Origin of the sequence: Curtobacterium sp. ISL-83 (genome assembly GCF_018613895.1) — a bacterium.
Lineage (GTDB): Bacteria > Actinomycetota > Actinomycetes > Actinomycetales > Microbacteriaceae > Curtobacterium.
In genome coordinates, this window is the sequence record NZ_JAGGPH010000012.1 from 113,650 (window position 1) to 228,992 (window position 115,343).

Annotated in this window: 96 protein-coding genes, 1 tRNA gene and 2 pseudogenes (2 of these 99 only partly in view); 11 read left to right on the forward strand and 88 right to left on the reverse strand. The window is 71.6% G+C overall.

The window, feature by feature from the left end:
* The 14 genes and pseudogenes from trpA to J7E22_RS12015 all read right to left on the reverse strand — a co-directional run.
* Window positions 1-596 carry the 5' portion of a tryptophan synthase subunit alpha gene (trpA, locus tag J7E22_RS11950; RefSeq protein ID WP_214981956.1) on the reverse strand. 199 nt of this gene lie to the left of the window's left edge, so the window shows 596 of its 795 coding nt (coding positions 1-596); its start codon is at window positions 594-596; its stop codon lies off the left edge, out of view.
* Window positions 593-1,807 (reverse strand): tryptophan synthase subunit beta, encoded by a 1,215-nt coding sequence (gene trpB, locus J7E22_RS11955; RefSeq protein WP_214981957.1) that lies wholly within the window; start codon window positions 1,805-1,807, stop codon window positions 593-595. Before trpB ends, trpA begins: the two co-directional genes overlap by 4 nt.
* Window positions 1,808-1,875: 68 nt before the next feature.
* Window positions 1,876-2,664 (reverse strand): indole-3-glycerol phosphate synthase TrpC, encoded by a 789-nt coding sequence (gene trpC / locus J7E22_RS11960; protein WP_214982067.1) that lies wholly within the window; start codon window positions 2,662-2,664, stop codon window positions 1,876-1,878.
* A gap of 16 nt (window positions 2,665-2,680) precedes the next feature.
* Entirely contained in the window at window positions 2,681-2,920 is a 240-nt protein-coding gene (locus J7E22_RS11965; RefSeq protein ID WP_214981958.1) for an HGxxPAAW family protein, read from the reverse strand.
* Window positions 2,917-3,612, reverse strand: coding sequence for a Trp biosynthesis-associated membrane protein (locus tag J7E22_RS11970; RefSeq protein WP_214981959.1), 696 nt, complete (start codon window positions 3,610-3,612; stop codon window positions 2,917-2,919). Before J7E22_RS11970 ends, J7E22_RS11965 begins: the two co-directional genes overlap by 4 nt.
* Window positions 3,609-5,171, reverse strand: a complete 1,563-nt coding sequence (locus J7E22_RS11975; protein ID WP_214981960.1) for an anthranilate synthase component I — start codon at window positions 5,169-5,171, stop codon at window positions 3,609-3,611. The genes J7E22_RS11970 and J7E22_RS11975 overlap by 4 nt, the downstream gene beginning before the upstream one ends.
* Window positions 5,172-5,284: 113 nt before the next feature.
* Window positions 5,285-5,653, reverse strand: a pseudogene (hisI, locus tag J7E22_RS11980) (phosphoribosyl-AMP cyclohydrolase); the annotation flags it as partial.
* A gap of 40 nt (window positions 5,654-5,693) precedes the next feature.
* Window positions 5,694-6,500, reverse strand: a complete 807-nt coding sequence (hisF, locus tag J7E22_RS11985; protein WP_308159234.1) for an imidazole glycerol phosphate synthase subunit HisF — start codon at window positions 6,498-6,500, stop codon at window positions 5,694-5,696.
* Entirely contained in the window at window positions 6,497-7,336 is an 840-nt protein-coding gene (gene hisG, locus J7E22_RS11990; protein ID WP_214981962.1) for an ATP phosphoribosyltransferase, read from the reverse strand. The genes hisF and hisG overlap by 4 nt, the downstream gene beginning before the upstream one ends.
* 127 nt (window positions 7,337-7,463) lie before the next feature.
* The gene (locus tag J7E22_RS11995; RefSeq protein ID WP_214982069.1) at window positions 7,464-7,727 is read right to left on the reverse strand and encodes a phosphoribosyl-ATP diphosphatase; all 264 of its coding nucleotides are present in this window, start codon (window positions 7,725-7,727) and stop codon (window positions 7,464-7,466) included.
* Between the two features lie 134 nt (window positions 7,728-7,861).
* Window positions 7,862-8,521: a ribulose-phosphate 3-epimerase gene (gene rpe / locus J7E22_RS12000; RefSeq protein ID WP_214981963.1), complete on the reverse strand. Its 660-nt coding sequence runs from the start codon at window positions 8,519-8,521 to the stop codon at window positions 7,862-7,864.
* 181 nt (window positions 8,522-8,702) lie between these two features.
* Entirely contained in the window at window positions 8,703-10,373 is a 1,671-nt protein-coding gene (locus J7E22_RS12005; protein ID WP_214981964.1) for an RsmB/NOP family class I SAM-dependent RNA methyltransferase, read from the reverse strand.
* Window positions 10,370-11,302, reverse strand: a complete 933-nt coding sequence (locus J7E22_RS12010; protein ID WP_214981965.1) for a methionyl-tRNA formyltransferase — start codon at window positions 11,300-11,302, stop codon at window positions 10,370-10,372. Before J7E22_RS12010 ends, J7E22_RS12005 begins: the two co-directional genes overlap by 4 nt.
* A gap of 40 nt (window positions 11,303-11,342) precedes the next feature.
* Entirely contained in the window at window positions 11,343-14,273 is a 2,931-nt protein-coding gene (locus J7E22_RS12015; protein WP_214981966.1) for a DEAD/DEAH box helicase family protein, read from the reverse strand.
* Between the two features lie 193 nt (window positions 14,274-14,466).
* On the opposite strand from J7E22_RS12015, the gene J7E22_RS12020 reads away from it, so the two are divergent.
* Window positions 14,467-14,922: a DUF4383 domain-containing protein gene (locus J7E22_RS12020; protein WP_214981967.1), complete on the forward strand. Its 456-nt coding sequence runs from the start codon at window positions 14,467-14,469 to the stop codon at window positions 14,920-14,922.
* Window positions 14,923-14,994: 72 nt separating this feature from the next.
* On the opposite strand, the gene J7E22_RS12025 is transcribed toward J7E22_RS12020, so the two are convergent.
* The 25 genes from J7E22_RS12025 to J7E22_RS12145 all read right to left on the reverse strand — a co-directional run bounded on the left by J7E22_RS12025 (window position 14,995) and on the right by J7E22_RS12145 (window position 44,938).
* Window positions 14,995-16,173 carry a glycine C-acetyltransferase gene (locus tag J7E22_RS12025; RefSeq protein ID WP_214981968.1) on the reverse strand — a complete coding sequence of 393 codons (1,179 nt, stop codon included), beginning with the start codon at window positions 16,171-16,173 and terminating at the stop codon, window positions 14,995-14,997.
* Window positions 16,173-17,237, reverse strand: coding sequence for an L-threonine 3-dehydrogenase (gene tdh / locus J7E22_RS12030; protein ID WP_214982071.1), 1,065 nt, complete (start codon window positions 17,235-17,237; stop codon window positions 16,173-16,175). Before tdh ends, J7E22_RS12025 begins: the two co-directional genes overlap by 1 nt.
* Before the next feature lie 495 nt (window positions 17,238-17,732).
* Window positions 17,733-19,814 carry a primosomal protein N' gene (locus J7E22_RS12035; RefSeq protein ID WP_214981969.1) on the reverse strand — a complete coding sequence of 694 codons (2,082 nt, stop codon included), beginning with the start codon at window positions 19,812-19,814 and terminating at the stop codon, window positions 17,733-17,735.
* A gap of 8 nt (window positions 19,815-19,822) precedes the next feature.
* Entirely contained in the window at window positions 19,823-21,037 is a 1,215-nt protein-coding gene (gene metK, locus J7E22_RS12040) for a methionine adenosyltransferase (RefSeq protein WP_214981970.1), read from the reverse strand.
* Window positions 21,038-21,042: 5 nt separating this feature from the next.
* Window positions 21,043-21,306 (reverse strand): DNA-directed RNA polymerase subunit omega, encoded by a 264-nt coding sequence (rpoZ, locus tag J7E22_RS12045; protein ID WP_114849971.1) that lies wholly within the window; start codon window positions 21,304-21,306, stop codon window positions 21,043-21,045.
* 68 nt (window positions 21,307-21,374) lie between these two features.
* Window positions 21,375-22,232 carry a guanylate kinase gene (gmk, locus tag J7E22_RS12050; RefSeq protein WP_214982073.1) on the reverse strand — a complete coding sequence of 286 codons (858 nt, stop codon included), beginning with the start codon at window positions 22,230-22,232 and terminating at the stop codon, window positions 21,375-21,377.
* 101 nt (window positions 22,233-22,333) lie between these two features.
* Window positions 22,334-23,233: an orotidine-5'-phosphate decarboxylase gene (gene pyrF / locus J7E22_RS12055; protein ID WP_214981971.1), complete on the reverse strand. Its 900-nt coding sequence runs from the start codon at window positions 23,231-23,233 to the stop codon at window positions 22,334-22,336.
* A gap of 11 nt (window positions 23,234-23,244) precedes the next feature.
* Entirely contained in the window at window positions 23,245-26,523 is a 3,279-nt protein-coding gene (gene carB / locus J7E22_RS12060) for a carbamoyl-phosphate synthase large subunit (protein WP_214981972.1), read from the reverse strand.
* Window positions 26,523-27,722 (reverse strand): glutamine-hydrolyzing carbamoyl-phosphate synthase small subunit, encoded by a 1,200-nt coding sequence (carA, locus tag J7E22_RS12065; RefSeq protein WP_214981973.1) that lies wholly within the window; start codon window positions 27,720-27,722, stop codon window positions 26,523-26,525. The genes carB and carA overlap by 1 nt, the downstream gene beginning before the upstream one ends.
* Entirely contained in the window at window positions 27,722-28,264 is a 543-nt protein-coding gene (locus tag J7E22_RS12070) for a hypothetical protein (RefSeq protein WP_214981974.1), read from the reverse strand. Before J7E22_RS12070 ends, carA begins: the two co-directional genes overlap by 1 nt.
* Window positions 28,261-29,634 (reverse strand): dihydroorotase, encoded by a 1,374-nt coding sequence (locus J7E22_RS12075; protein WP_214981975.1) that lies wholly within the window; start codon window positions 29,632-29,634, stop codon window positions 28,261-28,263. The genes J7E22_RS12070 and J7E22_RS12075 overlap by 4 nt, the downstream gene beginning before the upstream one ends.
* The gene (locus J7E22_RS12080) at window positions 29,631-30,608 is read right to left on the reverse strand and encodes an aspartate carbamoyltransferase catalytic subunit (RefSeq protein ID WP_214981976.1); all 978 of its coding nucleotides are present in this window, start codon (window positions 30,606-30,608) and stop codon (window positions 29,631-29,633) included. The genes J7E22_RS12075 and J7E22_RS12080 overlap by 4 nt, the downstream gene beginning before the upstream one ends.
* The gene (gene pyrR / locus J7E22_RS12085) at window positions 30,605-31,222 is read right to left on the reverse strand and encodes a bifunctional pyr operon transcriptional regulator/uracil phosphoribosyltransferase PyrR (RefSeq protein ID WP_214981977.1); all 618 of its coding nucleotides are present in this window, start codon (window positions 31,220-31,222) and stop codon (window positions 30,605-30,607) included. The genes J7E22_RS12080 and pyrR overlap by 4 nt, the downstream gene beginning before the upstream one ends.
* A gap of 57 nt (window positions 31,223-31,279) precedes the next feature.
* Window positions 31,280-31,765, reverse strand: a complete 486-nt coding sequence (gene nusB, locus J7E22_RS12090) for a transcription antitermination factor NusB (protein ID WP_251009042.1) — start codon at window positions 31,763-31,765, stop codon at window positions 31,280-31,282.
* An 11-nt stretch (window positions 31,766-31,776) separates the two neighbouring features.
* The gene (efp, locus tag J7E22_RS12095; protein ID WP_214981978.1) at window positions 31,777-32,337 is read right to left on the reverse strand and encodes an elongation factor P; all 561 of its coding nucleotides are present in this window, start codon (window positions 32,335-32,337) and stop codon (window positions 31,777-31,779) included.
* Between the two features lie 108 nt (window positions 32,338-32,445).
* The gene (locus J7E22_RS12100; RefSeq protein WP_214981979.1) at window positions 32,446-34,137 is read right to left on the reverse strand and encodes an AarF/ABC1/UbiB kinase family protein; all 1,692 of its coding nucleotides are present in this window, start codon (window positions 34,135-34,137) and stop codon (window positions 32,446-32,448) included.
* Between the two features lie 291 nt (window positions 34,138-34,428).
* Window positions 34,429-35,526, reverse strand: a complete 1,098-nt coding sequence (gene aroB / locus J7E22_RS12105) for a 3-dehydroquinate synthase (RefSeq protein WP_214981980.1) — start codon at window positions 35,524-35,526, stop codon at window positions 34,429-34,431.
* On the reverse strand, window positions 35,523-36,005 hold the full coding sequence (locus J7E22_RS12110) for a shikimate kinase (protein WP_214982074.1): 483 nt from the start codon (window positions 36,003-36,005) through the stop codon (window positions 35,523-35,525). The genes aroB and J7E22_RS12110 overlap by 4 nt, the downstream gene beginning before the upstream one ends.
* A gap of 32 nt (window positions 36,006-36,037) precedes the next feature.
* Window positions 36,038-37,258, reverse strand: coding sequence for a chorismate synthase (gene aroC, locus J7E22_RS12115; protein ID WP_214981981.1), 1,221 nt, complete (start codon window positions 37,256-37,258; stop codon window positions 36,038-36,040).
* A gap of 108 nt (window positions 37,259-37,366) precedes the next feature.
* Window positions 37,367-39,001, reverse strand: coding sequence for an endolytic transglycosylase MltG (gene mltG, locus J7E22_RS12120; RefSeq protein WP_214981982.1), 1,635 nt, complete (start codon window positions 38,999-39,001; stop codon window positions 37,367-37,369).
* A gap of 69 nt (window positions 39,002-39,070) precedes the next feature.
* Window positions 39,071-39,514 carry a Holliday junction resolvase RuvX gene (gene ruvX / locus J7E22_RS12125; RefSeq protein WP_214982076.1) on the reverse strand — a complete coding sequence of 148 codons (444 nt, stop codon included), beginning with the start codon at window positions 39,512-39,514 and terminating at the stop codon, window positions 39,071-39,073.
* Between the two features lie 8 nt (window positions 39,515-39,522).
* Complete coding sequence (gene alaS / locus J7E22_RS12130; RefSeq protein WP_214981983.1) at window positions 39,523-42,180, reverse strand: alanine--tRNA ligase; 2,658 nt, start codon at window positions 42,178-42,180, stop codon at window positions 39,523-39,525.
* 60 nt (window positions 42,181-42,240) lie between these two features.
* Window positions 42,241-42,444, reverse strand: a complete 204-nt coding sequence (locus J7E22_RS12135; RefSeq protein WP_251009108.1) for a hypothetical protein — start codon at window positions 42,442-42,444, stop codon at window positions 42,241-42,243.
* A 141-nt stretch (window positions 42,445-42,585) separates the two neighbouring features.
* The gene (rpsD, locus tag J7E22_RS12140; RefSeq protein WP_214981984.1) at window positions 42,586-43,215 is read right to left on the reverse strand and encodes a 30S ribosomal protein S4; all 630 of its coding nucleotides are present in this window, start codon (window positions 43,213-43,215) and stop codon (window positions 42,586-42,588) included.
* A gap of 235 nt (window positions 43,216-43,450) precedes the next feature.
* Window positions 43,451-44,938: a replication-associated recombination protein A gene (locus J7E22_RS12145; RefSeq protein ID WP_374193274.1), complete on the reverse strand. Its 1,488-nt coding sequence runs from the start codon at window positions 44,936-44,938 to the stop codon at window positions 43,451-43,453.
* Window positions 44,939-45,046: 108 nt separating this feature from the next.
* Here J7E22_RS12145 and J7E22_RS18265 point away from each other — a divergent pair, with 108 nt between their 5' ends.
* Both J7E22_RS18265 and J7E22_RS12155 read left to right on the forward strand, forming a co-directional pair.
* Entirely contained in the window at window positions 45,047-45,862 is an 816-nt protein-coding gene (locus J7E22_RS18265; RefSeq protein ID WP_214981985.1) for a peptidylprolyl isomerase, read from the forward strand.
* Window positions 45,863-45,975: 113 nt separating this feature from the next.
* Window positions 45,976-47,208: a DUF349 domain-containing protein gene (locus tag J7E22_RS12155; protein ID WP_214981986.1), complete on the forward strand. Its 1,233-nt coding sequence runs from the start codon at window positions 45,976-45,978 to the stop codon at window positions 47,206-47,208.
* A gap of 137 nt (window positions 47,209-47,345) precedes the next feature.
* Here the strand turns inward: J7E22_RS12155 and J7E22_RS12160 are convergent, their stop codons facing one another.
* The 5 genes from J7E22_RS12160 to J7E22_RS12180 all read right to left on the reverse strand — a co-directional run bounded on the left by J7E22_RS12160 (window position 47,346) and on the right by J7E22_RS12180 (window position 50,675).
* Window positions 47,346-48,308 carry a bifunctional riboflavin kinase/FAD synthetase gene (locus tag J7E22_RS12160; RefSeq protein WP_214981987.1) on the reverse strand — a complete coding sequence of 321 codons (963 nt, stop codon included), beginning with the start codon at window positions 48,306-48,308 and terminating at the stop codon, window positions 47,346-47,348.
* Between the two features lie 7 nt (window positions 48,309-48,315).
* Window positions 48,316-48,807, reverse strand: a complete 492-nt coding sequence (locus J7E22_RS12165) for a hypothetical protein (RefSeq protein WP_251009043.1) — start codon at window positions 48,805-48,807, stop codon at window positions 48,316-48,318.
* Between the two features lie 83 nt (window positions 48,808-48,890).
* Window positions 48,891-49,256, reverse strand: a complete 366-nt coding sequence (locus tag J7E22_RS12170) for a hypothetical protein (protein WP_214981988.1) — start codon at window positions 49,254-49,256, stop codon at window positions 48,891-48,893.
* A complete protein-coding gene (gene truB / locus J7E22_RS12175; RefSeq protein WP_214981989.1) occupies window positions 49,253-50,200 on the reverse strand; it encodes a tRNA pseudouridine(55) synthase TruB in 948 nt (315 codons plus the stop codon). The genes J7E22_RS12170 and truB overlap by 4 nt, the downstream gene beginning before the upstream one ends.
* Before the next feature lie 28 nt (window positions 50,201-50,228).
* Complete coding sequence (locus J7E22_RS12180) at window positions 50,229-50,675, reverse strand: hypothetical protein (protein WP_214981990.1); 447 nt, start codon at window positions 50,673-50,675, stop codon at window positions 50,229-50,231.
* Between the two features lie 79 nt (window positions 50,676-50,754).
* On the opposite strand from J7E22_RS12180, the gene J7E22_RS12185 reads away from it, so the two are divergent.
* Window positions 50,755-51,645: an A/G-specific adenine glycosylase gene (locus J7E22_RS12185; protein ID WP_308159244.1), complete on the forward strand. Its 891-nt coding sequence runs from the start codon at window positions 50,755-50,757 to the stop codon at window positions 51,643-51,645.
* Window positions 51,646-51,764: 119 nt separating this feature from the next.
* Here J7E22_RS12185 and rbfA read toward each other — a convergent pair whose 3' ends face one another.
* From rbfA to J7E22_RS12245, 12 genes are all read right to left on the reverse strand, one after another.
* Window positions 51,765-52,226, reverse strand: a complete 462-nt coding sequence (rbfA, locus tag J7E22_RS12190) for a 30S ribosome-binding factor RbfA (protein ID WP_214981991.1) — start codon at window positions 52,224-52,226, stop codon at window positions 51,765-51,767.
* 143 nt (window positions 52,227-52,369) lie between these two features.
* Complete coding sequence (gene infB, locus J7E22_RS12195; protein WP_214981992.1) at window positions 52,370-55,201, reverse strand: translation initiation factor IF-2; 2,832 nt, start codon at window positions 55,199-55,201, stop codon at window positions 52,370-52,372.
* A 74-nt stretch (window positions 55,202-55,275) separates the two neighbouring features.
* A complete protein-coding gene (locus J7E22_RS12200) occupies window positions 55,276-55,587 on the reverse strand; it encodes a DUF448 domain-containing protein (protein WP_214981993.1) in 312 nt (103 codons plus the stop codon).
* 66 nt (window positions 55,588-55,653) lie between these two features.
* Entirely contained in the window at window positions 55,654-56,649 is a 996-nt protein-coding gene (gene nusA / locus J7E22_RS12205; protein ID WP_214981994.1) for a transcription termination factor NusA, read from the reverse strand.
* 555 nt (window positions 56,650-57,204) lie between these two features.
* Window positions 57,205-58,956: a proline--tRNA ligase gene (locus J7E22_RS12210; RefSeq protein ID WP_214981995.1), complete on the reverse strand. Its 1,752-nt coding sequence runs from the start codon at window positions 58,954-58,956 to the stop codon at window positions 57,205-57,207.
* Between the two features lie 217 nt (window positions 58,957-59,173).
* Window positions 59,174-60,307, reverse strand: coding sequence for a flavodoxin-dependent (E)-4-hydroxy-3-methylbut-2-enyl-diphosphate synthase (ispG, locus tag J7E22_RS12215; RefSeq protein WP_214982084.1), 1,134 nt, complete (start codon window positions 60,305-60,307; stop codon window positions 59,174-59,176).
* A 98-nt stretch (window positions 60,308-60,405) separates the two neighbouring features.
* Window positions 60,406-60,960, reverse strand: a complete 555-nt coding sequence (locus J7E22_RS12220) for a cysteine hydrolase family protein (protein ID WP_214981996.1) — start codon at window positions 60,958-60,960, stop codon at window positions 60,406-60,408.
* Entirely contained in the window at window positions 60,957-62,438 is a 1,482-nt protein-coding gene (locus J7E22_RS12225; RefSeq protein ID WP_214981997.1) for a cytosine permease, read from the reverse strand. Before J7E22_RS12225 ends, J7E22_RS12220 begins: the two co-directional genes overlap by 4 nt.
* Window positions 62,439-62,472: 34 nt before the next feature.
* A complete protein-coding gene (locus J7E22_RS12230) occupies window positions 62,473-63,801 on the reverse strand; it encodes a site-2 protease family protein (protein WP_308159235.1) in 1,329 nt (442 codons plus the stop codon).
* A 79-nt stretch (window positions 63,802-63,880) separates the two neighbouring features.
* Window positions 63,881-64,966 (reverse strand): 1-deoxy-D-xylulose-5-phosphate reductoisomerase, encoded by a 1,086-nt coding sequence (gene dxr / locus J7E22_RS12235; protein ID WP_214981999.1) that lies wholly within the window; start codon window positions 64,964-64,966, stop codon window positions 63,881-63,883.
* A 6-nt stretch (window positions 64,967-64,972) separates the two neighbouring features.
* Complete coding sequence (locus J7E22_RS18270) at window positions 64,973-65,941, reverse strand: FKBP-type peptidyl-prolyl cis-trans isomerase (protein WP_214982000.1); 969 nt, start codon at window positions 65,939-65,941, stop codon at window positions 64,973-64,975.
* A 6-nt stretch (window positions 65,942-65,947) separates the two neighbouring features.
* Window positions 65,948-66,457 (reverse strand): OsmC family protein, encoded by a 510-nt coding sequence (locus tag J7E22_RS12245; protein WP_308159236.1) that lies wholly within the window; start codon window positions 66,455-66,457, stop codon window positions 65,948-65,950.
* 100 nt (window positions 66,458-66,557) lie between these two features.
* On the opposite strand from J7E22_RS12245, the gene J7E22_RS12250 reads away from it, so the two are divergent.
* Window positions 66,558-67,550, forward strand: coding sequence for an asparaginase (locus tag J7E22_RS12250; protein WP_214982002.1), 993 nt, complete (start codon window positions 66,558-66,560; stop codon window positions 67,548-67,550).
* An 18-nt stretch (window positions 67,551-67,568) separates the two neighbouring features.
* Here J7E22_RS12250 and J7E22_RS12255 read toward each other — a convergent pair whose 3' ends face one another.
* The 22 genes from J7E22_RS12255 to J7E22_RS12360 form a co-directional block, all read right to left on the reverse strand.
* The gene (locus J7E22_RS12255; RefSeq protein ID WP_214982003.1) at window positions 67,569-68,624 is read right to left on the reverse strand and encodes a hypothetical protein; all 1,056 of its coding nucleotides are present in this window, start codon (window positions 68,622-68,624) and stop codon (window positions 67,569-67,571) included.
* Between the two features lie 110 nt (window positions 68,625-68,734).
* Entirely contained in the window at window positions 68,735-70,687 is a 1,953-nt protein-coding gene (locus tag J7E22_RS12260; protein ID WP_374193275.1) for a zinc-ribbon domain-containing protein, read from the reverse strand.
* On the reverse strand, window positions 70,684-73,176 hold the full coding sequence (locus J7E22_RS12265; protein WP_214982005.1) for a transglutaminaseTgpA domain-containing protein: 2,493 nt from the start codon (window positions 73,174-73,176) through the stop codon (window positions 70,684-70,686). The genes J7E22_RS12260 and J7E22_RS12265 overlap by 4 nt, the downstream gene beginning before the upstream one ends.
* Entirely contained in the window at window positions 73,173-74,486 is a 1,314-nt protein-coding gene (locus J7E22_RS12270; RefSeq protein ID WP_251009044.1) for a DUF58 domain-containing protein, read from the reverse strand. Before J7E22_RS12270 ends, J7E22_RS12265 begins: the two co-directional genes overlap by 4 nt.
* Before the next feature lie 98 nt (window positions 74,487-74,584).
* Window positions 74,585-75,556, reverse strand: a complete 972-nt coding sequence (locus tag J7E22_RS12275) for a MoxR family ATPase (protein ID WP_214982007.1) — start codon at window positions 75,554-75,556, stop codon at window positions 74,585-74,587.
* A gap of 64 nt (window positions 75,557-75,620) precedes the next feature.
* Window positions 75,621-81,485 (reverse strand): Ig-like domain-containing protein, encoded by a 5,865-nt coding sequence (locus tag J7E22_RS12280; RefSeq protein ID WP_214982008.1) that lies wholly within the window; start codon window positions 81,483-81,485, stop codon window positions 75,621-75,623.
* On the reverse strand, window positions 81,482-82,894 hold the full coding sequence (locus J7E22_RS12285; protein ID WP_214982009.1) for a serine/threonine-protein kinase: 1,413 nt from the start codon (window positions 82,892-82,894) through the stop codon (window positions 81,482-81,484). Before J7E22_RS12285 ends, J7E22_RS12280 begins: the two co-directional genes overlap by 4 nt.
* Window positions 82,895-83,025: 131 nt before the next feature.
* Entirely contained in the window at window positions 83,026-83,847 is an 822-nt protein-coding gene (locus tag J7E22_RS12290) for a PP2C family serine/threonine-protein phosphatase (RefSeq protein WP_214982010.1), read from the reverse strand.
* Window positions 83,848-83,890: 43 nt separating this feature from the next.
* A complete protein-coding gene (locus tag J7E22_RS12295) occupies window positions 83,891-84,760 on the reverse strand; it encodes an FHA domain-containing protein (RefSeq protein WP_214982011.1) in 870 nt (289 codons plus the stop codon).
* 37 nt (window positions 84,761-84,797) lie between these two features.
* The gene (locus tag J7E22_RS12300; protein ID WP_214982012.1) at window positions 84,798-85,355 is read right to left on the reverse strand and encodes a hypothetical protein; all 558 of its coding nucleotides are present in this window, start codon (window positions 85,353-85,355) and stop codon (window positions 84,798-84,800) included.
* 104 nt (window positions 85,356-85,459) lie between these two features.
* Window positions 85,460-86,230: a peroxide stress protein YaaA gene (locus tag J7E22_RS12305; protein ID WP_308159245.1), complete on the reverse strand. Its 771-nt coding sequence runs from the start codon at window positions 86,228-86,230 to the stop codon at window positions 85,460-85,462.
* Window positions 86,227-86,490: a F0F1 ATP synthase subunit epsilon gene (locus J7E22_RS12310; RefSeq protein WP_110902146.1), complete on the reverse strand. Its 264-nt coding sequence runs from the start codon at window positions 86,488-86,490 to the stop codon at window positions 86,227-86,229. The genes J7E22_RS12305 and J7E22_RS12310 overlap by 4 nt, the downstream gene beginning before the upstream one ends.
* A 1-nt stretch (window position 86,491) precedes the next feature.
* A complete protein-coding gene (gene atpD / locus J7E22_RS12315; protein WP_214982013.1) occupies window positions 86,492-87,946 on the reverse strand; it encodes a F0F1 ATP synthase subunit beta in 1,455 nt (484 codons plus the stop codon).
* A gap of 47 nt (window positions 87,947-87,993) precedes the next feature.
* A complete protein-coding gene (locus tag J7E22_RS12320) occupies window positions 87,994-88,896 on the reverse strand; it encodes a F0F1 ATP synthase subunit gamma (RefSeq protein ID WP_214982014.1) in 903 nt (300 codons plus the stop codon).
* Window positions 88,897-90,525 carry a F0F1 ATP synthase subunit alpha gene (gene atpA, locus J7E22_RS12325; RefSeq protein ID WP_214982015.1) on the reverse strand — a complete coding sequence of 543 codons (1,629 nt, stop codon included), beginning with the start codon at window positions 90,523-90,525 and terminating at the stop codon, window positions 88,897-88,899.
* A gap of 107 nt (window positions 90,526-90,632) precedes the next feature.
* On the reverse strand, window positions 90,633-91,427 hold the full coding sequence (locus J7E22_RS12330) for a F0F1 ATP synthase subunit delta (RefSeq protein ID WP_214982016.1): 795 nt from the start codon (window positions 91,425-91,427) through the stop codon (window positions 90,633-90,635).
* Window positions 91,428-91,429: 2 nt separating this feature from the next.
* A complete protein-coding gene (locus tag J7E22_RS12335) occupies window positions 91,430-91,984 on the reverse strand; it encodes a F0F1 ATP synthase subunit B (RefSeq protein WP_214982017.1) in 555 nt (184 codons plus the stop codon).
* A 9-nt stretch (window positions 91,985-91,993) separates the two neighbouring features.
* On the reverse strand, window positions 91,994-92,230 hold the full coding sequence (atpE, locus tag J7E22_RS12340; protein ID WP_214982018.1) for an ATP synthase F0 subunit C: 237 nt from the start codon (window positions 92,228-92,230) through the stop codon (window positions 91,994-91,996).
* Window positions 92,231-92,296: 66 nt separating this feature from the next.
* Window positions 92,297-93,082, reverse strand: a complete 786-nt coding sequence (gene atpB / locus J7E22_RS12345) for a F0F1 ATP synthase subunit A (protein ID WP_308159238.1) — start codon at window positions 93,080-93,082, stop codon at window positions 92,297-92,299.
* A 179-nt stretch (window positions 93,083-93,261) separates the two neighbouring features.
* Window positions 93,262-93,741, reverse strand: coding sequence for a hypothetical protein (locus tag J7E22_RS12350; protein ID WP_214982019.1), 480 nt, complete (start codon window positions 93,739-93,741; stop codon window positions 93,262-93,264).
* Window positions 93,738-94,964, reverse strand: a complete 1,227-nt coding sequence (locus J7E22_RS12355) for an MraY family glycosyltransferase (RefSeq protein WP_214982020.1) — start codon at window positions 94,962-94,964, stop codon at window positions 93,738-93,740. The genes J7E22_RS12350 and J7E22_RS12355 overlap by 4 nt, the downstream gene beginning before the upstream one ends.
* Window positions 94,961-95,635: an L-threonylcarbamoyladenylate synthase gene (locus J7E22_RS12360; protein WP_214982021.1), complete on the reverse strand. Its 675-nt coding sequence runs from the start codon at window positions 95,633-95,635 to the stop codon at window positions 94,961-94,963. Before J7E22_RS12360 ends, J7E22_RS12355 begins: the two co-directional genes overlap by 4 nt.
* 25 nt (window positions 95,636-95,660) lie before the next feature.
* Here J7E22_RS12360 and J7E22_RS12365 point away from each other — a divergent pair, with 25 nt between their 5' ends.
* The gene (locus J7E22_RS12365; RefSeq protein WP_214982022.1) at window positions 95,661-96,326 is read left to right on the forward strand and encodes an HAD-IA family hydrolase; all 666 of its coding nucleotides are present in this window, start codon (window positions 95,661-95,663) and stop codon (window positions 96,324-96,326) included.
* Between the two features lie 31 nt (window positions 96,327-96,357).
* On the opposite strand, the gene prmC is transcribed toward J7E22_RS12365, so the two are convergent.
* The 9 genes from prmC to argS form a co-directional block, all read right to left on the reverse strand.
* Window positions 96,358-97,245 carry a peptide chain release factor N(5)-glutamine methyltransferase gene (gene prmC, locus J7E22_RS12370; RefSeq protein ID WP_374193276.1) on the reverse strand — a complete coding sequence of 296 codons (888 nt, stop codon included), beginning with the start codon at window positions 97,243-97,245 and terminating at the stop codon, window positions 96,358-96,360.
* 2 nt (window positions 97,246-97,247) lie between these two features.
* Window positions 97,248-98,330 carry a peptide chain release factor 1 gene (gene prfA, locus J7E22_RS12375; RefSeq protein ID WP_214982023.1) on the reverse strand — a complete coding sequence of 361 codons (1,083 nt, stop codon included), beginning with the start codon at window positions 98,328-98,330 and terminating at the stop codon, window positions 97,248-97,250.
* A gap of 3 nt (window positions 98,331-98,333) precedes the next feature.
* Window positions 98,334-100,766, reverse strand: coding sequence for a transcription termination factor Rho (rho, locus tag J7E22_RS12380; RefSeq protein ID WP_214982024.1), 2,433 nt, complete (start codon window positions 100,764-100,766; stop codon window positions 98,334-98,336).
* 157 nt (window positions 100,767-100,923) lie between these two features.
* On the reverse strand, window positions 100,924-101,874 hold the full coding sequence (gene thrB / locus J7E22_RS12385) for a homoserine kinase (RefSeq protein ID WP_214982092.1): 951 nt from the start codon (window positions 101,872-101,874) through the stop codon (window positions 100,924-100,926).
* Window positions 101,875-101,918: 44 nt separating this feature from the next.
* A complete protein-coding gene (gene thrC / locus J7E22_RS12390) occupies window positions 101,919-102,998 on the reverse strand; it encodes a threonine synthase (protein ID WP_214982025.1) in 1,080 nt (359 codons plus the stop codon).
* 39 nt (window positions 102,999-103,037) lie between these two features.
* Entirely contained in the window at window positions 103,038-104,369 is a 1,332-nt protein-coding gene (locus J7E22_RS12395; RefSeq protein WP_214982026.1) for a homoserine dehydrogenase, read from the reverse strand.
* Between the two features lie 35 nt (window positions 104,370-104,404).
* Window positions 104,405-105,820, reverse strand: coding sequence for a diaminopimelate decarboxylase (gene lysA / locus J7E22_RS12400; RefSeq protein ID WP_214982027.1), 1,416 nt, complete (start codon window positions 105,818-105,820; stop codon window positions 104,405-104,407).
* 70 nt (window positions 105,821-105,890) lie between these two features.
* The gene (locus J7E22_RS12405) at window positions 105,891-106,646 is read right to left on the reverse strand and encodes a DUF2993 domain-containing protein (RefSeq protein WP_214982028.1); all 756 of its coding nucleotides are present in this window, start codon (window positions 106,644-106,646) and stop codon (window positions 105,891-105,893) included.
* A gap of 90 nt (window positions 106,647-106,736) precedes the next feature.
* Window positions 106,737-108,407, reverse strand: coding sequence for an arginine--tRNA ligase (argS, locus tag J7E22_RS12410; RefSeq protein ID WP_214982029.1), 1,671 nt, complete (start codon window positions 108,405-108,407; stop codon window positions 106,737-106,739).
* A 60-nt stretch (window positions 108,408-108,467) separates the two neighbouring features.
* Here argS and J7E22_RS12415 point away from each other — a divergent pair, with 60 nt between their 5' ends.
* The 4 genes from J7E22_RS12415 to J7E22_RS12430 all read left to right on the forward strand — a co-directional run bounded on the left by J7E22_RS12415 (window position 108,468) and on the right by J7E22_RS12430 (window position 114,644).
* Window positions 108,468-109,049, forward strand: a complete 582-nt coding sequence (locus J7E22_RS12415; protein WP_214982030.1) for a hypothetical protein — start codon at window positions 108,468-108,470, stop codon at window positions 109,047-109,049.
* 122 nt (window positions 109,050-109,171) lie between these two features.
* Window positions 109,172-109,243 (forward strand) — tRNA-Arg (locus J7E22_RS12420).
* A 122-nt stretch (window positions 109,244-109,365) separates the two neighbouring features.
* Window positions 109,366-113,280 carry a Pls/PosA family non-ribosomal peptide synthetase gene (locus J7E22_RS12425; protein WP_214982031.1) on the forward strand — a complete coding sequence of 1,305 codons (3,915 nt, stop codon included), beginning with the start codon at window positions 109,366-109,368 and terminating at the stop codon, window positions 113,278-113,280.
* Between the two features lie 8 nt (window positions 113,281-113,288).
* Window positions 113,289-114,644, forward strand: a complete 1,356-nt coding sequence (locus J7E22_RS12430) for a M1 family metallopeptidase (protein ID WP_308159240.1) — start codon at window positions 113,289-113,291, stop codon at window positions 114,642-114,644.
* Window positions 114,645-114,766: 122 nt separating this feature from the next.
* On the opposite strand, the pseudogene J7E22_RS12435 reads toward J7E22_RS12430, so the two are convergent.
* A pseudogene (locus J7E22_RS12435) lies at window positions 114,767-115,000 on the reverse strand (helix-turn-helix transcriptional regulator); the annotation flags it as partial.
* Between the two features lie 45 nt (window positions 115,001-115,045).
* Between J7E22_RS12435 and map the strand changes: the two are divergent.
* A protein-coding gene (map, locus tag J7E22_RS12440; protein WP_214982033.1) for a type I methionyl aminopeptidase crosses the window boundary here: on the forward strand, window positions 115,046-115,343 show its 5' portion. The gene runs 473 nt beyond the window's last position; 298 of the gene's 771 nt are visible here — the first part of the coding sequence; it begins with the start codon at window positions 115,046-115,048; the stop codon falls past the right edge of the window.

The following is a 115,343-nucleotide window of genomic DNA, read 5'->3' on the forward strand; positions in this document are numbered from 1 at the left end:
ACCACGCTCCGTGCGGCGGAGTCGACGCCGGCGCGCGCGCCGGTCACGCCCATCGTGGACACGGCGTACACGAACCCGCGGCTGGAATCGACGGCCTGTCGCATCCGCGTGTCGGACGACGACGGTGCCGCCAGGAACACCCGGTCGAGACCGGTGCGCTCGGACTGGGCGATCCACTCGGCGCCCTCGTCCGGGATGAGGTCAGGGGTGATGAGCCCGGCCGCGCCCGCCGCGACGAGGTCGTCGGCGAACCGCTCCACGCCGTAGCGGAGCACCGGGTTCCAGTACGTCATCACGAGGACGGGGACGTCCGCGCGCTCGGTGATCTCGCGCACCGCGTCGAAGACGTGCGCGACCCGGAAGCCGTTCGCCAGGCTCTCCTCGGCCGCACGCTGGATGACGGGTCCGTCCATCACCGGATCGGAGTACGGCAGGCCGAGCTCGATGACGTCGACGCCGTTCTCGGCGAGGGCCACCGCGGCGTCCACGCTCGTCTGCACGTTCGGGTACCCCGCCGGCAGGTAGCCGATGACGGCTCCGGCGCGCTCGGCGTTGGCGGTGTCGATGGTCGTGGCGACCGTCCGGTTCGTGGTCACAGCTGCACCGCGTTCTCGTCGAGGATGCCGAAGTAGCGACTGGCGGACGCGACGTCCTTGTCACCGCGGCCGGACAGGTTCACGAGGATGACCCCCTGGGGGCCGAGCTCCTTGCCGAGCTTCATCGCCCCGGCGAGGGCGTGCGACGACTCGATCGCCGGGATGATGCCCTCGGTGCGGCTGAGCAGGCGGAACGCCTCCATCGCCTCGTCGTCGGTGATGGGCTGGTACTGCGCCCGACCGATCGACGCCAGGTAGGCGTGTTCCGGCCCGACGCTCGGGTAGTCGAGCCCGGCGGAGATGCTGTGGCTCTCGATGGTCTGGCCGTCCTCGTCCTGCATCAGGTAGGACCGGGCGCCCTGCAGGACGCCTTCGCGCCCGAGCGTGATGCTGGCGGCGTGGCGCCCGGTCTCGACGCCGTCACCCCCGGCCTCGAAGCCGTGCAGTGCGACGGACTCGTCGTCCAGGAACGCCTCGAAGATGCCCATCGCGTTCGAACCACCGCCGACGCACGCGGCCACGGCGTCCGGGAGCCGGCCGACGAGGTCGAGGACCTGCTGACGGGCTTCGTCACCGATCACCTTGTGGAACTCGCGGACCATCTCGGGGAACGGGTGCGGGCCGGCGACCGTGCCGAGCAGGTAGTGCGTCGAGTCCACGTTCGCCACCCAGTCGCGCAGGGCGTCGTTGATCGCGTCCTTCAGCGTCCGGGACCCGGTCTCGACGGGGATCACCTCGGCGCCGAGGAGGCGCATGCGCGCGACGTTCAGGGCCTGGCGTTCGGTGTCGACGGCGCCCATGTAGACGACGCAGTCCATGCCGAACAGGGCGGCGGCGGTCGCGGTCGCCACACCGTGCTGCCCGGCGCCGGTCTCGGCGATGAGCCGGGTCTTGCCGAGGCGCCTCGCGACGAGGGCCTGGCCCAGGACGTTGTTGATCTTGTGCGAGCCGGTGTGGTTCAGGTCCTCGCGCTTCAAGATCACCCGGGCGCCACCGGCGTGCTTCGCGAACCGGGGCACCTCGGTGATGATCGACGGGCGCCCGGTGTAGTCGCGTTGCAGCGCGTCCAGTTCCTGGTGGAAGGCGGGATCGGCCCAGGCCTCGCGGAACGCCGCTTCGAGTTCGTCGAGGGCCAGGACGAGGGACTCGGGGACGAACCGTCCGCCGAAGTCGCCGAAGTACGGGCCGTGCAGGTCGCGGAGCGAGGTCACGATGGGTCCTTCCGGGACGAAGCCCGACCGGCTCCGGGTGGAGCGGCGATCGGACGTGTTGGGGTCGTTCAGCTGCGGCGGGAGCCCTCGGCGATGAAGGACGCGAGCGTGGCGGCGGGGTCGTCGCCCGTCACGAGCGCTTCGCCCACCAGGACGACGTCGGCACCGGCAGCACGGTAGTGGGCGACGTCAGCGGGGCCGGTGACGGCGGACTCGGCGACCCGCACGACCCCGTCGGGGATGCGGTCGGCGAGTGATCCGAACAGGTCACGGTCCAGGGAGAAGTCGGTGAGGTCGCGGGCGTTGACGCCGAGGATCCGGGCACCGGCGTCGAGGCCACGGGTGACCTCGTCCGCCGAGTGGGCCTCGACCAGCACGCGCATGCCGAGCTCCTCGGCCAGGGCGTGCAGTTCGGTGAGCTGCTGCTGCTCGAGCGCGGCCACGATGAGGAGCACGACGTCCGCTCCGGCAGCGCGGGCTTCGACGACCTGGTACGGGTCCGCGATGAAGTCCTTGCGGAGCACCGGGACGCCGACGCGCGCCTTCACGGCTTCGAGGTCGGCGAGGCTGCCGAGGAACTTCCGGCCCTCGGTCAGCACGCTGATCGTGGAGGCACCGCCACGCTCGTAGTCCGCGGCCAGTGCGGCCGGGTCGGCGATGGTGGCCATCGCCCCGCGGGACGGACTGGCGCGCTTGACCTCGGCGAGGATCTTCACCTGGTCGCCGGGCGCCAGGAACGTCAGCGCGTCGAGCGGCGAGTCCACCCGGTCGAGGTCACGTTCGACGTCCGCGTAGGGCCGGTCGAGTCGACGGGCGGCAGCGTCCTCGAGCGCGCCCGCGACGAGGGTCTCGAGCACGTTCGGCATGTCGGACCTACTCTGCGTGGTGCTTGGCGACGTACTTCGGGCCGTCGACGCCGTAGCCGGCCTTCTTCATGACGCCACCGATGACGAGTCCGATGAGCACGACCGCGGCGGAGGCCCAGACGCCCCAGGCCTGGTTGAACCAGAAGAACAACGTGCCGGCAGCGAATCCGATCAGCATGATCACGACGGCGGTCCAGGCCGCCGGGGAGTGGCCTTCGCCGAGTTCTGCGGGCTCAGTGTTGCTCACGGTGCTCCTCGTTCTGCTCCGGCGTCGTCGTGCGATGACGCCCCTTCCACCCTACCGGTTCCGTCCGTCGGGTCCGTGCCGGCGCTCAGGTCGTCCCAGTCCGTGATGGCGTCTCGTTCCACCGGCGCAGCCGACGGCGTCGACGTCGCGCCGGGCGCGTGCGCACCCGTTCCGGGGTCCGCCGGCGTCGAGGCGTACTTGCGACTCGGGCCCGGCCACGACCGCTGCACCACGAGCACCACGACGCCGAGCAGGACGGCCAGGACACCCCCGGCGATGCCGACCACCGGCCAGAACGTGACGTCGACCGACGACACCGTGCGATGCACCGCACCGAGGTCGCTGACCCCGGTGACCGCGCCGACGGCACCGCGTGCGGCACCGATCGGGTCGGCGAGGGCCGCGATGCCGCTCCACGCCACACCGACACCGAGCAGGACCTCGACCGCGGCGAGGACGACCCGGACGACCCGCCCGGCGATGGTCATCGCCAGGAAGAGCGCGAGGCTCGCGATGGCCAGCGCGGTGTACTGCGGGACGACCTTCGAGCCGTCGGCCGCCACCGAGGCGACGACGGCGGTGCCGGCGTGCAGGTGCACCGTGAACCAGGTCTGCGTCCACGCGAGCATGATGATGCCCGCGACGGCGAGACCGGCCACGACCACCAGTGGACGGGAGCGGGCGGGCGTCACGAGCGCACCTCGCGCATCCGGTTCGCGGTCGCGACCGCGCGGAGCGGGGCCGCTGCCTTGTTGACCGCTTCGCGGTGCTCGGTCTCCGGGTCGGAGTCGGCCACGAGACCTGCGCCGGCCTGCACGCGGGCGACACCGTCCTGGATGAGCGCCGTGCGGATGGCGATCGCCAGGTCGGCGTCACCGGCGAAGTCGAAGTACCCCACGACGCCCGCGTACGCGCCACGACGTGCCGGCTCGAGCTCGTCGATGATCTCGAGCGCACGCGGCTTCGGGGCGCCCGAGAGGGTGCCGGCCGGGAACGTCGCCCGGAACACGTCGATCGCCGAGGCGCCGGGGCGCACCGACCCCTCGACGCTCGACACGAGGTGCATGATGTGGCTGAAGCGCTCGACGGTCATGAACTCCGTCACCGCGACGGTGCCCGGCTCGCACACCTTCTGCAGGTCGTTGCGCGCGAGGTCGACGAGCATCAGGTGCTCGGCGCGTTCCTTCGGGTCCTCCAGCAGGTCCTCACCGAAGCGGACGTCCTCCTCCGGGGTCGCACCACGCGGGCGCGATCCGGCGATCGGGTGCGTGATCGCCCGGCCGGCCTGCACCTTGACGAGCGCCTCGGGTGAGGCGCCGACGATCCAGAACGGCCGGTCGTCGGTGTCGGCCAACGACAGGAAGTACATGTACGGGCTCGGGTTGAGCGTCCTGAGCACCCGGTACACGTCGAGCGGGTCCGCGGTCACCTCGTGGTCGAAGCGCTGCGAGATGACGACCTGGAAGACGTCGCCGTCCCGGATGAAGTCCTTCGACCGCACGACCGCGGCCATGTAGTCGTCCGGGGTCGTGCGGTGGGTCGGCGACGGCTCGGCGATGTCGAACGCCTGGGCGACGGTCGCCACGCTCGGCTGCACCAGGTCGGCCTGCATCCGGTCGAGCCGCGTCTGCGCGTCGGTCCACAGGGCCTCGGCGTCGTCGGTGCCGTCGTTGAGGGCACTCGCGACGAGCAGGACGAGTCCGGTCCGGTGGTCGAGCGCCGCCAGCTCGGACACGAACGACAGCGACTGCCCCGGCACGTCGAAGTCGGCCGGCGGCACGTTCGGCAGGTGTTCGAGCTGCCGCACGGCCTCCCAGCCGATGAAGCCGACGGTCCCGCCGACGAGCGGCGGGGTCCCCGGCACACGCGGGGTCGCCCAGCGCTCGTGCAGGCGCGCCAGCACGTCGAGCGGCTGCCCGTCGAGCGAGCCCACGGCACGCTCGGCATCGATGCCGGTGTCGATCCACGCGGCCCGGTCACCGTCCTGCGTCAGGACGCCGAAGCTGCGGACGCCGACGAAGGACCACCGCGACCAGAGGCCGCCCTGCCCCGCGGACTCGAGCAGGAAGGAACCCGGACGCCCGTCGGCGAGCTTCCGGTAGACGCCCACCGGCGTCTCGCTGTCGGCGTAGAGCGCGCGCACCACGGGGACCACGCGGTGGTCCTGCAGCAGGGCGTCGAACTCCGGACGGGAGGTCGTGTGCGGCGTGTCGACGCCGGTCGCGGCCGGCGTGCTGGTGGCGGTGCTCACCGGGTCACCTCGGTCTCGGTCGTCACTGTCTCGGTCTCGGTCGTCGCGGTGGTGCGGGTCGTCGCGGTGGCGTCGTGGTCCGTCGTGCCGGCGGCCCACTCGTCGTGCAGCCCTGGTGCGGCGGCGGTGACCGGGTCGAGCGGATCGACGTCGAAGCACCGGTGCGCGCCGGTGTGACACGCGGCACCGACCTGCTGCACCGTCACGAGCAGGGTGTCCGCGTCGCAGTCGAACGCGGCGTCACGGACGTACTGCGCGTGCCCCGACGTGTCGCCCTTGCGCCAGTACTCCTGCCGGGACCGCGACCAGAAGGTCACGCGTCCTTCGGTGAGCGTGCGGCGGAGGGCTTCCCGGTCCATGTAGCCGAGCATGAGGACGTCCTTCGAGGACTCCTCTTGCACGATCGCGGGGAGCAGCCCGTCCGGAGCGAATCGCGCGCGGTCGAGGACCGCGTCGGTGCTGGAGCTGGTGCTGTCGGTCATGAGACTCCTAGCCTACGGCGGTGGCGCTGCGCCGATCCCGTCAGCGGACGGACTGGCCGGCCGCGCGCAGCGCGGCCTTGACGTCGCCCACCGTCATCTCGCCCCGGTGGAAGACGCTGGCGGCGAGGACGGCATCCGCACCCGCTTCGATGGCCGGGGCGAAGTGCTCGACCCGACCCGCGCCTCCCGACGCGATGACCGGCACCGAGGACACCGCGCGCACCGCGGCGGTGAGCTCCAGGTCGAACCCGGCCTTCGTGCCGTCGGCGTCGATGGAGTTGACCAGGAGCTCCCCCGCACCGCGTTCGACGGCCTCCCGCGCCCAGGCGATCGCGTCGATGTCGGTCTCGGTCCGCCCACCGTGGGTGGTGACGACGAAGCCGGACGGCGACCGGTCGGAGCGCTTGACGTCGAGGGAGAGCACGACGGCCTGCGCGCCGAACCGGTCGGCGATCTCGCCCACCAGATCGGGACGGGCGATCGCGGCGCTGTTCACGCCGATCTTGTCCGCCCCGCACTGCTGCAGCCGCGAGACGTCGTCGACGCTCCGGACCCCGCCGCCGACGGTCAGCGGGATGAAGACCTGCTCGGCCGTCCGCGTCACGGTGTCGTACATCGTCGCCCGGTTCTCCACCGTCGCTCCGACGTCGAGGAACGTCAGCTCGTCGGCGCCCTGCGCGTAGTACGTGGCCGCGAGCTCGACGGGGTCGCCGGCGTCCTGCAGGTCGAGGAAGTTCACGCCCTTCACGACCCGACCGCCCTTGACGTCGAGGCACGGGATCACCCGGACGGACACGCCGCCGCGGGTGCCGGCACGACCGCCCGGCGTGGCCAGCGCGTCGTTCACAGTCGTGCGGCGTGGATCGGACTGACCAGGATCGCGCGGGCGCCGAGGTCGTACAGCGCGTCCATGATGAGGTTCGCGTCGTCGCGCGGGATCATCACCCGGACCGCGGACCAGTCGCGGCCGTGCAGCGGCGAGACGGTGGGCGACTCGATGCCGGACGCCACCGCGGTCGCCTGCTCGAGCAGGTCGGTCGGGATGTCGTAGTCGAGCATCACGTACCCGCGTGCGACGAGGACGCCCTGGAGCCGCCGACGCAGGACGTCGATCCCGGGGATCGTCTCGTCGGTGGAGACCAGGAGCGCGGTCGACTCGAGGATGACGGGACCGAAGATCTCGAGTCCTGCCTGCCGCAGGGTGCTGCCCGTCGACACGACGTCGGCGACGGCGTCGGCGACCCCGAGCCGCACGGCGCTCTCGACCGCGCCGTCGAGCTTCACGAGCGTGGCGTGCACGCCGTGCTTGGCGAGGAAGTCCCCCACGAGCCCGGGGTAGCTCGTCGCCACGCGGACGCCGTCGAGGTCCTGCAGGGTGCTGAACCGACCGGGGGTGCCTGCGAACCGGAAGGTCGAGTCGGCGAACCCGAGTGCGTCGACCTCGTGCGCGGCGGAACCGGAGTCGAGCAGCAGATCGCGGCCGGTGATGCCGACGTCGAGCGCGCCGGAGCCGACGTACGTGGCGATGTCACGGGGCCGGAGGAAGAAGAACTCCACCCCGTTGCGCTCGTCCACCAGGTGGAGGGCCTTCGGGTCGCGGCGACCGGCGTACCCGGCCTCGCGGAGCATGTCGGACGCGGTCTCGGACAGTGAGCCCTTGTTGGGCACGGCGATGCGGAGCATCAGGTGGTCTGCTTCCTGGTCGGGTCGCGCTGGTCGGGACGTCGGCGTTCGGGACGTCGGCCGTCGGGACGGCGCTCATCGGGTGTGGCGGATCGAGGGCGGTGCGCGGGCGGTGCCCGAGCGCGTCCTACAGATGTCGCCAGACGTCCGACGGGGTGAGCCCCTTCGCGACCATGAGCACCTGGAGGTGGTAGATCAGCTGCGAGATCTCCTCCGACGTGCGCTGGTCGCCTTCGTACTCGGCCGCCATCCAGACCTCGGCGGCCTCTTCCACGATCTTCTTGCCGATCTGGTGCACGCCGGCGTCCAGTTCGGCGACGGTGCCGGAGCCCTCGGGGCGCGTGCGCGCCTTCTCGGTCAGCTCCGCGAACAGGTCGTCGAACGTCTTCACAGGGTCCAGGCTACCGCCGTCGGCCGTCGCCGCGGACGTACCGTCCGGACGGGAGGCGCTCGTCGCCGCCGCACCGCCGGTCACCTGCGCGGACGTCCCGTCCACCGCCGTGGTCGCGTCCTCTGGCAGGGGCGTCACGAGCGCGCTGCGGCAGCGGCCGCTCGGAGGTCCGCGATCCGGACCGCCGGCTCGCCCCCGTACACGGCGGACCCCGCCACGAGCGTGTCGGCACCGCTCCGCACGGCCTCTGGCACCGTGTCGACCGCGATGCCGCCGTCGACCTCGAGCCAGACGTCGAGCCCGGAGGCGTCGACGGCCGCGCGGGCGTCCTGCAGCTTGGGCATCACCGACGACATGAACAGCTGGCCGCCGAAGCCCGGCTCGACCGTCATGAGCAGGATCATGTCGTACGCGTCGAGGTGTTCGAGGACCTGGGTGATCGGGGTCCCCGGCTTCACGGCCACGGCGGCGCGCGCACCGTTCGACCGGATGGCAGCGGCGGTCGCGATCGGGTCGTCCGCGGCCTCGAAGTGGAACGTCACGCTGGCCGCACCGGTCTCGGCGTACTTCGGAGCCTCGGTGTCGGCGTCGGTGATCATGAGGTGGACGTCGAGCGGCACCGGCGACACCTGCTGCAGCCGCTGCACGATGGGCAGCCCGAGCGTGAGGTTCGGGACGAAGTGGTTGTCCATCACGTCGACGTGCACGAGGTCGGCGGTCTCGATGCGCTGGAGCTCGCGCTCGAGGTTCGCGAAGTCGGCGGACAGGATGCTCGGCGAGATGCGGATCGTCACCGGGCAAGCCTACCCGGCGGCCGCCGGGCGCCCCGAGGCTCGGCGCACCCGGGCCGAGTCTCGGCGCGGGTGATGCGAGTCGCGGCGCGGGTGACGCGAGTCTCGGGGTGGGCGACCGTCCTCGTGCCCCGCGGCCCGAGAACGGTCGCTGAGACCGAGTCTCGCGCCCGCTGCTCGCGGGTCAGGCGACGCGACGGAACAGCGCGATGAACATCGCGTCCGTGCCGATGCGGTGCGGCCAGAGCTGCACCGTGCTGCCGTCCGCCACCTGCGGGTCCCGAGCCGCGACGGACCGCACGACGTCGGCGGTGTCGAGCTGCTCGAGCACGCCGCCCTGCCGTGCCATGAGCGCATCCACCTGTCCCCGCGTCTCCGCGAGGTGCGGCGAGCACGTGACGTACGCCAGCGTGCCTCCCGGCGCCAGCACCCGCACCGCGGCGTCGAGGAGCTCGGCCTGCAACGCGGCCAGCTCGGGGACGTCCTCCGGTTGTTTCCGCCACCGCGCCTCCGGTCGACGCCGCAGCGCGCCGAGACCGGTGCACGGTGCGTCGAGCAGGATGCGGTCGAACGTCAGACCCAGGCCGTCCCGCCCGTACCGTCGCGCATCGCCCTCGACGACGGTGACGCCGTCACGGAAGTCCGCGAGCGCCTTCCGCACGAGTCCGGCGCGCGCGGGCGCGATTTCGTTCGCCGTGAGGGTCGCGCCACCCTGCACCGCCTCCGCCGCGAGCAGCGCGGCCTTGCCACCGGGGCCGGCGCACATGTCGAGCCAGCGCTCCCCCGCGCGGACCGCGCTGGAGCGGCTGAGGGCGAGTGCTGCCAGCTGGGACCCCTCGTCCTGCACCCGGAGACGGCCCGCCGCGACGCCGGGGACGCGGGCGGGATCACCGGTGAGTCCGCGGATGCCGACGGGTGAGACCGGCAGGTCGTCCGCGGCCGGCGCGTGGTCGGCGATGCTGACGGGAGGCTCGGCCTGCGTCGCGTCGTCGACGTCCGTCGGCCCCGGGGCGGCCGGGACCGCCGACGCGCTCTCGTCGGTCGCGTCGGTCCCGGTCCCCTCGGCGACCGTCTCGTCGGTGCCCGTCTCGTCGGTGCCGGCCTCGTCGGTGCCAGTCTCGTCCGTGCCCGTCCCGTCCGCGCCGGCGTCGTCGGTGCCGGCTTCGTCCATGCCGGCCACGTCGGACCGGACGCGCGGGGTGGTGGCCGTGGCGATGTCGTCCTCGGTGGCGATGCCCGGCAACGCCGCGAGCTGCACCCGCGGCGCGACGTTGTCCGCCGCGAGGAGCGCGGCGAGTTCGTCGCGCGACCGCTCCGCTGCCAGGGCGTCCCGGAGCGCGGACACGACCCACACCGGGTGGGACCACCGCGCCGCGAGGAGCGCATCGCCGGCACGACCCTCGGTGATCAGGGCGTCCCACTCGCCGTCCGTGCGGGCGGCGACCTTCCGGAGGACCGCGTTCACGAACCCGGTCGCGCGGTGGGCACCGACCTCCCGCGCGAGTTCGACGGTCGCGGCGACGGCCGCGTGCGTCGGGGTCCGCATGCCCAGCAGCTGGTGGGCACCGAGGCGCATCACGTCCAGGACGTCCGCCTCGATGTTCTCCGGCCGTCGACCGGAGGCGAGGGCGACGATCGCGTCGTACCGTCCGAGCATCCGGATGGAGCCGTACGTGAGCTCCGTGGCGAACGCGGCGTCGCGAGCGGTCAGGCCGGCACGTCGGATGCGGGACGGCAACAGCAGGTTCGCGTACGCGTCGTCGACCTGCACGGCACGGAGCACGTCGTACGCGACCCGCCGTGCGGTCACGGGACGGGGGCTGTTGCGTTCCCGTCGGCCGTTCGTGGGGCTCATGCCAGGACCTTCCCGTCGAGGGTGCCGAGGCCGCGTGCCCAGGCAGCGGCCTCCATCGCCTGCTTGCCCGCGGGCTGCACCTGGAGCACGGTGAGCGGGTCGTCGGCGGTGCCGACCAGCAGCCGACCACCGGAGAGCGCCAACGCCCCCGGTGCGAGCGACAGCTCGGAGTCGGAGGGCGTCTCGGTGCGGCTCGTCCTGAGCAGCTTCACCCGGAGGTCACCGAGGTGCGCGTAGGCGCCCGGTTCCGGCGTGACCCCGCGGACCCGTGCGTGCACCGCCGTCGACGGCAGGTCGAAGTCGACGTGCCCATCGGCGAGTGTCAGCTTCGGAGCCGTGCTCGGTTCGCCGGTCTGCTCGGTCGCGGTGGCGGAACCGGCTGCGATGTCGTCCACGACCCTGGCGACGACGGCAGCACCGGTCTCGGCCATCGCGGCGAGCACCTCGCCCGAGGTCGCGTCGGGGTGGATGTCGAACGGTTCCGAGCCGAACACGGGCCCGGCGTCGAGGGCCTCGACCAGCTGGAAGACGGTCGCCGCCGTGCGGGTGTCCCCCGCCATCACGGCTCGCTGGACCGGTGCCGCGCCGCGGTAGGCGGGCAGGTCGGAGAAGTGCAGGTTGATCCACCCGTGCCGCGGGGCGTCGAGCGCCGGGCGTCGCAGGAGCGCGCCGTACGCGACGATGACGCCGAGGTCCGGCTGCAGCGCCGCGATCCGGGCGGTGACGTCGTCGTCGACGCGGACGGCCTCGATCACGGGGAGCCCGAGCTCGGCAGCGGCCAGCGCGACGGGCGTCGGCGTCAGGACGCGCTTCCGGCCCTGCGGGGTCGGCGGCCGGGTGAGCACGGCCGCGATCTCGTGGTCGGACGCCGCCAGACGACGGAGGGTGGGGACGGCCGCAGCGGGGCTGCCGGCGACGACGAGACGCATGGGTTCCATGCTCCCACGTCGGCAAGGCGGCCCGTGTCGGTCAGGACCACTGGTCGCGGATGCCGGGGCGCCGTGCCGTCGCACCGGACGCGCGGCGCGCACGGACGAGCAGGACCAGCGACTCCGGGGAATCGACCTCCACCAGGCGGCAGGGTCCCACCCTGTGGTTCCAGTCCGCAGCGAACGCTTCGGCGTCTGCCCGACGGCGGCCCACGCCGGATGGCACGGCGAAGTACCGGTCACCCCTGGTGAGCGCCCGAGCGACCGTCATGGAGAGCGCGAGCAACGGCGCCTTCCGGATCGTGCCCCGCTCCGACCGGCCGACCTGCAGGAGGAACCGAGGCGTCCGGACCGGCCCGAAGAACTCGGCGAGCGCCTCGGCGACCAACCGCCGGCCCTCCGGGGTCCCCCCGAGTGCCTCCATGGAGAACCGTTGCAGCACACCGTTCACCGTCTCGGCAGACACCCGGATGTCGCCGTCGCCGAACGCGGGGATCCGACCGGCCCGGTGCAGGGCGTCCACGATCACCCGCACCGCCTGGCGGTGGGCGCCCACTGTGTCGATGCGCTGGCGGAGCGCGGTGCCGAGCTGCTTCGCGACGGGCCAGGCGAGCAGGACCCCGAGGGCGATCGTGGCGACGAGTCCGAGGACCGCCGCGGTCACTCCGTGGTGGGCGAGGCCCACGATCAGGCGTCCGTTCTGCGCGACCACCAGGCCGACGACCGTCAGCACCACCGCCATCACCGCCTCGGCGGTCGGGCCCGTGCGGAACGGCTGCGTCCGGGCCTCCTCGACGACCGTCGCGACGCTCTCCCGATCGGCGTACGGTTCGCCGATCCGCCATGCCGCGTAGCTGTCCGCGCGGTCCGGCAGCTGCGCCGCGATGGAGTCGTCGAGCTCGCGGACACTGGCCCGCTTCTGCTTGCCGAGGATCGCGCCGAGGCGGACGACCTGGGCATCCGTCAGCGCGATGCCGGTGCCACGCGCGATCTGGACGGAGTCCTCGCGCAGCAGTCCCCAGATCCGTTCGTGCTTGCGGTGCATGCGGGAGACGTCGGGCGCGGCGTCCAGGGGGACGTCTGCGGGGATCACCGCGGTGACGGTCCAGTTGTGAGCCACCTTGCGGGGCCATGCCGGGTCGAGCCGGAGGGTGCGCCCACGGAGCTGCTGCGTGGCCGACGAGGTCGCGACCGCGGTGAGGTCGATCAGAGTGTTCGCGGCGGGGCAGTCCCAACCCTCCCCGAGGAGACCACGAGTTCCGACGACGACCCGCGTCGTGCCGTCGGTGAGCAGGGCGGAGACGGCGGTGAGGACCGCTGCGGAGCTGGCGCTGGCCGTGTCGACCGCCAGGACCGGGGCATGGTCGGGGACCGGTGCTGCCGTGCACGTCACGCCGAGGTGCTCGGAGAGCGCCGGCAGGAGGACGTCGGCATCCCTCGCCGCGATCCGGAGGTGCTCCGCGGTGACGAGGACCGGACGGAGACCGGCGAGTGCTTCCTCGGTTGCGAGGGTGACGTGCGCGCGGAGGGCCCCGCCAGCAGCGACTGCGCTCCCCCGGCTGTTCCCGTGGGTGGCGTGGTCCGCCACCACGACGGCGCGGACACGGTCCGCGGTCGACCCGGTGCACTCGAGCTGCAGGACCTCGACGACCGCGCGGTCCTTCGCAGCGGATGATGCCAAGACCGTGTCGATCGGGTCTCGGCCACGGCGGACCCCCCGGTCGGTGAGGGTGAAACCGAAGTCGACGATGGATCGTTTGATGCGCTGCCACTGCTCCGCCCGCGCGGGATCGGGCAGGACGCGATCGAGGGCGTACCGGGCCAGGAGTCGGAGTCGCTGCTCGGTGTCGGGGGCACGCCGGACGTCGGTCGGCAGGAGGGCGAGGAGGGCGTGCTCCGGAGCGAACTCGGCGAGCAGCCGTGCTGCGGACTCGGCGACCGCGAAGTCCGCGGAGAAGGCGGCCGCCAGTCGGTGCTCCGGCGGAGCTGTGTCGTCCCCGGTGTCGGGCTGCAGTGTGGCGAGCAGCCAGCTCAGGCCGTCCGGACCGGCGAAGGCGGACGAGACGAGGGCCGCGAGTCGGCGCTCGTGGTCGCGCAGGAACGCGATCTCCTCGACGGTCGGTTCGACGAACCACACGTGGTCGCGGTAGGGGGCGAGGTTCCCCTCCTTGACGACCGCCGGGGTGGGGACCTCGTAGTCGACCTCGCCGAGGAGCGCGGTGTAGTTGTCGTGGCCGTCGCGGTCGTCCGTCGACGGCAGGGTCGCGGTGAGGCCGATCACGACCGGGTCGCGGCCCGCCGCCCGGATGCGGGCGAGGAGGTAGGCCACGACGAGTGCCCAGTGGTCGAGCAGGTGGTGGCACTCGTCCAGGACGACCGTCTCGACGCCGGACGCCACCAGCCGGTCGACGAGGGTCCGGGCGTTCGGGTGGAGTGCCTCCGCCAACAGGTCGGGGTCCTCGCTGGCCAAGCGTCGCCGGATCGCTCGCGACCGTCGGCCGACCCCGTTCCGGAACGCCCCCGGGTTCGACGCCCGCAGGTCCTCGATCCACCGCGTCGCGTCGGCTGCCGTGCGGCCGCCCTCGACGAGCTCGCGTCGCCAGTCCGCGACGGCGAGGTCGCTGAGCGGACTGCCCGTGTCGAGGACGCTGAGCATCTGGTACGTCAGCGCGGTGAGGTCGCCGGGCCGCTCAGGGTCCTCGGACACGGTCGCGCTGCCCTGCAAGCTGGTGGCGGTCCTGGCCCACTGCTGCCGGATCGTCGTCGTCGGGGACAGGACGAGCGCGCGGGTGCCGTGCCGGGCCGCCAGGAGCAGCCCGAGCAGCGTCTTGCCGGAACCGGGCGGTGCCACGACGTGCACCGGGTCGCCGGGGACCACCCCCACTCGATCGAGCACGTCCCGCTGGTAGGTGCGGAGCGTCCCCCGGTACTCCCAGTCTGCGAGCGGTCGTCCGTGTTCCCCCGTGGTCACGATCCGAGTGTCCCATGCACGCGAGCGCCGACGTCCCTGGGCCGCGCGCGAGTCCGTGCTGCGTACGGTCGGCACCAGAACGAACGGTCCATGCTGGGTGGCAGCGGCCACCGCCGAGGGTCCGATCGACCCACCGTCCCCGAGAGACCCCACCAACCCGGCGCACCCGCGCCGCTGACCGTCAGGAGTCACCGTGACCGACGTCACCACGTCCACGAACCGCTACGCCGGTTCCTCCATCCAGAAGGCCGCCCTCGTCGTCGGCCTCGTGTTCCTGCTGGTCGGGATCGCCGGGTTCGTGCCGGGACTCACCTCGGGCGAACTCGCCGGAGCGGGGAACCACTCGATGGCGATGCTCCTCGGGGTGTTCCAGGTGTCCGTGCTGCACAACATCGTGCACCTGCTGTTCGGCATCGTCGGGCTGCTCGCAGCCAACCGGGCGACCGGCTCGCGCATGTTCCTGGTCATCGGCGGGATCGTCTACGCCGTGCTCTGGCTCTACGGCCTGTTCACCGCCGGCCACGACTCGGGCGCGAACTTCGTGCCGCTGAACAGCGCCGACAACTGGCTGCACCTCGTGCTCGCCGTCGGCATGATCGCGCTCGGCATCATCCTGCCGCGCGAGCGTCGCCAGCCCGTCGGTCCCTGAGCGGCTCCGCTCCGGCGACCCGATGCCCCGCTCGACTCCGGTCGGGCGGGGCATCGTCGCGCGGGCAGCTGCTCAGGCCGCGGCGGCCCGCGCCTCCGAGAAGGCCCGCACACACTGCCGGACCTGCTCCTCGGTGTGCGCCGCCGAGAGCTGCACGCGGATCCGTGCTCGGCCCTTCGGCACCACCGGGTAGCTGAACGCGGTGACGAACACCCCGCGGGCCTGCATCTCGACCGCGATCCGGCCGGTCAGCGCAGCGTCGTGGAACATGACGGGGACGATCGGGTGCTCTCCGGGCAGGAGCTCGAAGCCGGCCTCGGTCATGAGCGACCGGAACAGCGCCGCGTTCCGCCGGAGGCGCTCCCGCGCGTCGTCCGAGCGCTCGATGAGGTCCAGCGCGGCCACCGTCCCCGCCGCGATCACGGGGGCGAGCGAGTTCGAGAACAGGTACGGCCGGCTCCGCTGCCGGAGCAGGTCGACGATCTCCCGCCGCGACGACACGTACCCGCCGGACGCCCCGCCGAGCGCCTTGCCGAACGTGCCCGTGTACACGTCCACCCGGTCGGCGACACCGCACAGTTCCGGGGTGCCCCGACCGTGCTCGCCGACGAGCCCGACCGCGTGCGAGTCGTCCACGATCACGAGCGCGTCGTACCGGTCCGCGAGGTTGCAGATCTCGCGGAGCGGCGCGATGGACCCGTCCATCGAGAAGACGCCGTCGGTGACCACGGCACGGAAGCGAGCCGACGAGGCAGCGGCGAGCTGCGCCTCCAGGTCGGCCATGTCCCGGTTCCGGTACCGGAACCGCTGCGCCTTGGACAGGCGGACCCCGTCGATGATGGAGGCGTGGTTCAGCTCGTCGGAGATGATCGCGTCCTCGGCGCCGAGCAGGACCTCGAACAGGCCGCCGTTCGCGTCGAAGCACGACGAGTACAGGATCGTCGCCTCGGTCCCGAGGAAGGCGGACACCCGTCGCTCCAGGTCGAGGTGCAGGTCCTGCGTCCCGCAGATGAACCGCACGCTCGCCATGCCGTAGCCCCAGCGGTCGAGGGCGTCCTTCGCGGCGTCGACCAGGGCCGGCGAGTCGGCGAGCCCGAGGTAGTTGTTCGCGCAGAAGTTCAGGAGTTCGGCGCCATCGGCCTCGATCGCCGCGCGCTGCGGGCCGGTGATGCCCCGCTCGTGCTTGGTCAGGCCGGCTTCCTCGATCGCCGCGAGTTCGCGCGCCAGGTGGTCCTGCATCGCCCCGTACATCAGATCTCCGTCCAGTCGATGACGACCTTGCCGCCGTCCGCAGCCGCCGCCGCGGCGAACGCTGCTTCCCAGTCGCGCGCGGGGTACCGCGCCGACACGATCGAGCCGATCCGCTCCCGCAGCGCCGCGCTCGACTGCAGCATCGCGCTCATGGTCTGCCAGGTCTCGAACATCTCGCGTCCGTAGATGCCCTGGATCGTGAGCATGTGGGTGACGACCTTGCCCCAGTCGACGGCGATCGGGCCCGACGGCAGTCCGAGCATCGCGATCCGTCCGCCGTGGTTCATGGTGTCGACCATGGTCGGCAGCGCACCGGGGGCGCCGGACATCTCGAAGCCGACGTCGAACCCCTCCCGCATGCCGAGCTGGCGCTGCGCGACTCGAACGGCCTCCGTGCCCGAGGATCCCGCTCCGGTGCCGACGTCGACGGTCAGGTCCGCGCCCATCGTGCTCGCGAGGGCCAACCGCGCAGCGCTGACGTCCGTGGCGACGACGAACCGTGCGCCCGCGTGGCGGGCGACGGCGATGGCCATCAGCCCGATGGGACCGCAGCCGGTGACCAGGACGTCCTCACCGACCAGGCGGAACGTCAGCGCCGTGTGCACCGCGTTGCCGAGTGGGTCGAACAGCGCGCCGACGTCCGGGTCCACGTCGCCGTGGTGCACCCAGACGTTCGCGCCCGGCAGGGTCAGGTACTCGGCGAAGGCCCCGTCGCGCTGAACGCCGAGTCCCTGGGTGCGGATGCACATCTGCCGACGACCGGCACGGCAGTTGCGGCAGGTCCCGCAGACGATGTGTCCCTCGCCGGACACCCGGTCCCCCACGGCGACGTCCCGCACCGACGAGCCGACCTCGACGACCTCGCCGAAGAACTCGTGCCCCGGGACGAGCGGCGCCGTGACCGACGAGGCGGCCCAGTCGTCCCACCGCAGGATGTGCAGGTCCGTGCCGCAGATCCCCGTCCGGAGCACCCGGATCAGGACCTCGTCGGGAGTGGGGACCGGTCGTGGCCGCTCCGTCATGACCAGTCCCGGGCCAGCGTCCGGCTTGTACAGCGCCCTCATCGGCGTCATCCGCGTCACCTCGTCGTGCGTGATGTGTGTGGTGGGCGGCTCGTGACCGCCCGCCGACCACCCTGGCACACGGGCGGCCGGTCTGCATCGACGCGCGCGGGGCGCGAGTGGGGTAGCGGGGCGGGCGCCGGTGCGCCGGGGTAGGCGCCGGTGGCGGGGCGGGCGCCGGGGTGCGGCGTTCCTGCGGGCACATCGATCGACCGGACACCGGTCGATCGACTCGTGGAACGTCGAAACGCGCAAACGCATGCGGTGCGTTCGCATGGTGCGACAGCGCACGCCGTGATCGACGGGCGCAACGTCGGAAGATGCGCACGCAGTCGGCCGCGCAGGGCACGGACCGCGGCCTGGAGGCGCGGTGCACGTCCGTCCCGCGGCCTCGGGCCCGGGGGCGGGGCCGGCTGGGTCAGACGTCGGCCGGGTCAGACGTCGGCCGGGTCAGACGTCGGCCGGGTCAGACCTCGGCCGGGTCAGACGTCGGTCGGGTCAGACCTCGCTGAAGGGCTCCGCGTCGTCGAGACGGGCCCGGAGCGCCGGCGCCGCCCGCCGACGGTTGCCACCGGGCAACACCCGCCGCGTGGACGAGCGCCGGATCACCTCGGCCTTCAGGGTCGCCGCGACCTCGGCCCCGTGCGCGTACGGGAACCGCACGATCGCTCGGACCGCGCCCGGGGCGGCGGGGTCCTCGACCGGGACCGGACCGAGCACCGGACCGACCAGCATCCCGTCGAGAGCCTCGACCGCTGCGGTCACGGCCTCGTCGGTGCCGGTCAACGTCGCGACCCGGACCGCCGGCGGGAAGTGCAGCTGGCGACGGTCGGCGAGCTCGTCGTGTGCGGGCACGTCGAGCCGCCACGTCGCAAGGGAGGTCGCGAGCCGCCCGCCGATGCCGACGAGGTACACCTCGGCACCCGGGGCGGCCTTCGCGGCGGCGTTCGTCCAGAAGCGCAGCACCTCTTCCTGCACGCGGAGCCCCTCGCGGGCGAGCATCCGGTCGCCGTCGAGGAGCAGCACGCACGCGTACCCGCCGGGCGTCGACGGTTCGGCTCCGCGCGTCGCGACGACCACCGCGGGCCTGGCCGGGACCTCGTCGAGCGGCCGCGAGCCGTCCGCGACCACGATGCGCGTGCCGGGGAACGCGCGACCGAGCTCGTCTGCGGTGCGCTGCGCACCCTGCCCGACGGGCTTCAGCGTGCCGTTGCCGCACGCGGTGCACCGGAACCCGACCGCGAGCGCGCCGCAGAACCGGCACTGCGGGGTGGCGCCCTTCCGCGGACTGCCGAGGGGTCCACCGCAGACCCGGCAGTGGGCGCGCTCCCCACAGGCGGCGCAGACGAGGCCGGTGCCGAAGCCGGGACTCGCGACCTGCACGAGGACCGGGCCGTGCTGGCTGGCCTCGCGAGCGGCGCGCCACGCGGAGCTCGGGATGCGTGCCTCGGCCGCGTAGCCCTCGGCCCCGGTCTGCTGCATCGTGGGGATGACCTTCGGCGCCGGCACCCGGTAGGGCGCGACCTCGGTCAGGAAGCCCAGCTCGACGAGCCGTTGCACGTCGGTGCTCCTGGCGTGCGAGACGAACAGCAGCGCGGCGCCGGACTGCGCTGCCCGCACCAGTGCGACGTCCCGCGTGTGCACGTACGGCGCGCGGGGCTCGGTGAACGACGAGTCGCCGTCGTCCCACATGGCGATCAGGCCGAGGTCCGTGGCGGGGGCGTAGATGGCCGTCCGGTTGCCGATCGCGACGACCGGGTGCGTCCGTGCCTGCAGGAGCGCCTTCGCCCGCTGCCCGTTGGTCTGCTTCGCGTCGAACCGGACGACCCGCTCCCGCGGCAGCACGGTGAGGAGCGCCCGTTCCAGGTCGGTGACGTCGCGGAAGTCGGGGACGGCGATGACGGCGGAGCGCTCGGCGGCGATGGTGTGCGACGCGGCCTGCGCCAGGGTCGCCGCCCAGCCGGGGACCCACACCGTGTCCGCCGGGTCGACGGCCGGGCCGGCGGACGAGTCGGCACCAGCAGCCGGCGGGGCGGCAGCGGGCTCGGTCACCGCGGACACCGCGACCGGGTGAGGCACCGCGACAAGGTGGGGCACCGCGGCCACCGCAGCCCGCCCACGGTCGGCGATCAGCGCCTCCAGGACGCCGTCGCCGTACCCCGAGACGGGCGTGCCCTCGACCGCGGGCGGTGACCACGCGGTGTCGCGCGCCAGCCACGCCTTCTCGGCGCGCACCTGCCGGGTCGGCACCGCGAGCCGCAGGACGTCGGAGGCGACCCCGGCGGCCCGGTCGGCCACCGCGCGCGCGAGCGCCCATATCTCGGGCGCGAGCACCGGGACCGGCGAGACGAGCGTCTCGACCTGGCTCAGCTCACCGGCGAACGCCGCGTCCGCTGCCTCGGCATCGCGCAGGACCTCGACGACGTAGGCGTCCGACATCCGTGCACCGGTGCGGAGCGGCACCTTGACGCGCACCCCGGGCCCGCAGTCGTCCTCGAGCTCGGCAGGCACCCGGTAGTCGAACAGACGGTCCAACTGCGGGAGCGGCGAGTCGAGGACGACGCGCGCGACGGTGGTCACGCGGTGGCTCAGACGGCGGCGGCGACGAGTCCTGCGGCGGCGCGGAGGGCGTCGACGCGGTCGAGCTGCTCCCAGGTGAACCCGGGGAGTTCGCGGCCGAAGTGGCCGTAGGTCGCCGTCTGCGCGTAGCGGGGCTTCAACAGGTCGAGGTCGCGGATGATCGCGGCGGGACGCAGGTCGAACACCTGCCGGATCGCGGCTTCGATGGTGGCGTCGTCGACGTGCCCGGTGCCGAACGTCTCGACGTAGAGCCCGACGGGCTTCGCGCGGCCGATCGCGTACGCGACCTGCACCTCGAGCCGGTCGGCGAGCCCTGCGGCGACGGCGTTCTTCGCGACCCAGCGGAGCGCGTAGGCCGCCGAGCGGTCGACCTTCGACGGGTCCTTGCCGCTGAACGCACCGCCACCGTGCCGGGAGGCGCCGCCGTACGTGTCGACGATGATCTTGCGCCCGGTGAGCCCGGCGTCGCCCTGGGGTCCGCCGATCTCGAAGCGGCCGGTCGGGTTCACGATGACGTCGACGTGCGACGAGTCGAGGTCGACCAGGTCGAGCACCGGTCGGATGACGTGCTCCGTGACCTGTGCGGTGAGTTCGTCGAGCGTCACGCTCGGCGCGTGCTGCGTCGAGAGCACGACGGTCTCGACGGTCTTCGGCACGACGCCGTCGTACCCGACGGTGACCTGGGTCTTGCCGTCGGGCCGCAGGAACGTCAGCAGACCGGACTTCCGGACCGCCGCGAGGCGCTCGGCCAGTCGGTGGGCGAGCCAGATCGCGACGGGCATGTACTCGGGGGTCTCGTTCGTCGCGAAGCCGAACATGATGCCCTGGTCACCGGCACCCTGGCGGTCGAGCGGGTCGTCACCAGCACCGGACCGGGCGTCCAGCGATTCGTCGACGCCCTGGGCGATGTCCGGGGACTGCGCACCGATCGAGACCTCGACGCCGCAGGTGTGGCCGTCGAAGCTGACCTCCGACGAGTTGTACCCGATGCCCGTGATGACGTCTCGGACGAGCTTCGGGATCTCGACGTAGCCGGAGGTGGTGACCTCGCCGGCGACGTGCACGAGCCCCGTCGTCACCATCGTCTCGACGGCGACACGGGCGTGCGGGTCGACCTCGAGCAGGGCGTCGAGGATCGTGTCCGAGATCTGGTCGCAGATCTTGTCGGGGTGCCCCTCGGTGACCGACTCGGACGTGAAGAGGCGCAGTGCGGCTGCAGTCACCGGGGTCAGTCGGAGGGCTGCTGCTGCTTGGTGACGGTCAGCTTGTCCTCGTTGATCTCGTGCAGCGCGACGGACAGCGGCTTGTCGTCGATCGTGGAGTCGACGAGCGGGCCCACGTTGTCGAACAGCGAACCCTCGTGCAGGTCGGCGTAGTAGTCGTTGATCTGGCGCGCGCGCTTCGAGGCGAAGATGACGAGTGCGTACTTCGACTCCACCTTGGACAGCAGGTCGTCGATGGGCGGGTCGATGATGCCCTGGGGGTTGGCCATGGTGTCTCCTGTCGCGTGCGGAACTGCGGGGCGAGCGCGGCGCGGGGCGCAGCGGACGCGTGCACCCGTCAGGGCGCAGAGAACAAGTCTACGACCTCGCGTGCCGCGGTCCCGACATCGGAGTTCACGATCCGGACGTCGAACTCGTCCTGGGCGGCCAGTTCGACCTTCGCGGTCTCGAGTCGGCGGGCCTGTTCCTCCGCCGATTCGGTGCCACGGCCGATGAGCCGACGGACGAGTTCCTCCCACGACGGCGGGAGCAGGAAGACCAGGACGGCCTCGGGCATCGCGTCGCGGACCTGCCGTGCGCCCTGCAGGTCGATCTCGAGCATCACCTTGTCGCCGGCGTCGAGCGCGCGGTCGATCGGCGGCCGCGGCGTGCCGTAGCGGTACGAGTTGTGCACCGTCGCCCACTCCAGGAGCTCACGGTCGCGGATCATCCGGTCGAACTCGTCGTCGTCGACGAAGAAGTAGTGCACGCCGTCGACCTCGCCCGGGCGGGGCTTCCGGGTCGTCGCGGACACGCTGAGGTTCACGTCCGGGAACTGCTCGCGGATGTGCGCGCTCACCGTGCCCTTGCCGACCGCGGTCGGCCCCGCGAGCACGACGAGCTTCGACGCCCCACGCTTGCGACCGCGCGACGCGAGCCAGTCGGCCAAGGCGCTGCGCTGCCGGGACCCGAGGCCACCGAGGCGCTTCGAGGGCGCGATCCGCAGGCTGCCCATGATCGTCTCGGCACGTGCCGGACCGATGCCGGACAGGCTCGTCAGGAGGTCCCGGACGCGCAGGGACTTCTCGGCGGGCAGGCCGTCGTCGGACCAGGCCGACCGGGCGACGTCGAGCGCGGACCGCTCCCCCGAGGCGACCGCGGACTTCACCGCAGCCCGGGCGCGTCGTGCCGCGACCGCGGCCTGGGCGGCGGCCACCCGGTCGACCTCGGGCGGATTCCGGGACGCGGGCGAGGCCGCGCGGTCGGCGCCGCCGGCCTGCTCGCCGTTCGGGTGGTCGTGCGTCCCGTGCTCGTCGGTCACGCTGCCGCCCCCAGCGCGCGGCGGATGCGGTCGGCGCGGTCGGCCACGAGGCCCGCGACACCGTCGGGCCCGGCCGTCATGAGCCCACGCGACTCGCTGACGAGCACCTGCTCGGCACGCGAGCCGTACAGCGCCCTGAGGTCCTCGATGGCGGCACCCTGGGCACCGAAGCCCGGCGCCAGCACCGGCGAGGAGCTGATCGAGTCGCGCGCGATGCCGAAGTCGTCGAGGTCGAGGGTGGCGCCGAGCACGAGCCCGACGTCACCGAGGGCCTGGTCGCTCGCTGCTGCCCGGTTGTCGTCTGCCACGTCCAAGACGATACCGGCAGCCACGGACCGACCGGCACGTGGGCCCTCGGCGAGGACCGCGGTCTGCAGCACCCGCGCCTCGGGGTTGCTCGTCGCCGCCAGCACGAACACACCGGCGCCGTGCTGCCGCGCCAGCGCCACGGTGCCCCGGAGGCTGCCGTAGCCGAGGTACGGCGACACCGTCATCGCGTCGGCCGCGAACGGACCGTCGCGGTCCAACCACGCCACGGCGTAGTCGTCGCCGGTCGACCCGATGTCGCCCCGCTTCACGTCGGCGACGACCAGGAGGCCCGCATCGCGTGCCCGACGGATCGTCGCGTCGAGCGCACGGTAGCCGGCCACCCCCGCGGCCTCGAAGAACGCGATCTGCGGCTTCACGACCGCGGCGCGACCAGCGGCCGCGTCGACCATGGTCGCCCCGAAGGCGGTCAGCCCGGCCTCGTCCCGGGTGAGCCCCCACGCCGCCAGGGTGGCGGCGTGGGGGTCGATCCCGACGCAGAGCGCCGACCGCGACCCGATGGCGGCCGCGAGCCGGACGCCGAAGGGGGCCGGGCCTCCCCCGGCGGACCCGGGCTGGTCAGCTGCCACCGGACCGACCGTCACCAGGTCGCGCGCTCGAGCGCGTAGTCCTGCAGGCTGCGGACAGAGCGCGGGGTGCCGATCGTCTCGATCGCCGCGACCGCCGCACCGAGCTGCGCGATGGTCGTGAAGAGCGGCTTGTCCGCCGCGACCGTGGCCGCACGGATCTCGTACCCGTCGGCACGACCAGCGGCCCCCGACGGCGTGTTGATCACGATGTCGACCGCGTCGCGCGCGAGCAGGTCGACGACGCTCTCGCCGCCCTCGCTGTACTTGCCGACCAGCGTCACCTCGATGCCGTTGCGGCGGAGCACCTCGGCGGTGCCCTCCGTCGCGGTGATGGTGAAGCCGAGCTGCTGCAGGCGGTGGATCGGCAGGACGATGGCGCGCTTGTCGGTGTCCGCGACGCTCACGAACACGGTGCCCGTCGTCGGGAGCCCACCGTAGGCGGCCTCCTGCGACTTGAGGAACGCGCGCGGGAAGTCGCGGTCGATGCCCATGACCTCGCCGGTGGAGCGCATCTCGGGGCTGAGCACCGAGTCGACGACCTGCCCCTCGTACGTGCGGAACCGTCGGAAGGGCAGCACGGCCTCCTTCACGGCGATCGGGGCCTGCATCGGGACGATCGCGCCGTCCTTCGCGGGCAGCATGCCCTCGGCGACGAGCTCGTCCACGGTGGTACCGGTCATGATGCGCGACGCCGCCTTCGCGAGCGCGATGCCGAGCGCTTTCGAGACGAACGGGACCGTGCGGCTGGCGCGCGGGTTGGCCTCGAGCACGTAGAGCACGCCGGCGGCGATGGCGAACTGCACGTTGAGCAGTCCGCGGACGCCGATGCCGGCGGCGATCTTCTCGGTGGCGTCGACGACGCCCTGGATCTCGGCACGACCGAGACCGACCGGCGGCAGGGTGCAGGCGGAGTCACCGGAGTGGATGCCGGCTTCTTCCAGGTGCTCCATGATGCCGCCGATGTAGAGCCGCTCGCCGTCGTACAGCGCGTCGACGTCGATCTCCACGGCGTCGTCCAGGAACCGGTCCACCAGGAGCGGGAGCTCCGGGCCGATGATCGCCTGGTCGGCCATCCGGTCGAAGTAGTCCGCGAGCGACGGGGGGTCGTAGAGGATCTCCATGCCGCGGCCGCCGAGCACGAAGGACGGGCGGACGAGGACCGGGTAGCCGATCTCCTCGGCGACCGCGGTCGCGCTGGCGAGGTCGTGGGCGGTGCCGTTCCGCGGGGCGAGCAGTCCGGCGGCGTCGAGGATCGCGGAGAACTGCCCGCGCTCCTCGGCGGAGTCGATCGCGGACGGGCTGGTCCCGAGGATCGGGATGCCCGCCGCTTCGAGCGGCTTCGCCAGCCCGAGTGCGGTCTGACCGCCGAGCTGCACGACCACGCCGACGAGTTCGCCGGACGCCGCCTCGGCCTCGATGACCTCGAGGACGTCCTCGGTGGTGAGCGGCTCGAAGTACAGCCGGTCCGAGGTGTCGTAGTCCGTGGACACCGTCTCGGGGTTGCAGTTGATCATGATCGTCTCGAACCCGGCGTCGCTCAGCGCGAAGGACGCGTGCACGCAGGAGTAGTCGAACTCGACGCCCTGCCCGATGCGGTTCGGCCCGGAGCCCAGGATGACGACCTTCTTGCGGTCGCTCGGGGCGACCTCGGTCTCGGTGTCGTAGGACGAGTAGTGGTACGGCGTGAGGGCCGGGAACTCGCCCGCGCAGGTGTCGACCGTCTTGAAGACCGGACGGATCCCCAGCGCGTGGCGCTGGTCACGGGCCTCCTGCTCGGTGATCCCCCGCAGGCTGGCGATCTGGACGTCCGAGAAGCCGTGCTCCTTCGCCCACCGGACGGTGTCGGCGTCGAGGGTCTCGGCCGCGCGGACCTCCTCGGCGACCTCGTTGATGAGGACGATCTGATCGATGAACCACGGGTCGATCTTGGTCGCCTCGAACACCTCGGCCGCCGTCGCGCCGGCGACGAGCGCCTGCTGCACGGTGACGATGCGGCCGTCGGTCGGGATCGACGACTTCGCGAGCAGGGCGTCCTTGTCGAGCTCGGCCGCCGGGACGTCCCAGTGGAAGCTCGATCCCCGCTTCTCCAGGCTCCGCAGCGACTTCTGCAGCGCGGTCGCGTAGTTGCGGCCGATGGCCATCGCCTCACCGACGCTCTTCATCGTCGTGGTGAGCGTGGCGTCGGCGGCCGGGAACTTCTCGAACGCGAACCGCGGGGTCTTCACGACCACGTAGTCGAGCGTCGGCTCGAAGCTCGCCGGCGTGACGCGGGTGATGTCGTTCTCGATCTCGTCCAGGCGGTACCCGATGGCGAGCTTCGCCGCGATCTTGGCGATCGGGAAGCCGGTGGCCTTCGACGCGAGGGCCGAGGAACGGGACACGCGGGGGTTCATCTCGATGACGATGAGCCGGCCGTTCGACGGGTCGACGGCGAACTGGATGTTGCAGCCACCGGTGTCGACGCCCACGCGGCGGATGATGTCGATGCCGATGTTCCGCATGTTCTGGTACTCGCGGTCGGTCAGCGTCAGCGCCGGTGCGACGGTGATCGAGTCACCGGTGTGCACGCCGACCGGGTCGACGTTCTCGATGGAGCAGATCACGACGGTGTTGTCGTAGTTGTCGCGCATCAGCTCGAGCTCGTACTCCTTCCACCCGAGGATCGACTCCTCGAGCAGGACCTCGGTCGTCGGGCTGGACTGCAGCCCGTCGCCGACGAAGCGGATGAGCTCGGCCTCGTTGTACGCGAAGCCGGACCCGAGGCCGCCCATCGTGAAGGACGGGCGGACGACCAGCGGGTAGCCGAGGTCCTTCGCGAACTCCTTGGCTTCCTCGAGGGTGTGGGCGATGTGGCTGCGGGCGACGTCGGCGCCGGACTCGAGCACGAGCTCCTTGAAGAGCTGCCGGTCCTCGCCGCGCTGGATCGCGTCGACCTTCGCGCCGATGAGCTCGACGTCGTACTTGTCGAGGATCCCCTCGGCGTCGAGCTTGATCGCCGCGTTCAGGGCCGTCTGGCCGCCGAGCGTCGGCAGGACCGCGTCCGGACGCTCGATCCGGATGATCTCCTCGAGCGACGCGCTCGTGATCGGCTCGATGTACGTGGCGTCGGCGAAGTCCGGGTCGGTCATGATCGTCGCCGGGTTCGGGTTCACCAGGATGACCCGGACGCCCTCGGCACGGAGGACACGGCAGGCCTGGGTGCCGGAGTAGTCGAACTCGGCGGCCTGTCCGATGACGATCGGGCCGGAGCCGATGACGAGGACGGAGTTGATGTCTGCGCGCTTGGGCATCAGTTCGCTTCCTTGGTGATGTCTGCTGCCGGGGTCGTGGCGTCGGCGGTCGCCGCGTCGAGCGGCACACCGTCGCGACGCGCACGGACCAGGTCGGCGAACCGGTCGAAGAGGTACATGCTGTCGTGCGGCCCCGCGGCCGCCTCGGGGTGGTACTGCACGCTGAACGCCGGCACGTCGAGCGCGCGGAGGCCCTCGACGACCTGGTCGTTCAGGGAGTAGTGCGAGACCTCGACCCGACCGAACCCGGCCGGCGACTCGATGACCTCGCCGAGGGGCGCGTCCACCGCGAAGCCGTGGTTCTGGCTGGTGATCTCGACCTTGCCGGTGGTGGTGTCGAGCACGGGCTGGTTGATCCCGCGGTGCCCGAACGGCAGCTTGTACGTGCCGAAGCCGAGCGCGCGACCGAGCAGCTGGTTGCCGAAGCAGATGCCGAAGAACGGCCGTCCGGTGCGCAGGCTCTCCTGCAGCAGCGACACCTGCGCGTCGCTCGCGGCGGGGTCGCCGGGGCCGTTCGAGTAGAAGAGCGCATCGGGCGCGAGCGCTTCGAGCTCCGCTGCCGTGATGTCCTGCGGCACGACGTGCACCTCGAACCCGCGCTGGGCGAGGTACCGCGTGGTCGAGGCCTTCACCCCGAGGTCCAGCACGGCGAGCCGGCCGATCTGCTCGCCCTCGGCCGGGATCACGTACGTCTCGGGCGTCGAGACGACGGCGGAGAAACTCGCGCCCGCCATCGTCGCCTGCGACCGGACCGCGTCGAGCTGCTCCGACTCGGACAGCGTCGCGTCGGCGCCGCTGAACACGCCGCCCTTCATGGCGCCGGCGTCCCGGATGCGCCGGGTGAGCGCGCGGGTGTCGATGCCGGAGATGCCGACGATGCCGTCGCGCACCAGGTGGTCGTCGAGCGTCGCGTTCGCACGGTGGTTCGACACGACCCGGCTGGGGTCGCGCACGACGTACCCGGCGACCCAGATGCGACGGGACTCCGGGTCCTCGTCGTTCACGCCCGTGTTGCCGATGTGCGGCGCGGTCTGCACCACGATCTGCCCGGCGTACGAGGGGTCGGTCAGCGTCTCCTGGTACCCGGTCATCCCGGTCGCGAAGACGACCTCGCCGAGCGTGCGCCCGCGGGCGCCGTAGGCCCAGCCGTCGTAGCGGGTGCCGTCTTCGAGGACCAGTACGGCCCGTTCGCGTGTCATCAGTTCGTCCCTTCGCCCGCGGTGTGCGGGTGGTTGTGCTTCGTCGACAGTCCCTGCAGGGCGGCGAGTGCGTCTCGGTCGCCCTCCGGGAACCGGAAGTAGGTGTCGAGGTCCGTCGCACCTGCGGCGCCGGTCGCCGTCCATCGCAGACGGACCAGCCCCCCGGGTTCCACCACGCGGTCGATGGCCCAGGTGGCCCGGTCGGCGCCGCGGACCGCGTCACGCGCGATCCAGCGGTCGTCGGTGCCGGCGAGGTGCAGGACCACGCCGGTCTCGTGGACGGTCACGCCGCCGCGGCCGCGGAACCCGAGACCGCCGGCGGTGATCCGTTCGAGGGGCTGGTCGGCGCGGGTCGTCGCGACGGTGAACCCGTCCCACGATCCGGTTGACGGACCGGGGTCGGCCGGGACCGGGACGGGAGGCACGGCTTCCGCCTGCTTCGCGGTCCGCGTCCGCCAGGTGCGCACCATGGTGACGAACAGCACGGCGACGAGCGCGAGGATGATGCCGCCCTCGAGCCACCGCAGTGCGTCCCCGCTCACGCGAGCGCTCCGGTCGGTGCACCGGCGGACCGGTCGGCCCTGGCCGCCGCGGCGATCCGGTCGGCATCCACGACCCGTCCGTCGAGCACCGTCGGGTACCCGTGGTGGAACGTGGCGACGACGCGGCCGGGCAGCGTCATGCCGAGGTACGGCGAGTTCTGCGACTGGCCGGCGAGGTCCGTCACGGCGAACGCCCGCGTGGCGGCGGGGTCGTACAGGGTGATCTCGGCCGCACCGCCCTCGACGATCGGTCCGCCGTGGCCCTCGACCTGCCCGATGCGTGCCGGAGCGCTGGAGAGCACGCGCGCCACGTCGGCCCAGTCGAGCTGCCCCGGGTCGACGACCGCGGCCTGCACGACGCTCAGCGCCGACTCGAGGCCGACCATGCCGTTCGCGGCAGCCGGCCACTCGCAGCACTTCGCCTCGGCGGTGTGCGGCGCGTGGTCGGTCGCGACGATGTCGATCGTGCCGTCGGCCAGGGCGGCGCGGAGGGCGTCGACGTCCTCGCGGGCGCGGAGCGGCGGGTTGACCTTGTACCGGGCGTCGTACCCGGCCGCGCCGTCGATGCCGGCGATGAGGTCCTCGGTGAGGATGAGGTGGTGCGGGGTCACCTCGGCGGTGACGTCGATGCCGCGGGACTTCGCCCAGCGGATCACCTCGACGCTGCCGGCGGTCGAGACGTGGCAGACGTGCAGCCGAGCCCCGACGTGGTCCGCGAGCAGCACGTCGCGGGCGATGATCGCTTCCTCGGCGACGGCCGGCCAGCCCGCGAGTCCGAGCTCCGACGACAGTCGGCCCTCGTTCATCTGGGCGCCGATCGTCAGCCGGGGCTCCTGCGCGTGCTGGGCGAGCACGCCACCGAAGCCCTTGATGTACTCGAGCGCCCGACGCATCAGCAGCGGGTCGGACACGCACGACCCGTCGTCGGAGAAGACGCGGACCTTCGCCCGCGAGGTCGCCATCGCACCGATCTCGGACAGGTGGGTGCCCTGCAGGCCCTGGGACACGGCCCCGATCGGTCGGACCGTCACGTAGCCGGCGTCGTCGCCGAGCGCCTGCACCTGCTCGACCACGCCGGCGGTGTCGGCGACCGGCGAGGAGTTCGCCATCGCGTTGACCGCGGTGAACCCACCGGCAGCTGCGGCTCGGGACCCGGTCAGGACCGTCTCGGACTCCTCGTGTCCCGGCTCCCGGAGGTGGGTGTGGAGGTCCACGAGCCCGGGCAGGGCGATCAGCCCGTCCGCGTCGACGACCGTGGCACCGGCCACGTCGAGACCGGAGCCGAGCGCGGTGATGCGCCGTCCCTCCAGGCGGATGTCGGCACGCGAGCCGTCGACGAGTCGTGCGCCGCGGATGAGGTGGGCGGTCATGCGACGGACTCCTTCGCTGCGGGGGTGTTCGGCAGGTCGCTGCCCGTCAGGGCGAGGTACAGGACGGCCATGCGCACCGAGACGCCGTTCTCGACCTGTTCGACGACGGTCGAGCGGGGGTCGTCGGCGGCGACGCCGGCGATCTCGAGCCCGCGGTTCATCGGGCCCGGGTGCATGATCAGGGTCCGCTCGGACAGGCGACCGTGCCGCGCCGCGGTGAGCCCCCAGTGGCGGGTGTACTCGCGCGGGTTCGGGAAGAAGGCGTCGTCCATCCGCTCCTGCTGGATCCGGAGCATCATCACGACGTCCGGGTCCTCGGCGAGGGCGACGTCGAGGTCGTGGTGGACCGCGGCCCCGAACGGCCGCGCGCTGACCGGCAGGAGCGTCGGCGGCGCGGCGAACGTGACGGTCGCGCCGAGGGTCTGCAGCAACCAGGCGTTGCTCCGTGCGACCCGGCTGTGCAGGACGTCGCCGACGATGAGGACGCGGACGCCGTCGAGGGCCGTGCCGCGGCTCGCGTCGCCGTGCAGCCGCCGTCGCATCGTGAAGGCGTCGAGCAGCGCCTGGGTCGGGTGCTCGTGCGTGCCGTCCCCGGCGTTCACCACCGGGACGTCGATCCAGTCGGCGTCGGCCAGCACCCGGGGCGCGCCGGAGGCACCGTGGCGGATGACGATGCCGTCGATGCCCATCGCGCCGAGGGTCTGCACGGTGTCCTTGAGCGATTCGCCCTTCGAGACGCTCGAGCCCTTCGCGGCGAAGTTCAGGACGTCGGCGGAGAGGCGCTTGGCCGCTGCCTCGAACGAGATACGGGTGCGGGTCGAGTCCTCGAAGAACAGGTTCACGACGGTCTTGCCGCGGAGTGCCGGGAGCTTCCGGACCTCGCGGGTGTTCACCTCGGCCATCTCCTCGGCGACGTCGAGGATGTGGATCGCCTCGGCACGCGAGAGGTCGGCGGTGGAGAGCAGGTGCTTCACGACTCGACCCCCTGCGTCGCCGGCTGCCCGGACTGCGCCGACGTCTCGGGCTGCTCGGGCTGTTCGATCAGGACCTCGTCGCTGCCGTCGGTCTCGGTCAGGTGCAGCGTGACCCGCTCGTCCGACGCGGTCGGCAGGTTCTTGCCGACGTGGTCGGCGCGGATCGGCAGCTGCCGGTGCCCACGGTCGACGAGCACGGCGAGCCGGACCGCCCGGGGCCGACCGATGCCCTGCAGCGCGTCCAGCGCCGCACGGACGGTGCGACCGGAGTAGAGCACGTCGTCGACGAGCACCACGACCTTGCCGTCGATGCCGCTCGTCGGGATGGTCGTGCGGTGCGGAGCGCGCCCGATGCCGTGGCCGAGGTCGTCGCGGTGCATCGTGACGTCGAGCGCACCCACGCGCTCCGTGCCGATGCCGCCGCGGGCGTCCGCCCACTCGGGCTCGATGTCGGCCAGGATCCGGCCGAGCCGCTCCGCGAGGACTGCACCCCTGGTCGGGATGCCGAGCAGCACGAGGTCCGAGCCGCCGTGGTTGGCCTCGAGGATCTCGTGTGCGATGCGTGTGAGAGCACGCGTGATGTCGGGTTGCTGCAGGACCGTTCTGGTACCCACGCCGACCTCCTTCCCCGCCTCACCGGACGGACTTAAAGGATGCTGACGTGGCCAACCCTACCGGGACTCCCGGTCCCCTGCGACCGTCCGCTCGGACGGTTCGTCGTCGGTCCCGTGCGAGCCCGACCCGGCGACACGCGTGCCCGCGACGGCACCGAGCACGCCGTTGACGAACCCCGCGGATTCCTCCGTGGAGAGCGACTGGGCGAGCTCGACGGCCTCGGCGATCGCGACGGCGTCGGGGACGTCGGCGTTGAACCGGATCTCCCACACGCCCATCCGCAGGATGCAGCGGTCGAGCACCGGCATGCGTGAGATCGACCACCCCTGCGCGTGCTCGACGATCACCTTGTCGATCTCGTGCCGGGCCTCGTCGACGCCGGTCACGATCTGCCGCGCGTAGTCCCAGCTGGAGGCGCGCTCCGGCTGGTCGAGGTGCCGGACGGTCTCGGTCGCCAAGACGTCCGAGATCGGCAGCTCGCGGACCTCCGCCACGTACAGCATGTCGAGGGCGCGCTTGCGGGCCTTCGAACGAGCACTCATCGGGTCAGCGCCTAGTCGTTGACGCGGCCGAGGTAGTTGCCGTCGCGCGTGTCGACCTTGACCTTGGTGCCGGACTCCAGGAACAGCGGGACCTGGATCTGGTACCCGGTCGAGATCGTCGCCGGCTTCGTGCCACCGGACGACCGGTCGCCCTGCAGGCCCGGCTCGGTCTCGATCGTGGTGACGATCGAGGTCGGGAGCTCGACGTAGAGCGGCGTGCCCTCGTTCATGGCGATCGTGACGGTCGCCTCCTCGAGCAGGAAGTTCGACGCGTCGCCCACGACGGTGGCCGCCACGGGGATCTGGTCGTAGGTGTCCAGGTCCATGAACACGTAGCTGTCGCCGTCGTTGTACAGGAACTGGTAGTCACGACGGTCGACGACCGCGGTGTCGATCTTCGCGCCGGCGTTGAAGGTGCGGTCGACGACCTTGCCGGACACGACGTTCTTCAGCTTGGTGCGCACGAAGGCGCCGCCCTTGCCGGGCTTCACGTGCTGGAACTCGACGACCGACCAAAACTGGCCGTCGATGATGAGAACGGCGCCGTTCTTGATGTCAGTGGTGCTCGCCATGGGTCTTCCGTTCGATGGTGTTGTGAAGGTCTGCGGGCCGCGGGAGCCCCGGACGAGTGTAGCGGACGCCTCCGGCGGTGCCGCCGGAGGCAACGCGCCCGGGCGCGGTCACTGCCGTCGCTTGGCCACCCAGGCGTCGACCGCCGCCCAGAGCAGGAGGACGACGGCGGCTCCCCCGAGCAGCCCACCCGCCATCCCGGTGGACAGCACCGCGGTCGGCCGTGCCGGGGTCGTCAGGTACACCACCGCCAGGACGCCAGCACCCGACCCGAGCAGCACGAGTAGGACCCGGCGGATCAGCCCCGAGACGATCGTGCGGTCTCGACTGTCGGCGAACAACCGGATGTTGACGGAGAACTTGCCGTTCTCGACGGCTTCCCCGATCCGGTCGACCCGCCGTGGCAACCGGCGGAGCGTCGACACCGCGCCGAACACCTCGCGCACCGCCAGGTCGCGGAGTGCCGTCGGTCGCAGCTGGTCGCGGATCTGCTCCGCCGCCAGGGCGCGCGACTCCTCGAGCAGGTCGAAGGACGGTGCCAGCGTGCGGAGCGTCCCCTCGAAGATCGCCAGTGCGCGAGCAGCGGCGACGAAGTCGGCGGGCGCCTTCAGGCGGTACCGGCCGAACACCTCGACCGCGTTGTCGACCGTGTCGACCCCGATCCGGGCACCCGGGCCGAGCTCGTCGGCCACGAACCGCGCGATGTCCCGTCGGAAGTCCGGCTCGTCGAGCGGGTCCCGCACCGGGGCCATGCGGAGCACGCCGTCCGCGATCCGCGACGTGTCCCCCTGGATGTAGCCGGCCAGGAGGTCCTGGACGATGTCCCGGAGACCCGGGTCGAGCCTCCCGATCGATCCGAAGTCGATGAGCGCCGGCCGCCCGTCGGGCAGCAGCACGACGTTCCCCGGGTGCAGGTCCGCGTGGTACAGGCCGTCGAAGACGACCTGGCGGACGAACGCGCCGAGCACGGCGCGCATCGGCGCGTCGAGGTCCTGGTCCGAACCGGACGCGCGGACCGCGCTGAGGGTGTCGCCGTCGAGGAACTGCATCACCAGCACCCGCTGGCCGGACAGGTCCGGGTACGGGTCCGGGAAGACGACCTCGTCGGGGCGGGCGCTCCGGGCCTGGGCTGCGCGCAGCGCGGAGAGGTTCCGGAGCTCCGACACGAAGTCCACCTGGCGGATCAGGTCGGCCGCGTACTGCGCGGCGACGTCCGACACCCCGACCTGGCGGGCCTCGGCCGACGTCCGCGCCAGGAAGCGGACCACCCGGAGCGCGATGTCGACGTCGCGGCGCACGGCGGCGTCGATGCCCGGACGCTGCACCTTGACGGCGACCTCGGTGCCGTCCCGGAGGGTCGCACGGTGGACCTGCGCGATCGACGCCGCTGCGATCGGCTCGCGGTCGAACGCCGCGAAGACCTCGTCGACGGGGGCACCGAGTTCGTGCTCGAGGAGCTGCAGGACCGCCTCGGCCGGCGCGGGCGTCACGCTGCGCTGCAGGTGCGCGAGCCCGACCGTCCACTCCTCGGGCAGCAGGTCGTCCCGCGTCGAGAGCAGCTGGCCCATCTTCACGAAGCCGCCGCCGGCTTCCTCGAGGGCCCGGCGGAGGTGCTCGGCCTGGTCACGACGGAGGTCCGCGGTCGCCGGGTCGTGGGAGAAGTCGAGGCGACGGAACGGCAGCAGGTGGTGGCGTCGGGCGATCGAGAGCAGTTCGGCGAACCGGCGGCCGCGGGACCGGAGGGTGGCGACCTCGGTCTCCTGCTGGCTGGCGAAGTCGCTCAGACGGGGCGGTTTGGGCACGTGCTCAGTCTGCTCCGCGGGGCTGGGTCCGCAGGGTACGTCCAGGGCATCCCTCCACAGCCTGGAGGCGCGGCGCGCGTTCCACAGGACGGCGTGCGCCGGCGCACACGGCCGGGCGATCTGGAATACGACATCTCGACCACTGTGCTCCAAGACCTGGAGAAAATACCGTGGTGGTCGGAAGCGGACCGGCGCCTCGCGACGCGCGCGCTGCGCCGACGGAACGCGTCCGCTGCACTGAGCGTGGCGACCGAGGGCGACGCGGGCGGGCGGCCGGGCGCCGGCGGCGGACTAGACGCCGACCTCCTGGTACGCCGTGAAGAGGAGGTGGTCCTCCGGCCCCTCCAGGGTCGTCGGCTTGCCCACCCCGTCGAGGATGATGAACCGCAGCATCCCGGCCCGGGCCTTCTTGTCCCGACGCATCGCCGCGAGCAGGCCCTCCCAGCGGCCGAGCCCGTAGGTCGTGGGGAGCTCGAGGGACTCCAGGATCGCGCGGTGCCGGTCGACGGTGGCGTCGTCCAGGTGCCCGGTCAGCCGCGCGAGCTCCGCCGCGAACACCATGCCGACGGCGACCGCAGCACCGTGCCGCCACTGGTACCGCTCCGCGTGTTCGATCGCGTGCCCGAGCGTGTGTCCGTAGTTCAGGATCTCCCGGCGCCCCTGCTCGGTGAAGTCGTCGGACACGACCTGGGCCTTCAACTCGATCGCGAGCTCGACCACACGGCGGAACTCGGGGGTGGTCGGGTCCGTGACCCGGGCGACGTCGGCCTCGACGATGTCCAGGATCTCCGGCACCGCGATGAACCCCGCCTTCACGATCTCGGCGAAACCGGTGAGGATCTCGTTGCGTGGCAGCGTGCGGACGAGGTCGAGGTCGGCGACGACCGCCCTGGGCGGGTAGAAGGCGCCGACGAGGTTCTTGCCCTCGTTCGTGTTGATGCCGGTCTTGCCGCCGACGCTGGCGTCCACCATCCCGAGCACGCTCGTCGGGATCGCGACGTACGGCACGCCGCGCAGCCAGGTCGCGGCCACGAAGCCCGCGAGGTCGGTGACGGCTCCGCCGCCGAGTCCGATGACGGCGTCGGTGCGGGTGAAGTCGGCCTGGCCCATGATCTGCCAGCAGAACGACGCGACCTCGATCCGCTTCGCGCCCTCGGCATCGGGGACCTCGGCGATGAGCGCCTCGAGCCCGGCCGCCACCAGCGTCGCGCGGAGGTCGTTCGCCCGGGCTCCGAGTGTCGGTGCGTGGACGATGAGCACCTTCGCGACGCGGGGACCCAGGAGCGTGGGCACGGCGTCGAGCAGCCCGTTGCCGACGAGCACGTCGTAGCCGTCGTCGCCCCCGACGGGGATGCGGGTGGTGCCCTCCGGAAGGACTTGCTCGGTCACGGTGCTCCTCGGTTCGGGTCGCGGACCCAGGCGACGATGTCGGCCACCACGTGGGACATCGGTCGCCGGGAGGTGTCCACGACGATGTGGGCGAGCTCGGCGTAGGTCGCCGCGCGTTCGTCCGTGATGGTCTGCCAGGCGTCGAGGCCACCGCTGGCGAGCAGCGGCCGGTCCGACCCGGCGATGCGTTCGGCGACGGCCTCGGGCGAGACCGTCAGCAGCACGATCCGCGCGCCGGACAACGCCGCACGGGTGTCCGCGTGCGTGACGGCCCCGCCGCCGACCGCGATCACGCCCCCGGTCGACATGGCCGATCGGACCGCGTCCGCTTCGAGCAGACGGAAGGCGGGCTCGCCGCGCTCCGCGAAGATGGTCGGGATCCGCCCGTGCTCACGCACGATGACGCGGTCGGTGTCGGTGAACGGCACCCCGAGTGCCTTGGCGACCCGCTTGCCGACGCTCGACTTGCCGGCCCCCATCGGTCCGATGAGGACGACCGGATCGGTGTCGCTCACCAGGTGCCGGACGAGGCCACCGGCTCCGTCCTGCTGGAGCGGAGGGTCTCGGGGATCGATGCCAGGTAGGACTCGAGGTTGCGCTTGGTCTCCAGGACGTTGTCCCCGCCGAACTTCTCGAGCACCGCGTCCGCGAGCACCAGCGCCACCATCGCCTCGGCCACGACGCCGGCCGCCGGTACGGCGCAGACGTCCGACCGCTGGTGGTGCGCGGACGCGTCCTCACCGGTGGCGACGTCGATGGTGTGCAGCGCGTGCGGCACGGTGGCGATGGGCTTCATCCCGGCGCGGACGCGCAGGACGGTGCCGGTCGACATCCCGCCCTCGGTCCCACCGGCACGGTCGGTCGTCCGGACGATCTCGCCGTCCTCCCGGTACAGCTCGTCGTGGGCAGCGGACCCGCGCCGACCGGCGGTCGCGAAGCCGTCCCCGATCTCGACGCCCTTGATCGCCTGGATGCCCATGATCGCCGCAGCGAGCCGGGCGTCGAGGCGTCGGTCCCACTGCACGTGCGAGCCGAGTCCCGGCGGGACGCCGTAGAACAGCACCTCGACGACGCCGCCGAGGGTGTCGCCGTCCTTCTTCGCGGCCTCCACCTCGGTGACCATGCGCGCCGAGGTCTCCGCGTCGAAGCAGCGCAGCTGGTCGTCGTCGAGCCGGTCGACGTCGTCTGGCAGGGGCAGGGCTGTGCCGTCGGGCACCCGCACCGTGCCGACCTGCAGGGTGTGCGCGACCGAACGGATGCCGAGCTCGGCCAGGAAGGCCTTCGCGACGGCACCGAGCGCGACGCGTGCGGCGGTCTCGCGGGCGGACGCGCGCTCGAGGATCGGGCGGGCCTCGTCGAAGCCGTACTTCTGCATGCCGACGAGGTCCGCGTGGCCGGGCCGCGGACGGGTCAGGGGCGCGCTGCGACCGCGGGACATCTCGGTCGGCTCGACGGGCTCGGGGTTCATCACCTCGACCCACTTGGGCCACTCGGTGTTGCCGATGCGGATCGCGATGGGACTGCCCATCGAGAACCCGTGACGGACGCCGGCGGACACGTGCAGTTCGTCCTGCTCGAACTTCATGCGCGAGCCGCGGCCGTAGCCGAGCTTCCGGCGCGCGAGGTCGGCTCGGATGGACTCGAACGACACCGGGACGCCCGCGGGCAGACCCTCGAGCATCGCGACGAGTTCGGGTCCGTGGGACTCACCAGCGGTCAACCAACGAAGCATGGTGACCATCCTCCCACAGGGCTCAGCCGTGCGACGCGTGCCGGATGCGGGCCGGCCGCCAGCGCCCCACGGAGGGGCACTGGCGGCCGGCACGATCCGCGGTCGGGGCTACTGGTAGCTCGGGTGCGCCCGGAGCCACGCCTGGAACTGCTCGACCGCCGCGAGGTGCTGGTCGTACGTGTCCGAGAACACGGTCTCCCCCGTCTGCAGGTTCACCGTCACGAAGTAGAGCCAGTTGCCGGGCGCCTCGTGGACGATCGCCTTGATGGCGATGTCCCCGGGGTTCGAGATCGGTGCGGGCGGCAGGCCAGCGTGCACGTACGTGTTGAACCGGTTCGACGCGTCCGCCCGCTCGGCGTCCGTCGTCGTGACGGTGTGGGTGTTCCCGGTGCCGTAGGCGACGGTGGCGTCGGACTGCAGCTTCATGCCGCGGTCGAGGCGGTTCTGGAACACCCGCGCGACCTTCGGGTAGTCCGCGGCGAGCCCGGCCTCCTTCTGCACGAGCGACGCGAACACGATGACGTGCTCCTGCTGGGCCGGTGCCACACCCGCAGCCGTCAGGTGTTCCTTCATCGTGTCGACCATCGACTTGAAGTACTGGGTCGCGGTCCAGCCGGGGTTGATCGGGTAGGTCGCGGGGAACAGCCACCCCTCGAGCGTCGTGACGCCGGCGGGCAGCCCGTAGGCGGACAGGTTCTTCGCTGCTGCGTCGACCTCGGCCTTCGACAGCCCGGCCTTCGAGACCATGCCGGCCTCGATGTCCTGCAGCGCGGTCCCCTCAGGGATCACGATCGACGCCTGGACGCGGTTCGTCTTGTCCTGCAGGGCCGCGAGCGCCGCCTTCGAGCTCATCTTCTTCTTGAGCGCGTAGGAGCCCGGCTGGAACTGCACGTTCGGCGAGGCGAGCAGCAGCTTGTAGAAGACCTTCGAGCTCTTGACGACGCCGCTCCGCTCCAGCGTCTTCGCGACGTCCTCGCCGATGTCGCCCTGCTTGATGGTGATCGTCACCTTGGCTGTGCCGGATCCGGAGTAGTCGTCGGGTTCCTGCGCGCCGGTGAACGCCGCCGTGATCTGCTGGAACTTCGGGACGACGAACGCGTAGGCGCCGACCCCGGCCGCGAGGACGATCGCGACGATGACGAGCCCCGCGATGAGCGGACCCCGTCGACGCTTCGGTCGTTGGCCGCGGGGCGGCCTGGAGGCGCGCCCTCCACCGCCACGGCCGCCGCCCGAGCCGCCTGCCGCACCGGGTGCGCCGGCGGCGGGTCGGTCGTGGTCGTCGCGCCCGGCCGGGGTGCCGTGGGTACCCTCGTCGACACCGGCGGACGGCATCCCCGCACCGGGGGTCAGGAGGGCGTGGACGTCCGGGTGCAGGTCACCGGGGTGCTCGGCGTCCGGCGACGACCCGTCGGCGTCGCTGCCGAGGGCCTCGCGGCTGGCCGGGACCGCGGCGCTGCCGGGCGGGACGCGGTTCCCGGCGGCGGGTTCCGCAGTGCTGGCTCGTGCGCGCTCGTCGTCGAGCGCCGTGTCCGCAGGTGACCGGGCATCGCGTGCGCCGGCCTCGCGGGCGCCGGCCTCGCGGGCTCGGGCCTCGCGTCGCGAGAGCGGCGGTCGGACTTCGGGCGCAGCGGGTCGGGACCCACCGCCGACGTCAGGGGTGGCCTCACGGTCGGAAGTCGCCTTCCGCCGCTCGGCGTCGTTGCCGGGCGCGATGATCGCGTTCCAGTCCAGATCGTCTGCCAACGGTCCTCGTGTCTCTCGGTCGGGGAACTCCCTGGGCACCGTCGTCGTGCGACGGAAAGCACAGCCCGCTCAGGGGAGCGTGGCCCCGGGAGGGGCACCAGACGTGCGCTCGTGATCGAGCGCATGTTGCAGAATGATAACAGCGGCCGCTTGGTCGATCACGGCCCGTGAGTTCTTCGTGTTCCGGCCGGCCTGGTGCAGCCCCCGCTGGGCGGTCACGGTGGAGAGCCGCTCGTCGACGAGCCGGACGGGACGATGGGCCGCGATGCGGGCGGCGAAGGCCCGGGCGTCCTCGGTGGACGGGGTGTCGTCCCCCGACATCGACAGGGGCAGTCCGACCACGATCTCGAGCACGTCGTACTCGTCCGCCAGGGCGAGGATGCGGCGGAGGTCGCTGCGCTTGTCGCGCGCCACCGTCTCGACCGGGGTGGCCAACAGGCCGTACCGGTCGCAGACGGCGACACCGATCCGGGCGCGTCCGACGTCGATGCCGAGCCGGCGCCCGGTCCGGATCGACACGGTCAGCCTGCGAGCCGCGCGGTCACGGCACGGAGCGCCGCCGGCAGCGCGGCCGCGTCGGTACCACCGCCCTGGGCGAGGTCCGGCTTGCCGCCACCACCACCACCGAGGACGCCGGCGGCCTCCTTCGCGAGGGGGCCGGCCTGCACGCCCGCTGCGCGAGCGGCGTCGTTCGTCACGACGATCACGACGGGCTTGCCACCGATGACGGATCCGAGCACGACGACCGAGGCACCGTCACCGAGCGCCCCACGGACGCCGGTGGCGAGGGCGCGGAGGTCGTCGGCCGACCCGAGGCCGTCGACGGTCTCGGCGACCACGGTCGTCGCACCGATCGTCGTCGCGGCGCGCGCGATGGTCGGGACGCGCTGCTGCAGGCTCGCCGACTCGTACTCGGCGATCCGCTTCTGCGCGGTGCGGAGGTCCTCCATCAGCGACTGCACCCGCGACGGGAGGTCGTGACGCGGCGCCTTGAGCGCGCTCGACAGCTGCGACACGATCGTGCGCTCGACGGCGAGGTCACGGAAGCCCTCGATGCCGACGAGGGCCTCGACGCGACGGTTCGTCGAACCGACGCTGGACTCCCCTACCAGGTTCACGAGGCCGACCTGCGCGCTGGAGGCGACGTGGGTGCCACCGCAGAGTTCGCGGGACCACGGCCCGCCGATGTCGACCATCCGGACCTCGGCGCCGTACTTCTCGCCGAACAGGGCCTGCGCACCGAGTGCTTTCGCATCGGCGAGCGGGAGCACGCGCGTCGCGACCTCGAGGTCGGATCGGATGGCGGTGTTCACCACGTCCTCGATCTCCGAGCGGGTCTCGACCGAGACGGGCTGCGACCACGAGAAGTCGAGGCGCATGTAGCCGGCCTTGTTGTACGAGCCAGCCTGCAGCGCCTCCGGCCCGAGGATGTCGCGGAGCGCGGCGTTCACGAGGTGGGTCGCGGAGTGCGCCTGGGTCGCACCGCGCCGGTACTCGCCGTCGACGACGGTGGTCGCGGCGTCGCCGACCCCGACCTCTCCCGAACGGACCTGCACGGTGTGGCTCCAGAGCCCGGCGACCGGTCGCTGGACGTCGAGGACCTCGAGGTCGAAGCCGTTCCCGACGATCGATCCCTGGTCGGCGTCCTGTCCGCCGGACTCCGCGTACAGCGACGTCTCGCCGAGGATGACCTCGGCGATGTCCCCGACGACGGCCCGGTCGACGCTGACGCCACCGACGATGATGCCGAGCACGTTCGACTGCGCCTCGAGCTCGTCGTAGCCGAGGAAGACGGTCTCGCCCTTGGCACGGAAGGCACTGTAGACGCTGAGGTCCGCGAGCGCGGTCTTCTTGCTCTTCGCGTCCGCCTTGGCACGAGCACGCTGCTCGGACATCAGGGTCTCGAACGCCCCGCGGTCGACGTGGACGCCGGCTTCCTCGGCCATCTCCATCGTCAGGTCGATCGGGAAGCCGAACGTGTCGTGCAGCAGGAACGCGGTGTCGCCGCCGATCGCGGGGACGCCGTCCTGCTTCGCGCGCTCGACCGCGACGTCGAGGATCGTGGTGCCCTGCGCGAGGGTCCGGAGGAACGTCTCTTCCTCGGCGTAGGCGATGCGCGCGATGCGGTCGTACTGTTCGCCGACCTCCGGGTAGGCGTCCTGCATGGCGTCACGGGAGGCCGGGAAGAGCTCGGGGAAGGTCGCGCCCTCGACGCCGAGCAGGCGCATCGCACGGACGGTGCGGCGGAGCAGACGGCGCAGGATGTACCCGCGGCCCTCGTTCGACGGGGAGACCCCGTCGGTGATGAGCATGAGCGCCGAGCGGACGTGGTCCGCGATCACCCGCATCCGGACGTCGTCCTCGTGCACCGCGCCGTACCGACGGCCGGAGATCGCAGCCGCGCGGTCCAGCACCGGGCGCACCTGGTCGATCTCGTACATGTTGTCGACGCCCTGCTTGATGAAGGCGACGCGCTCGAGCCCCATGCCGGTGTCGATGTTCTTGTTCGGCAGCTCGCCGGTGATCTCGAAGTCGTACTTCGACCGCACGTCGGCGATCTGGTACTGCATGAAGACGAGGTTCCAGATCTCGACGTAGCGGTCGTCGTCGGTCGCGGGACCGCCGTCGATGCCGTACTCGGGCCCACGGTCGAAGAAGATCTCCGAGCAGGGTCCGGCGGGGCCGGGCTGACCGGTCGACCAGTAGTTGGTGTCCTTGCCCAGACGCTGGATCCGGTCCTCCGGCAGGGTCGAGTGCTGCTTCCAGAACGCGATCGCCTCGTCGTCCTCCTCGTAGACCGTGACCCACAGGTCGTCGGGCGAGAAGCCGAGCCCACCGTCGGACTCCGGGTTCGTCAGGAACTCCCAGGCGTACTGGATCGCCTGCTCCTTGAAGTAGTCCCCGAACGAGAAGTTGCCGTTCATCTGGAAGAACGTGCCGTGACGCGGGGTCTTGCCGACCTCTTCGATGTCGTTCGTGCGGATGCACTTCTGCACGCTCGTCGCCCGGGGGAACGGGGCCGGGACCAGACCGGTCAGGTACGGGATGAACGGCACCATGCCGGCGACCGTGAACAGGAGCGAGGGGTCGTCCGAGACGAGCGAGGCGGACGGGACGACGGTGTGGCCGCGGTCACCGAAGAACTGGAGCCAACGGCGGCGGATCTCTGCGGTCTGCATGGTGCTTCCTGATTCAGGGTCGGCGGGAGGGGAGGTCGAGAACGGGATGAGCGGCCGGCGTCAGGCGTCGGTGCGGAGCTCGGCCTCGCGCGAGCGGTACCCGTCAGCCACGGCGGCCGTGAAGGCCTTCGTGCGGGCGGTGACGTCGTCGAAGAAGCGCGCGCCACCGGTCGTCCGTGCGAGCCGGTGGGCGACGGCGAACCCGATGACGACGCCGACGACGACGAAGAACAGCTGCTTCACGGTGCCCCTCCCTCTGCGCACGCGAGCGAGCGTGCCCGACGATCCTAGCGGCGGACCCCGACGGGAACGCCGAAGGACGACCGCGGCGGCGGGCACGCCGGGGACGCAGAACGGCGGGCCGCCCTCGAGAGGACGACCCGCCGTTCGGGACCGATCAGCGGATCAGCGAGCTGCGTAGTACTCGACGACGAGCTGCACTTCACAGGTCACGGGGACCTCGGCGCGCTTCGGACGACGGACCAGGCGGGCGTGGAGCTTCTCGATCTCGACCTCGAGGTATCCCGGGACCTTCGGCAGGACCTCGAGGTGCCCACCGGCGGCGGCGACCTGGAGGGGCTCGAGGGACTCGGAGCGCTGCTTCACGTGGATGAGCTGGCCTTCCTTCACGCGGAAGGAGGGGCGGTCCACGAGCTTGCCGTCGACGAGGATGTGGCGGTGCACGATCAGCTGACGCGCCTGCGCGGTGGTGCGGGCGAAGCCGGCACGCAGCACGAGGGCGTCGAGGCGCTGCTCGAGGAGCTCGACCAGGTTCTCACCGGTCAGGCCCTTCGCCTTGCGGGCCTCTTCGAAGACGATGCGCAGCTGCTTCTCGCGGATGCCGTACTGGGCGCGCAAACGCTGCTTCTCACGGAGGCGGACGGCGTAGTCGCTGTCCGCACGACGGCGCGTACGGCCGTGCTCACCGGGCCCGTAGGGGCGCTTCTCGAGGTAACGGGCCGCCTTCGGCGTCAGCGGGATGCCGAGGGCGCGCGACAGGCGGGTCTTGCTGCGGGTACGTGACTTGGTAGACACAGGGTCCTTTTCTCTGTTCTGAACGGAAGTGATCACGGGTCTCGGTGCGCGCACGCACCGACGAACCCCGCGATGGGATCCAGAGGGATGAGCCTGTGGGATCGGACGGCTACAGTCCGAACCTCTGCCCCCGTGCCGCAGGAGCGGCACTCTGTCCTCGACGCAGCCGCACGCGAGGACCAGGACGTAGGCCCGTCAACGATAGCAGCATCGGGGCCGGAGCAGAACCACCGCGCTACTCGCCGCGGGTGATCTTCCGGAGCCGGTCCAGCCGCGGGCCGACCTCGCGTTCGAAGCCGTTCGCCGTCGGCGTGTAGTACTCGGTGCCCTCGAGCGCGTCGGGGAGGTACTGCTGCTGCGCCACACCGTGCTCGGCGTCGTGCGAGTACACGTACCCCTTGCCGTGCCCCAGCCGCTTCGCACCCGGGTAGTGCGCGTCACGCAGGTGCGTCGGGACGACACCCATCCGGCCGGCCTTGACGTCGGCGACCGCCGCGTTGACCCCGTTGTACGCAGCGTTCGACTTCGGCGCCGTGGCCAGGTAGACGACCGCCTCGGCCAAGGGGATCCGCCCCTCCGGCATCCCGATGAGCTGCACGGCCTGGGCCGCTGCGACGGCGATGGGGAGCGCCTGCGGGTCGGCCATGCCGATGTCCTCGGACGCCGAGATGATGATGCGCCGTGCGATGAACCGCGGGTCCTCGCCCGCTTCGATCATCCGTGCCAGGTAATGCAGCGCCGCGTCCACGTCGCTCCCCCGCACCGACTTGATGAACGCGCTGATCACGTCGTAGTGCTCATCGCCCTGACGGTCGTAGCGGAGCAGCGCCCGGTCGACCGCCGCCGCCACGGTGTCGGCGTCGATGACGGGCACGGTGCCGGCGCCGGCGGGGATGTCTCCGTCGAGGAGGCTCGCGCCGTGTGGCACCGGACGATCGTCGTCATCGTCGTCATCGTCGTCGTCGTCAACGTCGCGGGCGCCGGCGTCGCCCGGCAGGTCGTCCCGCGCCGCCGCGAGCGCGGAGGACGCCGCCGCCTCGAGCGCGGTGAGCGCACGCCGTGCGTCACCCGACGCGAGTCGGACGATGGCAGCCCGGGCCTCGTCGCCGAGGACCACGGACCCACCGAGGCCGCGTGGGTCCTCCACCGCACGGTCGACGAGCATGCCGAGGTCGGCGTCGGTCAGCGGCTTCAGCGTGAGGAGCAACGACCGCGAGAGCAGCGGCGAGATCACCGAGAACGACGGGTTCTCGGTCGTGGCGGCGATGAGGATGACCCACCCGTTCTCGACGCCGGGCAGGAGGGCGTCCTGCTGGGCCTTGCTGAACCGGTGGATCTCGTCGAGGAAGAGGACCGTCGTGGTGCCGTAGAGGTCCCGGTGCGTCAGGGCCTTCTCCATGACCCCGCGCACGTCCTTGACGCCCGCGGTCACGGCGGACAGCTCGACGAACTCCCGGCCGGACTGCCGCGCGATGGCCTGCGCCAGGGTGGTCTTGCCGGTACCGGGCGGCCCCCAGAGGATGACCGAGACGCCGCCCGGGTTGTCCCGTGTCCCCGTCGCGAGCTGCACGAGCGGGCTGCCGCGTCCGAGCAGGTGCTGCTGACCGGCGACCTCTTCCAGGCTGGTGGGGCGCATCCGAACGGCGAGCGGGACCGATCCCTGGGCGAGCCCGGCGCGACCACCCGTGGTGGGCGCACGCATACCCGAACGGTCCGCTGCCATGCGACCAATCGTAGGCCGACCGGCTGACAGGGCCGTGCCTCCAGGCCGTCGGACCGGACACGCACGCTACGCTCGGTCGCACACCGGACGAGAGGTCAGAACAGCACCGTGGCACCGAAGAACCAGGCGCGTGACAACCGGGAAGCGCGTGAGCGTCTCCGTCTCTACCAGGCGCGGCAGGGCCTCCACGATCGTCAGCGACGACGTCGGCGGCGGGACGACCTGATCGGTGTCGGCGCCCTCGTGGTGGTGGCGGCCCTCGCCACCGGGTCCCAGCTCGCGTTCGCCGGGGCACACGCACCCAAGGCCACGCCGAGTGCGAGTGCGAGTGCCACGGGTACCCCGACCCCCTCGCCGAGCGCCACCGCGGGCAACACCGGCACGGTGCCGAGCAAGTCCATCGCGAAGGACTCGACGTGGACCGGCTCGCTGACGCTGAACAAGGACGTCCGCCTCGGCATTGAGCTCGACGGCAAGAAGGCGCCGCAGGCCGCGAGCGTCGAGATCTCGCTCATCCAGAAGCAGTTCTACGACGGCACCACCTGCCACCGGCTCGCCGACTCCTCCGGCTTCAAGTTCCTGCAGTGCGGCTCGGCGAACGGCGACGGCACCGGCGACGCCGGCTTCCAGTACGGCCCGCTCGAGAACGTGCCGAGCGACGGCGTCTACAAGAAGGGCGTGATCGCGATCGCCCGCGGTGCCTCCGCGTCGTCCCAGACCACCCAGTTCTTCATCGTCTACGGCGACACGACGCTCGACGGCTCCACGGGCGGCTACACCGTCGTGGGCAAGGTCACGAGCGGTCTCGACGCCCTCGAGTCGAAGATCACCTCGAAGGGCATCGCGTCGAAGGGTGCCGACGGCACCGGCGCGCCCAAGGTCGCCACCAAGATCACGGGCGCGACCATCGAACAGCAGCAGTAGTCCACAAGCCGACGCAACCCGCGGGCCGGAGCGCCCGCGAGTGCAATAGGCTGACGACCTGACCGTGCCGACGGTGACGTCGGTGATGCACGACCACGATCGAGGCGAGACCTGTGGGATCTGACGAAGCAACGACCTGGGGCCGGGTCGACGACGACGGGACCGTGTACGTGCGGTACGAGGACACCGAGCGTGCCGTCGGCGAGTACCCGGACGCGACGCCCGACGAAGCGCTCGCCTACTTCGCCCGGAAGTACGCCGACCTCGAAGGCCAGGTGAAGATCGCCGAGCAGCGCGTCCAGCGCGGTGCGTCGGCGAACGACGTCGCCCGGACGGTGGAGCACCTGCAGGCGCTCATCGCCGAAGCACGCGTCGTCGGCGACCTGAAGGCGCTCGAGACCCGTGTCGGTGTGCTCGCCGAACAGCTGGGCTCGCTCACGAAGGAGCAGGCGGAGCAGGCGCAGCAGGCGCTGAACGACGCGCTCGCACACCGCGCCGCCCTGGTGGAAGAAGCCGAGGCACTCGCCGCGGTCGACCCGGCCCGTGCGCAGTGGAAGCAGATCACCGCGCAGCTCGACGACGTGTTCGCCCGCTGGCAGCAGCACCAGCACGACGGCCCGCGCATCCCCAAGAACGAGGCCAACGAGCTGTGGAAGCGCTTCCGCTCCGCCCGCTCGACGGTCGACCAGCACCGTCGGGCCTTCTACTCCGAGCTCGACGCGCAGCACCGTGACGCGCGCAGCCGGAAGCAGGAGCTCGTGAACCAGGCGGAAGCGCTCGCGACCCGCGGTCCTGACGCGATCCCGGCCTACCGGCAGCTCCTCGACGACTGGAAGCAGGCCGGCCGCGCCGGCAAGCGCCACGACGACGCCCTGTGGGCCCGGTTCAAGGCGGCGGGTGACGTGCTCTTCGAGCAGCGGCACGCCGAGTCCGCGGCGGAGGACGAGGAGTACACCGGCAACCTCGAGGCCAAGCAGGCGCTCCTGACGGAGGCCGAACCGCTCCTGCAGGCGACCGACCGGGTCGCGGCGCGTCGGACCCTCACGGCGATCCAGCGCCGGTGGGACGAGATCGGCAAGGTCCCCCGTGCCGACGTCCGTCGGATCGAAGACCGCCTGCGCGCGATCGAGGACCACGTGCGGAGCCTCGAGGACCAGCACTGGAAGGCCTCGGACCCGGAGCGCAAGGCCCGTCAGACCGGCCTCGCGAGCCAGCTCGAGGACGCCATCGGCAAGCTCCAGTCGGAGCTCGCCGAGGCGCAGGCCACCGGTGACGCCCGCAAGATCAAGGACGCCCAGGAGGCGCTGGACGCCCGGAAGATCTGGCTCGACGCTCTGGGTCGGTAGCACCCCGCCAGCGAACTCCGCGTCGCTGACGCAGCGCGCGCACGAAGCCCCCGTGACCGGTCGGTCACGGGGGCTTCGTCGATCGGCCGTGCCCGGTCCGTCGTGGCGGCTTCGCCGATCGGCCGGGCGGTCGCCGTTCAGACGCCGGCGGGCATCCCGAGGAGCAGCCGGATGTCGAGGTCGTCCTGCCGCATCTGTGTGGCGAGCTCGTCCATCGACGAGAACTTCACCATGCCCCGGACGTACGACACGAAGAGCACGGAGATGGTGTCCCCGTAGAGGTCGATGTCGACGTCCAGCAGGTGCGCCTCGATCTGCTTCTCCGGCACGCCGTCGAACGTCGGGTTGTTGCCGACGGACACGGCCGCCGGGTAGATCGTGCCCTCGTGCAGCACACGTGCCGCGTACACCCCGTCGGCAGGGACGAAGCCCTCGCACGCCGGGTCGAGGTTCGCCGTCGGGTAGCCCATCGCGCGGCCCCGCTGGTTACCGCGGACCACGGTGCTCCGGACGCAGTGTTCGCGCCCGAGCAGCCGGGCCGCCTCGGCCACTCGCCCGTGCCCGAGGAGCTCACGGATCCACGTGGACGACACCCGACGCTCGCCGTCCGGGCGGACGTCGTCGCGGAGGTCGACGTCGTCGATCAGTTCGACCGTGAAGCCGTGCTGCTCGCCGAGTCGGCGGAGCAGCGTGACGTCGCCGGCGCCCTTCGCACCGAAGCGGAAGTCACTGCCGACGAACACGAGCCGCGCGTGCAGGGTGTCCACGAGGATCTCGGACACGAAGGCCTCGGGCGACTTCGACTGCAGCTCGTGGTCGAAGCGGAGCAGCAGCGTGGCGTCGACCCCGGCGGCGTCGAGCAGCTCGCGGCGCTGCGCCATGCTCGTCAGCGACGGGGGCACCTTCTCCGGGTCGATCACGTTGAGGGGGTGCCGGTCGAAGGTGACGACCGTCGAGACGAGGCCCTGCGCGTGCGCGGCCCGCTCGAGGTGGGCGATCACGGCGCGGTGCCCGACGTGGACACCGTCGAACTTGCCGATCGTGACGGCGCTGGGCCCGAAGCCCTGCGCGACGTCGGCGATGTCGTCGTAGTACTGCACGGCGCTCCTACTCCCCCGCCGCGACGGCGGAGGTCGTGTCGGTCGTGCCATTGCCGTCACCGGTGCTCGTGCCAGTGCCGGCGGCACGCGGGCCCATCGCGGCGGCGCGGTGGTGCTTCCGGAGCCACCACAGCCCGGCGGCCGGCAGCACGAGCGGTGCGAAGGCGTACCCCATGCCGTAGTAGGACCAGATCGTGAGGTCGGGGAACAGCTTCGGGTCGATGAGCGAGAGCGTGCCGATCACGAGCACGCCGGTCATCTCGAAGGCGATCGTGACGCAGGCGACGCGGTACCAGGCACGCCCCGGCACGATGAGCGCGATCATCGCGACGATGTACACGACCGCGGCGACGGCGCTCAACACGTAGGAGAACGGCGCGAACGAGAACTTCTCGATGATCTGGACGACGCTGCGGCCCGTCGCGGCCAGCGCGAGGATGCCGTAGACGGCGATGAGGACGCGGCCGATGCCGGTCGCGAGGGGAGATCTGGTCGCCATTGCACCGATTCTACCGACGCCCACCGACCGACCGTGCACCAGCCGGGTGCTGCCACCGGACGACAGCCGCGCCGGTCGGCGGGTCAGTTCAGCGCGAACCAGATCTGGTACATCCGGTACAGCATCACCGCGACCGTGAAGGCACCCGCGCCGAGGACCACGGTGCTCCACTTCGTGCGGTCGATCAACGCCCACACGATCGTCGCCGGCGGCACGAGCAGGACCGACACCGCGTACACCCCGAACTCCAGGGCGCTCCCCCGCGGTGGGTTGCCGACCGCCGGCTGCACGAGGGCGACCACGCCCTGCGCCAGCAGGAGCAGCTCGACGAGGACGAGTGAGCCGACGGTGTAGTCGTTCGGCTTCCGCCCGATGAACCCCACGACGACCGCGAACAGGCCGGCGAGCACCGCGATGACGAGCTGCACCCACATGAACCACTCGATCACGCGTTCGCTCCTGCTTGGTTGGCGGTCGGGAAGTTGGTGATGACCCGGAGCAGCCCGCGGCGGACCGAGACGAGGCCGACGAGCCGGTCGTCCTCACGCGCGACGGCGGCGACGGGGCCGTCGGTGTCCGGGTGGTCGGCGGCGACGCGCTTGCCGTCGGACAGGTCCTTCGCCGCGTCGGCATCGAGCGGGACGGACGGGAAGAGCGTGCGGGCGATGTCGACCGGCCGTGCCAGGGCAGCACGGACGTCGACGGCCTCGTCCTCGATGTCGATGGCGTCCTCGACGTCGAACGGGCCGACGATCGTCCGACGGAGCGCGGTGAGGTGTGCGCCGGTGCCGAGGGTCGCGCCGACGTCCCGCGCGAGCGCCCGGACGTAGGTGCCGGACGAACAGGACACGACGACGTCGAGGTCGACGACCGCGACCGGGGCACCGTCGACCGTGACGACGTGGTCGTTCCGGCCCGTGACCTCGAACCGGGAGACGGTGACCGCGCGCGACTTCAGCACGACGGTCTCACCCTTCCGCGCGAGGTCGTACGCGCGGCGTCCGTCCACCTTGATCGCGCTCACCGTGGACGGGACCTGCTCGATGTCGCCCCGCTGGAGGGCGACCGCCGCCTCGACTGCGCCGTCGGAGACGTCCGCGTCGGCCGTCCCGATCGCGGCGGTCGGGGTGCCGTCGGCGTCGTCGGAGTCGGTCGACACCCCGAGTCGGATGGTCGCCGTGTAGGTCTTCCCGAGTCCGACGAGGTGCGTCAGGAGCCGCGTCGAGGGTCCGGCGCCGAGCAGGAGCAGCCCTGTCGCCATCGGGTCGAGGGTGCCGGCGTGACCGACCTTCTTCAGCCCGAGCCGACGTCGTGCGATCGCGACCACCCGGTGGCTGGAGATCCCCTGCGGTTTGTCGACGAGGAGGATGCCGTCAGGCGCGGATTCGAGCACCGGAGAAGATTAGCAGCGCGGTCGTCGGTCAGCAGGCGTCGTTCCACTCGCGACGCGGGTGCTCCGGATCCGTCACGTCGAGGACGGCAGAAGCCGCGATCTTGACGTCCGCGCGCCGCTCGAGACGGCCGGACTCCTGCTCGACCCAGAGCGACCAGCGCCAGAGCGTGCGGGTGCGCGGGGCGAGGAGCCCGGTGCCGTGCACCACGAGCACGCCGTCACCCGCGCCCGTCGTCCGGAAGGGGATGACGATGTCCGAGCGCAGGACGTCGATGTCGGAGGACGGCGCTGCGGCCGCCATCGCGTGGACGCCGTGCTGCGCGAAGCCGGAGACGAGGGCCGCGGCGACGCGCTCGAGGTCCGTGCCGTCCTGTCCGTCGATCGCGACGACCGTCCGGTTCGTCCCGACCTGCGTGATCACCTCGCCCGCGATCGCGGCCATCGTGTCGGTCTCCTGTGGTGCCCAGCGTGCCATGCACCCACCGTAGGCTGTCGTGGTGAACGCGCACAGAGCCTCCCGGCCGGTCGTGGAGAACGCGCCGGACGCGACGCCGGTGGAGGAACGAGCGGTCCCCGACCTCGCCACGCCCCTGATCGCCTGGTTCGAGCAGTCCGCGCGCGACCTGCCGTGGCGGCGCCCCGGCTTCTCCGCCTGGGGCACGCTCGTGAGCGAGATCATGCTGCAGCAGACGCAGGTCGCGCGGGTGGTCCCGAGACTGGAGGCGTGGCTCACCCGGTGGCCGACCCCTGCGGACCTCGCGGCGTCACCCCCGGCAGACGCGGTCCGTGCCTGGGACCGGCTCGGCTACCCGAGACGGGCGCTCGCGCTGCACGCGGCGGCGACCGCGATCGCGGAACGGCACGGCAACGTGGTGCCGCGCGACGTCGACGAGCTCCTCGCACTGCCGGGCATCGGCGACTACACGGCACGGGCGGTCGCGGTGTTCGCGTACGGCGACCGGCACCCCGTGGTGGACGTCAATGTGCGCCGGGTGCTCGCCCGGAGCGTCCTGGGGCAGGGCGAACCCGGACCGGCGAAGGCGAAGGTCGACCTGCCGCTGATGGCGTCCGTGCTGCCCGCCGACCGGGACGCGGCCGCTCGGACGAACGCAGCGGTCATGGAACTCGGCGCGCTGGTGTGCGTCGCTCGCGCTCCGGCGTGTGACGCCTGCCCGATCGCGGACCGCTGCGCCTGGCGCGCCGCGGGGTACCCGGAGCACGACGGGCCGCGGGCGCCACGGCAGGCGAAGTTCGCCGGGAGCGACCGGCAGGTCCGCGGCATGGTGATGGCGGAACTCCGGGCGAGCGACGTCCCCGTCAATCGTTCCGAGATCGACCTGGTGTGGCCGGACGCGGAGCAGCGTGCACGGGCCCTCGCGTCGCTCCTCCGGGACGGGCTCGTCGTCGGGGACGACGTCAGCGGGTACCAGCTGCCGGTCGCCTGAGCGGGCCGGGCGCCCGCTCGCTGGGGACCGCGGTCCCGGAACGACTCGGCCGTTGTCGTGCGACGACGGCCGAGTCGTTCCGGAACGGGGTGCGGTGCCGTTGCGGCTCGACTGCCGGATCAGGCGCGGTCGTCGGTCGCTTCGTCGTCGTCCGCCGCGTCGTCCTCGTCGCGCTTGTACGGGTCGGCGTCGCCGGCGAACGTCGCACCGACCGACGCCTTGCGGACCTGCTCGTCCCGCATCTGCGCCTGCAGGAGCAGGTCCTCCAGGTGCGCGGACGTGTCCGGGAGCGCGTCCGCGATGAACTCGAGCGACGGCGTCAGGCGCGAGGTGATGTTCTTGCCGACCTCGGTCCGGAGCAGCCCGGTGGCCGCCTTGAGCGCCGCGGCGGAGTCGGCGCGCTCCTCGTCGGACCCGTACACGGTGTAGAAGATCGACGCGTGCTGCAGGTCGCCGGTCACCCGGACGTCGGTGATGGTGACGAAGCCGAGTCGCGGGTCACGAAGGCCCTTGTCGATACGACGTGCGACGACTTCCTTGATGCGGTCCGCCATCTTGCGTGCGCGCTGCGGATCGGCCATGAGGGTGCCTCCTCGGCATGGTGCTTGCTGGTGGTCCCGGGCGACGTGCCGTCCGGGACGTGTTCCCGGACGGCGTGCCGTCCGGAACGGGGTCGGGCCCCGCCCCTCCGGTGTGGAGGGGCGGGGCCCAGGGAGTCACGCGACTAGTCGCGCGGCTTCTCGACGAGTTCGGTCGTCTCGACCTCGTCGCCGATCTGGATGTCGTTGAACTTGCCCAGACCGATACCGGCTTCAAAGTCCGTGCGGACCTCGGTGACGTCGTCCTTGAAGCGACGCAGCGACTCGATGGCCAGACCATCGGCGAGCACCACACCGTCACGGATGACGCGCGCCTTGGCGTTGCGCGTGATCGTGCCGGACCGGACGATGACACCGGCGATGTTGCCGAACTTCGAGGAACGGAACACCTCGCGGATCTCGGCGACACCCGACTGGACCTCTTCGTACTCCGGCTTGAGCATGCCCTTGAGGGACTGCTCGATGTCGTCCAGAGCGTTGTAGATGACCGAGTAGAAGCGCACGTCGATGCCCTCACGCGCCGCACGCTCACGGGCCTTGACGTCCGGACGGACGTTGAAGCCGATGACGATGGCGTTGTCGATCGTGGCCAGGTCGATGTCCGACTCCGTGATCGCACCGACACCGCGGTGGAGGATCCGGAGCTGCACGCTGTCGTCGACCTCGATGTCCAGGAGCGACTGCTCGAGTGCCTCGACGGCACCGGAGACGTCACCCTTGATGATGAGGTTGAGCGACTCGACCTTGCCCTCTTCGAGTGCACGGGTGAAGTCCTCGAGCGAGATGCGCTTGCGCGACTTCGCCAGCATGGCGTTGCGCTCGGCCGCTTCACGCTTCTCGGCGATCTGACGGGCCGTGCGGTCCTCTTCGGTGACGAGGAACGTGTCACCGGCGCGGGGCACCGAGGACAGGCCCTGCACCTGGACCGGGCGGCTCGGCGTCGCGGCCAGGACCGCGTCACCGTTCTCGTCGGTCATCGCACGGACGCGGCCGTAGGCCGTGCCCGCCACGATGGCGTCACCGACGTGGAGCGTTCCGGACTGGATGAGCACCGTGGCGACGGCACCGCGACCCTTGTCGAGTCGGGCTTCGATCGCCACACCGCGGGCGTCCTTGTCGGGGTTCGCACGCAGGTCGAGCCCGGCGTCAGCGGTGAGCAGCACGGCGTCCAGGAGGTCCTGGATGCCGATGTTCTGCCGCGCGGACACGTCGACGAACATGACGTCTCCGCCGTACTCCTCGGCCACCAGGTTGTACTCGGTGAGCTGCTGGCGGACCTTGGCGGGGTTCGCGCCTTCCTTGTCGATCTTGTTCACCGCGACCACGATCGGCACGCCGGCCGACTGCGCGTGGTTCAGTGCCTCGATCGTCTGGGGCATGATGCCGTCGTCCGCCGCGACCACGAGGATCGCGATGTCCGTCACCTGGGCACCACGAGCACGCATGGCCGTGAAGGCCTCGTGACCCGGGGTGTCGATGAAGGTGATCGGGCGTTCGATGCCCTCGTGCTCCGTGACGATCTGGTACGCACCGATGTGCTGGGTGATGCCACCGGCTTCGCCCTCGACGACCTTCGAGTTCCGGATCGCGTCGAGCAGTCGGGTCTTACCGTGGTCGACGTGACCCATGACGGTGACCACCGGGGGCCGCTGCTGCAGCACCGAGTCGTCTTCGTCGTCGAGTTCCGCGTCGAGGTCGATGTCGAAGCCCTCGAGGAGCTCCTTGTCCTCGTCCTCCGGCGAGACGATCTGGATCTTGTAGCCCAGCTCGTCACCCAGGACCTCGAACGTCGCTTCGTCCAGCGACTCGGTCGCGGTCGCCATCTCACCGAGGTGGAACAGCACCGTCACGAGGTTGCCGGGCATGGCGTCGATCTTGTCCGCGAAGTCCGAGATGCTCGCACCGCGACGCAGACGGACGACCGTGTTGCCGTCACCGCGAGGGACCTGCACGCCGCCGAGCGACGGTGCCTGCCTCATCTCGTACTCGGCGCGCTTCGTCCGCTTCGACTTGCGGGCACGGCTCTTGCCGCCACCACGACCGAACGCACCAGCGGTACCACCACCGGGGCCACGACCACGGCCGCCGCCACCGGCGGGACGCGGGCCGCTGAACGCGGGACGGGGGAAGCCGCCGCCGCCAGCACCACCGGCACCACCCGGACGAGCACCGGGACCGCCACGACCCGCACCCTGGCCCGGGCGCTGCCCGAAGCCGTTGGGACGAGCGGACTGCCCGGGACCGCCCGGACGGGGAGCACCGGGACGCGGTGCGCCCGGACGCGGGGGCTGCGGACGCGGGATGCCACCGGCACCGGCAGCGCCGCCACCGGGACGGGGCATGCCCTGGTTCTGCGAGAACGGGTTGTTGCCCGGACGCGGCGGGCGCGAGCCCATGCCCTGGCTCGACGCGTAGGGGTTGTTGCCCGGGCGGGCGCCCGGCTTCGGGCCACCCGGCTTCGGACCGGCAGCGGTCGCGGGCTTCGGGGTGCCCGGCTTGACCGCGTCGTCCTTCGGCTCGGTCGTGTCGGCGGGCTTCTCAGCCGCCTTCTCCGCTGCTGCGGCCTTGCGCGCGGCTTCGGCCTCGGCCTGTCGCTGCGCGACGGTCTTCGGCGCTGCCGGAGCGGGCACGTCGGAGGCAGGAGCCGGAGCGGCTGCCTCGGGTTCGGGGGTCGGTGCCTGGCGAACCGGACCGGGCCGGGGCCCGCCGGGCTTCGGGGCACTCGACTTCGGGGCGCTCGACTTCGGCGCCGGAGCGCTCGATGCCGTTGCGGCGGGCGCGGACGATGCGGCAGCACCGTCGGCCTGCAGTGCGGCACGGAGCTTCCGTGCCACGGGGGGCTCGACGCTCGAGCTCGGCCCCTTCACGAACTCGCCGAGCTCCTTGAGCTTTTCGAGTGCGGTCTTGCTGTCGACGCCGAGTTCGCTTGCGATCTCGTGTACGCGTGGTTTAGCCACTGTTCTCCTTCACGGGTCCTACCCCGCAAAGGGGCAGGACTCAATGGATGACGGGTCTCATTTGGAGCCGCTCATCAGTTGTCCATAAGCCGTTCAGCCTGTTCTGTCGTGTCCTGGCGCTCGGATGCCCCGGGAGGCAGTCCTTCGAGGTACTCGCGCACCGCGGACGTGTCGGGATCGCGATCGAGCCGGAGCGCACGGCGGAAAGCCCTGCGCTTGGCGGCCTGATCGTAGGCATCGACCGTCGGGGTGAGCCACGCTCCCCGGCCCGGCATGACTGCCTTCGGATCCGCCACGACGCGACCGTCGCTCAGGGCGACGACTCGGAGGAGGGAGGATCGGGAAGCGCGACGACGACTGCCGATGCACGTTCTGACGGGGTCCACCTTACTCCTTGCCTCCGACGACCGCGATCCGGCACGCCAAGACCGACGCGCCGCGAGCGGAACAGCCTAGTCTTCGCCGTCCAGGATGGAGTCCGGCTGGATGTCGATCCGTGCGCCGGTGAGCTTCGCGGCGAGGCGGGCGTTCTGCCCCTCCTTGCCGATCGCGAGCGAGAGCTGGTAATCCGGCACGAGGGCGCGGACCGCCTTGGTCGAGGCGTCGAGCACGAACGCGCTCGTCACCTTCGCCGGCGACAGCGCGCTCGCGACGAAGGAGGCCAGATCGGGAGACCAGTCCACGATGTCGATCTTCTCGGCACCGAGCTCGTTCGTCACGGACCGGACGCGCGCGCCGAGTTCCCCGATGCAGGCGCCCTTCGCGTTGACGCCCGGCTCGTTGGCCTTCACCGCGATCTTCGTACGGTGACCGGCTTCGCGTGCCAGCGACGTGATCTCGACCACGCCGGAGGCGATCTCGGGGACCTCGAGCGCGAACAGCTTGCGGACGAGGCCGGGGTGCGTGCGCGACACGGTGATCTGCGGGCCCTTGTTGCCGCGGCCGACGCTCGTCACGTAGACGCGGAGGCGGGAGCCGTGCGCGTAGGTCTCCCCCGGCACCTGCTCTTCCGGCGGCAGGATGGCCTCGACGCTGCCGAGGTCGACCATCACCATCCGCGGGTTCGGGCCCTGCTGGACCACGCCCGCGACGATGTCGCCTTCCTTGCCGCGGAACTCGCCGAGGATCTTGTCGTCGCCGATGTCGCGCAGGCGCTGGTTGATGACCTGCTTCGCCGCGAAGGCCGCGATGCGCCCGAAGTCGCTCGGCTGGTCGACCGACTCGCCGATGACGGTGCCTTCTTCGTCACGCTCGGGAACGAAGACGGACACCTCACCGGTCTTGCGGTCGAGCTCGACGCGCGACTGGGCGTCGGCCGGCTCGCCGTTCTCGTCGGTGTGCTTGTGGTAGGCGGTCAGGATGGCAGATTCGATGATCTGGACGAGCTCGTCGAACGGGATCTCCCGCTCGCGCTCCATGAGTCGCAGGACTGCGAGGTCGATCTTCACCGAGGTGCCTCCGTATTCAGCTGAGTCACTCCCGCGGATGGAACCGCGCGGAAGCCGTCGACCAGCGTACCGCAGAACCCCGGACGGGAGGCTCGTGGCCGCCTCCCGTACGGGCGTTGCGTCCGGCCGCGACGCGCTCCGACGCGGCGGGACGGGCCCGTCACGGTGAGACGCGCCCGCGGTGTCGAGACGCCTCCGTCACGCCGAGACGCCGCTTCCCGGGCGAGACGCCGCCGAATACCGCGGCGTCTCAGGGTGAAGACGGGGTCTCGCGGAGACGGAGGCGTCTCGCTCGCCGGCGCGCACCGCACAACATGCGCCGTGAGACGCGCGCGTCCTGGTCAGACACCGCGCCTGTGCCGAGACGCCGCCGAATACCGCGGCGTTTGGCGAGCAAGACGGCGTCTCACGGAAACGGGCCCGTCTCACGGAAACGGAGCCGTCTCACGGAGACGGAGCCGTCTCACGGAAACGGAGCCGTGTCGTGGGAACGGGCCCGCCTCGAGGAGACGGGCCCGTTCCGGGCATGCGGCATGCGGCGAGCGGCGCGCCGCGTCAGATCGCGCGGACCGCCTCGAGCAGCTCGGCGACGGGCAGCTCGCGGCGCTCCCCACTCCGGCGGTCCCAGAGCTCGACGACGCCGTCGGCAGCGCCCCGACCGGCGACGACGACCACGGGCACGCCCAGGAGTTCCGCGTCACGCAGCTTCACGCCGGGCGAGACCTTCGGCCGGTCGTCATACAGGACGTCGTACCGCTCCCCCTCGAGCTCGGCGATGATGCCGGCAGCGAGGTCGTAGGCGACCTCGTCCCGCCCGGTCGCGACGACGTGGACGTCGAACGGAGCGACCTCCTTGGGCCAGGTCAGGCCCTTCTCGTCGTTGTGGGCCTCGGCGAGGATGGCCAGGATGCGGGTGACGCCGATGCCGTACGAACCCATGGTGACCGTGCCGAGCTTGCCGTTCTCGTCCTGCACCTTGAGCCCGAGGGCCTCGGCGTACTTGCGGCCGAGCTGGAACACGTGACCGATCTCCATGCCACGCGCGGTCTCGAGCGGACCGGAGCCGTCCGGTGCCGGGTCCCCCGCACGGACGTCGGAGACCTCGGCGACACCGTCGGCGACGAAGTCACGACCGGCGACGAGGCCGGACACGTGCACGCCGCGCTCGTTCGCGCCGGTGACCCAGCTGGTGCCGTCGACGACACGCGGGTCGACGAAGTAGCGGAGGCCGGTCGCCGACTCGGCGCCGATCACCTGCGGCCCGATGTACCCCTTGACGAGGCCCTTGTGCTTCCGGAAGTCGTCGTCGCCGGCGGGCTCGACCTCGGCCGGGGCGAACGCCACCTCGGCTCGCTTGAGGTCGACGTCCCGGTCACCCGGGAGGCCGACGACGACGACCTCGCGGGTGCCGTCGAGGTGGGTGAGCGCCAGGACCACGTTCTTGAGCGTGTCCGCGGCGGTCCACGGCGCACCGTCACGCGGAGCGACCTCGTTCGCGTGGGCGACGAGCGTGTCGATCGTCGGGGTGTCCGCGGCGGGCAGCAGCACGGGCTCGGGCTGGCCGTCGATCGGCAGGGCCTCGGGCACCGGGGTGACGTAGGCCTCGACGTTCGCGGCGTACCCGCCAGCGCTCCGGACGAAGGTGTCCTCGCCCACGCCGATCGGGTGGAGGAACTCCTCGGACTTCGACCCGCCCATCGCGCCGGCGTCGGCCTTGACGATCACGTACTCGAGACCGAGGCGCGTGAAGACCTTCTCGTAGGCGTCGCGCATGATCTGATAACTGCGCTCGAGGCCCTCGTCGGTGAGGTCGAACGAGTACGCGTCCTTCATCGTGAACTCGCGGCCGCGCAGGAGTCCGGCGCGCGGCCGGGCTTCGTCGCGATACTTGTCCTGGATCTGGAAGAGCGTGACGGGGAGGTCCTTGTAGGACGAGTACAGGTCCTTGACGAGGAGGGCGAACATCTCCTCGTGGGTGGGCGCGAGCAGGTAGTCGGCGCCCTTGCGGTCCTGCAGCCGGAACATGCCGTCGCCGTACTCGGTCCAGCGGTTGGTCGCCTCGTACGGGTCGCGGGGCAGCAGCGCGGGCAGCAGGACTTCCTGCGCGCCGGCGGCGACCATCTCCTCGCGGATGATGTCCTCGATCTTGCGGCGCACCCGGAGCCCGAGCGGCAGCCACGCGAAGATCCCCGGGGACTGGCGACGGACGTAGCCGGCGCGGACGAGCAGCTTCGCGCTCGTCACCTCAGCGTCGGAGGGGTCGTCGCGGAGCGTACGGAGGAACAGATGCGAGAGCCGAGTGACCACGGAGCAAGCCTAGCGGCGCTTCGGGGCGGGCTGGCGGGTCCGGCGGCGCACACCGCGGCAGGGACACGACGTGGTGCGAGGTTGACCGCTCGGTGCGGCGGCACGACCTCGCACCAGCCGATCAACCCCTTCGGTCGCGGTCGCGGGACCGGCCGCAGGACGGACGGGAGGCGCAGTGCCAGCTGGCACTGCGCCTCCCGGACGGATCGGCTGCGCGCTACGGCGCGGTGATCACCTGGACGGTCCCGGGGGCCGCGGCCGGCCCCATCTCGTCTGCGATGCGGTTCGCCTCCGTGATGAGCGTCGCGACGATCTCGGACTCGGGAACGGTCTTGACGACCTTGCCCTTCACGAAGATCTGGCCCTTGCCGTTGCCCGAGGCGACGCCGAGGTCGGCCTCTCGGGCCTCGCCCGGGCCGTTCACGACGCAGCCCATGACCGCGACGCGGAGCGGGACGGTCATGCCCTCGAGCCCCTTCGTGACGTCGTTGGCGAGCTGGTAGACGTCGACCTGCGCGCGACCGCAACTCGGGCACGACACGATCTCGAGCTTGCGCTCCCGGAGGTTCAGCGACTGCAGGATCTGCAGGCCGACCTTCACCTCTTGCGCGGGCGGGGCGGACAGCGACACGCGGATGGTGTCGCCGATGCCCTCGGCCAGCAGGATGCCGAACGCCGTGGCGCTCTTGATCGTGCCCTGGAACTCCGGGCCGGCCTCGGTGACGCCGAGGTGCAGTGGCCAGTCACCGCGCTCGGCGAGCTGCCGGTACGCCTTGACCATGATGATCGGGTCGTTGTGCTTGACCGAGATCTTGAAGTCGTGGAAGTCGTGCTCCTCGAACAGGGAGGCTTCCCACACCGCGGACTCGACGAGCGCCTCGGGCGTCGCCTTGCCGTACTTCTGCAGCAGGCTCGGCTCGAGCGAGCCGGCGTTCACACCGATGCGCAGGGACACCCCGGCGTCCTTCGCGGCGCGGGCGATGGCACCGACCTGGTCGTCGAACTTGCGGATGTTGCCCGGGTTCACGCGCACCGCGGCACACCCGGCGTCGATCGCCTGGAAGACGTACTTCGGCTGGAAGTGGATGTCGGCGATCACGGGGATCTGCGACTTCTTCGCGATGATCGGCAGCGCGTCGGCGTCGTCCTGACTCGGGACGGCCACCCGGACGATGTCACAGCCGGAGGCGGTGAGCTCCGCGATCTGCTGGAGCGTCGCGTTGATGTTCGTCGTCGGCGTCGTGGTCATCGACTGCACGGACACCGGGGCGTCGCCGCCCACCAGGACCTTGCCGACCCGGATCTGTCGCGACTTGCGTCGGGGGGCGAGGGTTTCGGGGCTCTTGGGCATACCGAGGTTCACTGCGGGCACGGTCCGTACTCTACGCGCCCGGCTGGGACGTCAGGTGGACGCGTCGGGTACCCCGACCGGCCGTTCCGACGCGGCGCTCAGAGGTCCGCGATGGTGTCCACGACGGTGATCAGGGGTGCGTACAACCGCATGGCGGCGAGGGCACGCTCGTGGTCCTCGTCGCTCGCACCGGCGCAGGCGTCGGCCACGACGGTCACGGTCGCGCCGGCATCCGCCGCCGCCAGCGCGGTCGACAGCACGCAGCAGTCCGTGGACACGCCGACGAGCACCAGGTGCGGGTGGTCACCGACGACGGCCTGGAGGCTCGTCCCCCACTTCCCGAACGTCGGCACCGTGACGACGGGGTCGCCACGGTCGGATGCGGCGGACGCGAACGGCTCCGTCAGCCGCCACATCGGGTCCGCCGCGGGGGCGAGCGCGAACGGCCACTCGCGGTAGTAGGGCACCCAGGCACCCTCGGGTCGCGCCGGCGCCGTGAAGCGCGTGAAGACGGTGCGCCCGGTGAAGCGGGGCAGCAGGTGCTCGATCCCGACGGAGGCGTGGTCGTACCGCGGGGTGGCCCACGGGCTCTCCCCCGTGAAGACCTGCTGCATGTCGATGACGACGAGCCAGGCGTCCTCGGCGACGGTCACGCGCGGGACTCCTGCGTTCGGGACTCCTGCTGGTGCGCCGACTCCTGGGCTCGGACGGTCCGTCGGGACAGGAGCAGGGTGCCGAGGAACCCGACGACGAGGGCGACCAGCACGCCGAGGTTCGCGTACGCCCACGCCCCGGTGCGGCCACCGAGCCCGAACGGACCGAGCAGATACCCCTGCCAGTTGAGCCACGACGGCACGCCGTAGGTGTTCGTCACGAGACCCCACCCGAGCGCGGTGCCGAGGACCACGAGCAGGATCGCGACCCAGCGGACGTCCCCGTAGCGGCCGCGTCGGTCGTGGAGCTCGTCCTCGGCGTAGGCGGTCCGACGCAGGACGACGTCGGCGACGAAGACGCCGCACCACGCCGCGATCGGCACGCCGAGGGTGACGAGGAACGCTTGGAACGGCTGGATGAACGACTGGGCGAAGAACACCACGTAGATCGCGCCGGCGATCATGAACACGCCGTCGACGCCCGCCGCGACCGGCCGCGGGATCCTGATGCCGGCGCTCAGGAGCGCCAGGCCCGAGGAGTAGATGTCGAGCACGGCACCGCCGACCAGCCCGAGGATCGCGACGAGCGCGAACGGTACGAGGAACCACACCGGCAGCAGGGTGGTCAGCGCACCGATCGGGTCGGCGCCGATGGCCTTCGAGAGGTCCTTCGACGACCCCGCGAGGAGGACCCCGACGACGACCAGGACGGCCGGCGCGAGGGCACCGCCGAAGGTCGTCCACCAGACGACCCCGCGGGTCGAGGACGACCGCGGGAGGTACCGGGAGTAGTCGGCGGCGGCGTTCACCCAGCCGAGCCCGAAGCCCGTCATCACGAGGACCAGGGCGCCGATGACGTTCTGCGTGCTGCCGGCCGGGAGCGCCGCGAGGGCGCCCGTGTCGATCGACGGCGCCGCGAGCACGACGTAGACGACGGTGAGCACGGCCGTGATGACCGTGATCCACGTCTGCAGCCGCATGATGACGTCGAACCCGGCGATCCCGGCCCCGATCACGAGCGCGGCGACCACCAGCAGCGCGACGAGCTTCGTGACGACGCCGTCATCCCACCCGAGTTCCCGGAAGACGGTCGACGTGGCGAGCACGGCCAACGCGGCCAACGCGGTCTCCCACCCGACCGTGAGGATCCAGCTCAGGAACGACGGCAGCCGGTTCCCGCGCACCCCGAAGGCAGCACGGCTCAGGACCATGGTCGGTGCGGAACCCCGTTTGCCGGCGATCGCGACGATGCCGCAGAGCAGGAACGAGAACACGACCCCGACCACGGAGACGATCGTCGCCTGCAGGACGGAGATGCCGAACCCGAGCACGAACGACCCGTAACTCAGCCCGAGGACCGAGATGTTCGCGGCGAACCACGGCCAGAACAGCCCTCGCGGGCGCCCCTTGCGGTCGGACTCTGCGATGACGTCGATGCCCTGCCGTTCGACGGCCCGGACCTCCGGAGCGATGCTCATGGAGTGAGCGTAGTGGGCACCGACCCGCGTGCGACTACCCGAACAGGTTGACCGGCCGGACGATGTCGGCGTAGATGAGGAGCGCGCTCATGCCACCGAGCAGCACGACCACGACCATGGTGAGCGGCATCGTCTTCGCGAGGTCGATCGGGCCCGGGTCGGCCTTGCCCAGCAGCGTGAACGACCGGCGCTTCACGGCCTCCCACAGGGCACCCGCGATGTGCCCGCCGTCGAGCGGGAGGAGCGGCACCATGTTGAGCACGAACAGCCCGATGTTGAGCGAGGCCAGTAGTCCGAGGATCGTGTAGGCCTTGTCGACCACCGGGACGCCGCTCATCGACGAGACCTCACCGATGGCCCGCCCGACGCCGACCACCGAGACCGGGCTGTCCTGCGACCGGGCCTGGCTGCCGAACGCGGCGTTCCAGACCGCGACCAGGCGCTGCGGCAGGTCGATGATGAGGTGTGCCGAGGCGCCGATCTGTGCTCCGGTCGCGGGCAGCACGGCCGCGGGCGACTGCCGGACGAGCGACTGCCCGATGCTCACCCCGACGACCCCGACGCGCTGGGTCTTCGTCGAGCCGTCCGCGTTCTTGACGAGCGTGCCGTTGGCGTCGTACACGTCGCGGGTGGCCGTGGTGGGGGTGATCCGGAGCGTCTTCTCGGCGCCGTCCCGTTCGACGACGACCCGCACCGGCTTGCCCGCGGAGCGCTGGAAGACCGCGGACAGTTCCGCGATCGTCGGGTCCGGTCGCCCGTCGACCGAACGCACCACGTCGCCGGCACGGATGCCGGCCTGCTTGGCGGGCGAGACCGGGTCACTGGACGAGCACGCCGTCGACTGGCTCGTCGGGAGCACGCAGTCGACGCTCGACGTGAAGGTGGTGGTGGGTGCGCCGAAGCCCACGAGGAGCACGCCGAACAGCACGATGCCGATCACCAGGTTCATCGCCGGACCGGCGACCATCACGATGATGCGCTTCCACGGGGTGAGGCGGTAGAAGGCCCGGGCGTCCTCACCGCCGGACTCCGCGATCTGCTCCGCGCTGGCCTGCCGGGCGTCCTGCACGAAGGCGCTGTAGAACCCGGTGTTCGTGATCTCGCGTCCGGAGGCCCGCGGCTTGAGCATGCCGACCATCGAGATGTAGCCGCCGAGCAGGATCGGTCGGATGCCGTACTCGGTCTCGCCCCGTCGGAACGACCAGAGCGGTTTGCCGAACCCGAGCGAGTACTGCGTCACCTTGACGTTGAAGAGCTTCGCGAAGGACAGGTGCCCGAGTTCGTGGAGTCCGATCGAGACCAGCAGGCCGACGATGAAGACGACCACGCCGAGGATGAAGAGCAGGACGGATTCGACGGTCACCGGGAAAGGGTACGGGACCCGGCCCATGACCGAGCCGAGCGTGCCCTGAGAGGTCTGGCGTGCCTCCCGGTCGGCGGTGTCAGCGCGTCAGCGCGTGGTCCGCGGCGCCGCGCGCCCATCGCTCCGCTGCCAGGACGCCCTCGAGCGTCGACTCCCCCGGCTCGTGCTGCTCGACGACCCGCTCGACGGTCTCGACGATGTCGAGGAACCCGATGGCTCCGGCGTGGAACGCGGCGACCGCCTGCTCGTTGGCGGCGTTGAAGACGGCGGGGTACGTGCCCCCGAGCGCACCGACGCGCTTGGCGAGGGCGACCGCACCGAAGGCGTCCGTGTCGAGCGGCTCGAACGTCCAGGTGCTCGCGGTCGTCCAGTCGAGCGGCACGCCCACGTTCGGCACCCGGTCGGGCCACGCCAGACCGAGGGCGATCGGCAACCGCATGTCGGGCGGCGAGGCCTGTGCGATCGTCGAACCGTCGACGAACTCGACCATCGAGTGCACGATCGACTGCGCGTGCACCGTGACGTCGATGCGGTCGTAGGGGACGCCGAAGAGCAGGTGGGCCTCGATGACCTCGAGTCCCTTGTTGACGAGCGTCGCCGAGTTCGTCGTCACGACGAGGCCCATGTCCCACGTCGGGTGGGCGAGCGCCTGCGCGGGGGTGACGTCGCGGAGCTCGGCCCGGGAGCGACCACGGAACGGGCCGCCGCTCGCGGTCAGGACGAGACGACGCACCTCCGGATCGGCACCGGAACGGAGCGCCTGCGCGATGGCCGAGTGCTCGCTGTCCACCGGGACGATCTGGCCGGGGGCGGCCGCCGCTTGCACGAGCGATCCGCCGACGATCAGGCTCTCCTTGTTCGCCAGCGCGAGCGTCGCCCGGGTCTCGAGGGCGGCGAGCGTCGGGCCGAGACCGACCGAACCGGTGATGCCGTTGAGGACGACGTCGGCCTCGACACTGCGGACCAGGCGCTCGGAGTCCTCGGCGCCGAGGGCGGTGTCCCGCACCCCGTAGCGGGCGGCCTGCTCAGCGAGTTGCTCGGCGTTCCGGCCCGCGGTGAGGCCGACGATCTCGAACCGGTCCGGGTTGCGGTCGACGACGTCGAGCGCCTGCGTGCCGATCGAGCCGGTGCTGCCGAGGACGACGATGCGGCGACGGTCCGTCACGCCCGGTCAGCCCTTGGCGAGGATGTCGACGACGAACACCAGGGTCGCGTTCTTCGGGATGCCGGACCCTTCCTGCGGGCTCGCGCCGTAGCCGTCGGCGGGCGTCACCACGATGAGGACCTGCGAGCCGACCTTCTGCCCGACGAGGCCGGTGACGAACCCCTTGATGAGGGAGCCCTCGGCGATCGTGAACGTCGTCGGAGCGCCCTTCGACCACGAGGAGTCGAACTCCTTGCCGCCGTCGTAGAGGACGCCCTTGTACTGGACGAGGGCGGTGTCACCGTCAGCGATCGCAGCACCGGTGCCCTGCTTCAGGACCTCGACCGTGGTCTTCGACGGCGCGGGCACGCCCGACGGCACCGTGATCTCCGGCTCGCCGTTCGACTTGTCCTTGACCGTCGGGAGCTTCGGGTCCTGCGGCTGCGTGCTGCCCGTCGCCTTCGTGGGGGTCTGGGCGACCACGTCCGCGATCACGACGATCTCGCCGCCGGTGTTGAACCCGAGCGCGGCGGCCTCGCCCACGGCGGCGATGCGCTCACCGACCTTGGAGCAGGCGAGCAGCGCACCGAAGCCGGTTCCACCGACCGAGAGCACCTGGGGGTTGCCCTGGTCGAACCCGACCGCGCCGAGCTTCTTGGCGTCCGACGCCTTGTACACCGCGTACGAGACCTGGGCGTAGTCGCCCTTCTTCAGCGACTTGCCCGAACCCCGCTTGACGACGCTCGCCTGGGGCGGCGTCGCCGTCAGGCCCTTGCTGAACTGCACCGTCGGCGCCGTCTTCGAGGCGACCGCACCGGAGACCTTGATCGCCTTCGACGCCGTGCCGGGGTCAGGGCAGGACGTGATGGGCGCGGGGGTGGCGCCGCCAGACGCGCTCGGCGAGGCCGTCGCGTTCGATCCGGAGGACGAGCACGCGGCGAGTCCCAGCACGACGGCGGGGACGAGGACGATCGGGAGCAGGCGGAGACGCTTCACGAGGGGTCAGTCTGCCGCACCTGTCGAAGACTCGCCTGCGAGTGGCGTGGAACGGACGCGGATCGTCGCCTCGTGGTGGACCGGGAACGCGACCGAGCGGGCGATGAAGCACAGTCGGTTCGCTTCCCCGTGGGCTGCCTCGGCGTCCGCGACACGATCGGCTTCGAGGATCGTCACCACCGGGTGCAGCGTCGCCACGGTCAGCTCGCCGGAGCCGTCCCGGTGCAGGTCCAGGCTCGCGGTGGCGCGGTCCTGGTAGTCGACGACCGTGAATCCCTGCTGCACCGCGACGTGCAGGTAGCTGAGCATGTGGCACTGGGCGAGGGCCGCCACCACGAGCTCCTCCGGGTTCCACCGGTCGCGGTCGCCGCGGAACGTGGGGTCGGCGGAGCCGGGGATGTCGGTCTTGCCGGCGGCGTGGACCACGTGGTCACGGCCGTAGTCGCGGTAGCCGCTCGTGCCGGTGCCGCGGTCGCCGGTCCAGTGGACGGAGACCTCGTAGGAGTGGTCGGTCACGGGGGTCGCCCTTCGTCGGGGTTCGGTCTGTGTCGGTACGGGTGCCGGTGCCGCGCGTGCCGGTGGTGTCGGCCGCCGTACGTCTCGGTACAGTGGCGCCATGACGGTGAGCTCCGATGTCCGCACTGATCGCCATCCTCTCACCGCCGACGGGTCGGTCGAGCTGGCGGTGCTCGATCGCAACGGGTTCGACGAGAGCCGCCACATCGGCGCCGGGGTCGTGGTCGCCGCTGACGGCACCGTGATCGACGCGGTCGGTGACAGCAGCGCGAGCGTGTACCCCCGATCGACCATGAAGCCGTTCCAGGCGCTCGCGGTCCGCCGGGCCGGGGCCGTGTTCGACGCCGAGGAGCTCGTGCTCAGCACGGCGAGCCACGCCGGGACCGCAGCGCACCAGGCGATCGCACGCCACATGCTCGAGTCGTTCGACCACGTCGAGGACGACCTCCGCTGCCCGCCGGACATGCCCTTCGACCGGGCCACTGCCCGCACGATGACGGAACCGCGGCGGCTCGCGATGAACTGCTCGGGCAAGCACGCGGGGATGCTCGCGGCCTGCCGGGTGAACGGGTGGGACGAGCGGACCTACCTGGAGATCACGCATCCCCTGCAGCAGCGGGTGCGTGAGACCGTGGAGGAGTTCACCCACGAGGTCGTCGACCTGGTGGGGACCGACGGCTGCGGTGCGCCGGTCTTCCCGCTCACGCTCGCAGGACTGGCCCGGGGCTTCGCCGGTGTGGTTGCGCGGTCGGACGACGGAGCGGCCGCGCTCACCGATGCCGTGCTCGCGCATCCGTGGGCGATCGACGGGGTGGGGCGCGCGAACACGGTGACCATCGAGCGGCTCGGTGTGCTGGCGAAGCTCGGCGCCGAGGGGGTCATGGTGATGGGCCTCCCCGGCGGCGCGGCCGTCGCGGTGAAGACGCTGGACGGGTCCCAGCGCGCGGGTACCCTCGCGGCGCTGACCCTGCTGGAGCGGAACGGGATGGTGTCGGCCGAGGGTGTCGCCGGCGTGATGGCGGCGACCGGTGAGCGGGTGCTCGGCGGCGGGGTTCCGGTGGGTGCGGTGCGCGTGGGGTCCGGGCTGCGCTGACCCGTCGTCGAGCGCACGTCAGCCTCCGGAGACCCTGACGAGCGGCAACACCGGAGCGATCAGGGTCGGAACGGTTCGATCGGCCGACGCCAGGGCAGCGCCCGAGCGGTCCGAGCCGTCCGAGCCGTCCGAACCGGGAAGGCGATCGGCGCAAGTCGTCCCGTCACGGCGGTCGTGGTGCCGCCCTGTGCTGCCGTGGTCGCGGCGATCGCGGCCGGGTCGGCGGACCAGGCATCCGTAGCGCGAGACCTCGATCGCCACGTCCCAGCGGCTGGGAGCGCTGCCGAGCCCCGGCACCAGCACGACGGTCGTGATCGGTTCACCCGTGCTGCGCAGGCGCACGGCCACGGCGACGCCGTCCGGGACAACGGCGGTCCCGCCGGCGCGTGCTGACCCGACGCTCCGTGCCCCATCGCCCGCGCAGCCGTCACCGCGCCCCCGCGCGATCGGTCCGGCACGAACGTGATCGCCGGGCGGACCCACCCGCCGGACGATGTCGTCGCGTCCGGCGGCACGGCGCACCTGCTCGGCGACCGCGGTGAACACCGCCTGTGCCAGGGCGCCCTGTCCCACGACGAGGACGTGCCGCTCGTGGACGCCGACCACCTCCGGAGGTCCACCCACCTGCCCCCGCACGATCCCGTGGCCGAGCACGAGGGCGTGGCCGGGGACGAGGGCCCGGCTGGGGACCAGCGATCCGGGGGCCGTGTGGTCCGAGCCGACCGCCTCCCCCGCCGCACCAGCGCTGGCCGCTCCGAGCGCGCCCAGCGTTGCGGGCGATCCCGTGCCTCCCGGCCCGCTCGTCCCTGCCGGACCTGCCGTCCCTACCGGACCTGCCGGACCTGCCGTCTGCGCCGTCGCCTCCGCAGGCACGGCACGAGCGAGGACGGGCACTGGCGGATCGTCGGCCCCGTCGACGGACGACCGGGCGAGGACGACGTCGAGCACCGCGCATCCTGCCCCCGCCGCGATCAACGCGAGACGGCCCGCATCGGCGATCGGCGCGAACACCCCGACGAGCACCGACAGCACAGCGCCGGTCACGAGGAAGCACCGGGCGACGAACAGGGACATGCCCCCATCGGAGCACGACAGCGGAGGCAGCGGGCAGTTCGAAGCCGCAGATGTGGAAGCGCTCCGCCCCTCCTGCTGCTGTGGAGGAAGCGCGGAGCGCTCCCGGGGGCCTACTGGACGAGGAAGAACTGCTCGCCGACGTCGACACGGGCGCCGCGCTCGACCCGGTACCGACGACCGGGTTCGCAGCGCCGGATCGAGCCGTCGATGTGGCGGATGACCGTGCCGTTCCCGGAGAACCGGTCGGACACCCACAGGTCGTCGCCGTCCCGACCGAGTTCGAGGTGCGTCTTCGACACGGACTTGCCCGGGTCGTGGATCGTGAGCAGGTCGTCGAACCGCTCCCCCGGCTGCGGCCGCGGCAGTCGGCCCAGCAGCCCCGTGCCGTGCACGCCCAGGCGCTCGCCGGTGCTGAAGTGCAGGACGAACGGCGCACGCGTCGGGGTCTTCGACACGATGCGGGTCTCGTCGACGTCTTCGTCGTCGACAGCGTCGTCAGGTGCATCGCCCGCCAGACCGTCAGCAGCGGACAGCACGCCTCCTGGGTGTGCCTCGCGACCGGCTGACGAGTCCTCGACGTCCCGCAGCGGGAGCGCCGATCCCGCGGCTCCCGGAACCGGGGGCAGCGGTGCCGCCATCGGGACACCGGGGGCGGCCGGAGCGGAACGGGGAACGGTGGGCGACACCGGCGTCGACGACGCATCGGGAGCACGACCGCCGTCCGACTCGGGCGTCGGGGCCGCGTGCGCGCCGCGCGGACGCTCAGCGCTGGGTCCGTCGGAGGCCGGCACGTCCGCGGCGGTGTGTGCCCCTTCGGGTCGTCCGTCCGCTGACGTGACGTCGTCAACTCCGTCGGCACCGTCAACCGGGCCGGGGTGCACCCCGGAATCGCCAGCGCTGTCGGCGGCCGACCGGTCGTCGCCGCGTCGGACCTCACCGTCATGGCTGTCGCGGTCGTCGTGGTCGTCCGACCAGTCCTCCGGACCGGCGGGAGACTCGGTCACACCGGTGGACCCTGCACCACCGTCGGGCTCACTCGCGTCCTCGTCGCCGCGTCCGCCGAGGACGTCCGAGTCGTCAGCGGCCCAGTCCGGCCGTGTCATCGGGAGCGGCATGACCGGACCCGTGAAGGCGGCGGTCACCGCCGGGCGGACCGCGCCGCACTCCGAACAGAAGATGTCGTCCGGTTCGAGCTGGTGCCCGCACACGTGGCACACGCTGCCCTGCGCGCCGGGCTGGACGAGCGGCGTGGGGCGCGGGGGCCGACGGTCCACCAGGGGCTCCACCACCGCGGTGTCGCCCGGCTGCGGGCCGGCAGCAGCGTCCGCGCCGTCCGCACGCTGGTCGCCCGGGTGCTGCTGGTCAACGAGGTCCTGCTGCTCAGCGCTGCGGGCACCGTCCGGATCGGCGTCCGTGTTCGCTCGCCCGACCCACCAGGCCGGGGCGGAGGGTGCGGGCTCGGCAGCCGGCGGTGCCCAGGATGCTGCCGCGGGACCCTGCGACGGCGCGCCGGTCGGGGTCCGGTCACCGTCTGGCCGCGGGGGCTGGGCACGTCGAGCGACCCGGGTCACCTCGGGGTCGTCGACGTCGTCGAACGCTGCCGCGCCGGCGTGCTCGGTGCCGGACAGTGTCGACGGATCGACGGGGGCGTCCGGGTACCCGTTGGGGTCGAGCGAGGGCTCGGCCGGCACCGCGTGCTCACGAGGGCCCGAGGAGAGCCCCGAGTCGCCACCGTGCACGTGCGTGGGAGCGGAACGCGGGACGGCGTCGGCGGGCCGGTACACCGGCACCGGGGCGGGCGGCTGTGTGTCCCGACGGTCCTCGCCGGTGAGCCACGCACGCGTGGCAGGGTCGAGGGTGGACTCCGGGAGCCAGGCCTCGGTCGCGGGGTCGGGCCGACGCCCGTGCGGGTCCGGCTGCTGCAGCGGCGGTGGCGGAGCCTGCTCGACCGGCGTCGCTGCGGCGGGTCGACGGCTCGCCGCAGCGGTCACCGCACGTCCGCATTCACCGCAGAAGATGGCTCCGTCCGGCAGCATCGATCCGCAGTGTTCGCATCTGATCACGTGGTGCCTCTGTCCTCATCCGGCCGTCCGCGTCGCTTGTCCGGCCTCCGGCCATCGTAGTCACGACGGCGCGACGTGCCCTGCCGGTCCGGCCCGCGTTGTCCGGCCCGAGCGGCGCCGGTCGCGACCGCAGCGCTCGCGGAGCGTGCCCGCGCCGCGATCCGGAGCGACCGGAGCGACACGGCCGCGCGGAACCGTTCACGGCGGGTGCGGCCCTGGTGGAGGGTCCCGATCGCCTCGTCCGCCGCGGACCACATGCGGTCCGCGGTCTGCGGGTCGGCGTCGCTCGGGCCGAAGACCGCCCGGTCCGCCAGGGCGGCCAAGCCGGTCCCACCCTCTCCCGGTGCACCGACGATCGCCTCCCGTCGCGTCGCCGCAGCCGCGACCAGGTGTCCGCGGTCGACGAGCGCGTCGCGGTACTCGTCCCAGGCGCCCACGATCCGCTCACGCGGAGTGGACGCGAGCCGACGTCGGCGACGACGGAGCCGCTTCACCAGGACGATCGCCGCGAACGGGGCGAGCACCAGGGCCACGAACCCGAGCGTGGCGAGCACCCACGGCAGGATCGCGAGCAGGATCTGCAGCCACAGCGGCTGGACCGGCGGCGTGTTCCGGTCACTCTGCGGCGGCGCCTGCTGCCCTTGGTCCTGCTGCTCGGCCGGGGGCGGCGGGACCACCGTCTCGGGCCGTGTGACGGGCTGCGGGGTCTGTTGCTGGGCGTCGGGGATCTGCCGGACGACGGGGTTCGGGTTGATCGTCACCCAGCCCCACTGTGCGGTGTCGACCTCGATGCGCGCGGTGACGTCCGACCCGCGGAAGGTCACGGACCCGCCCGTCGGTGCCCCGGCCCCCGCCCCGGAGTCACCGCCCGGCGCGAACCCGAGGACGACGCGGGACGGGAAGCCCAGCTGCTGCGCCATCAGCGCGGCTGCGACCGCGTACTGCTCCTGGTCGCCGATCATGAGCGGCGAGGTGAGGAGTTCCTGGATGCGGTCGGCACCGTGCCCCGACCGGCTCACGCGGTCGTCCCCGACGCCGTGGCTCACGTACCCCTTGCGCTTGAGGGCCTGCACCATCGCCACGAGCTTGGCACCGTCGGTCGTCGCGTCGCCGGTCGTCGCCTGGACCGTGTCACGGACCGCGTCCGGCACCCCCTTCGCCGCGGGGATCGTCGCCGAACCCGGTCGGGCCGCGGCGAGCTGCGCGTCGGTGGGTTGCTCCGGCACGACCGCCGTCAGGTCGTACCGGGTCCCACGCGAGACTCCGCCGACCACCGCGCCGGTCCCCGTCGCGCTGTTGTAGAAGAACGCGCCGCGGGCCTTCTCCGCGTCCCGCCCGGAGAACGCGACGTGCTGCAGGTCGCCGACCGTCGGGAGCCAGACTCCGGAGTAGCCGTCGACCGTGATCCCGACGTGTTCCGTCGTGCCCCGCACCCCGCGGACGTCGACCGACGTCGGGACCCGTTCGAAGGTCCCGGACTCCGAGGAACCGTCGCTGCCGCCGACCTGGTAGACCACTCCGTCGTACGTGTCCAGCGTGGCGATCCGGACGAAGCCGTCGGACGGCAGCCCGGTGACCCGGAGCTGCGGCGCGTCCGAGGCGCCCGGCTCCTCGTACGCACGGAACCCGCTGAGGGGGCTCACGTACCCATGCGGGTCGAAGGGCTTCACGACGTCGGTCCGCGCGACCGTCCGACCGACAGTCGGTGGTGCGACGAGGCCGAGACCGGTCGCGACCACGGCCGCAGCGACGATCGTGCCGGTGCCGACGAGCGCCGGCCGCACGATCGACCGGAGGACCGGGACCGGCGCGCCGATGGTCGAGGACACGGCGACCGCGCGCCGCACGTGCCGGAGCGTGAGCGCCCAGACCAGCGCGATCGCGCCGAGGACGACCGCGGTCGCGATGGACGTGTCGAGCCGGCTGGGCCCGACGACGACGCCCGCTGCGAAGAGGACCAGGGCGGGGATGCTCGCCAGTTCCTGACGGGAGGCACGGGTCGCCACGCTCACGGCCGTCACCGTCGCCACGAGGAGCGTGACGAAGTACGGCACGAGCAGGGCTTCGTAGGACCCGACCGGCAGGCTGATGGTCACCAGTTGCTTCCAACCGAGGGCGACTCCGGCGAACAGGTAGAGCAGCCCGGTGCCGGTCGGCAGGACGCCGTTCGCCTCGCCCGGCACCGCAGCAGGGACCCCGCTCACCGCGAACACCGCGACGGTCGCGACCACGACGACCGCGGTCGGGAGACGGAGGACCGCGCCGAGGAGCGCCACCACGGTGCCGAACACGATCGCGGTCACCGCGGCGACGATCATCGAGCCGTCGCGGTACACGGGCCACCACGCGGTGCTCGCGACCACGAGCAACAACCAGACGACCAGGGTCCCGCCGGCCAGACGCACGGGTGCGAACCGACGGACCTGCCGTCGATCGGAGCGTCGGACGGCCCGGCGGCCGCGCTCGGCCGGTACCGGTGTGGCGCTCATGCTGCGGCTCCCGACCGGTGCAGGGCGTGCCGCAGGTCGTCGAGGTAGCCGATCGTCATCACCGTCAAGCCGGCGACGCGCACGAACCGCGGCTGCGCCTCGGGCTCGCAGATCACCGCGACCACCTCGACGCCGACCGGGAAGCGGGTGGCGGCGAGCCGGAGTGCCGGCAGTCCCACCGAGGACCCGACGACGAGGAACGCGACGGAGATGCCGGCGGTGTCCCGCCCGACCAGGCGTGCGACCTCGGCGATCGGCAGGCAGGCATCCGCCAGGCTGACGCGGGCGAAGTCGTCGAGCAGACGGGTGGGCGTGACCGTCGGGAGCGACCGCACCGCGTACACCGCCCGCTTGGCGAACTCGGGGGTCCGCTCGGAGACCACGACGGTGACCTCGCGACCGTCGCGGATCGCCCGGCTCCCGAGGGACGCCGCGGCGCTCACCGCGAGCTCGAACTCCTCGTCGGCGGCGAACTCCGTGCGGGACAGCGCCAGGGCGATCACGAGGTGCGATCGCCGGGTGTCCTCGAACTGACGCACCATCAGCGCGCCGGACTTCGCCGTGGACTTCCAGTGGATGGTCCGGGGGTCGTCGCCCGGCATGTACTCGCGGATCGCGTGGAAGGCGATGTCGGCGGGCGACAGGTCCGTGGTCGCCTGCCCCTCGAGGTCCCGCACCAACCCGGTGCTCGTCGACGGGATCGCGATGGTCCGCGGGTGCACGATGACCTGTTCCCGCTCGGTCCACACGAGTTCCCGGCGAACGAGTCCGACGGGGTCCGCGCGCACACCGGTGACCGGCCCGACGTCGAGCACCCCGCGGTGCGACGTCGGCACCGGGACCGATCGTTCGAAGGCGCCGCGCGGTCCGATCGCGGGGATGGCGACGTCGACCAGGCCGACGCCGACCGGGACCTCCACGGTGGTCGGGACGGACGGCAGCCGCGACGGGTTCTCCGCGGTCACGACGACCCCGGCCGCGTCTCCGACGGCGACCCGGTGCACCGGCAGGCGCATCCGGATCTGGAGGCGCGACCGGCCGATGAGGGCGATGGCCGCGACCACGACGAGGACGGCGCCCGCGAACCCGACGACCACGACCTCGCGGAGCCCGAACCGGTACCCGACGACGAACGCGACGAGCGTGAGCGCGGCGACCGTCCAACCGAGGCCGGTGATGACGGAGGAGACCTCGCCCCACCCACGCTTGACGAGCCTCCAGACCGTCGCCCAGACCCGGACCAGACCGACGACCGCGTCGGCGGTGACGCCGTCACGGTCCCCGACGATGCGCGTCCGGACGTTGGTCATGCCGGCGACCGTCCCCGTGCGCTCGGACGCCGCCGTCCCGCGACGCGACCGCGTCGAGGACGGGCGGCGGGAGCGCGTGGAGACGGGCCGGCGGTCGGTCACGAGGCGACCCGGTCCGCGGGTGGGGGCGTCTCGACCAAGAGTTGTGACACGACGCTCGTCGCGCTGACACCGTCGAACTCCGCTTCGGCGTCGAGGACCATGCGGTGCGCCAGCACCGGGATCGCGAGGGCCTTCACGTCGTCCGGCGTCACGTAGTGGCGGCCGCTCAGGGCGGCGAAGACCCGCGAGGCCCGCATGAGCCCCATCGCCCCGCGCACGCTGACGCCGAGCCGCACCTCGCTCGCCGAACGGGTCGCGTCGACCAGGCGGGCGACGTAGTCCGCGATGACCGCGTCCACGTGGACGGAGCGCGCCAACGTGGCCATCTCGGTGATCGTCGCGGCGGGCACGACGCTCGCGAGCGGGACCGAGGACGACGGCGCGGACGACGTCTCGAGGATCTTCACGGTCGCGGCGTGGTCCGGGTATCCGATGGAGGCCTTCATCAGGAAGCGGTCGAGCTGCGCCTCCGGCAGACGGTACGTGCCCGCCTGCTCGATCGGGTTCTGCGTCGCGATCACCATGAACGGAGCGGCAAGTCGGTGGGTGACACCGTCGACCGTGATCGCGGACTCCTCCATCGCCTCGAGCAACGCAGACTGCGTCTTCGGGCTCGCGCGGTTGATCTCGTCGGCGAGGACGATGTTCGCGAACACCGGCCCGCGGTGGAAGTCGAACTCCTGCGTGCGCTGGTCGTACACGCTGATGCCGGTGATGTCGCCGGGCAGCAGGTCGGGGGTGAACTGGATGCGGTTCGTGGACCCCTGGACGCTCTGGGCCATCGCGCGGGCGAGGCTCGTCTTGCCCGTGCCGGGGACGTCCTCGAGCAGCAGGTGGCCCTCGCTGAGCATCGCCGTGACCGCGAGGCGGATCACGAACGTCTTCCCGAGGAGCACCTGCTCGACGTTGGTCACGATGCGGCCGGCGACGTCGGCGAACCAGGTGGCCTGCTCCGGGGTCATGCTCATGCGGTGTCGTTCCTCGTTCTCGGGGATAGCTGTACGGATAGCGTAGGGACCGAGGGTGGGACCATCAGCCACCGGAGGGAGCCGGAGCGCCGGAGGGAGCCGGAGCGTCAGCGATCGGTTTTGATGCGGCTACGACCCCGGTGGCGCGGAGGTCCGTGCCGTCGACAGAGACCTGCGCGGTCACCGTCACCGTCGCTGCGCGGAATAGGGGCGAATCCGGCGGTGTGGGTCCGGTCCCTGTGGGGGCCCAGCTGCTGGTCAAGACGGAGGCGTTTCCGTCCGCGTCGTACCAAGTCGCTGTGTACTGCTCCACGGTGATGTCCGCGCCTGCGGGGCCACTCACCTCGAGCGGCGATTGTTGCTGCGCTTTCGTGACGGAGCCACTGGTGTCGATCGCGGCACCGGAGAACTGGGACGAGTCAGCGTCGGTGGTGCAGAAGGAGGAGCCGGGCCCGCCGCAGGCTCGGAGGACAAGCGACGACTTGACATTCCGTGCACCCGCTCCCGGAACGCCGACCCATGAAGAACCGGGAGCGAGGTCCACCGGCTCGTTCCCGGTCTCGAGCAAGAAGTGGTCGACGCGCTGGTTCGGCGCCGTGACCTGAAGGTTGAACTGCGAATTGGAGCCGTCCTGCGGGACGAGAGTGGTGACCGCGGACTGGGTGCCGCTGGGTCGCTCGTAAGTGACCGCGTTCGCGTAGGCCACGTTGCAGAAGAGCCCGTTGGAGACCGTCACCGCGTAGGTTGCCCCGCCGCCGTCCACGCCGTGATCGATGGCCGGGCTGGATGACCCAAGCGAGCCGCCCGGGTTGCTCGAGCATTCGACGTTGGACGAGCGGTAGACGTTGTAGGTCAGCGAGGGACCGCCCGCTGCGTCGGCGCCTCCCCAGGTGATTGTGACCGTCGATTTTCCGGCGTCGTCCGCCTGGTTGCCTGCGACTGCGGAGACGCTGGCGGGCTTTCCGGGCACGCCAACGGCAGTACCCGTGGCTGATGCCGAGTTCCACTGCACCACCGTGTTGTTGCGGTCAGCGCCGTTCCGAGCCGAGATCGTCACGGTGTACTGACCACCCGACTGCGCACCGGCGAACGAGGTCGACGTGGCCGTCCCGGTGTTCCGCTGCGTCGAGAGCCCCGGCCCGTTGATCGTGACGAGGTAGTTGCTCACCGGGCTGCCGTTGTTCGGCGCGTCCACCTTGTTCCAGGTCACGTCGAGCTGGTTGGGTGTCGAGCCGTTCGGGCGGACCTGGATGCCGGTCGGGGGCGCGGGTACGAAGTCGGCGCTCATGTCGGTCGACGTCGCGGAGGGCTTCGAATCGCCGACCGCGTTCGTCGCGATCACCGAGAAGCGGTAGGACGCCTTCGGGTCGAGCCCCGTGATGGTGCAGACCGTCGCCGTGCCGCAGTTCTTCGCGACACCGTTCGTGCCCGTCACCCGGTAACCCGTGATCGGCGAGTTGTTCGCCTGCGGGGTGGACCACGTGAGCGTCACCTGGCCGCCCTGGTACGAGCCCGTCCGGGTGGGCGCACCCGGTGCGTCCGGGACGTCCCGGACGGAGATCGTCACGTCGCCCCAGACGAAGCGGGCGGGGTCGTTCGTGGCGTCGGCCACCTGGTACTGCAGGTGCACGTCGATCGGCTTGGCGCTGTCGGAGGCGCGGACCTGCAGCTGTGACCTGTCCCCGCTCGGCGTCACCGTGATGCCACCGGGGAGACCGCCGCCGAGGCCGCGGATGTTCACGACCCGCAGTCGTTCGTTCGGGAACGGGTTCGTCGGCTGGTCGTTCGCGAGCACGTCGATCGTCGTGGTCTGGCCACGCGCCGCCACGCCGCTGTCCGGCGCCGGCTGGACCAGCGGCCGGGTGGACCCGACGATGCGGACGCCGACGGTGCCGGATCGTCCCTGGTTCGACGCGTCGGAGACCCCGACCCCGATGGTGGCCGACGTGCCCTTCTGCGCGCTGTCGGCGACCTGGATGGTCAGGCGCTGGCCGGAGATCGTCGCCGTGGTGCCCTGCGCGGGCTGGCTGACGATCGCGTACCGGAGTTCCGGGAGGTCCTTCGGGTACGGGTAGTCGGTCAGCTTCGCGAGGTCCACGGTACGGGCCTCACCCGGCTGCATCTCGAGCGCCGATCCGGTGAACGCGGGGGGCTGGTTCGAGCGCGGCAGGACCTTGATCGGCAGGACGAGCGTGGCGACGCGGCCCTTGCCGCCGTTCGCGCTCGACCCGTCGGTGACCTCGAAGGAGATCGACGCGTTGCCGTAGTAGAGCTTCGCGGACGTGAACTGCAGCGTCATCGGGTCGGCGACCAGGTCCTGCCCGCTGGCGTGCGTCGCCTTCACGGTGCTCTTCCCGGTGATGCGGGCGGTCTGCCCGTTCGCCGTCACCACGTACTCCGAGAGCGGGATCCGCACGAGCGACTCGCTCTTCACCGAGATGGACGGTGCGTTGCGGTTCACCTGCGGCAGGGCGTCGTCGAACCCGGGGACGTGGATGAACCCGTAGGAGACGATGTCCGGGTGGTCCTTCCGCGCGACCGAGAACGGGATCGTCTGCGACGTGTTGGTCAGGCGGACGGCGATCCGTCCGTCGTCGGTCGGTCGTGCGTTGTCCCCGTACCCGGGGACGACACCCACGGTCAGGTCGGCCGCGGTGCCCTCGGCGAAGAACACGTTGGCGAGTACGTCGACCGTGACGCTCTGCCGGTGCAGGATGTCCTGCAGGTCCAGGGTGGTGTCGTCGACCTCGGGGCGGAGGGGCTCGGCGTTCTTGTCCACCGTCACGGTGAGGAACGCGGTGCTCGCACCGCCACTGGAGTTCGCCGCCGTGTACAGCACCGCGAAGTCGCCGCTGGTCGCGGACTTCGGCGGGGTGACCCGGATCTGCTGCCCACGGAGCACCTTGGCGATGACCCCCTGGGCGGTGGGTTGTGCCTTGCTCACGGTGAGCTGGCCACCCTCCGGGTCGGAGTCGTTCTGCAGGACCCGCACCGTCACGGAGCCCCCGGGCCGGATCGTCACGTGGTCTGCCTGCGCGACCGGGTTCGACGCCTGCTCGGCCCGCGGGGCGATGCCGACGCGGATCGTGCCGGTCGCCCGGGCACCCAGCGCGTCGACCACCGTGTACGTGAACTCGTCCGTGCCGGCCGAGTAATCCCCAGCCTCGTAGGTGAGCGCGTCCGCGCCCACGTCACTGACCGATCCCTTGTCGGGGTTCGACCCCACACCGACGAGCTGCACGGAGTCGCCGTCGGGGTCGATCCCGTTGAGCGGGATCGAGACCCGCACGGACTGACCGGCGACGACCCGCGCGGTCACCGTCTGCGGGACCGGCGGGTTGTTCGTGGCAGCGTCCTTCTCACGGACCGAGATGGAGACGGCGGCGTCCGCGTACTGGCCGTCCGGACCCGCGACCCGGTAGACCGCGGTGTAGCTGCCCGGGGTCTTGGGCGCGAGGTAGCGGAGGTGGTCACCGGACGCGAACAGCAGACCGCCGTCCCCGGGCACGTTCTGCACCAGGTCGGGCAGCAGCGTCAGGGGTTCGCCCTCGGGCTGGGTGTCGTTGGCGAGCACGTCGATGTTCGCCACGTCGCCGACGCGGACCGTCGCGGTGTCCGGCTGCGCGACGGGAGGCTGGATGCGGTCCGGCCTCGGGATCTCGATGACGGTGATGGTCCCGGTCGCCTGCGCCAACCCGTTGGTCTCGGTGTACCCGAAGGACACGGCCCCGGCGAGGGGCGCCGTCAACGTCACGCGGACGGTGTGCTGGTCGAGGACGGTCGCCTGGACGCCGGAGGCGCGGTCAGGCCCGTCGAGCGCCGTCACGAGCAGGACCCCGCCGGCCGGGTCGATGTCCGTGGCCGTGACGTCGGTGTCCTTGGTCGACAGCGTGTTGACGAACACGGTCTTCGGGGTCGTGATCGGCGCCGTGGAGGCGTCCGGGGGCGCGAGGATCGTGACGCGGACGATCCCGCTGGACGTCTTCGTGCCGTCGGTCACCGTGTACACGAGCTGGTGGTCCCCCGCGCCGACCCCCTGCACGCGGAAGGTCCCGGCGTCGTAGCTCGGGGTGACGGTGAGGCCGCTCGTCGAGGACACGCTCGTGAGCGTCACGGTCCCGTTGCCACCGCGGACGTGGTCGAGCGGTGCCACGCTGAACGCCTTGCCGGCGTAGCCCCGCACGGGGAACGGGTCGGCGGAGAGCGGCACGCTGCCCTGCTTGGCCACGCGCACGGTGACCGAACCGCGGCCGTCGGCCCGGCCGTCGCTCACCACGAGCTGCACGGACCGGTCGCCCGTGCGGCCGCTCGCGTTCCGGAAGTCGAGCAGCCCGTCGGGCGTCGTCGAGACCCGGTCGCCGTCGCCCGCGGACGCCGACTTCAGGTACACCGGGTCTCCGTCGGGATCGACCCAGTCCCCCAGCACGTTCGTGACGACGTGCCCGTTCTGCACCACGTCGGCCGAGGTGTCCCTGACCTGCCGTGGCGGCTCGTTCTCCGACAGTGGTCGCACGGAGACACGCACCGTCGCGGTGTCGGAGCCGCCGTTGCCGTCCGTGATCGTGTAAGGGAACGTGACCGTCCCGCTGGCTCTCGGAGCGAGCGTGATCTGCAGCCGTTGTCCGTCGTCGACGACCGCGACACGGCCGACCGACTTGTCGAGGGTCCCGACGTCGGAGACGACGATCGGGTCGCCGTTCGGGTCGTAGTCGTTGAGCAGGACCGGGAGGCTCGTGGTGCGTCCCGGACGCGCCCCGAGGTCGTCGTCGACCGCGACGGGGGGCTTCTGGTTCTTGTCGATCTGCGGGTGGTTGTCGGACACCTGCTCGCGCCGCTGATCCTGGTCCTTCTTGATCAGGTCGGACCAGTTGTCGATGAGCTGCCCGCTCCGCCCGACGGCCCACGACTTCCCGCTCCGGGCGTCGTTCGCGACGACGGTGTCGCCGTTGTGCAGGATCTGCAGGTCGCCGCTGCCCGCGGCGCCCTGCAGCTGCTGCAGAGCCCGGCCGTCGCACGTGTTGATCGCCTGTCCGCCGGCCCAGGCGGCGTACGTGCACGAGCCGAGGACGACGGGACGGGAGGCGCGGCCCGAGACCGCCAACGCGGTCGCGTCGACCGATCCGGACGCCGAGACCCTCGCGAGGCCGGCCGTCCCGGCGACGACGACGGTGCTCGAGGCATCGTCGGACCGTTGGAGGGACGGGGACGCACCGACGCGGTCCCCGAGGTCGACGGTGCTCCCGTCCACCGACAGGGCTCCGTTCGTGCGGTCGAGCACGGCGACGTGCCCGCCGAACGTCGCGACCTGGAAGTCGTCGCCGCGGGTCATCCGCACCGTCCACCGCTGCTGCACGGACGGAGTCGAGCGGACGTCGACGAGCGACGCGGTCGCCGTCTTGGGCGAGTAGACGGCGACGTGGCCGTCCGAGGCGTCGAACACGGCGTCGGCGCCGAGCGTGAGGTCGGCCTTCGTCGATGCGTCGAAGTCGGCCAGGTGCGCGGCCGGGGTGGCCCACAGCTCGCCGGTGTCGGCGTTGCCGATCACGGCCGTGGCGCCCGCGAAGAACACGTGCGGCGTCCCCGCCGGCAGGGTGACCGCGTCGCCGATCTTCGCCGCGACGACGTCGACCTTGGCGACGGTCCCCTTGGTCTCGTCGACGCTGTACACCGTCGAACCGCGCTGCAGCACGGAGAGTGCGTCGCTCGCCGTCTCGACGGCGGTGTTGAGCTGGAGGACGCCGGTGTTCGCGCGGCCGACGGCTCCGTACTGGGTGGACGGGACCCAGACGGTGCCGTCCCCCAGGTCGACGCGCTGCGTGTGGTACCCGGTCGACACGACCGCGGCCGTCGCCACGACCGCCCCGACGAGCACGGAGGCCGCGACCGTGATCGACGCCGACCGGTACTTGGCGAGGAGACCGCGGATCACCGGCCGCCGCCGATCGTCGCGCACTCCCGCGCGCTCGCGACGCCCGTCTTCCCGTCGCGGTTGACCGCCACGGAGATGCACTGCTCGTCGCCCTTCGACCCGGTCACGACGAACGTCGACCCGGTCTGCTGGCTGGCCGCTCCGTTCGAGGAGACCACGTAGGTGTCACCAGCGCGGAGCCCGGGGTCCGACCACCGGAACGTCACCGACCCGGCGGCCGACGTCGACCGGACGTCGGCGACGACGGGGATGGAACCGTTGCCGAGTCGGCCGACCACGATGACCGTGGCGATGACGAGTGCGGCGACCACGACCACGGCGAGCGTCGTCGCCCAGACCAGCGTGGAACGGGTCTTCCGGCGGGCCCGGGTCACGGACCCCGTCCGGTGCACCGTACCCACGCTCTGCGCTCCCCCGGCCATCACCCCGCCCTGCACGGCCTTCCGGGTACGACGTCGCGCGCCGACACGGGTCGGCGGCTGCAGCTCGCGGATCATCGTCCGGTCACCAGCCGGGGTCGGGGTCGCGATCGCCCAGGACTCGACCGCGACGTCAGCGGCCGTCTGCGGGATGCCGAGCTCGGCTTCCACCTGCTGGAACCCGCGGACGAGCTCGAGCACCGTCGCCGGTCGTCCGGCGGGCTTGCGGTTCATCGCCGTGGCGAGCAGCCGTTCGAGCGACGGCGGGACGTCCGTCCGGCCGGTCGGCTTCACGCCGCCCTTGTCGATCCGTGCCATCAGGTCGGCGGCACCGTTCTTGCCGCCGCGGACCTCGAACGGACTCCGTCCGGCCAGGAGCGAGTACACCGTGGCGGCGAGCGAGTAGACCTCCGACTGGATGGTGCCGCGGGACTCGTCGATCAGGACCTCGGGTGCCGACCACGGGATCGACATGCCGATCGGCTCGTCCGGGTCGGACCCGCCGATCGTGGCGGCGATGCCGAAGTCGGAGAGGACGGGGTTGCCGTACGCGGTGAGCAGGATGTTCGAGGGCTTGATGTCCCGGTGCAGGACGCCTTCGCGGTGGGCGGTCTCGAGCGCCGCACCGATCCGGATGCCCGTCGACAGGGCCTCGGACACCGGGATGGGTTCACGTCGGTACCGGTCGCTGAGCGAGGACGAGCAGAGTTCCATCACGAGGTAGGGGCGGCCGTCCGCCGCGACGCTCGCCTGGAAGACCGTGAGGATCGAGGGGTGCGTGCTGAGTCGCGCCATCAGGTTCGCCTCGGCCTGGAACATCTGCCGCACGTGGTCGTCGACCACTTCGTCGAGCAGGACCTTCACGGCCACCTGGCGCCGTGGCATGTCCTGCTCGTAGAGGAAGACGTCGGCGAACCCGCCGGAGCCGAGGACGTGCACGGGACTGAACCCGGCGATGACGGGCGGGTCGGACGGCAGGCGTCGCGCCATGGTCCCCTCCTCCCCGGCCCGGAGGCCGTCTCTCCGTCGTCGCGGCCATGTCATTCTACGAACCGCTCCCGACCGACATTCCGTACGCAGGTGCGCGCGGGATGACGGTGATCCCCCAGTTCGGGGGTGGATCAGTGGCGTGGCAGCGTGTCCTCGACGTCGCCGTCGGACGGCGCTGCGTCGACCTGCAGCACGACGACGGTCACGTTGTCCCGCCCACCGGCGACGACGGCGTCACCGACCAGTCGCTCGGCGAGGGCCTGGGCGTCCGTCACGCGAGCGGAGATGCGCGCGATGCCGGCGTCGCCGAGTTCCTTCGTGAGGCCGTCGGAGCAGACGATGTAGCGGTCACCGGCACGGAGCGGAAGGGTCCACCAGTCCGGCTCCGGTGGTTCGCCGAACCCGACGGCACGGGTGATCACGTTGCTGTCCGGGTGCCGCTCGGCGTCCTCGGCACGGAGCAGCCCGGCATCGACCATCTCCTGCACGACCGAGTGGTCCACGGTGACGCGGCGGAGTGTCCCGTCGACGACCCGGTACGTCCGGGAGTCACCGACGTTGAACACCAGGGCCGCGGGCTGCCCGTGCGCGGCGACGAGGGCGATGCCGGTGACGGTCGTACCGGCACCGATCGCGTTGCCGCCCGCGGCGCGCTCGATGTCCGCCGTGGCGAGCAGGAGCGCACGCTGGATGCCCTGACGCGTGGTGAAGGGCTGACCCGTCACCTGCTCGAGCCGTCGGACCACCGCGTCGCTCGCGCGGTCGCCCGCCAGGTGTCCACCCATGCCGTCCGCGACGACGAAGAACGGCGGACTCACGACGTAGCTGTCCTCGTTGTGGTCACGCCGTCGACCGATGTCGGTGGCGGCTCCCCACGAGAGCGTGAGGGTGGCGCCGTCGGCACCGGGGACGTCGATCGCGTGCGCAGACGCTGCTCGGCCGAGTTCGGTCACGGTTCAGGATCGCTCTCTGGGGGTCGGTGGCGGACCGGAGTGGTCAGCGCGTCTCGGGTGGGGCCGACGGGTGGTCCGTCGGGACGACGGGCACCTGGTTCCCCGGGGCGGGGAACGGTGGGAGACCGTTCCCGTCCGCTGCGACCCGGAGGTGCGGCGACAGGATCTCGATGACGTTGCCATCCCCGATCTCGACCACCGTACCCGTCAGGGCCACGATCGACGCACCGGAGGGCATCCGCCACGGGGCACCGGCCGCCGGGCGGACGACCGTGCCGTTGGTGGACCGCAGGTCCTCGACCACCGCGGCCTCGCCGGAGGCGTGCAGGCGCACGTGCGACGAGGAGACCTGTCCGGAGCGCGAGGGCACCGTCACGAGCTCCGTCCCGTCGCCCGTCGCGATCCGCGGGGCGGACGGTCGGCGTCCGACGACGACCGGCCGGTCCAGCCGCAGAACGCGGTCCCCCACCCGGATGGAGGGGATCCGCTGCCGGACGGCGGTCGGGAGGCCCGGGGGCACGTCCGCGATGTCCGCCACCGACGACGCGGGACGGCGGGGCGCACGGACCACCGTGTCGTCGACCGAGCCGACCGAGCCGACTGAACCGACCGAGTCGGCCACGCCGACGGCATCGGCGGCGGGGCCGCCGGCGTCCGCGCGCGGCCGAGGGCGGAGGACCGTGTCGCCGTCCGGCCCGTCGTCCGGCTGGCTCGACGGGCGACTGGGCGGACGGATGACGGTGTCACCGAACGGGTCGTCGTCGAGCGTGGCGGCCGGGTCAGCACCGAGCGGCGCGGCCGGGTCAGCACCGAGCGCACCGGCCGAGCGGGGTCGGGCACGACGGATGACGGTGTCGTCGCCGTCGCCGTCGTCGCCGTTGCTGTCGTCCCGCACCGATCCCCTCCCTTGCATGATCGAGACCACCGTAGACGATCGGCTCCGCCAGGGGTCACCGCCGCTCCCACGTCGGAGCGCTGCGCGCGAGCACGGAACGGAGCACGAGCCCCGCGAGCGGATCGTCCGCGCGTGTCTCGAGCGCGTACCGGGCCCTCGTCTCCGCCCGAGCGCTGGAGCCGAGCGCCCACGCACACCACGCGCCGATCGACAGTGCGCCGGCAGCACCGACCGTGGTGTCGGGCGCGGGGTCGTCGGTGCGCCAGAACTGCCAAGCGGCCGTCGCTCGCTCGCCCGCGCGCCGCAGGCGATCGCGGTCGGGTTCCGGCCCGACACCCTGGAGTCCGGCCGGCATCGGGTCGGAGAACGGGTCGAAGCTCCGGACCGCGCGCGGATCGGGTGACCCGGGCGCGGCCAAGAACTCCACGATGGCAAGCCGGGTCGCGAGCGCGGCGGACGCGGTGAGCACGGCGATGGCGGCGGCCGGCCGCAGCGCTGCCGGGTCGGCGGCGACCAGCGCCGCACACGCGGCGGGGAGGGTGACGGCGGCCGCGATCTCGCGAGGGAAACGGACTGCTGCATCCGGGACGGATCGTGTCGTGAGGGGGATCATGCACGCCATCGAAGCCGGTGCCGCGCCTCCAGACCGGACCTGCCGGTGGATCTGTGCACAGCGGGCGCCCGCCGGGGACCTGTGGAGGAGCCGACGTGAGCCGGTCAGACCGCGAGCGGCTCCAGGCTCTCGGCCACGAGGTCCCACCCGCCGTCCGCGCGTTCGAACACGACGCCGTTCGCAGCGGCCCAGTCGACGAGCTCGTCCATCGACTCGACGCTCGCGGACGTCCGCCCGAGGAGCGCCACGAGTCGCCCCTTCGCCGTCTTGTTCCAGTGGTTGAGCGCCTTCCGCCGGCCGGAGCCGTCGACGCTCACGACGCGAGGCGCGATGGCACCCGTGACCGGACCGAGTTGCCGGTACCCCTCTGATCGGAGATCGAGCACGAGTCCCTCCGGCAGGGACGCGAGCGCCCGCGCAGCGGGGCCTGGCCAATGCGAGCCGAGGCGCACGGTACCCAGGCGCGAGTCGTGCGAGAGCCGGTACGCCGGGATCGGGTCACCGGCACCGATCGGCCCGAACATCGCCGACTGCACGATCACGTGGCCGAACCACCACGAACGCGTCCCGTCGTCCGCCTGTTGCGCGTCGAGCGGGTCGTACAGCACGCCGGTGTAGCGGTCGATCGCGGCCATAGTGCCCGACGTGTCGAGCTCGAGGTTCCGGAGGCGTTCCGCGATCGACTTCGGGCCGAGCTTCAGCGCCGCCCTGGCAGAGGACTCCTCGGAACTGACGGAACGGGCCGCGGTGATCACCGCGGCCCGTTCAGCAGCCAGTTCCGGGAAGGAGAGCGCTCGCAGATCGAGCGTGCGCTCCGGGTCCCCGCCCTCCCGCTTCGTCTCGGACGGCGGGAGGAGGACGGTCAGTCCGGTCAGGAGGCAAGCGCGGCCTGCCGCGCCACGATCGTGACCGTGTCGTGCTCGACGGAGAGGAAGCCGTCCTCCGCGTCGACCGCGACGGTCGAGCCGTCGGCCCGCGTGATGCGGACCTGACCCTGGGCGAGGATCGCGAGCATCGGCTCGTGCCCTGCCAGGATGCCGATCTGGCCCTCCGTCGTGCGTGCGACGACCATGGTGGTGTCGCCCGACCAGACCTCGCGGTCAGCCGAGACGACACTCACGGTGAGACCCGCCATGTCAGCGGTTCTCCTTCTGGATCTGTGCCCACTTCTCTTCGACGTCGTTGATGCCACCGACGTTGAAGAAGGCCTGCGTGGCCACGTGGTCGAACTCACCGTCGGCGATCGCGCGGAAGGACTCGATCGTGTCCTTCAGCGGCACCGTGGAGCCCTCGACGCCCGTGAACTTCTTGGCCATGTAGGTGTTCTGCGAGAGGAACTGCTGGATCCGACGAGCGCGCTCGACCGTGATCTTGTCCTCTTCGGAGAGCTCGTCGACACCGAGGATGGCGATGATCTCCTGCAGTTCCTTGTTCTTCTGGAGGATCTGCTTGACGCGCGTCGCGGTCTCGTAGTGGTCGGCGCCCAGGTACCGGGGGTCCATGATCCGCGACGTGGAGGTCAGCGGGTCGATGGCCGGGTAGAGGCCCTGTGACGCGATCTCACGGGAGAGCTCGGTCGTGGCGTCGAGGTGCGCGAACGTGGTCGCCGGCGCCGGGTCGGTGTAGTCGTCAGCCGGCACGTAGATCGCCTGCAGAGAGGTGATCGAGTGGCCACGCGTCGAGGTGATGCGCTCCTGGAGCACACCCATCTCGTCGGCGAGGTTCGGCTGGTACCCCACGGCGGACGGCATGCGGCCGAGGAGCGTCGAGACCTCGGAACCGGCCTGCGTGAAGCGGAAGATGTTGTCGATGAAGAGGAGCACGTCCTGCTTCTGGACGTCGCGGAAGTACTCCGCCATCGTCAGCGCCGACAGGGCGACCCGGAGGCGCGTCCCCGGCGGCTCGTCCATCTGGCCGAACACGAGGGCCGTCTTGTCGAAGACCCCTGCCTCTTCCATCTCACCGATGAGGTCGTTGCCCTCACGGGTGCGCTCGCCGACACCGGCGAACACCGAGACACCACCGTGGTCCTGCGCGACGCGCTGGATCATCTCCTGGATGAGGACGGTCTTGCCGACGCCCGCTCCACCGAAGAGGCCGATCTTGCCACCCTGCACGTACGGCGTCAGGAGGTCGATCGACTTGATGCCGGTCTCGAACATGGTGGTCTTCGACTCGAGCTGGTCGAAGGCCGGGGCCTTGCGGTGGATCGGCCAGCGCTCGGTGATCTCCACCTTCTCGTCGGTGTTGAGGATGTTCCCCAGCACGTCGAAGACCTTGCCCTTGGTGACGTCACCGACGGGGACCGAGATCGGAGCGCCCGAGTCACGGACCTCCTGGCCACGGACCAGACCGTCGGTCGGCTTGAGGGAGATGGCGCGGACGAGGTCGTCGCCGAGGTGCTGCGCGACCTCGAGACCGATCTCCTGCGACGAGTCACCGATGGTGATCGTCGTGAACAGGAGGTTGTACATCTCGGGGATGGCGTCGTGCGGGAACTCGATGTCGACCACGGGGCCCGTGACACGGGCGATCCGGCCGACACCGGGCGCCGACGACGTCTCGACCGCGGTGATGGCGGTGTCGGTCATGGCTGGTGCCTTCCTGAGGGGGTTGTGTCCGCGGGCTTCGCGGACGACTACTTCTTCTTCGACGAGAGGGCGTCGGCGCCGCCGACGATCTCGGAGATCTGCTGGGTGATCTCGGCCTGTCGAGCGTTGTTCGCGAGTCGCGTGAAGTCGCGGATGAGCGTGTCGGCGTTGTCGCTCGCCGCCTTCATCGCCTTCTGCCGTGCGGCGTGCTCGGAAGCAGCCGACTGGAGCATGGCGTTGAAGATGCGGCTCTCGATGTACACCGGGAGCAGCGAGTCGAGCACCGCATCGGCGTCCGGCTCGAACTCGTACAGCGGCAACGGCTCGTCGTTCGACGGCGCATCGACGCCCTCGACGACCTCGAGGGGCAGCAGGCGGACGACCTGCGGCTCCTGCGTGGCCATGCTCAGGAAGCGGTTGAAGACGATGTGGATCTCGTCCACGCCGCCCTCGGCCGTGTCCTGGAGGAACTTCGCCACGACGGCGTCGCCGATCTCCTTGGCGGTGGAGAACTCCGGCTGGTCGGTGTTCCCGACCCACTGGCGTTCCGAGTCGCGCTCACGGAAGGCGAAGTACCCGACGGACTTGCGTCCGACCAGGTAGTACACGACGTCCTTGCCCTCGCTGCGGAGCAGGGAGGCGAGCTCCTCGCCCTGCTTGAGGACGTTCGTGGAGAACGCACCGTTCAGTCCGCGGTCCGAGGTGAACAGGACGACGGCCGCACGGGTCGACGACTCCGGCTCGGTGGTCAGCACGTGGTCGACGTTCGAGAACGTCGCCACGGCCGACACCGCACGCGTCACCGCACGCGAGTACGGACCCGACGCAGCCATGCGGGCCTGCGCCTTCTGGATCCGCGACGCCGAGATCAGCTCCATCGCGCGTGTGACCTTCTTGGTGGTCTTCGCGGACTTGATTCGCTGCCGGTAGACCCGGACCTGTGCTGCCATCTAGCGACGACCCTTGACGATCTGCTCCTGGTCGACGTCCTCGGCGGACGCGGACTCGAACTGCTCCGAACCGAGCGTCTTGCCGTCGCTCGTCTGGAAGCCCTTCTTGAACTCGTCGATCTGCTTCGACATCTCGGCGACGGTCTCGTCGCTGAGCTGGTTCGTCTCACGCAGCGTGTTCAGGACCTCGGAGTTGCGACGGAGGTGCTCGAGGAGCTCGCCCTCGAAGCGCAGCACGTCGGCCACGGGGACCTCGTCCAGCTTGCCGTTCGTGCCGGCCCAGATCGAGACGACCTGCTCCTCGACGGGGTACGGCGAGTACTGCGGCTGCTTGAGGAGCTCGGTCAGGCGGGCACCGCGCTCGAGCTGCCGGCGCGACGCCTGGTCGAGGTCGGACGCGAACATCGCGAACGCCTCGAGCGAGCGGTACTGCGCGAGCTCGAGCTTCAGCGTGCCGGAGACCTTCTTGATCGACTTGACCTGCGCGTCACCGCCGACGCGGGACACCGAGATGCCGACGTCGACCGCGGGGCGCTGGTTCGCGTTGAACAGGTCCGACTGCAGGAAGATCTGGCCGTCGGTGATCGAGATCACGTTGGTCGGGATGTACGCCGAGACGTCGTTCGCCTTGGTCTCGATGATCGGGAGGCCCGTCATCGATCCGGCGCCGAGCTCGTCGTTCAGCTTCGCGCAACGCTCCAGCAGACGGGAGTGCAGGTAGAAGACGTCGCCCGGGTAGGCCTCGCGCCCCGGCGGACGACGCAGGAGGAGCGACACCGCACGGTAGGCCTCGGCCTGCTTCGACAGGTCATCGAAGACGATGAGGACGTGCTTGCCCTGGTACATCCAGTGCTGGCCGATGGCCGAACCGGTGTACGGGGCGAGGTACTTGAAGCCGGCCGGGTCCGAGGCGGGAGCCGCGACGATCGTCGTGTACTCCATCGCACCGGCGTCCTCGAGCGCACCACGGACGGAGGCGATCGTGGAGCCCTTCTGACCGATGGCGACGTAGATGCAGCGGACCTGCTTGTTCTCGTCGCCGGAGTCCCAGTTGGCCTTCTGGTTGATGATCGTGTCGATCGCGATCGCCGTCTTGCCTGTCTGGCGGTCACCGATGATCAGCTGACGCTGGCCGCGGCCGATCGGGATCATCGCGTCGATGGCCTTGATGCCGGTCTGCAGCGGCTCGTGGACCGACTTGCGCGCCATGACGCCGGGAGCCTGGAGCTCGAGGGCACGGCGCCCTTCCGAAGCGATCTCGCCGAGACCGTCGATCGGGACGCCGAGCGGGTCGACGACGCGACCGAGGAAGGCGTCGCCGACGGGGACCGAGAGGACCTCGCCGGTGCGGGTGACTTCCTGGCCTTCTTCGACACCGGCGAACTCGCCGAGGACGATGGCGCCGATCTGGTCTTCGTCGAGGTTCTGGGCCAGGCCGAGCGTGCCGTCCGCGAAGCGGATGAGCTCGTTGGCCATGACGCCGGGAAGACCTTCGACGTGGGCGATGCCGTCACCGGCGTCGGTGACGTGCCCGACCTCGGCCGTGGAGGCCTTCGTCGGCTCGTAGTTCGAGACGAAGTCCTTCAGGGCATCACGGATCTCATCGGGGCTGATGGTGATGTCTGCCATGGGATTTTCCTTGCTTGATTCCGGGGCCCTGCGGCTCCGAGAGGGTGATGCTGCCTGACTCGGCAGATCCCGTTGTGGACTTGGGTGTGTCGGCTTCGAACGTACGCTCAGCCGGCGAGCTGGAGCCGGAGCTCCGCGAGACGCGTGGCAACGGTGCCGTCGATGACGTCGCCGCCGATCTGCACCCGGACCCCGCCGACGACCTGCGGGTCGACCACGTGGTTGATGCTGATGTCCTTGCCGTAGCGCTCGGCGAGGCCCCGGGCGACCCGGGCTTCCTGGCCGACGGAGAGCGGGCTCGCCGTGACGACCGTCGCGACGAGCTTCCCCGCCTGGTCGGCCACGATGCGCGAGGCTTCCCGGACGAGTTCGCCGATCCGACGACCACGCGGCTGCTGCACGAGCGACGAGACGATCGTCACGGTCTGCTGCGACGCCTTGGAGCCGAGCAGCCGCTCGACGAGCGCGCCCTTCTCCGACGGGCTGCCGAGCTTCGTGCCGAGCGCGAGCTCGAGGTTCGCGTCCGAGCGGACCGCCGTCTCGAAGGCGAAGAGCTCCGCCTCGATCGGGCTGTCCGGACCCGTGGTGGCGGCGACGGCGCGGATGCCCGCGTCCTCGATGCCGGCGAGCAGGTCGCCTTGCGAGGACCAGCGCGAACCGGCCACCGCGACGAGGACCGCACGGGTCGCTTCCGACTGTGCGCCGAACACGCGGTCGATCAGGACCTTCTTGCCGACGGCGTCCGCCGTCGGGTCGGAGAGCAGCCCGAGCAGCTGCGGCGCACCGGCGATCGCACGCCCTGCGGCGAGGATCTCGGCACCGACGGCCAGGTCAGCGCTGGCACCGAGGTCGGCCAGCACCGCCCTGGTGGACGTCAGTGCTTCTCTGGTCGCGCTGCGCATGCTCAGTGCTCCCCCGCCGACGATGCCTGCGATGCTTCGAGGTCCGCCAGGAAGCGGTCCACGACGGCGGTCGACTTGGCGTCGTCCTTGAGGGACTCCCCGATCACGCCGGACGCGAGGTCGAGTGCGAGCGTGCCGACCTCGGCACGGAGCGACTGGAGCGCGCTCTGGCGCTCGGCCTCGATCTGCGCCTGGGCGTTGGCGGTGATGCGCGCTGCATCGGCCTGCGCCTGCTCACGGACCTCGTTGCCGATCGCGGTCGCGTCGGCACGGGCCTGCTCCCGGATGCGCGAGGCTTCGGTGCGGGCCTCGGCGAGCTGCTTGTTGTACTCGTCGAGCGCAGCCGCGGCCTGCTCCTGAGCAGCCTCGGCCTTCTTGATGCCACCTTCGATGGCCTCGGTGCGCTCATCGAGCATCTTCGTGATGCGCGGCGTGACGACACGCCAGAACACCAGGAAGATGAGGACGAAGGCCACCGCGGACCACACGATGTCGTACACCGGCGGGATCAGCGGATTGGGCGTTGCCTCCGCCGCGATGATGAGTGCGTTCTGCATCAAGAGGCCTTACTTGGTGAAGATGAAGTACGTCGCGATACCGATGAAGGCGAGAGCCTCGGTGAAGGCGATACCGATGTACATGAGCGTCGTCAGACGGCCCTGGAGCTCCGGCTGGCGAGCGACGGACTCGATCGTCTTGCCGACGACGATGCCCACGCCGATGGCCGGGCCGATCGCGGCGAGGCCGTAGCCCACCGTCGCGATGTTGCCGTTGATTGCCGCGAGAACGGTCGTTGCGTCCACGTGTTTTCCTTTCAGATGCGGCCCGGCGGATGCCGTGCCGTAATGGGGGTCAGTACCGGTCGGTGGTCAGTGCTCGTCAGCCAGCGCGAGCTGGATGTACACAGCGGTCAGCAGCATGAAGACGTACGCCTGCAGCAGCCCGACCAGGATCTCGAAGAAGCTGAACGCGATTCCGAAGGCGAGGGTCCCGACGCCGAAGGCCTTGAAGCCGAACGATGCGTCGAAGAGGAAGAACTGCGTGGCCGAGAAGAACAGGACGAGCAGCAGGTGCCCGACGACCATGTTCATCAGGAGTCGCAGCGTCAGGGTGACCGGACGGAGGACGAACGTCGAGACGAGCTCGATCGGCGTCACGATGATGTAGAGCGGCCACGGCACACCGGGCGGGAAGAGCGCGTTCCGGAGGAACGTGCCCGGGTGCTTCCGCAGTCCCGCGTAGATGAAGGCGACGTACGCGATCACCGCGAGGACGAGCGGCATCGCGATGCGGCTCGTGCCGGCGAGGTTCATGCCCGGGATGAGGCCCGTGAGGTTCATGAAGAGCACGCCGAAGAAGATCGAGGCCAGCAGCGGCAGGAACCGCTTGCCGTCCTTCTCCCCCAGGTTGTCGAACGTGTTGCGACGGACGACGTCGAACGCGTACTCGACGAACGCCTGCCCGCGGTTCGGGACGAGCTTCAGCGCCCGGGTCCCCGCGAACGCGAAGATCATGAGGACGAAGACCGCGATGAAGCGGATGATGACGACACGATCGATCTCGAACGGCGTCCCGGCGAAGAAGATCGCACCCGGGAAGAACTCGTTGATCGACGGACCATGGAACTCGGCGGCCTTGCTGCTCCCCGCAGCCACGGAGTTACCCGCGGCGGCGAGGGACAGGGGAAGAGCGTGGGATAGCAGCGCTGTCTCCTGTGTCGGCGCGCGCCCGCATGGCACGCGATGGTGGACGTTGTGGAGGCTCGTCCGCTGCGAGCTGTGCTCCGGCCGCGGACTCCGAGAAGCCTATCAGGTGCGAGAGCCTTCTCGGGTTCTCAGTCGGCGGGGCGGTCGTCCCCGGACACCCGGTCGTCGCCCGGCAACCGGACCCCGATCGGCACGCGCGCCTTCGCCACGGCCACCACGTCGATCACCAGCGAACCGACGACACCGACGATGATCACGATCGCGAGCACCGGGAAGTCGACCCACTCGCGGTTGCGGAGCAGCACGAGCACGACGATGAACAGGATGAACTTGAGCACCCACGTGCCCATCACGATCCCGAAGAACGCACCCGACAGCATCTGCCCGCCCGACGCCCGGAGTGCGACGAGCACCGAGAGCGCCGTCAGGCCGAGGAACACGACGCTGAGGACCGCTCCGAGCAGGCCACCGGCGAGCCCCGGTGTGCCGGCGACGAGGAGCCCGACGACTCCCCCGACCACGGCGAGTCCGACCGCGAGCAGAGCCGCCCAGACGAGGATCCGGCGGAACACCGGACGGACGTGGTCGAGGGCGTTCGGTGCGGTCACGTGGTGTCTCCAGAGATGGTGCGGTCGTTGGCGGCCCGGTCGAGCGGGTCCAGGCCGGCGTCCACCACGGCGGCGGAACGGTTCGCGGTCTGGGCGGCGATCTCGGCGCGCTTGCGCCCGAGCGGGGCGAAGGTCGTCACGGCGCAGATCGTGAACCCGACGGCGACGAAGGCGACGACCCAGTACCAGTCGACGAACAGGAAGAGCAGACAGCCGATCGCGACGGTGGCCGTCCAGGCGTAGAAGATCAGCACGGCGTGGAAGTGCGAGTGCCCCATGTCGAGGAGCCGGTGGTGCAGGTGCTTCCGGTCGGCGGAGAACGGCGACTTCCCGGCGCTCAGACGCCGCGTGACGGCGAGACCGAAGTCGAGGATCGGCACGATCAGGATCGCGAACGGCAGCAGGATCGGGATGAACGCCGGCAGCAGCGCCTGCCGGGTCTGCACGGCAGCGGGGTCGATGTTGCCCGTGACCGACACCGCGCTGGTGGCCATCAGGAAGCCGACCAGCAGCGCACCGGCGTCGCCCATGAACAGCTTCGCCGGGTGCCAGTTGAGGATCAGGAACCCGAAGCAGGCCCCGACGAGCACGGCCGTCAGGAGCGAGGGCAGGTTGAAGAAGAACTCCGTCTGCACGACCACGCGGTTGATGAAGAACGTGTACAGGAAGAAGACCCCGCCAGCGATGATCGCGACCCCGGCGACCAGGCCGTCGAGTCCGTCGATGAAGTTCACCGCGTTCATCACCAGGACCACCGCGAGCACGGTGAAGATCAGGCTCATGTAGGACGAGCCGACGCCGAGCGTGTTGCCGATCGGCAGCGAGACGATCGCCACGCCCTGCCACGCCAGGATGCCCGCGGCGATGATCTGCCCGGCGAGCTTCGTCATCCAGTCCAGGTCCCAGATGTCGTCGGCCACGCCGATCACGACGATGATCGTCGCCCCGCCCAGGACCGCGAGCACGCGACCCGGCTCGGCGAACACCAGGCGGAAGTAGTCGGTCCCCGCGATGGACGGGAAGAGGAACCAGGCCGCGAGGAGCGACGCGATGATGCCGAGGTACATCGCGATGCCTCCGAGCCGCGGCGTCGGACGCCGGTGCACGTCGCGCTCGCGGACCTTCGGGTACCAGCCGTACCTCAGGCCGGCCTTCCACAGGATCCAGCTGAAGCAGAAGCTCACGACCGCGCTGATCGCCCCCGCGAGCAGGTAGTACTTCATCCGACGAGGTCGGCTCCGACGACCCGGACGATGTCCTCGTCGGGGATGACACCGTGCCGGACGATGGTGAGCTTGCCACCCGTCGAGAGTCCGGTGGCGTCCACGATCGTCGAGCCGGTGGAGGCGGCGAAGCCCTCGTGCGCGGGGAGCGGGCCGCCGTCGAGGTACACGGTGACGCTGTCACCGAGCATCGCCTCCGCCTGGTCGACGTCCATCGCGGCCGGGTCACCCGTGGAGTTCGCGGAGGACACCGCGAGCGGGCCCACCTCCTGCAGGAGTTCCAGCGCGATGCGCGAGTCCGGCATGCGGAGGGCGACGGTGCCCCGCGTCTCGCCGAGGTCCCAGTCCAGGGACGGCTGGGCCCGCAGGATCACGGTCAGGCCGCCGGGCCAGAACTCGTCGACGAGGTCGCGCACCTGCTGCGGGATGTCGCTCGCGAGCGCCTCGAGCGTTGGCGGGCCCGGGATGAGCACCGGCGGGGGCGACTGCCGGGTCCGCCCCTTCGCGTCGAGCAACCGCTGCACGGCGGTCGCGCTGAAGGCGTCCGCGGCGAGGCCGTAGACGGTGTCGGTGGGGACGACGACGAGCTCTCCGCGTCCGAGTGCGGCGCGCGCGAGCCGCATCCCGGTCAGGAGCCCGTCGGAGTCGGTGCAGTCGTATCGGGATGCCATGACTCGACGATGATAGTGCGCGACAATGGGTGACATCGTGAACGAGACCCCTGCGCCCCGCCTCCTGTTCCTCTTCGACATGGACGAGGTCCTGGTCCGGTACGACTGGCGGGTGCGCATGGCCGCCCTGTCCGAGTACACCGGGCACGAGTTCGCGGAGCTCCGCCGTCGCTGGTGGGACTGCGGGAACGAGGAGCGTGCCGAAGCCGGACACTTCGCCGACGGAGACGCGTACCTGGCCGCCTTCGAGGAGGCCATGGGGTGCGAGGTCCGGGAGACCGACTGGGCGCGGTTCCGCGGGGCGGCGATGACCGAGCTGCCCGACCGGATCGACGCCGTCCGGATCGCGAGCGCCCACGGCCGCGTCGGGTTGCTGACGAACAACGGCCCGCTCGCCGGCCGCTGGATCCGGCACTGGGCGCCGTCCCTGCCGGAGGTCTTCGGTGACCACCTGGACACCACGAGCAACTTCGGGGCGCGGAAGCCGGACCCCGAGGTCTACCGGCGGGCACTCGCGCACCACGGGGTGCCGGCCGAACGCACCTTCTTCGCCGACGACATGCCGGTCAACGTCGAGAGCGCCCGCAGTGTGGGCATCCACGCCGTGCTCGTCGAGGAGGACACGGACCTGCGGCAGGCCGTCCGGGCGTTCGTCGCCGAACAGGAACAGCTGGCCTCGCTGGTCGGGTAGCAGCGGAGGGGAGGCGCGGCTCGCGCCCGCCTCAGCGGGTCGCGGTGGTCGTGCGGTCGCGCCCGGTGAGGTCCACGTGCGTCTCCGGCGACCGGAACCCCCGCCGTGCGAGCACGTCGCGGACACCGACGCCCTGCGGTTCGGCGTGCTCGACGACCAGGAGCCCTCCGGGGACCAGGAGCCTCCAGGCAGTCTCGGCCAACGCCCGGACCGCGTCGAGCCCGTCGGGGCCGCCGTAGAGCGCCATCGCCGGGTCGTGGTCGCGGACCTCGGGATCGATCGGGACGGCGTCGTCGGGCACGTACGGCGGGTTCGACACGACGACCGACACCGTGCCGTCGAGTTCCGGCAGGGCATCCGTGAGGTCGCCCTCGACGAGCCGGACCGTGCCGCCGTGGGCGTCGACGTTCCGCCGGGTCCACGGCAGGGCCTCGGGTGAGCGCTCCACGGCGTAGACGAGGGCGTTCGGCACCTCGGTGTCCATGGCGATGGCGATCGCACCGCTGCCCGAACCGAGGTCCACCGCGATGGGCTCCGGCACCGCGGTCGCCCGCAGGGCGTCGATGCCGAACTGCACGACGCCCTCGGTCTCCGGACGCGGGACGAACACGCCCGGTCCGACCGCCAGGGTCAGCGCGCGGAAGTACGCCTCACCCGTGATGTGCTGCAGCGGTTCCCGGGTCACGCGTCGGGCGACGGCGTGCCGGAAGCGCTCGACGTGCTCCGCGGCGATCGCCCCGCCCGTGAGGGCCCGCGCCTGCACCGCGCCGCGCGAGGTGTCCGTCGCCCACGCGAGCAGCAGCTCGGCGTCGACCTGCGGGCCGACGACCCCGGCAGCGCCGAGCGCCGCGGCCGCCTCGGTGAGGAGGCGATCCGCGGCGAACGTGACGGGTGTGTCGGACAGGGGCCGTGCCTCCAGGATCAGGCGTCCTGGTCGCCGATGGCGGCCAGCCGTGCCTCTTCGTCCGCCTGGATGGCGGACTGGATGACGGGCTCGAGTGCCCCGTTCATCACGCGGTCCAGGTCGTACGCCTTGTACCCGGTGCGGTGGTCCGCGATGCGGTTCTCCGGGAAGTTGTACGTGCGGATGCGCTCCGAACGGTCCATGCCACGGATCTGCGACTTGCGCGCGTCCGAGGCGATGGCGTCGAGTTCCTCCTGCTGCCGGGCGAGGATGCGGGCGCGCAGGACACGCATGCCGGCCTCACGGTTCTGCAGCTGGGACTTCTCGTTCTGCATCGCCACCGTGATGCCCGTGGGCAGGTGGGTGATGCGGACCGCGGAGTCCGTCGTGTTGACGGACTGTCCGCCGGGGCCGGAGGACCGGTACACGTCGATCTTCAGGTCGTTCTGGTTGATTTGGACCTCTTCGGGCTCGTCGACCTCGGGGAACACGAGCACCCCGGTGGTCGACGTGTGGATCCGCCCCTGCGACTCGGTCGCCGGCACCCGCTGCACGCGGTGCACCCCGCCCTCGTACTTGAGGTGCGCCCACACGCCCTGGGACGGGTCGGTCGCGTTCGACTTGATCGCGACCTGGACGTCCTTGAACCCACCGAGGTCGGACTCGGTGCGTTCGAGGAGTTCGACCTTCCAGCCCTTCGTCTCGGCGTAGTGCGAGTACATGCGCAGGAGGTCGGCCGCGAACAGCGCCGATTCCTCGCCGCCCTCGCCGCCCTTGATCTCCATGATGACGTCACGGCCGTCGTCGGGGTCACGCGGGATGAGCAGTCGGCGGAGGCGCTCCTGGCGCTCTGCCAACTGCTCCTCGAGCGACGGGACCTCGGCCGCGAAGGCCTCGTCGTCGCGCGCGAGTTCCCGGGCGGCGGCGAGGTCGTCCCCCGCCGCCGTCCAGGCGTCGTACGCCGCACGGATCCTGTTGAGCTCGGCGTACCGCCGGTTCACCTTCTTGGCCCGGGCTGCATCGGCGTGGAGCGCGGGGTCCGACAGCTGGTGCGTCAGGTCCTCGTGTTCCGCCAGCAGCCCTGCCACCGACTCGAACACGCGTTACTCCTGGTGGCCGCTGTGCTGGCCGCCGGTCGTCGGGACCGACTTCTGCACCTGGACCAGGAACTCGACGTTCGACTGCGTCTCCTTGAGGTTCCGGAGCACGATCTCCAGCGCCTGCTGCGGGTCGAGCCCGGCGAGGGCACGACGGAGGCGCCACGTGATCTTGACCTCGTCGGCGGAGAGCAGCTGCTCCTCGCGACGCGTGCCGGACGCGTTGACGTCCACCGCCGGGAAGATCCGCTTGTCGGCCAGGTGACGGTTGAGGCGGAGCTCCATGTTGCCGGTGCCCTTGAACTCCTCGAAGATCACCTCGTCCATCTTCGAGCCGGTCTCGACGAGCGCGGTCGCGAGGATGGTCAGCGAGCCGCCGTCCTCGATGTTGCGCGCCGCACCGAAGAAGCGCTTCGGCGGGTACAGCGCCGCGGAGTCCACGCCACCCGACAGCACGCGGCCCGAGGGCGGCGTCGACAGGTTGTAGGCACGGCCCAGGCGGGTGATCGAGTCGAGCAGCAGGACCACGTCGTGGCCGAGCTCGACCAGGCGCTTCGCACGCTCGATGGCGAGTTCCGCGACCGTGGTGTGGTCCTCGGCGGGACGGTCGAAGGTCGAGGCGATGACCTCGCCCTTCACCGTGCGCTGCATGTCGGTGACCTCTTCGGGCCGCTCGTCCACCAGGACGACCATCAGGTGCGCCTCGGGGTTGTTCTTCGCGACCGCGTTGGCGATGGCCTGGAGCACGACGGTCTTGCCGGCCTTCGGCGGGGAGACGATGAGGCCGCGCTGGCCCTTCCCGATCGGCGACACGAGGTCGATGATGCGGGTCGAGAGCTTGCCCGGCTCGGTCTCGAGGCGGAGGCGCTCGTTCGGGTACAGCGGCGTCAGGTCGGCGAAGTCCACGCGAGCGCCGGCCTCGTCCGGGGTCTGCCCGTTCACGGAGTCGACCTTCACGAGCGCGTTGTACTTCTGGCGGCTCTGCTGCTCGCCGCCCTGCGGCTGCTTGATCGCGCCGACGACCGCGTCGCCCTTGCGCAGGTGGTACTTCTTCACCTGGCCGAGCGAGACGTACACGTCGTTCGGGCCCGGCAGGTAGCCGGTCGTCCGCACGAAGGCGTAGTTGTCGAGGACGTCGAGGATCCCGGCGATGGGGATGAGGACGTCGTCCTCGGTGACCTCGGGCTCGAAGTCGTCGTTCTGGCCGCCACGGCCGCGCTTGCGGTCACGCTGGCGGCGGCTGCGGCCACCCTCGAGCTCGTCCGCGGCCTGCTGCTTCTGCTGCTGCTGGGCGTGCTGGGCCTGCTGCTTGCCCTGGCCGTTCAGCTGCTTCGCGTCGGTGCGGTCGTCCTGCCGGGTCTCGGCCTGACGGTCGTTCTGGCTGGCCTGGCGGTCGTTCTGGCTGGCCTGGCGGTCGTTCTGGCGGTCGTTCTGCTTCGGCTCGCTCGCGGCGGCGTCCTGCTTGGGAGCGCCCTGGCCGTTCTGGGCCTGCTGACCGTTCTCGGCCTGCTGCCCGTTCTGACCGCGGCCGTTCTGGGCCTGCTGGCCGTTCTGGGCCTGCTGACCGTTCTGGCCCTGCTCGGCGTCGCCGTTCTCACCGTTCTGTCCGCGGCCACGACCGCGACCACGGCTGCGGCGGCCGCGACGCGACCCGGCCTCGCCCTGCTGGTCGCCGTTGTCGGAGTCGCCACCCTGCTCGGAGCCCTGCTCCTGGGAGTCGGCCACGTCCTCCTGGCCGGCCGACGCGGACCGCGCGGTCTGGTCGTCCTGCTGGTCGTCGCGCTGGTCGGCCTGGGCCGGCGCAGCCTGCTGGGCGCCGCGACCACGGCCACGGCGCTGGCCGCCCTGCGTCGGGGCGTCCTGCGCGGCGGCTTCCTGGGCGGCGGCTTCCTGGGCGTCCTTCTGCGCGCGCACCTGGTCGAGACCGGCGAGCAGGTCCTCGGTGCCGGTGTGTCCGTGGTTCGTGTGCTCGGCGGCCGAGGTCGGCGCGGCGTTCACGGTGCCACCCGAGGAGGCGCGGCGCGAACGGCGGGCGCGCGACGGTGCGGTCGGCTCGGCGTCGGCGGGAGCATCGGCCGAGGCGTCGACCGGGGTGGTCGACGGGGCGACGGCGGGCACGATGAGGACGTCGTCGGTGGTGGTGGCCGGCTCGGGGAGCGTCGGCTGCGCGGCGGCGGGCGCGGCGACCGGCTCGGCGACGGGCTCAGCGGCAGTGGAGGCGGCGGCCGGCTCCGTGGAGGCGGCCGGCGCGGTGGAGGCGGTCGGCTCGGCCGCACCGGCGGGACGCTTGTCCTCGATGGAGGCGATCAGGTCGCCCTTGCGGAGCTTGGAGAGGCCGGTGATGCCCAGGGAGGAAGCGATGCGCTGGAGCTCCGGGAGACGGAGGGCGCGCAGGTCGCTGGGGATCTCCACCGGCGTGGAGTCGTTGACGTTGGTCAAGGTGGGTGTTCCTTTCGAACCGCAGAACGCGGAGATTTTCGCACCGTCCCGGACGCGTGGTGATGCGTCGACCGCCGTTCAGACGACGGTCCCGGGATGGGTGATCAGGAAGAGAAGTGCCCCCGCGCACCGGACCCTGCGTGGCGAGGAACGTTCCTCACGCTGACGCGGGTTCGGCTTCGAGCGCCGAGTGCGGCACCACTGTAGCACCACCCAGATCGACGGCCAGCATGAGCGGCCGCCAGTCGGATTCCGCGTGTCGGGCCACCAGGTCAGCTGCGGTCAACCGCTGCGCGGGGTCGCTGCCGAGGACCAGGAGGCTCGGTCCGGCACCCGAGACGACCGCCGCCAGACCCTCCTGCCGCAGCAGGGCGATCAACGCGTGGGTCTCCGGCATCGCGCTCGCCCGGTACGACTGGTGCAGCCGGTCCTCGGTCGCCGCGAGCAACAGCTCGGGGCTCTGGATGAGCGCCGCGACGAGCAGTGCGGACCGGGACACGTTGAACGCGGCGTCGGCGTGCGGGACGCTCGCCGGCTGGAGCGAGCGGGCGAGTTTCGTGGAGAGCGTCGACGTGGGCACGAAGACGACCGGCGCGACGCCGCGGTGCACGAGCAGGCGCTTGTGCGCCGGCCCCTCCGGCGTCATCCACGCGATGGTGAGACCGCCGAACAACGCCGGCGCGACGTTGTCCGGGTGCCCCTCCATCTCGGTCGCGAGCGCGAGGAGCGTCGCGGCGTCGAGGTCGACCACGCCCTCGAGCAACCCGCGGGCCGCCATCAGGCCGGCGACGATCGCGGCGGCCGACGACCCCATGCCGCGGCCGTGCGGGATCGCGTTGACGGCGTGCAGGTCGAGACCCGGCTGCACCACACCGGCGTGCTCGAGTCCGCGCCGGACCGCCTGCACGACGAGGTTCGTGTCGTCCGTGGCGACCTCGCCGGCACCGACCCCCTCGACGGTCACCGTCGCACCGGGCTCCGGCCGGACGCGCACGACCACTTCGTCGTACAGGGAGAGCGCGAGGCCGAGGGAGTCGAAGCCCGGGCCGAGGTTGGCCGACGTCGCCGGCACGCGGACGCGGACCGCCCGTCCGGCCGGTACAGCGATGCGCGCGGTCGCGCCCTCCCCCGGTCCTGACGAGCGGCCCTCGCTCACGCGGCGCCGACCAGTCCGAGCACGTCGGCGATCGACTTCGTGTCGACCGGGACGCTCGTCGGCGTGACCTCGCCGCCGTCCGGCGTGCGGAGCGCCCACTGCGGGTCCTTGAGGCCGTGGCCGGTCACCGTGATGACGACCTTCGCACCCTTCGGCACGAAGCCGGCGTCCGCACGCTCGAGCAGGCCGGCCACGCCGATCGCCGACGCTGGCTCGACGAACACGCCGACCTCGGCGGACAGGATCCGGTGCGCGGCGAGGATCGCCTCGTCGGAGATCGCGCCGAAGTAGCCGTCGGTCTCCTCGCGGGCCTCGAGCGCGAGCTGCCACGACGCCGGGTTGCCGATGCGGATGGCCGACGCGATGGTGTCCGGGTGCTTGACGACCTCGCCACGGACGATCGGTGCCGAGCCGGCGGCCTGGAAGCCGAACATGCGCGGGAGCTTCGAGGAGCGGCCGGCGGCGACGTCCTCGCGGTAGCCGCGGGAGTACGCCGTGTAGTTGCCGGCGTTGCCGACCGGCAGGAAGTGGAAGTCCGGCGCGTCACCGAGGACGTCGACGACCTCGAACGCGGCGGTCTTCTGGCCCTCGATGCGGTCGTTGTTCACCGAGTTGACGAGGTGCACCGGGTAGTTCGCGGCGAGGTCGCGCGCGATGTCCAGGCAGTCGTCGAAGTTGCCCTGGACCTGCAGCAGCTGGGCGTCGTGCGCGACGGCCTGGCTGAGCTTGCCCATCGCGATCTTGCCCTCGGGGACGAGCACCGCGGCCGTGATGCCCGCGTGCGTGGCGTACGCCGCCGCCGAGGCGCTCGTGTTGCCGGTGGACGCGCAGATGACGGCCTTGGCGCCGTGCTCGACGGCCTTCGAGATCGCCATCGTCATGCCGCGGTCCTTGAAGGAGCCCGTCGGGTTCATGCCCTCGAACTTGACGTAGACGTCGGCACCCGTGCGCTCGGAGAGCCGGCGGGCCGGGATCAGGGGCGTCCCGCCCTCGCCGAGCGTGACGATGGTCGTCGCTTCGGTGACGTCGAGACGGTCGGCGTACTCGCGCAGGACTCCCTGCCACTGGTGGGCCATGAGGCTCTCCTTGTTCGATGTGTTGCAGTCGGGGGTGTCTCAGGCGCCGATGACGCGCAGGACACTGGTGATCTCGGCGACGACGTCCTCGTTCCGGAGCGCCACGACCGTGGCCGCGAGGTCGGACTCGCGTGCCAGGTGGGTACCGATGACGAGGGTCGCGGTGCTCGGGGCGGGGTCGGCCCCGGGAGCCTCCGTGTGCAGCGCGCTCGTCTGTTCGACGGTCTCGACGCTGACGCCGTGTCTGGCCAGCACGCCGGCGACCGTCGACAGCACGCCGGGGGCGTCCGTGACGTGCAGCGTGATCTGGTAGCTGGTGCGGACCGTGCCGATCGGGAACACGGGCAGGGCCGACTGGGTCGACTCCGCCACGCCCGGGCCGCCGATCACGTGGCGGCGGGCGGCGGAGACCAGGTCGCCGAGGACGGCGGACGCGGTCTCGACACCGCCGGCGCCGGCGCCGTAGAACATGAGGTCACCCGCGGCCTCGGCCTCGACGAACACGGCGTTCTTCGCCCCGTGCACGCTCGCGAGCGGGTGCGACTCGGGGACGAGCGCCGGGTAGACCCGCGCGCTGACGCCCTCGCGACCGTCCTGGTCGGTCAGGCGCTCGGCGGTCGCCAGGATCTTGACGACGTACCCGGCCTTCCGCGCCGCACGGACCTGCTCGATCGTGATGGACGTGATGCCCTCACGGTGCACGGCCGCGAGCGGGACGGAGGTGTGGAACGCCAGCGAGGCGAGGATCGCGGCCTTCTGTGCGGCGTCGTAGCCCTCGATGTCCGCGGTCGGGTCGGCCTCGGCGTACCCGAGTTCGGTGGCCGTGGCGAGGGCGTCCTCGAAGGTCGCACCCTCGCGGTCCATGAGGTCGAGGATGAAGTTCGTCGTGCCGTTGACGATGCCCATGATCCGCTCGATGCGGTCCCCCGCGAGCGAGTCGTGCAACGGCCGGATGATCGGGATCGCGCCGGCGACCGCGGCCTCGTAGTAGAGCTGTGCGCCGACCTGCTCGGCCGCCGCGAAGAGCTCCGGGCCGTGCGTGGCGAGCAGCGCCTTGTTCCCCGTGACCACGTCGGCGCCGGACTGCAGGGCCTGCAGCACGAGGGTGCGCGCGGGCTCGATGCCACCGATCAGCTCGACGACGATGTCCGCCCCGAGGATGAGCGACTCCGCGTCCGTCGTGTACAGCTCCTTCGGCAGCTCGACGTCACGCGCGGCGTCCAGGTCCCGCACGGCGATCCCGACGAGCTCCAGCCCGGCTCCGGCACGCGAGGCGAGCTCGTCGCCGTGCTCGAGCAGGAGGCGCGCGACCTGGGAACCGACCGAGCCGGCCCCGAGCAGCGCGACGCGGACGTTGCGGTATTCGATCATCTTGGTGCGGGTTCCTGTCGGTGAGGGGTCGTCGGTCAACGTCCGGGAGCGGACACGGGCGCGACCCCGGTGTCGCGGGCGAGGAGGTCGTCGACCGACTCGCCCCGCACGAGGATACGGGTTCGGCCGTCGGAGACCGCGACGACCGGCGGCCGTCCCACGTGGTTGTAGTTGCTCGCGAGGCTCCAGCAGTAGGCCCCCGTGGCAGCGACCGCGAGCAGGTCCCCGCGGTGCACGTCGCCCGGCAGGTACTCGTCGTGCACGACGATGTCCCCGCTCTCGCAGTGCTTCCCGACGACCCGTGCGAGCACCGGTGATCCCGTCGACGTGCGGGCCAGCCGTGCGGTGTAGTCGGCGCCGTACAGGGCGGGGCGGACGTTGTCGCTCATCCCGCCGTCGACCGACACGTAGGTGCGCGTGGCGGACCCGCCGTCGGACGTCTCCACCGTGACGGGCTTGATCGTCCCGACCCGGTACAGGGTGATCCCGGGCGGCCCGACGATGTACCGGCCGGGTTCGACCGCGACCTCGGGCACCGGGATGTGCCGCTCCGCGCAGGCCTCGGCGATGATCGCGGCGAGGGCGTCGGCGACGTCCTCCGGCTCGAACGCGGAATCGGCCTCGGTGTAGTCGATGCCCCATCCACCGCCGAGGTTCAGCTCGGGCACCGGACCGGTCTCGACCAGGGACGCGTGCACGTCCATCAGGCGGCGGGCGGCCTCGCGGAAGCCGGAGTCGTCGAAGATCTGCGACCCGATGTGCGAGTGCAGCCCGACGAACGCGAGCGACGGCTCGGCGCGGACCGCGGCGGCGGCGTCAGCGGCCTCCGCGAGCGGGATCCCGAACTTCTGGTCCTCACGTGCCGTGGCGAGGTAGTCGTGCGTCGACGCGTGCACGCCGGTGTTGATCCGCAGCCGCACGCGCTGGACGGTCCCCGCTTCGGCAGCCGCACGGGCCACGCGACCGATCTCCTCGTGGCTGTCGAGCACGATCGTGCCGACCCCGACGCCCACCGCGCGGGTGATCTCGGCGTCGGACTTGTTGTTCCCGTGGAAGCCGAGGAGCGCAGGGTCGACGCCGCCGGCCAGGGCGACCGCGAGCTCGCCGTCGGTGCAGACGTCGATGCGGAGGTCGGCGGCGGCCATCCACGCGGCGACCTGCGTCGTGAGGAACGCCTTGCCGGCGTAGTACACGTGCGCTCGTGTCCCGATGCGCTCGAACGCCTCGGTGAACGCGTTCCGCACCCGGACCGCGCGGGACTGCACGTCGCGCTCGTCCACCACGTACAGCGGCGTACCGTACTGCGCCACGAGGTCATCGGCGGACACCCCGCCGACCGCGAGGGAACCGTCGTCCGTGCGCGTCGCCGAGGCGGGCCAGATCCGCGCCGTCAGCGCGTCCGGATCCGTCGGGAACCGCAGGTGCTGCGGGGCAAGGGGGTTGGCGCTCACGAGACCCGATCCTACCGAGGCGAGTCGCGCCTCCCGGCCGTGTGACGCGGGCCGCGACACACGTCGCGACTCAGCCGCACGTGCCGACGGTCCGGAGGCCCTGCTCGTTGAGCGGCAGCGTGTCCGCGGTGACGCGGACCGAGGCCCGCGCGGAGGAGATGTCGAGGTCGCGGACCCGCAACTGCGCCGGCAGGAACTTCGCCGTGCAGACCTGGATGGGCACGTTCGTGACGCCCGGGATGGAGTCCACCTTCAACCCGAGCGAGGAGTTCGTGATGCGGACGCTCTTCGGCGTGATGGTGATGCCCTTGCCGTCGGGCTGGGCCACGACGGCGCCCTTCGCCGCGTAGGTGATCTGGTAGCCGACGACCGAGCTCGTGCCGGAGAGCTCGACGCCGCCGTCCACCAGGGTCATCCGGTCGAACAGCGGGCTGTACTTCGCCAGGTGCTTCACGCTCGAGGACGCCAGGGTCACGTGTCCGTCGACGTTCCGCACGTCGCCCTTGCCGTTCACCGGGACGTCGTGGGCCGTGACGTCGGCGGCGAGGGGGATGCCCTGCACGGTGAGTCGGTCCGAGGTGATGTGCACCTGGTCGAGCGACCCGCGGAGGAGCTGCGGGATGACGATGCCGCCCGCGTGCGCGGTGACCTTGCCCGTCGTGCCGGACGGGAGCGACTGCTCGACCTGCTGCGCGATGATCCGGTCGACGACGCCACGCAGGACGAACTCGGCGATGACGAGGAGCACGGCGAGGACGACGACGATCGCGACGACGACGAGTGGCCAGCGGCGGCGCTTCCGGGAGTGCGTGGTGGCGGCGGACATGGAGGCCACCCTGCCATCCCGGGTCGGCAGTCCGCCGGGAGGCGCGGGGCGCGTCCGGCGCGGCGGCGCACGGGCCGCGCCGCGGCGGCGCTACATGCGCTCGGGCGCGCTCACGCCGAGCAAGCCGAGGCCGTTGCGGATGACCTGGCCGGTGGCGTCGTTCAGCCAGAGGCGCGTGCGGTGCAGGTCCGTCACGGCCTCGTCGCCGAGCGGGGTCACGCGGCAGGCGTCGTACCAGCGGTGGTACAGCCCGGCGAGCTGCTCGATGTACCGGGCGATGCGGTGCGGCTCGCGCAGCTCCGCGGCCTGCCGGACGACCCGCGGGTACTCCGCCAGGGCACCGAGCAGTGCGCCCTCGGTCTCGTGCGTCAGGAGCGACGGGTCGAACACCGAACGGTCGACCCCCGACGCAGCAGCGTTCCGCGCCACGGACCGGGTCCGGGCGTGGGCGTACTGCACGTAGAACACCGGGTTGTCGTTCGTGCGCTTGGTCAGCAGGTCGAGGTCGATGTCGATCGCGGTGTCGCTCGCGAACCGGACCAGGGAGTACCGACCGGCGTCGACACCCACGGCGTCGACCAGGTCCTCCATCGTGACGATCGTGCCCGCGCGCTTCGACATGCGCATCGGCTCGCCGTCCTTGAGCAGGTTCACCATCTGCCCGATCAGGATCTCCAGGTTCTTCCCCGGCTCGTCCCCGAACGCCGCGGCCATCGCCATCATGCGGCCCACGTAGCCGTGGTGGTCGGCGCCGAGCATGATCAGGTTCCGCTCGAAGCCGCGCTCCCGCTTGTCCAGGTAGTAGGCGAGGTCGCCAGCGATGTACGCGGGCTCCCCGTCGGACTTGATGACGACACGGTCGCGGTCGTCGCCGAAATCGGTCGTCCGGAGCCAGAGCGCACCCTCGGCCTCGTACATCTGCCCCTGCTCCTGCAGGCGCGCGATCGCACGCTCGACGGCCTTCGACTCGTGCAGCGTGTTCTCGTGGAAGAAGACGTCGAAGTCGACACCGAAGTCGTGCAACGAGGACTTGATGTCCGCGAACATGAAGTCGACGCCCTCGCGCCGGAAGAGCTCCTGCGCCTCGTCGCGCGGCAGGTCCGTGACGTCGAGGGTCGACGGCAGGGTCGCGATGACCCGGGCCGCGATCTCGGCGATGTACGCGCCGCCGTAGCCGTCCTCGGGCGTGGGCTCGCCCAGCGCGCTGGCCAGGAGGGACCGGGCGAAGCGGTCGATCTGCGCGCCGTGGTCGTTGAAGTAGTACTCACGGGTGACGAGCGCGCCCTGCGCCTGGAACACGCGGGCCAGGCTGTCGCCGACGGCTGCCCAGCGCACACCGCCCATGTGGATCGGACCGGTCGGGTTCGCGGACACGAACTCCAGGTCGATCCGGACGCCCTCGTACAGGTCGCCATGGCCGAAGCGCTCGCCCGCGTCGACGATGGTGCGGGCGATCTCACCGGCGGCGGCGGCCTCGAGCGTGATGTTGATGAAGCCCGGGCCCGCGATGTCGACCGAGTCCACGCCGTCGAGTTCCGTGAGCTCCCCGGCGATCTCGACCGCGAGCTCCCGCGGGTTCGTCCCGAGGCGCTTCGCGAGCTGCATGGCGGCGTTCGACGCCCAGTCCCCGTGCGCCCGGTTCTTCGGACGTTCGAGCGCCACGTGGGAGTCGTCGATCGTCACGGTGTCGGACGCGCCTCGGCGCTCGACGATCCCGGTGAGGATCGACAGGTACGCGGCGGAGAGTTCGGCGGGATTCACGAGGACCGAGTCTACCGGGGCGCCGACGGTCCTCCCCGGTCGATGCACCATCATGTCGGGATGACCTCCCGCAGCCGTGCCCGGGCGATCACCGCCGCCACCCTCGCAGTCGCCGCGTCGATCGCACTGGCGGCCTGCTCCGGCGGCGGTGGCACCCACGCGACGGCGTCGGCGAGCGCCGGACCCGCCGTGATCGGGAAGCCGGTCACCCAGACCTGCAACCAGCTCGTGCCGGCGGGAGCACTCGCCGTCTACGGCAAGACGTTCGTCCCGGACACCGCCTCCACCCCGGCGAAGGGCAGCCCGGCCGCCGTCATCGCCGCCCAGCGCGGACGCGTCTGCTCGTGGCGGGCGGCCGACGACGCCACCGTCACGATCACGCTCGCCGTCGCGCACCTGCCTGAGAAGTCACTCACGAACCTGAAGGACGCGCTCTTCCAGCGGGGTGGCTCCGTCCCCACCTACCGCGTCGAGGGGTACTTCTCCCTCACCGACGGAGTCGGCCGCGCGGACGCGTTCGCCGACCCCTACTGGATCACCACGTCGTCGACGCTCTTCACCGAACCGGGAGGCGCGCAACCCGTCGTCGACGCGGCTCGCGCGGCGCTCGGCCCGAGCACCACCGCGACGACCGCCGGCTGACGCTCGCCGACGACGGACGGGAGGCCCGTGGCGGCACCGCCACGGGCCTCCCGTCCGGAACGAGCGCGACACGCGCTGTCCTGGTGGGGGCACGGGACCTGCTACGGTTGTTTCCACCCCGGGCCCCCATAGCTCAGGGGATAGAGCACTGCCCTCCGGAGGCAGGGGCGGAGGTTCGAATCCTCCTGGGGGCACAGGGAAAAGGGCTCGCGCGAAGCGCGGGCCCTTTTCACGTGTGTCATGTTTGCCTGTGGGTCACGTGGGTCCCCTAGGATCACGGGCCGGTCGTCCCGCACGCGACCGGGAAGAGGCCTCGATGACCACCGCCACCGGGAACCCGCAGCACGAGCTCGCCCGCGGCGCGCACGCACCCGCTCCGCGCACGCTCCTCGACGTCCTCACCGCCACCGCGGAGGCGAACCCCGACGCGACCGCGCTCGAGGACCCGGCCGGCACGATCGACTACGCGACGATGCTCCGCCTGGTGCACGACCAGGCCGACGACCTCGCACGACGGGGTGTCCGCCGCGGCGACCGGGTCGGCATCCGGATCCCCTCCGGCACCCGCGACCTCTACCTGTCGATCCTCGCCGTCCTCGCGGCGGGTGCGGCCTACGTGCCCGTGGACGCGGACGACCCCGAGGAACGCGCGGCTCTCGTGTTCGGCGAGGCGCACGTCGCCGGCGTGATCGGTGCCGGGGGCGTGCTGCGCGACCGCGAGGGGCGTGCCCTGCCGGTGACCGACCCCGCGGCGAGCGCCGCGCTCCCCCGCGTCACCGACGATGCGTGGATCATCTTCACCTCCGGCTCGACCGGCGTGCCGAAGGGCGTCGCCGTCACGCACCGGTCGGCGGCGGCCTTCGTGGACGCCGAGGCGCGGATGTTCCTGCAGGCCGCACCGATCGGTCCGGGCGACCGGGTCCTCGCGGGTCTCAGCGTGGCGTTCGACGCGTCGTGTGAGGAGATGTGGTTGGCGTGGGGGCACGGTGCGGCGTTGGTGCCGGCGCCGCGGTCGCTCGTGCGGACCGGGGTGGACCTCGGGCCGTGGCTGATCGCGCACACGATCACGGTCGTGTCGACGGTGCCGACCCTCGCGGCGCTGTGGCCGGACGACGCGCTCGAGCAGGTGCGGCTGGTGATCTTCGGCGGTGAGGCGTGCCCGCCGGAGCTCGCGGCACGGATCGCGTCGCGGGACCGCGAGGTGTGGAACACGTACGGTCCGACCGAGGCGACGGTCGTCGCGTGCGGCTCCCTGCTGGACGGGTCGACGCCGATCCGGATCGGGCTGCCGTTGGACGGCTGGGACCTGGCGGTCGTCGACGGCGCCGGCGTCCGGGTCCCGCCGGGTGGTGTCGGTGAGCTCGTCATCGGTGGTGTGGGGCTCGGTCGCTACCTCGACGCGGCGAAGGACGCGGAGAAGTACGCGGCCTTCCCGGAGCTCGGGTGGGAGCGGGCGTACCGGAGCGGTGACCTGGTGCGGTACGACCCGGAGGGACTCGTCTTCCAGGGTCGGGCGGACGACCAGGTGAAGCTCGGGGGTCGCCGGATCGAACTCGGTGAGATCGATGCGGCCCTGCAGTCGTTGGACGACGTGGCGGGCGGCGCGGCCGTGGTGCAGCGGACCCCGGCGGGCAACCAGGTGCTCGTCGGGTACGTGGCGCCGGTCGCGGGGGCGACGGTCGACGTGGCGGCGGCGAACGCCCGGTTGCGGCAGGAGCTCCCGGCGGCGCTGGTCCCGCTCCTGGCCGTGGTGGAGTCGCTGCCGACGCGGACGTCGGGCAAGGTCGACCGTGCGGCGTTGCCGTGGCCGCTGCCGGGTGCCTCCGAGGCCGCACTGTTGCCGGACACCGTGGCGTGGATCGCGGAGCGGTGGGCGGCGATCCTCGGGGTGCCGGTGTCGAGCGTCGACGACGACTTCTTCGCGCACGGCGGTGGTTCGCTGACGGCTGCGCAGCTGGTGTCCGCGATCCGTGAACGCTTCCCCACGACGACGGTCGCGGACGTGTACGACCACCCGCGGATCGGCGCGCTCGCGGACGCCCTCGACGACGCCGGGCCGACGGAGGCGTCGTCCAGGACCGTGGCGCCGGTGTCCCCGGCGACCGGGTTCGTGATGACGCTGCTCGGACTGCCGGTGCAGGTCCTCCGCGGCGTGCGGATCCTGACGTGGACCGCCCTGGTGGCGGCCGTCCTGCACGCGACGACGCTGCCGTTCCTGCCCGTGCTGCCCGTGCCCGCCCTCGTCGTCGCGGTGCTGGTGTTCGTCACGCCGATCGGGAAGATGGCGGTGACGGTCGTCCTGGTGCGGCTCTTGCTGGCCGGGGTGCAGCCGGGCGACCACCCGCGCGGGGGGTCGGTGCACCTGCGAGTCTGGCTGGCGGAGCGCATCGCCGAGGCGGTGGACGGGCCGTCGACCGCGGGTGCCCCGTGGATCAGCTACTACGCCCGGGCGCTCGGCGCGACGATCGGCCGCGACGTCGACCTGCACACGCTGCCGCCCGTCACGGGCCTCCTCACGGTGGGCAAGCGCGCGTCCATCGAACCGGAGGTGGACCTCGCGGGGCACTGGGTGGACGGTGACGTCTTCCACCTCGGTCGCGTCGAGATCGAGTCGGACGCGGTCGTCCACAGCCGGACGACGCTGTTGCCGGGCGCCCACGTGGGCGCCGGTGCCGAGGTCGAGGCCGGCTCGGCCGTCACGGGCCGGGTCCCGGACGGGCAGCGCTGGGCGGGTTCGCCGGCGGAACGCGTCGGGTCGGCCCGGCACGGCCTGGAGGCACGTCCCCCGGCCCGTCGACGCTGGCTCGTCGCGTACGGGGTCGGGTCGGTCGCCGTGGCCGGGCTGCCGGTCGTCGGGGTCGCGGTGGGGCTCCTCGTCATGGTCGCGATCGTCGGGACGCCGTCGTCCCTCGGCGACGCCGCCGTCCGCGCGCTGGTCACGGTGCCCCTCGCGACGGTCGTCGCCGGGGCGGTCTACGCGATCCTGGTCGTGGTGTCCGTTCGCCTGCTCGGCCTGGGCCTCCGCGAGGGCCGGCACCCCGTGCGGTCCCGCATCGGGTGGCAGGTGTGGTCGACGGAGCGGATCCTCGACGCCGCCCGGACGCTGCTGTTCCCCCTGTACGCGAGCCTGGTGACGCCGGTGTGGCTCCGCCTGCTCGGCGCGCGGGTCGGCCGGAACACCGAGATCTCGACCGTCCTGCTCATCCCGGCGCTGACGCAGATCGCCTCGGGCGCGTTCCTGGCGGACGACACCATGGTCGCGACGTACGAACTCGGCGGTGGTCGGGTGCGCATCGGTCGGTCGAAGATCGGTCGCCGGGCGTTCCTCGGCAACTCGGGCATGAGCGGCGCCGGCCGGTCGGTACCGCGGGAGGCCCTGGTGGCCGTGCTGAGCGCCGTGCCGAAGAAGGCCAAGCGCGGGTCGTCGTGGCTCGGGTCCCCGCCGGTGCGACTGCGGCGGGCGACGACGCAGTTCGACGAGGAGCGCACGTTCCGGCCGCCGCGATCGCTGAAGGTCGCCCGGGGCTGCTGGGAGCTGCTGCGCCTGGTCGCGCCGATGGTGTCGGCCGCCATCGCGCTCGGGGTCGCCGTGACGCTGCTCGCCCTGTGGTCGGCGGTCGGCATCGGGTGGACCGTGTTGCTCGCCGGTCCGGTGCTGATCGTCGCGGGCGCGGTCGCCGCCGTCGTGTCGACCGCGGCGAAGTGGGCCTTCGTGGGCCGGATCCGCGCACAGGAGCACCCGCTGTGGTCGTCGTTCGTGTGGCGGAACGAGGTGCAGGACACCTTCGTCGAGACCGTCGCCCGCCCGTGGTTCGCCGAGCAGGCCACCGGCACCCCGGCGCTCGCGGTCTGGCTGCGGAGCCTCGGGGCGCGGATCGGCCGCGGGACCTGGCTCGAGACCTACTGGCTGCCGGAGGCCGACCTCGTGACGATCGGTGCCGGGGCGTCCGTCGCCCGGGGCACGGTCGTCCAGACGCACCTGTTCCACGACCGCGTGATGCAGCTCGACGCGGTCCGGATCGACACCGGGGCCACCCTCGGGCCGCACAGCGTGGTCCTGCCCGCGGCGGGGATCGGACAGGGCGCCACGGTCGGACCGGCGTCGCTCGTGATGCGGGGCGAACAGGTGCCGGACGGGTCCCGCTGGGCGGGCAACCCCATCGCACCCTGGACAGAGTCCGCGTCGACGGCGCCCGCGGGGACGCCGACGGCGGCGGCCGTGGCAGACTGACCGGCACCGTGAAGCCGACCGACACCGCACCGACCGACCGCACACGCCCGGCGACCGCCGACCCCGACCCGTACACGCCGCACAGCGGGGACCGGCGGTGGTCCGCCCGGCACTACGACCTGCGGCTCGGGTACCGCGTCGCCACGAACCGGCTCGAGGGCACGGCGACCATCACCGCCGTCGCGCTCGCCGACCTGGACCGGGTGGTCGTGGACCTGCACGGCCTGACGGTGGACCGCGTCGACGTCGACGGCGTCAAGGCGAAGAAGGTGTCGACCGCCACCCACAAGACGACGGTGACCCCCGCCGAGGCGATCACGGCGGGCACGGAGTTCACGCTCCACCTCCGGTACCGCGGCACCCCGCACCCGCTCCGCAGCCCGTGGGGGCAGATCGGCTGGGAGGAACTGACCGACGGCGTCATCGTCGCCGCCCAGCCCACGGGAGCGCCCTCCTGGTTCCCGTGCAACGACCGCCCGGACGACAAGGCCACCTACCGCTTCGAGATCACCGCCGAGGCCGCGTACGACGTCGTGGCGAACGGGGAGCTCCTCGGGACCGACCGGGTGCGGAGCGGCACGACCTGGACGTACTCGACGACCGAACCGATGGCGACGTACCTGGCGACGGTGCAGATCGGCCGGTACCGCACGACGAAGCTCCGGGGCGGGTCGGTGCCGGTCACGCTCCACCACCCCACGGACCTGGCGAGCGCCGCGAAGACCGACTTCGGGCAGGTGCCCGACATGCTCGCGTTGTTCGCGGACCGCTTCGGACCGTACCCGTTCGCCGCGTACGGGATCGTGGTCACCGACGACGACCTCGAGATCCCGCTCGAGGCCCACGGTCTGGCGGTGTTCGGCCGGAACCACGTCGACGGTCTGCACGGCACCGACCGTCTCATCGCGCACGAGCTCGCGCACCAGTGGTTCGGCAACTCGGTGACGATCACCCGGTGGCGGGACATCTGGCTGCACGAGGGGTTCGCCTGCTACGCCGAGTGGCTGTGGTCCGAGCACCGCGGGGGTGACACCGCCGACGCGCTGGCCCAGGCGCACCGGACCGGACTCCTGGACCAGCCGCAGGACCTGGTCGTCGCGGACCCGGGCGCGAAGGACATGTTCGACGACCGTGTGTACAAGCGGGGCGCGCTCGCCCTGCACGCGGTCCGGCGCACGATCGGCGACGACGCGTTCTTCGCCGCCCTCCGCGCGCTGACGGAGCGCCACCGTCACGGTTCGGTCGTGCCCGAGGACGTCCTGGTGGCCTTCGCCGACGCCGCCGGCGGTGCCGTGGACGCGATCCGCGCGGTGACCGCCGGGTGGATCGACGAGCCGGGCGTCCCGGAACTGCCCGCCGGCTAGGACGCCGTGGCGGCCACCTCGTCGAGCGACGCCGCGGCGGGGGCGTGTTCGAGCGACGCCGCTGCGGGGTCATGATCGGGCGGGGCCGGGGCGGTGGGGGCGGTCGCGGCCGGGGCGGCGACGACCTCGGCCCACACCGCGTCGAGGGACAGTCCGACCACACCCGCGACGGCGGCGATGGTCGCGAACGAGGGCGTGGCGATCCGACCGGTCTCGATCTTCCGGAGCGTCTCCGGTGACACCCCGGCCGCCGACGCGACGTCCGGCATCGAGCGGGATCCACGCGCGCGACGGAGGAGCGCCCCGAGGCGCTGCCCACGGGCGAGTTCAGCCGGGCTGAGGGGAAGTCGGACCATGCCCCCGATCCTAACCCGGTCGAACAGTACCGGTATGATCATCCCATGATCGAGATCCTCACCCCGGCCGAGCTCGACCGGGCCCGTGCGACCGGTGCCCTCGTCGGCACGATCCTGCAGACCCTCCGGGAACGGACGGCGGTCGGTACGAACCTGCTCGAGATCGACCGCTGGGCGAAGCGCATGATCGAGGACGCCGGGGCCCAGTCCTGCTACGTCGACTACGCGCCGTCGTTCGGCCGGGGTCCGTTCGGGCACCACATCTGCACGGCGGTGAACGACGCCGTGCTGCACGGGCTCCCCCACGACCGCGTGCTCGCCGACGGCGACCTGCTGACGCTGG

Bases quoted from the DNA above. Each gene is read 5' to 3' on its own strand.
- J7E22_RS12405 (WP_214982028.1), bottom strand. From the start codon at position 106,646: ATGTCCGCCGCCACCACGCACTCCCGGAAGCGCCGCCGCTGGCCACTC.
- J7E22_RS12320 (WP_214982014.1), bottom strand. From the start codon at position 88,896: ATGGCAGCACAGGTCCGGGTCTACCGGCAGCGAATCAAGTCCGCGAAG.
- J7E22_RS12360 (WP_214982021.1), bottom strand. From the start codon at position 95,635: ATGGCATCCCGATACGACTGCACCGACTCCGACGGGCTCCTGACCGGG.
- J7E22_RS12265 (WP_214982005.1), bottom strand. From the start codon at position 73,176: ATGAGCGCCACACCGGTACCGGCCGAGCGCGGCCGCCGGGCCGTCCGA.
- rbfA (WP_214981991.1), bottom strand. From the start codon at position 52,226: ATGGCCGATCCGCAGCGCGCACGCAAGATGGCGGACCGCATCAAGGAA.
- J7E22_RS12415 (WP_214982030.1), top strand. From the start codon at position 108,468: ATGACCTCCCGCAGCCGTGCCCGGGCGATCACCGCCGCCACCCTCGCA.
- thrC (WP_214982025.1), bottom strand. From the start codon at position 102,998: ATGGCCCACCAGTGGCAGGGAGTCCTGCGCGAGTACGCCGACCGTCTC.
- J7E22_RS12110 (WP_214982074.1), bottom strand. From the start codon at position 36,005: ATGGGGGCCGGCAAGTCGAGCGTCGGCAAGCGGGTCGCCAAGGCACTC.
- J7E22_RS12285 (WP_214982009.1), bottom strand. From the start codon at position 82,894: ATGGCGCGACGCCTGCCGTCCGACCCGCCCGTCATCGCCGGGTTCAGT.
- J7E22_RS12025 (WP_214981968.1), bottom strand. From the start codon at position 16,173: ATGTACGGGGCGATGCAGGACCACCTGGCGCGCGAACTCGCGGCGATC.
- aroC (WP_214981981.1), bottom strand. From the start codon at position 37,258: ATGCTTCGTTGGTTGACCGCTGGTGAGTCCCACGGACCCGAACTCGTC.
- J7E22_RS12005 (WP_214981964.1), bottom strand. From the start codon at position 10,373: ATGAGCCCCACGAACGGCCGACGGGAACGCAACAGCCCCCGTCCCGTG.
- J7E22_RS12075 (WP_214981975.1), bottom strand. From the start codon at position 29,634: ATGACCGCCCACCTCATCCGCGGCGCACGACTCGTCGACGGCTCGCGT.
- J7E22_RS12225 (WP_214981997.1), bottom strand. From the start codon at position 62,438: ATGAGCATCGCTCCGGAGGTCCGGGCCGTCGAACGGCAGGGCATCGAC.
- J7E22_RS12310 (WP_110902146.1), bottom strand. From the start codon at position 86,490: ATGGCGGGTCTCACCGTGAGTGTCGTCTCGGCTGACCGCGAGGTCTGG.
- tdh (WP_214982071.1), bottom strand. From the start codon at position 17,237: ATGAGGGCGCTGTACAAGCCGGACGCTGGCCCGGGACTGGTCATGACG.
- J7E22_RS12255 (WP_214982003.1), bottom strand. From the start codon at position 68,624: ATGTCCCTGTTCGTCGCCCGGTGCTTCCTCGTGACCGGCGCTGTGCTG.
- hisG (WP_214981962.1), bottom strand. From the start codon at position 7,336: ATGCTCCGCATCGCCGTGCCCAACAAGGGCTCACTGTCCGAGACCGCG.
- J7E22_RS12145 (WP_374193274.1), bottom strand. From the start codon at position 44,938: ATGGCAGCGGACCGTTCGGGTATGCGTGCGCCCACCACGGGTGGTCGC.
- J7E22_RS12010 (WP_214981965.1), bottom strand. From the start codon at position 11,302: ATGCGTCTCGTCGTCGCCGGCAGCCCCGCTGCGGCCGTCCCCACCCTC.
- J7E22_RS12275 (WP_214982007.1), bottom strand. From the start codon at position 75,556: ATGAGCATGACCCCGGAGCAGGCCACCTGGTTCGCCGACGTCGCCGGC.
- J7E22_RS12270 (WP_251009044.1), bottom strand. From the start codon at position 74,486: ATGACCAACGTCCGGACGCGCATCGTCGGGGACCGTGACGGCGTCACC.
- J7E22_RS12180 (WP_214981990.1), bottom strand. From the start codon at position 50,675: ATGGCACGCTGGGCACCACAGGAGACCGACACGATGGCCGCGATCGCG.
- J7E22_RS12365 (WP_214982022.1), top strand. From the start codon at position 95,661: ATGGGTGACATCGTGAACGAGACCCCTGCGCCCCGCCTCCTGTTCCTC.
- carB (WP_214981972.1), bottom strand. From the start codon at position 26,523: ATGCCCAAGCGCGCAGACATCAACTCCGTCCTCGTCATCGGCTCCGGC.
- alaS (WP_214981983.1), bottom strand. From the start codon at position 42,180: ATGCAGACCGCAGAGATCCGCCGCCGTTGGCTCCAGTTCTTCGGTGAC.
- J7E22_RS12165 (WP_251009043.1), bottom strand. From the start codon at position 48,807: ATGGCGACCAGATCTCCCCTCGCGACCGGCATCGGCCGCGTCCTCATC.
- J7E22_RS12395 (WP_214982026.1), bottom strand. From the start codon at position 104,369: ATGATCGAATACCGCAACGTCCGCGTCGCGCTGCTCGGGGCCGGCTCG.
- J7E22_RS12330 (WP_214982016.1), bottom strand. From the start codon at position 91,427: ATGCGCAGCGCGACCAGAGAAGCACTGACGTCCACCAGGGCGGTGCTG.
- atpA (WP_214982015.1), bottom strand. From the start codon at position 90,525: ATGGCAGACATCACCATCAGCCCCGATGAGATCCGTGATGCCCTGAAG.
- nusB (WP_251009042.1), bottom strand. From the start codon at position 31,765: ATGAGTGCTCGTTCGAAGGCCCGCAAGCGCGCCCTCGACATGCTGTAC.
- J7E22_RS12355 (WP_214982020.1), bottom strand. From the start codon at position 94,964: ATGAAGTACTACCTGCTCGCGGGGGCGATCAGCGCGGTCGTGAGCTTC.
- J7E22_RS12250 (WP_214982002.1), top strand. From the start codon at position 66,558: ATGACGGTGAGCTCCGATGTCCGCACTGATCGCCATCCTCTCACCGCC.
- carA (WP_214981973.1), bottom strand. From the start codon at position 27,722: ATGACACGCGAACGGGCCGTACTGGTCCTCGAAGACGGCACCCGCTAC.
- rpoZ (WP_114849971.1), bottom strand. From the start codon at position 21,306: ATGGCCAACCCCCAGGGCATCATCGACCCGCCCATCGACGACCTGCTG.
- J7E22_RS12335 (WP_214982017.1), bottom strand. From the start codon at position 91,984: ATGCAGAACGCACTCATCATCGCGGCGGAGGCAACGCCCAATCCGCTG.
- J7E22_RS12295 (WP_214982011.1), bottom strand. From the start codon at position 84,760: ATGCAAGGGAGGGGATCGGTGCGGGACGACAGCAACGGCGACGACGGC.
- efp (WP_214981978.1), bottom strand. From the start codon at position 32,337: ATGGCGAGCACCACTGACATCAAGAACGGCGCCGTTCTCATCATCGAC.
- ispG (WP_214982084.1), bottom strand. From the start codon at position 60,307: ATGCCCAAGAGCCCCGAAACCCTCGCCCCCCGACGCAAGTCGCGACAG.
- J7E22_RS12425 (WP_214982031.1), top strand. From the start codon at position 109,366: ATGACCACCGCCACCGGGAACCCGCAGCACGAGCTCGCCCGCGGCGCG.
- J7E22_RS12300 (WP_214982012.1), bottom strand. From the start codon at position 85,355: ATGATCCCCCTCACGACACGATCCGTCCCGGATGCAGCAGTCCGTTTC.
- atpD (WP_214982013.1), bottom strand. From the start codon at position 87,946: ATGACCGACACCGCCATCACCGCGGTCGAGACGTCGTCGGCGCCCGGT.